85 protein-coding genes, 1 tRNA gene, 1 other RNA gene and 1 pseudogene (2 of these 88 only partly in view) are annotated in these 115343 nt (G+C 70.7%); 61 read left to right on the top strand and 27 right to left on the bottom strand.

What is annotated here, in order from left to right; translation table 11 throughout:
* The 4 genes from ACZ5WE_RS06540 to ACZ5WE_RS06525 form a co-directional block, all read left to right on the top strand.
* On the top strand, positions 1-1725 hold the 3' portion of the coding sequence (locus ACZ5WE_RS06540) for an LpqB family beta-propeller domain-containing protein (protein WP_467694847.1). It extends 129 nt beyond the left edge of the window; 1725 of the gene's 1854 nt are visible here — the last part of the coding sequence; the start codon falls outside the window, past its left edge; its stop codon occupies positions 1723-1725.
* Between the two features lie 137 nt (positions 1726-1862).
* On the top strand, positions 1863-2654 hold the full coding sequence (locus ACZ5WE_RS06535) for a ComF family protein (protein ID WP_467695043.1): 792 nt from the start codon (positions 1863-1865) through the stop codon (positions 2652-2654).
* 315 nt (positions 2655-2969) lie between these two features.
* Positions 2970-3662, top strand: a complete 693-nt coding sequence (hpf, locus tag ACZ5WE_RS06530) for a ribosome hibernation-promoting factor, HPF/YfiA family (RefSeq protein WP_467694849.1) — start codon at positions 2970-2972, stop codon at positions 3660-3662.
* A 197-nt stretch (positions 3663-3859) separates the two neighbouring features.
* Entirely contained in the window at positions 3860-4603 is a 744-nt protein-coding gene (locus tag ACZ5WE_RS06525) for a response regulator (RefSeq protein ID WP_467694851.1), read from the top strand.
* Between the two features lie 16 nt (positions 4604-4619).
* Here ACZ5WE_RS06525 and ACZ5WE_RS06520 read toward each other — a convergent pair whose 3' ends face one another.
* Together ACZ5WE_RS06520 and ACZ5WE_RS06515 are read right to left on the bottom strand one after the other, a co-directional pair.
* Complete coding sequence (locus tag ACZ5WE_RS06520) at positions 4620-5837, bottom strand: winged helix-turn-helix domain-containing protein (RefSeq protein WP_467694853.1); 1218 nt, start codon at positions 5835-5837, stop codon at positions 4620-4622.
* 79 nt (positions 5838-5916) lie between these two features.
* Positions 5917-6489 carry a GNAT family N-acetyltransferase gene (locus ACZ5WE_RS06515; RefSeq protein WP_467694855.1) on the bottom strand — a complete coding sequence of 191 codons (573 nt, stop codon included), beginning with the start codon at positions 6487-6489 and terminating at the stop codon, positions 5917-5919.
* Positions 6490-6712: 223 nt separating this feature from the next.
* Between ACZ5WE_RS06515 and secA the strand changes: the two genes are divergently transcribed.
* A complete protein-coding gene (gene secA, locus ACZ5WE_RS06510) occupies positions 6713-9556 on the top strand; it encodes a preprotein translocase subunit SecA (protein ID WP_467694857.1) in 2844 nt (947 codons plus the stop codon).
* 89 nt (positions 9557-9645) lie between these two features.
* Here secA and ACZ5WE_RS06505 read toward each other — a convergent pair whose 3' ends face one another.
* Entirely contained in the window at positions 9646-10092 is a 447-nt protein-coding gene (locus ACZ5WE_RS06505; RefSeq protein ID WP_467694859.1) for an Rv3235 family protein, read from the bottom strand.
* A 414-nt stretch (positions 10093-10506) separates the two neighbouring features.
* Here ACZ5WE_RS06505 and ACZ5WE_RS06500 point away from each other — a divergent pair, with 414 nt between their 5' ends.
* Both ACZ5WE_RS06500 and ACZ5WE_RS06495 read left to right on the top strand, forming a co-directional pair.
* Complete coding sequence (locus tag ACZ5WE_RS06500; protein ID WP_467694861.1) at positions 10507-10956, top strand: DUF6912 family protein; 450 nt, start codon at positions 10507-10509, stop codon at positions 10954-10956.
* Between the two features lie 182 nt (positions 10957-11138).
* Positions 11139-11816 (top strand): HAD family hydrolase, encoded by a 678-nt coding sequence (locus tag ACZ5WE_RS06495; RefSeq protein ID WP_467694863.1) that lies wholly within the window; start codon positions 11139-11141, stop codon positions 11814-11816.
* Positions 11817-11834: 18 nt separating this feature from the next.
* Here the strand turns inward: ACZ5WE_RS06495 and ACZ5WE_RS06490 are convergent, their stop codons facing one another.
* Positions 11835-12401, bottom strand: coding sequence for a DJ-1/PfpI family protein (locus ACZ5WE_RS06490; RefSeq protein WP_467694865.1), 567 nt, complete (start codon positions 12399-12401; stop codon positions 11835-11837).
* A gap of 533 nt (positions 12402-12934) precedes the next feature.
* On the opposite strand from ACZ5WE_RS06490, the gene ACZ5WE_RS06485 reads away from it, so the two are divergent.
* The 3 genes from ACZ5WE_RS06485 to ACZ5WE_RS06475 all read left to right on the top strand — a co-directional run bounded on the left by ACZ5WE_RS06485 (position 12935) and on the right by ACZ5WE_RS06475 (position 22094).
* Positions 12935-17881, top strand: coding sequence for an NAD-glutamate dehydrogenase (locus ACZ5WE_RS06485; protein ID WP_467694867.1), 4947 nt, complete (start codon positions 12935-12937; stop codon positions 17879-17881).
* Between the two features lie 152 nt (positions 17882-18033).
* Positions 18034-20922: a bifunctional glycosyltransferase/CDP-glycerol:glycerophosphate glycerophosphotransferase gene (locus ACZ5WE_RS06480; protein WP_467694869.1), complete on the top strand. Its 2889-nt coding sequence runs from the start codon at positions 18034-18036 to the stop codon at positions 20920-20922.
* On the top strand, positions 20919-22094 hold the full coding sequence (locus ACZ5WE_RS06475) for a glycosyltransferase (RefSeq protein ID WP_467694871.1): 1176 nt from the start codon (positions 20919-20921) through the stop codon (positions 22092-22094). Before ACZ5WE_RS06480 ends, ACZ5WE_RS06475 begins: the two co-directional genes overlap by 4 nt.
* A 25-nt stretch (positions 22095-22119) precedes the next feature.
* On the opposite strand, the gene ACZ5WE_RS06470 is transcribed toward ACZ5WE_RS06475, so the two are convergent.
* Both ACZ5WE_RS06470 and ACZ5WE_RS06465 read right to left on the bottom strand, forming a co-directional pair.
* Positions 22120-22965: an ABC transporter ATP-binding protein gene (locus ACZ5WE_RS06470; RefSeq protein WP_467694873.1), complete on the bottom strand. Its 846-nt coding sequence runs from the start codon at positions 22963-22965 to the stop codon at positions 22120-22122.
* Positions 22958-23878: an ABC transporter permease gene (locus tag ACZ5WE_RS06465; RefSeq protein WP_467694875.1), complete on the bottom strand. Its 921-nt coding sequence runs from the start codon at positions 23876-23878 to the stop codon at positions 22958-22960. The genes ACZ5WE_RS06470 and ACZ5WE_RS06465 overlap by 8 nt, the downstream gene beginning before the upstream one ends.
* Before the next feature lie 150 nt (positions 23879-24028).
* Here ACZ5WE_RS06465 and ACZ5WE_RS06460 point away from each other — a divergent pair, with 150 nt between their 5' ends.
* Positions 24029-24661 carry a TetR/AcrR family transcriptional regulator gene (locus tag ACZ5WE_RS06460; protein WP_467694877.1) on the top strand — a complete coding sequence of 211 codons (633 nt, stop codon included), beginning with the start codon at positions 24029-24031 and terminating at the stop codon, positions 24659-24661.
* A pseudogene (locus ACZ5WE_RS06455) lies at positions 24651-24931 on the top strand (response regulator transcription factor); the annotation flags it as partial. The gene ACZ5WE_RS06460 and the pseudogene ACZ5WE_RS06455, both read left to right, overlap by 11 nt.
* A 512-nt stretch (positions 24932-25443) precedes the next feature.
* On the opposite strand, the gene galE reads toward ACZ5WE_RS06455, so the two are convergent.
* The 4 genes from galE to ACZ5WE_RS06435 all read right to left on the bottom strand — a co-directional run bounded on the left by galE (position 25444) and on the right by ACZ5WE_RS06435 (position 33277).
* Positions 25444-26427, bottom strand: coding sequence for a UDP-glucose 4-epimerase GalE (gene galE / locus ACZ5WE_RS06450; RefSeq protein WP_467694879.1), 984 nt, complete (start codon positions 26425-26427; stop codon positions 25444-25446).
* 87 nt (positions 26428-26514) lie between these two features.
* Entirely contained in the window at positions 26515-28155 is a 1641-nt protein-coding gene (locus ACZ5WE_RS06445; protein ID WP_467694881.1) for a glycosyltransferase family 2 protein, read from the bottom strand.
* Positions 28156-28190: 35 nt separating this feature from the next.
* On the bottom strand, positions 28191-29780 hold the full coding sequence (locus tag ACZ5WE_RS06440; protein WP_467694883.1) for a hypothetical protein: 1590 nt from the start codon (positions 29778-29780) through the stop codon (positions 28191-28193).
* Entirely contained in the window at positions 29777-33277 is a 3501-nt protein-coding gene (locus tag ACZ5WE_RS06435) for a bifunctional glycosyltransferase/CDP-glycerol:glycerophosphate glycerophosphotransferase (RefSeq protein WP_467694885.1), read from the bottom strand. Before ACZ5WE_RS06435 ends, ACZ5WE_RS06440 begins: the two co-directional genes overlap by 4 nt.
* 151 nt (positions 33278-33428) lie before the next feature.
* Between ACZ5WE_RS06435 and ACZ5WE_RS06430 the strand changes: the two genes are divergently transcribed.
* A complete protein-coding gene (locus ACZ5WE_RS06430) occupies positions 33429-35525 on the top strand; it encodes a bifunctional glycosyltransferase/CDP-glycerol:glycerophosphate glycerophosphotransferase (RefSeq protein WP_467694886.1) in 2097 nt (698 codons plus the stop codon).
* On the opposite strand, the gene ACZ5WE_RS06425 is transcribed toward ACZ5WE_RS06430, so the two are convergent.
* Both ACZ5WE_RS06425 and ACZ5WE_RS06420 read right to left on the bottom strand, forming a co-directional pair.
* Entirely contained in the window at positions 35513-38335 is a 2823-nt protein-coding gene (locus ACZ5WE_RS06425; RefSeq protein WP_467694888.1) for a stealth conserved region 3 domain-containing protein, read from the bottom strand. The two genes, ACZ5WE_RS06430 and ACZ5WE_RS06425, sit on opposite strands and share 13 nt — an antisense overlap.
* Positions 38336-38359: 24 nt before the next feature.
* Positions 38360-39340, bottom strand: a complete 981-nt coding sequence (locus ACZ5WE_RS06420) for a hypothetical protein (RefSeq protein WP_467694890.1) — start codon at positions 39338-39340, stop codon at positions 38360-38362.
* 155 nt (positions 39341-39495) lie between these two features.
* Here ACZ5WE_RS06420 and ACZ5WE_RS06415 point away from each other — a divergent pair, with 155 nt between their 5' ends.
* The 7 genes from ACZ5WE_RS06415 to ACZ5WE_RS06385 all read left to right on the top strand — a co-directional run bounded on the left by ACZ5WE_RS06415 (position 39496) and on the right by ACZ5WE_RS06385 (position 51777).
* Positions 39496-41244, top strand: coding sequence for a hypothetical protein (locus tag ACZ5WE_RS06415; protein WP_467694892.1), 1749 nt, complete (start codon positions 39496-39498; stop codon positions 41242-41244).
* Positions 41241-42404 carry an acyltransferase family protein gene (locus ACZ5WE_RS06410; RefSeq protein WP_467694894.1) on the top strand — a complete coding sequence of 388 codons (1164 nt, stop codon included), beginning with the start codon at positions 41241-41243 and terminating at the stop codon, positions 42402-42404. The genes ACZ5WE_RS06415 and ACZ5WE_RS06410 overlap by 4 nt, the downstream gene beginning before the upstream one ends.
* A gap of 59 nt (positions 42405-42463) precedes the next feature.
* Positions 42464-43204 (top strand): class I SAM-dependent methyltransferase, encoded by a 741-nt coding sequence (locus ACZ5WE_RS06405; protein WP_467694896.1) that lies wholly within the window; start codon positions 42464-42466, stop codon positions 43202-43204.
* A 55-nt stretch (positions 43205-43259) separates the two neighbouring features.
* Positions 43260-44078 (top strand): TylF/MycF/NovP-related O-methyltransferase, encoded by an 819-nt coding sequence (locus ACZ5WE_RS06400; protein WP_467694898.1) that lies wholly within the window; start codon positions 43260-43262, stop codon positions 44076-44078.
* 186 nt (positions 44079-44264) lie between these two features.
* On the top strand, positions 44265-47759 hold the full coding sequence (locus ACZ5WE_RS06395) for a bifunctional glycosyltransferase/CDP-glycerol:glycerophosphate glycerophosphotransferase (RefSeq protein WP_467694900.1): 3495 nt from the start codon (positions 44265-44267) through the stop codon (positions 47757-47759).
* Positions 47756-50599 carry a bifunctional glycosyltransferase/CDP-glycerol:glycerophosphate glycerophosphotransferase gene (locus ACZ5WE_RS06390; protein WP_467694902.1) on the top strand — a complete coding sequence of 948 codons (2844 nt, stop codon included), beginning with the start codon at positions 47756-47758 and terminating at the stop codon, positions 50597-50599. The genes ACZ5WE_RS06395 and ACZ5WE_RS06390 overlap by 4 nt, the downstream gene beginning before the upstream one ends.
* Entirely contained in the window at positions 50596-51777 is a 1182-nt protein-coding gene (locus ACZ5WE_RS06385) for a glycosyltransferase (RefSeq protein WP_467694904.1), read from the top strand. Before ACZ5WE_RS06390 ends, ACZ5WE_RS06385 begins: the two co-directional genes overlap by 4 nt.
* Positions 51778-51789: 12 nt before the next feature.
* Here ACZ5WE_RS06385 and ACZ5WE_RS06380 read toward each other — a convergent pair whose 3' ends face one another.
* The 6 genes from ACZ5WE_RS06380 to ACZ5WE_RS06355 form a co-directional block, all read right to left on the bottom strand.
* Positions 51790-52665 carry a class I SAM-dependent methyltransferase gene (locus ACZ5WE_RS06380; protein ID WP_467694906.1) on the bottom strand — a complete coding sequence of 292 codons (876 nt, stop codon included), beginning with the start codon at positions 52663-52665 and terminating at the stop codon, positions 51790-51792.
* 42 nt (positions 52666-52707) lie between these two features.
* Positions 52708-54957, bottom strand: coding sequence for a bifunctional glycosyltransferase/CDP-glycerol:glycerophosphate glycerophosphotransferase (locus tag ACZ5WE_RS06375; protein WP_467694908.1), 2250 nt, complete (start codon positions 54955-54957; stop codon positions 52708-52710).
* Between the two features lie 160 nt (positions 54958-55117).
* Positions 55118-55999, bottom strand: coding sequence for a carbohydrate ABC transporter permease (locus ACZ5WE_RS06370; protein WP_467694910.1), 882 nt, complete (start codon positions 55997-55999; stop codon positions 55118-55120).
* 88 nt (positions 56000-56087) lie between these two features.
* Positions 56088-57368: a carbohydrate ABC transporter permease gene (locus ACZ5WE_RS06365; RefSeq protein WP_467695045.1), complete on the bottom strand. Its 1281-nt coding sequence runs from the start codon at positions 57366-57368 to the stop codon at positions 56088-56090.
* A 73-nt stretch (positions 57369-57441) separates the two neighbouring features.
* A complete protein-coding gene (locus ACZ5WE_RS06360; RefSeq protein ID WP_467694912.1) occupies positions 57442-58836 on the bottom strand; it encodes an ABC transporter substrate-binding protein in 1395 nt (464 codons plus the stop codon).
* Positions 58837-58985: 149 nt separating this feature from the next.
* The gene (locus ACZ5WE_RS06355) at positions 58986-62150 is read right to left on the bottom strand and encodes an FHA domain-containing protein (RefSeq protein ID WP_467694914.1); all 3165 of its coding nucleotides are present in this window, start codon (positions 62148-62150) and stop codon (positions 58986-58988) included.
* A 424-nt stretch (positions 62151-62574) separates the two neighbouring features.
* On the opposite strand from ACZ5WE_RS06355, the gene ACZ5WE_RS06350 reads away from it, so the two are divergent.
* The 4 genes from ACZ5WE_RS06350 to ACZ5WE_RS06335 all read left to right on the top strand — a co-directional run bounded on the left by ACZ5WE_RS06350 (position 62575) and on the right by ACZ5WE_RS06335 (position 68662).
* A complete protein-coding gene (locus ACZ5WE_RS06350; RefSeq protein WP_467694916.1) occupies positions 62575-64206 on the top strand; it encodes a serine/threonine-protein kinase in 1632 nt (543 codons plus the stop codon).
* Positions 64207-64348: 142 nt separating this feature from the next.
* Positions 64349-65584 carry a serine/threonine-protein kinase gene (locus ACZ5WE_RS06345; RefSeq protein WP_467694918.1) on the top strand — a complete coding sequence of 412 codons (1236 nt, stop codon included), beginning with the start codon at positions 64349-64351 and terminating at the stop codon, positions 65582-65584.
* A 1011-nt stretch (positions 65585-66595) separates the two neighbouring features.
* Positions 66596-67702: a peptide chain release factor 2 gene (prfB, locus tag ACZ5WE_RS06340; RefSeq protein WP_467694920.1), complete on the top strand. Its 1107-nt coding sequence runs from the start codon at positions 66596-66598 to the stop codon at positions 67700-67702.
* Positions 67703-67993: 291 nt separating this feature from the next.
* Entirely contained in the window at positions 67994-68662 is a 669-nt protein-coding gene (locus tag ACZ5WE_RS06335; RefSeq protein ID WP_467694922.1) for an LPXTG cell wall anchor domain-containing protein, read from the top strand.
* Between the two features lie 148 nt (positions 68663-68810).
* Here the strand turns inward: ACZ5WE_RS06335 and ACZ5WE_RS06330 are convergent, their stop codons facing one another.
* Positions 68811-69002, bottom strand: coding sequence for a hypothetical protein (locus tag ACZ5WE_RS06330; RefSeq protein WP_467694924.1), 192 nt, complete (start codon positions 69000-69002; stop codon positions 68811-68813).
* 240 nt (positions 69003-69242) lie between these two features.
* Here ACZ5WE_RS06330 and ftsE point away from each other — a divergent pair, with 240 nt between their 5' ends.
* From ftsE to dacB, 8 genes are all read left to right on the top strand, one after another.
* Positions 69243-69932, top strand: coding sequence for a cell division ATP-binding protein FtsE (ftsE, locus tag ACZ5WE_RS06325; RefSeq protein ID WP_030788113.1), 690 nt, complete (start codon positions 69243-69245; stop codon positions 69930-69932).
* 30 nt (positions 69933-69962) lie between these two features.
* Positions 69963-70880, top strand: coding sequence for a permease-like cell division protein FtsX (gene ftsX / locus ACZ5WE_RS06320; protein WP_467694926.1), 918 nt, complete (start codon positions 69963-69965; stop codon positions 70878-70880).
* A gap of 78 nt (positions 70881-70958) precedes the next feature.
* Positions 70959-72140 carry a S41 family peptidase gene (locus tag ACZ5WE_RS06315; protein WP_467694928.1) on the top strand — a complete coding sequence of 394 codons (1182 nt, stop codon included), beginning with the start codon at positions 70959-70961 and terminating at the stop codon, positions 72138-72140.
* An 18-nt stretch (positions 72141-72158) separates the two neighbouring features.
* Positions 72159-72680 (top strand): SsrA-binding protein SmpB, encoded by a 522-nt coding sequence (smpB, locus tag ACZ5WE_RS06310; RefSeq protein WP_467694930.1) that lies wholly within the window; start codon positions 72159-72161, stop codon positions 72678-72680.
* Positions 72681-72800: 120 nt separating this feature from the next.
* Positions 72801-73189: a transfer-messenger RNA gene (gene ssrA / locus ACZ5WE_RS06305) on the top strand.
* A 182-nt stretch (positions 73190-73371) separates the two neighbouring features.
* A complete protein-coding gene (locus tag ACZ5WE_RS06300) occupies positions 73372-73644 on the top strand; it encodes a hypothetical protein (protein WP_467694932.1) in 273 nt (90 codons plus the stop codon).
* A complete protein-coding gene (locus ACZ5WE_RS06295) occupies positions 73641-74441 on the top strand; it encodes a collagen-like domain-containing protein (protein ID WP_467694934.1) in 801 nt (266 codons plus the stop codon). The genes ACZ5WE_RS06300 and ACZ5WE_RS06295 overlap by 4 nt, the downstream gene beginning before the upstream one ends.
* Before the next feature lie 116 nt (positions 74442-74557).
* Positions 74558-76150, top strand: coding sequence for a D-alanyl-D-alanine carboxypeptidase/D-alanyl-D-alanine endopeptidase (gene dacB / locus ACZ5WE_RS06290; RefSeq protein WP_467694936.1), 1593 nt, complete (start codon positions 74558-74560; stop codon positions 76148-76150).
* Here the strand turns inward: dacB and ACZ5WE_RS06285 are convergent.
* Positions 76074-77360, bottom strand: a complete 1287-nt coding sequence (locus ACZ5WE_RS06285) for an MFS transporter (RefSeq protein WP_467694938.1) — start codon at positions 77358-77360, stop codon at positions 76074-76076. The genes dacB and ACZ5WE_RS06285 overlap by 77 nt on opposite strands.
* A gap of 113 nt (positions 77361-77473) precedes the next feature.
* On the opposite strand from ACZ5WE_RS06285, the gene ACZ5WE_RS06280 reads away from it, so the two are divergent.
* The 5 genes from ACZ5WE_RS06280 to ACZ5WE_RS06260 all read left to right on the top strand — a co-directional run bounded on the left by ACZ5WE_RS06280 (position 77474) and on the right by ACZ5WE_RS06260 (position 83293).
* Positions 77474-78466 (top strand): LysR family transcriptional regulator, encoded by a 993-nt coding sequence (locus tag ACZ5WE_RS06280; RefSeq protein ID WP_467694940.1) that lies wholly within the window; start codon positions 77474-77476, stop codon positions 78464-78466.
* 230 nt (positions 78467-78696) lie between these two features.
* Complete coding sequence (locus tag ACZ5WE_RS06275) at positions 78697-79401, top strand: hypothetical protein (protein WP_467694942.1); 705 nt, start codon at positions 78697-78699, stop codon at positions 79399-79401.
* 158 nt (positions 79402-79559) lie between these two features.
* Positions 79560-81671, top strand: coding sequence for a polysaccharide deacetylase family protein (locus ACZ5WE_RS06270; RefSeq protein WP_467695047.1), 2112 nt, complete (start codon positions 79560-79562; stop codon positions 81669-81671).
* Positions 81668-82987 carry an acyltransferase family protein gene (locus tag ACZ5WE_RS06265; RefSeq protein WP_467694944.1) on the top strand — a complete coding sequence of 440 codons (1320 nt, stop codon included), beginning with the start codon at positions 81668-81670 and terminating at the stop codon, positions 82985-82987. Before ACZ5WE_RS06270 ends, ACZ5WE_RS06265 begins: the two co-directional genes overlap by 4 nt.
* Positions 82988-82996: 9 nt before the next feature.
* On the top strand, positions 82997-83293 hold the full coding sequence (locus tag ACZ5WE_RS06260) for an RICIN domain-containing protein (protein ID WP_467694946.1): 297 nt from the start codon (positions 82997-82999) through the stop codon (positions 83291-83293).
* 26 nt (positions 83294-83319) lie between these two features.
* On the opposite strand, the gene ACZ5WE_RS06255 is transcribed toward ACZ5WE_RS06260, so the two are convergent.
* Positions 83320-83967: an NAD(P)-dependent oxidoreductase gene (locus tag ACZ5WE_RS06255; RefSeq protein ID WP_467694948.1), complete on the bottom strand. Its 648-nt coding sequence runs from the start codon at positions 83965-83967 to the stop codon at positions 83320-83322.
* A 61-nt stretch (positions 83968-84028) separates the two neighbouring features.
* A complete protein-coding gene (locus tag ACZ5WE_RS06250; RefSeq protein ID WP_467694950.1) occupies positions 84029-84979 on the bottom strand; it encodes an EamA family transporter in 951 nt (316 codons plus the stop codon).
* Between the two features lie 137 nt (positions 84980-85116).
* On the opposite strand from ACZ5WE_RS06250, the gene ACZ5WE_RS06245 reads away from it, so the two are divergent.
* The 3 genes from ACZ5WE_RS06245 to ACZ5WE_RS06235 all read left to right on the top strand — a co-directional run bounded on the left by ACZ5WE_RS06245 (position 85117) and on the right by ACZ5WE_RS06235 (position 87644).
* Entirely contained in the window at positions 85117-85650 is a 534-nt protein-coding gene (locus ACZ5WE_RS06245) for a MarR family winged helix-turn-helix transcriptional regulator (protein WP_467694952.1), read from the top strand.
* Positions 85651-85956: 306 nt separating this feature from the next.
* Positions 85957-86619: a hypothetical protein gene (locus ACZ5WE_RS06240; RefSeq protein WP_467694954.1), complete on the top strand. Its 663-nt coding sequence runs from the start codon at positions 85957-85959 to the stop codon at positions 86617-86619.
* A complete protein-coding gene (locus ACZ5WE_RS06235; RefSeq protein WP_467694955.1) occupies positions 86616-87644 on the top strand; it encodes a hypothetical protein in 1029 nt (342 codons plus the stop codon). Before ACZ5WE_RS06240 ends, ACZ5WE_RS06235 begins: the two co-directional genes overlap by 4 nt.
* Positions 87645-87769: 125 nt before the next feature.
* On the opposite strand, the gene ACZ5WE_RS06230 is transcribed toward ACZ5WE_RS06235, so the two are convergent.
* Positions 87770-88237: a cupin domain-containing protein gene (locus tag ACZ5WE_RS06230; RefSeq protein ID WP_467694957.1), complete on the bottom strand. Its 468-nt coding sequence runs from the start codon at positions 88235-88237 to the stop codon at positions 87770-87772.
* Positions 88238-88507: 270 nt separating this feature from the next.
* Here ACZ5WE_RS06230 and ACZ5WE_RS06225 point away from each other — a divergent pair, with 270 nt between their 5' ends.
* Both ACZ5WE_RS06225 and ACZ5WE_RS06220 read left to right on the top strand, forming a co-directional pair.
* Complete coding sequence (locus tag ACZ5WE_RS06225; protein WP_467694959.1) at positions 88508-89854, top strand: nitrate/nitrite transporter; 1347 nt, start codon at positions 88508-88510, stop codon at positions 89852-89854.
* A 131-nt stretch (positions 89855-89985) separates the two neighbouring features.
* Complete coding sequence (locus tag ACZ5WE_RS06220; protein WP_467694961.1) at positions 89986-91176, top strand: uroporphyrinogen-III synthase; 1191 nt, start codon at positions 89986-89988, stop codon at positions 91174-91176.
* On the opposite strand, the gene ACZ5WE_RS06215 is transcribed toward ACZ5WE_RS06220, so the two are convergent.
* Positions 91128-91715: an anthrone oxygenase family protein gene (locus ACZ5WE_RS06215; RefSeq protein WP_467694963.1), complete on the bottom strand. Its 588-nt coding sequence runs from the start codon at positions 91713-91715 to the stop codon at positions 91128-91130. The two genes, ACZ5WE_RS06220 and ACZ5WE_RS06215, sit on opposite strands and share 49 nt — an antisense overlap.
* Positions 91716-91879: 164 nt before the next feature.
* On the opposite strand from ACZ5WE_RS06215, the gene ACZ5WE_RS06210 reads away from it, so the two are divergent.
* The 6 genes from ACZ5WE_RS06210 (at position 91880) to ACZ5WE_RS06185 (ending at position 98860) form a co-directional block, all read left to right on the top strand.
* Positions 91880-92467 (top strand): CGNR zinc finger domain-containing protein, encoded by a 588-nt coding sequence (locus tag ACZ5WE_RS06210; protein WP_467694965.1) that lies wholly within the window; start codon positions 91880-91882, stop codon positions 92465-92467.
* 96 nt (positions 92468-92563) lie between these two features.
* A complete protein-coding gene (locus tag ACZ5WE_RS06205; RefSeq protein ID WP_467694967.1) occupies positions 92564-93148 on the top strand; it encodes a sigma-70 family RNA polymerase sigma factor in 585 nt (194 codons plus the stop codon).
* A complete protein-coding gene (locus tag ACZ5WE_RS06200; RefSeq protein ID WP_467694969.1) occupies positions 93145-93987 on the top strand; it encodes an anti-sigma factor family protein in 843 nt (280 codons plus the stop codon). Before ACZ5WE_RS06205 ends, ACZ5WE_RS06200 begins: the two co-directional genes overlap by 4 nt.
* Before the next feature lie 82 nt (positions 93988-94069).
* On the top strand, positions 94070-96445 hold the full coding sequence (locus tag ACZ5WE_RS06195; RefSeq protein WP_467694971.1) for a HelD family protein: 2376 nt from the start codon (positions 94070-94072) through the stop codon (positions 96443-96445).
* Between the two features lie 404 nt (positions 96446-96849).
* Positions 96850-98283, top strand: a complete 1434-nt coding sequence (locus tag ACZ5WE_RS06190) for an NAD-dependent malic enzyme (protein WP_467694973.1) — start codon at positions 96850-96852, stop codon at positions 98281-98283.
* Between the two features lie 295 nt (positions 98284-98578).
* Positions 98579-98860 carry an HU family DNA-binding protein gene (locus tag ACZ5WE_RS06185; RefSeq protein WP_016645140.1) on the top strand — a complete coding sequence of 94 codons (282 nt, stop codon included), beginning with the start codon at positions 98579-98581 and terminating at the stop codon, positions 98858-98860.
* 68 nt (positions 98861-98928) lie between these two features.
* Here the strand turns inward: ACZ5WE_RS06185 and murA are convergent, their stop codons facing one another.
* Positions 98929-100272, bottom strand: coding sequence for a UDP-N-acetylglucosamine 1-carboxyvinyltransferase (gene murA / locus ACZ5WE_RS06180; protein ID WP_367042395.1), 1344 nt, complete (start codon positions 100270-100272; stop codon positions 98929-98931).
* A gap of 244 nt (positions 100273-100516) precedes the next feature.
* Between murA and ACZ5WE_RS06175 the strand changes: the two genes are divergently transcribed.
* The 7 genes from ACZ5WE_RS06175 (at position 100517) to ACZ5WE_RS06145 (ending at position 108941) form a co-directional block, all read left to right on the top strand.
* The gene (locus tag ACZ5WE_RS06175; protein WP_467694975.1) at positions 100517-101125 is read left to right on the top strand and encodes a YqgE/AlgH family protein; all 609 of its coding nucleotides are present in this window, start codon (positions 100517-100519) and stop codon (positions 101123-101125) included.
* Between the two features lie 55 nt (positions 101126-101180).
* The gene (locus ACZ5WE_RS06170) at positions 101181-101489 is read left to right on the top strand and encodes a DUF3039 domain-containing protein (protein ID WP_160505308.1); all 309 of its coding nucleotides are present in this window, start codon (positions 101181-101183) and stop codon (positions 101487-101489) included.
* Between the two features lie 95 nt (positions 101490-101584).
* Positions 101585-103201, top strand: coding sequence for a beta-N-acetylhexosaminidase (locus tag ACZ5WE_RS06165; protein WP_467694977.1), 1617 nt, complete (start codon positions 101585-101587; stop codon positions 103199-103201).
* A 297-nt stretch (positions 103202-103498) separates the two neighbouring features.
* On the top strand, positions 103499-104401 hold the full coding sequence (locus tag ACZ5WE_RS06160) for an FAD binding domain-containing protein (protein ID WP_467694979.1): 903 nt from the start codon (positions 103499-103501) through the stop codon (positions 104399-104401).
* Entirely contained in the window at positions 104398-106041 is a 1644-nt protein-coding gene (locus tag ACZ5WE_RS06155) for a (2Fe-2S)-binding protein (RefSeq protein ID WP_467694981.1), read from the top strand. Before ACZ5WE_RS06160 ends, ACZ5WE_RS06155 begins: the two co-directional genes overlap by 4 nt.
* Positions 106038-108350, top strand: a complete 2313-nt coding sequence (locus ACZ5WE_RS06150) for a xanthine dehydrogenase family protein molybdopterin-binding subunit (RefSeq protein WP_467694983.1) — start codon at positions 106038-106040, stop codon at positions 108348-108350. Before ACZ5WE_RS06155 ends, ACZ5WE_RS06150 begins: the two co-directional genes overlap by 4 nt.
* A 42-nt stretch (positions 108351-108392) precedes the next feature.
* Positions 108393-108941, top strand: a complete 549-nt coding sequence (locus tag ACZ5WE_RS06145; RefSeq protein WP_467694985.1) for an AAA family ATPase — start codon at positions 108393-108395, stop codon at positions 108939-108941.
* Positions 108942-108979: 38 nt separating this feature from the next.
* Here ACZ5WE_RS06145 and ACZ5WE_RS06140 read toward each other — a convergent pair whose 3' ends face one another.
* On the bottom strand, positions 108980-109417 hold the full coding sequence (locus ACZ5WE_RS06140) for a hypothetical protein (RefSeq protein WP_467694987.1): 438 nt from the start codon (positions 109415-109417) through the stop codon (positions 108980-108982).
* A gap of 433 nt (positions 109418-109850) precedes the next feature.
* Positions 109851-109922: transfer RNA gene (locus tag ACZ5WE_RS06135), tRNA-Cys, on the bottom strand.
* 180 nt (positions 109923-110102) lie between these two features.
* On the opposite strand from ACZ5WE_RS06135, the gene ACZ5WE_RS06130 reads away from it, so the two are divergent.
* The 6 genes from ACZ5WE_RS06130 to ACZ5WE_RS06105 all read left to right on the top strand — a co-directional run.
* Positions 110103-111560, top strand: coding sequence for an MFS transporter (locus ACZ5WE_RS06130; RefSeq protein WP_467694989.1), 1458 nt, complete (start codon positions 110103-110105; stop codon positions 111558-111560).
* A 45-nt stretch (positions 111561-111605) separates the two neighbouring features.
* Positions 111606-111803, top strand: coding sequence for an Arc family DNA-binding protein (locus ACZ5WE_RS06125; RefSeq protein WP_365484387.1), 198 nt, complete (start codon positions 111606-111608; stop codon positions 111801-111803).
* Complete coding sequence (locus ACZ5WE_RS06120; protein WP_467694991.1) at positions 111804-112187, top strand: type II toxin-antitoxin system death-on-curing family toxin; 384 nt, start codon at positions 111804-111806, stop codon at positions 112185-112187. It begins immediately after the preceding gene.
* Positions 112188-112350: 163 nt separating this feature from the next.
* Positions 112351-114147: a DEAD/DEAH box helicase gene (locus tag ACZ5WE_RS06115; RefSeq protein WP_467694993.1), complete on the top strand. Its 1797-nt coding sequence runs from the start codon at positions 112351-112353 to the stop codon at positions 114145-114147.
* A 307-nt stretch (positions 114148-114454) separates the two neighbouring features.
* A complete protein-coding gene (locus ACZ5WE_RS06110) occupies positions 114455-115096 on the top strand; it encodes a helix-turn-helix domain-containing protein (protein WP_160505296.1) in 642 nt (213 codons plus the stop codon).
* 145 nt (positions 115097-115241) lie between these two features.
* On the top strand, positions 115242-115343 hold the start of the coding sequence (locus tag ACZ5WE_RS06105; protein ID WP_467694995.1) for a S16 family serine protease. It continues 705 nt past the right edge of the window; only the first 102 of its 807 coding nucleotides appear in the window; its start codon is at positions 115242-115244; its stop codon lies off the right edge, out of view.

Here is a 115343-nt window from a genome sequence, read left to right as displayed (position 1 = left end):
GCCTCCCAGCGGCCGGACTCGCAGTCGCAGGTGCGGGTCTACGCGATGCCGCCCGGTGAGGACGCGGCCCCCGTGGAGATCGTCCAGGGCTTCCTCGAGGCGCTGACCAGCGACGACCCCGAGTTCGCGATGGCGCGCAAGTATCTGACCAAGGAAGCCTCCAAGACCTGGAACCCCGATGTGCAGACCACGGTGCTCGAGAGCGGGCCGAGCACGGGGTCGGGCAGCGTCGGGGACGACGGTGACACCGGGCGCTCGTTCCCGCTGACCGGCCGCAAGGTCGCCACCGTGGACAAGGAGCACGCGTACCAGCTGGACAACCGCGCGTACAGCCAGTTCGTGCACCTCACCCAGCAGGAGGGGCCCAGCGGCAAGGAGTGGCGCATCGACCGGGTGCCGCCGGGTGTCGTGCTCGGGCAGTCCGACTTCCAGCGCATCTACTGGTCCGTCAACAAGTACTACTTCGCGACGCGTTCGTCCGGTACGCCCGGTGGCAGCCAGGAAGGGCTCGTCGCCGACCCCGTCTACATACGCCAGCGAATAGACCCCGTGACGGAGACCGTCAAGGCGCTGCTCGACGGACCCACCACGTGGCTCAAGCAGGTCGTGGGCACGCGCTTCCCGACGGATACGCGGCTCAAGGCGGGCACCAAGACGCTGGCACCCGACGACCAGGGCAAGCTGACGGTACCGCTGAACGCGCAGGCCGACCCCATAGGCCAGGAGCGGTGCACGGAGATGGCCGCGCAATTGCTCTTCACGCTCCAGGACCTGACGTCGTCCGGCGTCGAGGAGGTGGAGCTCCAGCGCCGCAACGGCTCGCAGCTGTGCGTCCTGAGCAAGGAGCGAGCCGAGTCCGTCGCCTCGCGCCGCACCGCGGAACACCCCGTCTACCAGTACCTCATCGACGACAAACGGCGCCTCGTGCGGATGTCGGCCGGCGCCAGGGAAAAGGACGAACCAAAGCCCGTGCGAGGGCAGTTGGGCAGTGGCGGACAGCCACTGCGTTCCGCCGCGGTGTCGCGGGACGAGGAGCGGGCGGCCGGGGTGTCGCTCGACGGGCGCTCGCTGTACATGGGGTCGCTGGTCTCCGAGAGCGCGCTCGGCAAGCCGGAGGTGCGCAGCAAGGCCAAGTCGGAGAAGGACGGTCTCTCGACGCCCAGTTGGGATGGCCGTGGCGACCTCTGGGTGGCCGACCGAGACCCGAAGCGGCCGCGCCTGCTCTGGCTGGAGCAGGGCGCGGGTGAGCCGCTGTCGGTCAAGATCCCCAACCTCGACGGGCGGATCGAGGCGGTGCGGGTGTCGGCCGACGGTGTACGGGTCGCGCTCCTGGTGAAGAAGGACGGCAAGACGTCGCTGCGGATCGGCCGCGTCGAGCGGACCGGCGCCAAGGGCGAGCAGCCGGAGATCTCCGTGGACGAACTGCGCCAGGCGGCACCGCAGATGGAGGAGGTCACCGCCATGTCGTGGGCCGGCGGCAGCCGTCTCGTGGTGGTCGGACGCGAGTTCGGCGGCGTGCAGCAGATGCGGTACGTGCAGAGCGACGGCTCGGTGCTCGCGGGTGCGACGCTGCCCGGCCTCACCGGCGTGAAGGAGATCGCCGCGTCCGAGGATGAGCGGCAGCCGCTGGTGGCGCACTCGGACGACGGGATAGTACGGCTGCCGACGGGTGCGCAGTGGCAGACGGTGGTCAAGGAGGGGACGGCGCCGGTTTATCCGGGGTGAGCCCCGAGTGCGGAGCCCCGAGTAACGCTGTTCCCGCGCCCCGGAGTTGTCCACGGTCTGTTGTCCGCAGGCTGTTTTCCACAGGCTGTTTTCCACAGGGGTGGCAGGGGCGCGTGCGTCTTGGCACAGTGGACGGCATGCCGGGGTGGTGGCAGGACCTCACCGATCTGGTGCTGCCGGCCGAGTGCGGAGGCTGTGGCAGCCCTCGTGCGGCGCTCTGCGCGGAGTGCCGCGAGGCCCTATGCGGGGCCGCGCCATGCCGGGTGAGTCCCGACCCCAGGCCGCCGGGGCTGCCGGTGGTGCATGCGGCGGCTCCGTACGCGGACTCGGTGCGGGCGATGCTGCTCGCGCACAAGGAGCGGGGCGCTCTGGGGCTCGCGGGGCCGCTGGGTGCGGGACTGGCCGGGGCGGTGCGTGCGGGGCTGTGGGAGAGCGCGGAGTCGCGGTCGCGGGAGGGTGCCGCTCGGGCCCTTGGTGACGCTCCGGTACTGCTCGTGCCCGTGCCGTCGGCTCGCGGGGCCGTGCGGGCGCGTGGGCATGATCCCGTGCGGCGGATGGCGCTGGCCGCCGCGGGTGAGCTGCGCCGGGGCGGGGCGCGGGCCCGGGTGCTCTGCGTGCTGCGCCAGCGGCGTGCCGTGGCCGACCAGGCGGGGCTCAACTCCCGTCAGCGGCAGGTGAATCTGCGGGGCGCCCTGGAGGTGACCGCGGGTGGTGGACGGCTGCTCGCCGATGGGCGGGTCGTGATCGTGGACGACCTGATGACCACGGGCGCGTCGCTGGCGGAGGCGGCGCGCGCAATACGTGACGTACACACGGAAAGTAAAGGGCCGTGCGGGGTGGTAACAGCCCGTGAAATTACCGGTGAGAACGGGATCATCGCAGCTGTTGTTGCCTCCTCGCCGGATTCTTTCGGAATAAACCGGAACTGACTGGGAACTTGCATCGTTGCAGGTAGTGAGAGGGTCAATACACCTGAATGGAGGTATGCGGCGGTAGAGGGTGACGACATCCGTCCGGGCGAGATATGTTCGGTTGTGAGGAATGGCGGACGCCGACCCTCGCATATCGGAATGCCGGTTGCCGGGTTTTTCGCAATCACCCGGGTCGGCCGGGGTGGAGATCTTGTTCGCGGGGGAGGAGGAGGTGGAAGTCACCGAGTCCGAGGCTCCGGGAGTCACCGGGGCCTGGTGCAAAAGGGAGATGCTCCGCCGCCGAAGCGGAGCGATCCGGGAACGGAGTTCTGCGTGGACATCGTCGTCAAGGGCCGCAAGACCGAGGTGCCCGAGCGGTTCCGCAAGCACGTGGCCGAGAAGCTGAACCTGGAGAAGATCCAGAAGCTCGACGGCAAGGTGATCAGCCTGGACGTCGAGGTGTCCAAGGAGGCCAACCCGCGTCAGGCCGACCGTTCCGACCGCGTGGAGATCACACTCCGCGGGCGCGGACCCGTGATCCGCGCGGAGGCCTCGGCAACCGATCCGTACGCGGCGCTCGACCTGGCCACCGCCAAGCTCGACGCACGACTGCGCAAGCAGCACGAGAAGCGCCACAACCGGCGCGGCAACGGCAGGCTCTCCGCCGCCGAGGTGGCCGAGCGGGTGCCGGACGCGGCGACTCTCAACGGAGACGGCACCATCGCACGTGAGGAAGAGCCGGACGGCATCCCCGTCAAGAGGATCGGCTCACTGGAGATCCAGGGCGAAGGCCCGCTCGTGGTCCGCGAGAAGACCCACGTGGCGGCTCCGATGACGCTCGACCAGGCGCTCTACGAAATGGAACTCGTGGGGCACGACTTCTACTTGTTCGTCGACTCGGAGTCGAAGGAGCCCAGTGTCGTCTACCGGCGGCACGCGTACGACTACGGCGTCATCCGTCTGAACACCGACCCCATGGTCGCGCGGGCCGAGTCCGCCGGCGGGGGCGGTGCGCTCGGCGGCTGATTCAGGCCGGTCGAAGGCTGAGACGGTGCCCCTGGAGCGCGTGTGCGCCCCCAGGGGCACCATCATGCGACCCCTGTGCGCACCGCGCGGCCGTCCGGGCATGAAATCATGGGCGGAGCCGGCCAACCGGTGTGCTGCTGCCTCGGGTTGGCGGCAGCTGACTGCACAACGGGCCATGGCCTTCAGGGGGAGGAACGATGGCGGACAGCTTCGGACCGATGCGGGATGCCGATGACGACGACGGCATCGGCATCGGCACCGACACGGGCGCACTCCGCAAGGAGCCCATCAGGGTCCTTGTGGTGGACGACCACGCGCTCTTCCGCCGCGGCCTGGAGATCGTCCTCGCCGCCGAGGAGGACATCCAGGTGGTCGGGGAGGCGGGCGACGGCGCCGAGGCGGTGGACAAGGCCGCGGACCTGCTGCCGGACATCGTGCTGATGGACGTGCGCATGCCCAAGCGCGGTGGCATCGAGGCGTGCACCTCCATCAAGGAGGTCGCGCCCAGCGCGAAGATCATCATGCTGACGATCAGCGACGAGGAGGCCGACCTCTACGACGCGATCAAGGCGGGTGCCACGGGCTATCTCCTCAAGGAGATCTCCACGGACGAAGTGGCCACGGCGATTCGCGCGGTGGCCGACGGGCAGTCGCAGATCAGCCCGTCCATGGCGTCGAAACTGCTCACCGAGTTCAAGTCGATGATCCAGCGCACCGACGAGCGCAGACTGGTGCCCGCGCCCCGGCTGACCGAACGCGAACTCGAAGTGCTGAAGCTCGTGGCCACGGGCATGAACAACCGCGACATCGCGAAGGAACTGTTCATCTCCGAGAACACCGTGAAGAACCACGTCCGCAACATCCTGGAGAAGCTGCAGCTGCACTCCAGGATGGAGGCGGTCGTGTACGCGATGCGGGAGAAGATCCTCGAGATCCGCTGAGGCCCGCGGGGCGGGCTCAGCCCAGGGCGCGCACGAGCTCGGCGGTCAGCTCCGGCTGGTTCATCCGCTCCACCCGTACGGAGTCGCAGTTGACCCAGGTCGCCGCTTCACGGAGCGCCTGGGCCACCGCGGGCACGGACTTGGGGCTGTCCAGCGACACCTGCCTGGCGACCAGCGTGCTGCCCTCGCGCGCGGGGTCGACCCGGCCGACCAGCCGGCCCCCGGCAAGCACCGGCATCGCGAAATAGCCGTGGACCCGCTTCGGCTTGGGGACGTACGCCTCCAGGCGGTGGGTGAAGCCGAAGATCCGCTCAGTGCGGGCCCGCTCCCAGATCAGGGAGTCGAAGGGCGAGAGGAGCGTCGTGCGGTGGCGGCCGCGCGGGGGCGTCCGCAGGGCCGCGGGATCGGCCCAGGCGGGCTTGTCCCAGCCCTCCACCGTCACCGGGACGAGGCCCGAGTCCGCGACCACCGCGTCGAACTGCTCGCCCTTGAGGCGGTGATAGTCCGCGATGTCCGCGCGCGTGCCGACGCCAAGGGCCTGCCCTGCCAGCCGCACCAGACGGCGCAGGCACTCCCTGTCGTCCAGGTCGTCATGGAGCAGGGTGTCCGGGATGGCGCGCTCCGCGAGGTCGTACACCCGCTTCCAGCTGCGGCGCTCGGTGCAGACCACCTCGCCGTACATCAGCGCCCGCTCGACGGCGACCTTCGCGTCCGACCAGTCCCACCACTCGCCCTTGTTCTTCGCGCCGCCCAATTCCGTGGCGGTGAGGGGGCCTTCGGCGGTGAGCTGCTTGATCACCGTGTCGTACGCACCGTCCGGCAGGTCGTGGTGCCAGTGCGGGCGCCGGCGGTACGCCCGGCGGCGGAAGGCGAAGTGCGGCCACTCCTCGATGGGCAGGATGCACGCGGCGTGCGACCAGTACTCGAAGGCGTGCGGCCGGGCGGGGCCGGTTCCCGATGCCCCGTCCCAGTACGCCGCCTCGATCCTGCCGCGGCCGACGGCGCCGAGACGGGCGTACGGAATCAGTTCGTGCGAGCGGGCGAGGACCGAGATCGTGTCGAGCTGGACCGCCCCGAGATGCCGCAGCACGCCCCGCACACCGGACCTGCGGTCAGGGGCGCCCAGAAACCCCTGGGCACGGAGCGCGATGCGGCGGGCCTCGTCGGCGGAGAGGTCGATGGCGGGGCGCGGCAGGCTCGTCATGCCGGAAACGATAGGGGGCGGCACTGACATTGATGCTGATACTCGGGTTGAACGCCGCCCGGCCTGCGGGAACGGGCGGCGGCGTAGGTGGCCGGGGCCGGGTCGCGCCTCAGATCCGCGCGGGCAGATACGGCTGGATCGACGACAGGCCGAGGTCGCCCGGCAGCAGGGCGCCCACCCAGCAGTCACGGAGCGTGGCCTTGTTGAGGAGGGCGCCGCGCAGGGTGCCCTCGAAGGTGAAGCCGGCCTTCTCCACCACCGCGCGCGACCCCGTGTTGCCGACCTCGGCACGCCACTCCAGGCGGTTGCAGCCCAGGTCGGTGAAGGCCCACCTGGCCAGGCCGAGGACGATCTCCGTCATATAGCCGCTGCCCCGGTGCTCCTTCGCCGTCCAGAAGCCGACCTCCCAGGCGCCCGAGCGCGGGTGGTGGAGGCTGGCGGCGGCGATCAGCGGGCCGCCGCCCCGGGGACGTACGGCGAAGGTGTACTCCGTGTCGTAGCGCCAGCCGTCCGGCACCATGCGCGTGATGAAGCCCTCCGCGTCCGCGCGCGCGTACGGCGAGGGGATCGTGGTCCAGCGCTGGATGTCGGCGTCCTGGCAGGCTTCGAACGTCTCGTCCGTGTCGGCGGGCGTGAAGGTGCGCAGGATCAGGCGTTCGGTGGTGAGTGTGACGGGCTCCATCTGGTGATTCTGCGGGGGTGAAGCCCTCTGGGCCAGTGCTTTCGGCCGACCTTTCACCCGCATTTCGCCGAGCGCTGATCGGCACAACCCGGCACCTTCCAGGCCCCCCGTCCGTTGTCGTAACGGCAGACCTCCCGGCGCGGCCCGCTCCTCGCTTACGATGGCCGTTGCCCTATGAGTAAACCGACCATGCCAGGCCCGACCGGCAAGGAGACCAACCCCCGTGTCCGTCCTCTCGAAGATCATGCGTGCAGGCGAAGGCAAGATCCTGCGCAAGCTGCACCGCATCGCGGACCAGGTCAACTCCATCGAAGAGGACTTTGTCAGCCTCTCCGACGCCGAGCTGCGCGCGCTGACCGAGGAGTACAAGGAGCGTTACGCCGACGGCGAGACCCTTGACGACCTCCTCCCCGAAGCCTTTGCCACGGTGCGTGAGGCCGCCAAGCGCGTCCTCGGCCAGCGGCACTACGACGTCCAGATGATGGGCGGCGCGGCGCTGCACCTCGGCTATGTGGCCGAGATGAAGACCGGTGAGGGCAAGACGCTCGTCGGCACCCTCCCCGCGTACCTCAACGCCCTGTCGGGCAAGGGCGTGCACCTGATCACGGTCAACGACTACCTGGCCGAGCGCGACTCCGAGATGATGGGCCGCGTCCACAAGTTCCTGGGTCTGTCCGTCGGCTGCATCATCGCCAACATGACGCCGGCCCAGCGCCGCGAGCAGTACGCGAGCGACATCACGTACGGCACGAACAACGAGTTCGGATTCGACTACCTGCGCGACAACATGGCGTGGGCGAAGGACGAACTGGTCCAGCGCGGCCACAACTTCGCGATCGTCGACGAGGTCGACTCGATCCTCGTGGACGAGGCCCGTACGCCGCTGATCATCTCCGGCCCCGCCGACCAGGCCACCAAGTGGTACGGCGACTTCGCCAAGTTGGTCACCCGTCTCACCAAGGGCGAGGCGGGCAACACCCTCAAGGGCATCGAGGAGACCGGGGACTACGAGGTCGACGAGAAGAAGCGCACCGTCGCCATCCACGAGTCCGGTGTCGCCAAGGTCGAGGACTGGCTGGGCATCGACAACCTCTACGAGTCGGTCAACACGCCGCTCGTGGGTTACCTCAACAACGCCATCAAGGCCAAGGAACTCTTCAAGAAGGACAAGGACTACGTCGTCATCGACGGCGAAGTCATGATCGTCGACGAGCACACCGGCCGTATCCTCGCCGGCCGCCGCTACAACGAGGGCATGCACCAGGCGATCGAGGCGAAGGAAGGGGTGGACATCAAGGACGAGAACCAGACGCTCGCGACGATCACCCTGCAGAACTTCTTCCGCCTCTACAAGCGTCACGACCACGACGGCAAGGAAACCCCCGGCCTCTGCGGCATGACCGGTACGGCCATGACCGAGGCCGCCGAGTTCCACCAGATCTACAAGCTGGGCGTCGTGCCGATCCCGACGAACCGGCCCATGGTCCGCGCCGACCAGTCGGACCTGATCTACCGCACCGAGGTCGCGAAGTTCGCAGCCGTCGTCGACGACATCGCCGAGAAGCACGAGCAGGGCCAGCCGATCCTGGTCGGCACGACCTCCGTGGAGAAGTCGGAGTACCTCTCCCAGCAGCTCTCCAAGCGTGGCGTCCAGCACGAGGTGCTCAACGCCAAGCAGCACGACCGTGAGGCGCCGATCATCGCCCAGGCCGGTCGCAAGGGCGCCGTCACCGTCGCCACGAACATGGCCGGACGAGGCACGGACATCAAGCTCGGCGGCAACCCCGACGACCTCGCCGAGGCGGAGCTGCGCCAGCGCGGCCTCGACCCCGTCGAGCACGTCGAGGAGTGGGCCGCGGCGCTGCCCGCCGCCCTGGAGAAGGCCGAGCGGTCCGTGAAGGCGGAGTTCGAGGAGGTCAAGAGCCTGGGTGGGCTTTACGTCCTCGGCACCGAGCGCCACGAGTCGCGCCGCATCGACAACCAGCTGCGCGGTCGTTCCGGCCGTCAGGGCGACCCCGGCGAGTCCCGCTTCTACCTCTCGCTCGGCGACGACCTGATGCGCCTGTTCAAGGCCCAGATGGTCGAGCGCGTGATGGCCATGGCGAACGTCCCGGACGACGTGCCGATCGAGAACAAGATGGTGACGCGCGCGATCGCGTCCGCCCAGTCGCAGGTCGAGCAGCAGAACTTCGAGACGCGCAAGAACGTCCTGAAGTACGACGAGGTCCTCAACCGCCAGCGCGAGGTCATCTACGGCGAGCGTCGCCGCGTCCTGGAGGGCGAGAACCTCCAGGAGCAGGTCACGCACTTCATGGACGACACGATCGACGCGTACATCGCGGCGGAGACCGCCGAGGGCTTCGCCGAGGAGTGGGACCTGGACCGGCTGTGGGGCGCCTTCAAGCAGCTCTACCCGGTGAAGGTCACCATCGAGGAGCTCGAGGAGGACGCGGGCGACCGCGCGGGTCTGACCGCCGAGTTCATCTCCGAGTCCATCAAGGACGACATCCACCAGCAGTACGAGGCGCGTGAGGAGCAGCTCGGCTCCGAGATCATGCGTGAGCTGGAGCGACGCGTCGTCCTCTCGGTGCTCGACCGCAAGTGGCGCGAGCACCTCTACGAGATGGACTACCTCCAGGAGGGCATCGGCCTCCGCGCCATGGCGCAGAAGGACCCGCTGGTCGAGTACCAGCGCGAGGGCTTCGACATGTTCAACGCCATGATGGACGGCATCAAGGAAGAGTCCGTCGGCTACCTGTTCAACCTGGAGGTCCAGGTCGAGCAGCAGGTCGAGGAGGTTCCGGTGACGGACTCGGCCGAGGCTGGGGCCTCCCTGGACAAGAAGGACGCCGTTCCCGCCGGTGGCGGCCGTCCCGAGATCCGCGCCAAGGGCCTTGAGGCTCCGCAGCGGCCCGACCGTCTCCACTTCCAGGCGCCGAACGCCGAGGGCGGGGTCGACGAGGGTGACTTCGAGACCGAGGACGCGGGTATGCGGTCCGAGTCGGACGGGATGACGCGGGCGGAGCGGCGCAAGGCTCAGAAGGGTGGGCGTCGCCGCAAGAAGTGACGCTGCGCTGAGCTTTGGCGGTGTGTCGGCGTTGCCGGCGGTTGCCGTGACGTGGGGCCGGGCACGGGTGTGTCCGGCCCTTCGCGCTGTCAGGGGGGCGGGGGGCCGACCTCCACGGCTGTGCAGCGCCACCTCTGGTCCGCGCCGAGGCTCAGGCGGAACGCCAGGGCCCTGAGGGCGGGGCCCGCGCCGATCCTCGCGAAGACCTCGTAGACGCCGGGGCGGGGCTCGTAGTGGCCGATGCGGTGGATCGTGGGGCGGCGGCCGTTCACGTTCAGGGGGGTGCGCTCGGCGAGGCGGGTCAGGTCGTCGAAGGCGGTGTGGGCGATGTGGCGTGCCGCCCAGTGGACCGGCTTCTGGCCGCTGAGGACCAGGAGCAGCCGCTCGGTGAAGAGCTCCGTGGGGTGCGGTGGGGGCTGGGGCGGGGTCCTGAGGGGGCGCGTGGGCGTCCGTGGGGTACGTGCTGCCGTGGGGCGGCGGGGGTCTGTGCGGCCCGGGGGGTGGGTGGTTGCCGGGCGGGGGCGGGGCCTGGTCATCACCTTGTGCATTCCGTGTTGCCTCCGGCGTCGTGGTTCCGGTGGGGTGGCCGTGGGGGTGGCCGTGGCCGCGGCACCGGTACCGGTGAGTAACTTCCGTCGGAGATCTTGTACGGGGGGCGGGGCGGGGGGTGCAAGGGGCCGCGGGTGCGGGGGGTGTGGGCCGGGGGAGTCACCTATCAGGGTGATCGGGGGTCACTGGATCCTTGGGGGCGTTGGGGTGTGCCGGGTGAAGGGCGGGGGTGCGGGGTGACGCGGGGGGCGGGTGTGGGGGGCAGCTCGAAGGGGGACTCCCGGACGTATTCTGGGGGCTCTGTTCTGTGCCTGGCCGGCGCCTTGGGGTGCTGTCCGGTGCCTTCAGGATCTGTGCTTCCGACTGTGAATTTGTGCTTCCGACTGTGAAAGCGGGCCGTCATGCGCGTCTACGTTCCCCTGACCCTCAGCCGCCTCGCCGAGGTGCACAAGGCGGGCGAGCTGGCGCCGGGGCCGCTGACCGCCTATGCCGTGACGCCCGCCCTGCGTGAGTGGTGCGGCTCCGAGGACACCGAGGAGCTGGAGTACGTCGCCCTGAGCCAGGCGGCGGCGGCTTCGCTGGGGCTGCTTGCCGGCGACTCGGGGGCGGCTCGTCGCCGGGTCGTGCTAGCCGCGGATGTGCCGGACGGCGCGCTTGAGCAGGGGGCGCCCGTAGGTGAGCTTGGTGAGGTACGGGTCGACGGGGTGCTGCCGTTGAAGAAGGTCGCCGCCGTGCATGTGGATGCGGAGGAGGCTGAGGCGGATGTTGCTGCGGGGCTCCTGGGGGGTGGGGTCGAGGACCACGAGCTGTTGTGGTTCGCGACGCAGGAGATTCCTGGGCTGATCGCCTGAGGGTTCCCTGCGGGGCTGGAGCCATGGAGTACCCCGCAGCTCTCCCTGGACGAACTAGCCTTCTCGCCCACCCGCCCGTTCACCCTGCATCCGATCCTGGACGAACGAGCCTTCCCGCCCGCCCGATTGCCCCGTATCCGATTCTGGGCGGGCCCCGCCCTCAGGGCGGGTACCGTTTTCTCATGGGGAAGCCGGCGCGTGGGGCGCATATCGTGTGGGACTGGAATGGGACCTTGCTGCATGACATTCATGCGGTGATCGAGTCCACCAACGCCTCGTTCGAGGAGATCGGGCTCGAGCCGATCACGCTCGAGCGGTACCGCGATCTTTACTGCGTTCCCGTACCCCTGTTCTACGAGCGGCTCATGGGGCGACTGCCCACCGACGCCGAGTGGCAGGTCATGGACGCCGTGTTCCACAAGCACTACTGGGCGCGGGCCGCAGCCTGCGGGCTTGCCGACGGTGCCGCCCAGCTGCTCGCGGACCGGCGGGCGGCCGGGCGTACGCAGTCGCTGCTCTCGCTCGCGCCGCACGAGCACCTGGTGCCGATCGTGCGGCGGCACGGGATCGAGGAGCACTTCGTGCGCATCGACGGCCGCACCGACACCTCGCACGCGGGCAAGGCCGAGCGGATGGTGCGCCACCTCGCCGCTCTCGAAGGGGTCACCGCCGCCGAGCGCATTGTCGTCATCGGGGACGCCGTCGACGATGCCGTGGCCGCCGCGCACGTGGGCGCCCAGGCCGTCCTCTACACCGGCGGCTCCCACAGCCGGGCCAGCCTGGAGGCCGTCGGGGTCGACGTTCCCGTGGTCGACAGCCTTGCCGAGGCCGTGGATGTCGCCGAGCGGCTGGCCGCCTGAGCGGTATCCGTACCCGCCCTACGTCACCGGCGCCTTCGCCCGCAGCACCGTCAGGAACTCCCGCATCCAGCCCGAGTGGTCCGGCCAGGCGCGGGCCGAGACCAGCGTGCCGTCGACCACCACCTCCGCGTCGTGGAAGGTCGCGCCCGCCGTCTGCATGTCCAGCTCCAGGGCCGGATACGCCGTGACCCTGCGGCCGCTCAGGCCGCCGATCGCCGCGGTCAGGAGCGGGCCGTGGCAGATCTGCGCGACCGGCTTGTCCGCGTCGAAGAAGGACTTGAGGATCTTGCGGAGCTCCGGGTCGTTGCGCAGATACTCAGGGGCCCGGCCGCCCGGGATCACCAGAGCCACGTACTGGCCCGGGTCGACCTCGGAGAAGGCGAGGTCAGCGGGCCAGGTGTAGCCCGGCTTCTCCGTGTATGTGTCGAAGCCCGGCTCGAAGTCGTGCACCACGAACCGCAGTGTCTTGCGGGCGGGGGCGGCGATGTGGACGTCGTACCCCTCCTCGCGCAGCCGCTGGAAGGGGTAGAGGACTTCGAGTGACTCCGCTGCGTCGCCGGTCACTATGAGGATCTTGGCTGCCATCTCGGTGCTCGCTCCCACTCGTGGGCGGACCGTCGTCCATGGACCGGGCCGCCCGTCGCGCGCTGTCCGTCCGTCCCGCTCAACGTGCATCCGCCCGTCCGGTTTGCCAAGAGGTCCACCGGTCCGGAGAGAGGGGCCATCGCCGACAAGTGGCGCGAAAGTCTCTGTGCAGAGTGTCAAAGTTCCACCCCTGCTTTTGTACACATACGGCTCATGACGACTCCCGGGTGGAGGGCGATAGCCTTGTCCCGTGATCAGCGCGATATCCCGCGGGGGCGTGTACGCCCCCGCCCTGCGCCCGGGGAACACGGAGGACATCCGTGCCCGGGGCGTCGCTGACGCTTCTTCGCGGTGCGGCCGGCCAGATCATCCCGGCCATCGGTCAGCGAAACCGCTGAAAATGGCGGATAACCGCCCGCCCATCTATCACCGCGGCATAACGTCGACTTCGACCGGAGACCCCGCGTCGTGGCGTTACGCCGGATCACTTCCTTATACGTCACGCAACGGCGCGCGACAGGAGTCAGAGGACAATGCAGACCAAGCTGGACGAAGCCAAAGCCGAGCTGCTCACACGGGCGGCCCGGGTAGCTGAGAACAGCCCGGCCGGTGGCCGCCTACCCAATGGGGCACCGACCGGGTCGAAGGGCGACGGGGCCACTCCTGACGAGGACACGGCCCTCGCGTTCCTCCAGCGCTACTACCTGCACACCGCCCCGGAGGACCTCGCCGACCGCGACCCGGTCGACGTCTTCGGAGCAGCCTTCTCCCACTACCGGCTGGCCGAGAACCGCCCGCAGGGCACGGCCAACGTCCGTGTGCACACCCCGACCGTCGAGGAGAACGGCTGGACGTGCAGCCACTCCGTCGTCGAGGTGGTCACGGACGACATGCCTTTCCTGGTCGACTCGGTCACCAACGAGCTCTCGCGGCAGGGGCGCGGAATCCATGTCGTCATCCACCCCCAGGTCGTCGTACGACGGGACCTGACCGGCAAGCTGCTCGAAGTCCTCACCGCACCCGGTACGGAGCGTCCGCACGACGCCGTCACCGAGTCCTGGATCCACGTCGAGATGGACCGCGAGACCGACCGCGCGGACCTGAAGCAGATCAGCGTCGATCTGCTCCGGATCCTGTCCGACGTACGCGAGACCGTCGAGGACTGGGAGAAGATGCGCGACGCCGCGCTGCGCATCGCCGACGAGCTCCCCACCGAGCCGACCGCGGACGACCTGCGTGACCAGGAGGTCGACGAGGCCCGCGAGCTCCTTCGCTGGCTCGCCGACAACCACTTCACCTTCCTCGGCTTCCGTGAGTACGACCTGACGGACGACGACTCTCTCGCCGCGGTGCCCGGCACCGGTCTCGGCATCCTGCGCGCCGACCCGAAGCACGAGGGGGAGGAGGACCATCCGGTCAGCCCCTCCTTCAGCCGACTGCCGGCGGACGCGCGAGCGAAGGCCCGTGAGCACAAGCTCCTGGTGCTCACCAAGGCCAACAGCCGTGCCACCGTGCACCGGCCCAGCTATCTCGACTACGTGGGCGTGAAGAAGTTCGACGGCGAGGGCAATGTCGTCGGTGAGCGCCGCTTCCTCGGTCTCTTCTCGTCCGCCGCGTACACCGAGTCCGTGCGCCGCGTGCCGGTCATCCGCCGCAAGGTCCAGGAAGTCCTCAAGGGCGCGGGCTTCTCGCCCAACAGCCACGACGGGCGTGATCTCCTCCAGATCCTGGAGACCTACCCCCGCGACGAGCTCTTCCAGACGCCGCCCGACGAGCTGCGCGCCATCGTCACGTCCGTCCTCTACCTCCAGGAGCGGCGACGGCTGCGGCTGTACCTGCGCAAGGACGAGTACGGCCGCTACTACTCCGCCCTCGTCTACCTGCCGCGTGACCGCTACACCACCGGCGTGCGCCTGCGGATCATCGACATCCTCAAGGAGGAGCTCGGCGGCACCAGCGTCGACTTCACCGCGTGGAACACGGAGTCGATCCTCTCCCGGCTGCACTTCGTGGTCCGCGTCGCGCCGGGCGGCGGGCTTCCGCAGCTCACCGACGCCGATACCGACCGCATCGAGTCCCGGCTCGTCGAGGCGGCCCGCTCCTGGGCCGACGGCTTCGGCGAGGCGCTGACCGCCGAGTGCGGCGAGGAGCGCGCCGCCGAGCTGCTCCGTCGCTACTCGGGCGCCTTCCCCGAGGGCTACAAGGCCGACCACACGCCGCGCGCGGCGGTCGCCGACCTCCAGCACCTGGAGGAGCTCAAGCACGGGCACGAGGACTTCGCGCTCAGCCTGTACGAGCCGGTGGGCGCCGCCCCCGGTGAGCGCCGCTTCAAGATCTACCGATCCGGCGCGCAGGTCTCGCTCTCCGCCGTCCTGCCGGTCCTCCAGCGCCTCGGCGTCGAGGTCACCGACGAGCGGCCCTACGAGCTGCGCTGCACGGACCGCACGAACGCCTGGATCTACGACTTCGGCCTCCGCCTGCCCAAGTCGCAGAACGGCAACGGCGACTACTTGGGCGACGACGGCCGCGAGCGCTTCCAGGAGGCCTTCTCCGCCGCCTGGACGGGCGAGGCCGAGGTCGACGGATTCAACTCGCTCGTCCTGCGCGCCGGGCTCAACTGGCGCCAGGCGATGGTCCTTCGCGCCTACGCCAAGTACCTGCGCCAGGCCGGCTCCACCTTCAGCCAGGACTACATGGAGGACACCCTCCGCAACAACGTCCACACGACCCGGCTGCTCGTCTCGCTCTTCGAGGCGCGGATGTCCCCGGACCGCCAGCGCGCCGGGACCGAGCTGACCGACGGCCTCCTGGAGGAGCTGGACGGCGCGCTCGACCAGGTCGCGTCCCTGGACGAGGACCGCATCCTGCGGTCCTTCCTCACCGTCATCAAGGCGACGCTGCGGACCAACTTCTTCCAGGAGGCGGAGGGCGGCAAGCCGCACAACTACGTCTCCATGAAGTTCGACCCGCAGGCCATCCCCGACCTCCCCGCGCCGCGCCCGGCGTACGAGATCTGGGTGTACTCGCCGCGCGTCGAGGGCGTCCACCTGCGCTTCGGCAAGGTCGCCCGCGGTGGTCTGCGCTGGTCCGACCGGCGTGAGGACTTCCGCACGGAGATCCTCGGCCTGGTCAAGGCGCAGATGGTGAAGAACACCGTCATCGTGCCCGTCGGCGCCAAGGGCGGCTTCGTCGCCAAGCAGCTGCCCGACCCGTCCGTCGACCGCGACGCGTGGCTGGCCGAGGGCGTGGCCTGCTACAAGACGTTCATCTCGGCGCTGCTCGACATCACCGACAACCTGGTCGCGGGCGAGGTCGTGCCCCCGGCGGACGTCGTCCGGCACGACGAGGACGACACGTACCTCGTCGTCGCCGCCGACAAGGGCACCGCGACGTTCTCGGACATCGCCAACCAGGTCGCCGAGTCGTACAACTTCTGGCTCGGTGACGCCTTCGCCTCCGGCGGCTCCGCCGGTTACGACCACAAGGGCATGGGCATCACCGCCCGCGGCGCCTGGGAGTCCGTGAAGCGGCACTTCCGGGAGCTGGGCACCGACACCCAGTCCGAGGACTTCACGGTCGTCGGCGTCGGCGACATGTCCGGTGACGTGTTCGGCAACGGCATGCTGCTCTCCGAGCACATCCGCCTGGTCGCCGCCTTCGACCACCGGCACATCTTCATCGACCCGCGGCCGGACGCCGAGACCTCGTACGCCGAGCGCCGTCGCCTCTTCGAGCTGCCGCGCAGCTCCTGGGCCGACTACAACAAGGAGCTGCTCTCCGCGGGCGGCGGGATCTTCCCGCGCAGCGCCAAGGCGATCCAGCTGAACGCCCACATCCGCGAGGCCCTGGGCATCGAAAAGGGCATCGGCAAGATGACCCCGGCCGACCTGATGCAGACCATCCTCCAGGCGCCCGTCGACCTGCTGTGGAACGGCGGCATCGGTACGTACGTGAAGTCGTCGGCCGAGTCGGACAGCGACGTCGGCGACAAGGCGAACGACTCGATCCGCGTGAACGGCGCGGACCTGCGCGTCAAGGTCGTCGGCGAGGGCGGCAACCTCGGTCTGACCCAGCTGGGCCGTATCGAGTTCGCGCGTGACGGCGGGCGCATCAACACCGACGCCATCGACAACAGCGCGGGCGTGGACACCTCCGACCACGAGGTGAACATCAAGATCCTGCTCAACGCGGTCGTCGGAGCCGGCGACATGACCGTCAAGCAGCGCAACAAGTTCCTCGCCGCGATGACGGACGAGGTCGGGTCCCTGGTCCTGCGCAACAACTACGCGCAGAACACCGCCCTGTCGAACGCGGTCGCCCAGTCCCCCTCCCTCCTCCACGCCCACCAGCGCTTCCTGCGCCGCCTGGGCCGCGACGGTCACCTGGACCGGGCCCTGGAGTTCCTGCCCACCGACCGGCAGATCCGTGAGCTCCTGAACTCCGGCCGCGGGCTCAGCCAGCCCGAGCTCGCCGTGCTCCTCGCGTACACGAAGATCACGGCGGCCGACGAGCTGATCCATACGACGCTGCCGGACGACGAGTACCTGCGCGGGCTGCTGCACGCCTACTTCCCGAAGGCCCTGCGGGAGAAGTTCCCCGAGCAGGTCGACGGGCACGCGCTGCGCCGTGAGATCGTCACCACGGTGCTCGTCAACGACACGGTGAACACGGGTGGTTCGACGTTCCTGCACCGTCTGCGTGAGGAGACAGGGGCCTCCCTGGAGGAGATCGTCAGGGCGCAGCTCGCGGCCCGCGAGATCTTCGGTCTGAGCAAGGTCTGGGACGCGGTCGAGGCGCTCGACAACGTGGTGGCGGCGGATGTCCAGACGCGGGTCCGGCTGCACTCGCGCCGCCTCGTCGAGCGCGGCACGCGCTGGCTGCTCAACAACCGGCCGCAGCCGCTCCAGCTCGCCGAGACCATCGACTTCTTCAGCGCGGGTGTCGCCGAGGTCTGGACCGAGCTGCCGAAGCTGCTGAGCGGCTCCGACCAGGAGTGGTACCAGAGCATCCGCGACGAGCTGGTGGGCGAGGGCGTTCCCGACGAGCTCGCCCAGCGCGTCGCCGGGTTCTCCTCGGCCTTCCCGTCGCTCGACATCGTGGCGATCGCCGACCGCACGGGCAAGGACCCGATGGCCGTCGCCGAGGTCTACTACGACCTCGCCGACCGGCTGCGGATCACCCAGCTCATGGACCGCATCATCGAGCTGCCGCGGGCCGATCGCTGGCAGTCGATGGCGCGTGCGTCGATCCGCGAGGACCTGTACGCGGCGCACGCCGCCCTGACGGCCGACGTGCTGGCCGTCGGGAACGGCGAGGACACTCCCGAGCAGCGCTTCAAGGCCTGGGAGGAGAAGAACGCGGCGATCCTGAGCCGGTCGCGGACGACGCTGGACGAGATCCAGAGCTCGGACGCCTTCGACCTGGCGAACCTGTCGGTGGCCATGCGGACGATGAGGACGCTGCTGCGGACCCACACATAGTCCGTCGTACGCCGAAAGGGGCGCCCCGAGCCGACCGGCTCGGGGCGCCCCTTTCGCGTATCGGTACTAGGCCGTTCACACCCCCCTGAAGAGCGCCAATCGGGCATTAGCGATAATTAGTAGGATGAGCTGGCATCTGACTGGAGGGACGCATGGGAGCGATAGGTGAGCGGGGGACGCCGGAGGCGCGACCCGATGTGTCCGTAGTGGTGATCGTCTACAACGACGCCGAGCGGCTGCCGACCGCCGTGCAGTCGGTGCTCGACCAGACGCTGCACGGCATCGAGGTCGTCATCGTCGACGACTGCAGCACGGACGGCTCGTACGAGACGGCGCAGGAGCTGGCCGCCGAGCACCCCGAGCGGGTGCGGGCCTACCAGCTGCCGGAGAACAGCGGCGCGGGCGGTGAGCCCCGCAACGTCGGCATCGGGCACACCGTCGGACGCCATGTGATGTTCCTCGACAGCGATGACGTCCTGGAGCGCAACGCCTGCCGCAACCTCCTCGAAGCCGCCGAGCGCGACGGCTCCGACATCGTCTCCGGGCTCTGTGTACGGCTGTCCATGGACACCCGCAACAAGAAGCGCGACCGGTGGTACCCCTGGCTCTACGCGACGACCCGCACCCTGGAGTCCGTCACCGAGCTGCCCGACCTGTTCGTCTGGGACACGCTCTCCACGAACAAGCTCTACCGCCGCGACTTCCTCGTCGAGAACAGCCTCCGCTTCCCCAAGGGCATGTTCTACGAGGACCTGATGTTCATCGCCGAGGCCTACCTCGCCGCCGAGCGCATCACCCTCATACCCAACCAGGTCTACTTCTGGCACGTCCACGAGCGGGCCGCCGCGAAGTCCGTGACCAACCGGCGTCACGAGATGACCAACTTCGAGCACCGTCTTGAGATCCACCGGCGGATCGACGCGCTGCTCGCGGAGCGCGGCCTCGACGAACTGCGACTCGCCAAGGACGTCAAGTTCCTCAAGCACGACCTGGTGCTCCACCTGCGCGACCTGCCGTTCCGCGACGCGTCCTTCCGGCAGGAGTTCGCCGGGCTCGCCCGCGGCTATCTCGCCGGGCTCGACCGCGCCGCGTACGACGAGGTACAGACGATTCAGGCCATCTGCGGCTACCTCCTGGAGCAGGGCGACTGGGAGAACCTGCTGCCCGCCGTCGACACCCTCACCAACCGCGACAAGATCTCCTCACCGCTCGCCGAGCGCGACGGGCGCGTGCACTGGTGCGCCGAACACCTCGATGACCCGTTCGGCCGCCAGGTCCTGGACGTGACCGCGCTCGGCTATCACAGCAAGCGCCTCGACCAGATGTTCCTGCGCAACGTCCTGACGCGGTACGAGGAGTCGGCGGGGACCGTCCGCATGGCGGGCCGCGTGACCAACCCGCTCGGCGTCGTCGGACCGGACGCCGTGCTCACCGCCGAGCTGGAGTTCAGCGCGCGCCGCCGCAGCCTGCAGACCTTCCGCTTCCCGGTCACCGCCGTGCGCCACGAGGGCGACGCCCTCGTCTGGGAGGCCTCCGTCGACCTCGCGCGACGCCTTCGCCCGCTCGGCGTCGTCGACGCGGTCTGGGACGTACGCCTGCATCTGACCGCCGACGGCGTGCGCACCAGGACGCGGCTCACCGCGTGCGACCCGGGGCTCGCCGAGGGGAGGCTTCCGGTGCGGCCGCGCCTTACCCGTCTCGTCGCCGACCACATGGAGCCCGAGGTCTCGCAGCGCGGGCACCTCGCCTTCCGGCTCGTCACGCGGGACACGGCGGGCGACCGGATCCAGGACCTGGTGGCCCGCGGGACGCACGGCGTGCCGGGGCGCCTCGCCAAGTCCGGCTTCCGCAAGGCCAAGAAGCTGCGCAAGGACCTCACATCCGCGCAGAGCAAACTGCGCGTGTACGACGAGGTGTTCAGCCGTCTGCCGGTGAGGAAGGGCACGGTCGTCTTCGAGAGCCACCTCGGCAAGCAGTACAGCGACAGCCCCCGGGCGATCTACGAGGAGATGCGGCGCCAGGGCCTCGACTTCGACGCCGTGTGGTCCTACACGGGGAGTCCGGAGGGCTTTCCGCGGGACGCGACACTGGTGCGGCGCTGGTCGCTGCCCTACCTGCGGGCCCTCGCGCAGGCCGAGTTCTGGGTCGACAACCAGAGCTACCCGCTCAAGCTCACCAAGCGGCCCGAGACGACGTACATCCAGACCTGGCACGGCTCCGCGCTCAAGCGCATGGGCTTCGACGAGCCCGCGTGGAAGCTGCGCAGCAAGCCGCAGCAGGACGAGCAGCAGCGCGTCCTCGACCGCTTCGACCGGTTCCTGATCCGCTCCGAGCACGATGTGCGCACCCTGGCGAAGGCGCTGCGCCTGAAGGAGAAGGTGCTGCTCAGGGTCGGCTACCCGCGCAACGACGCGCTGGTGCGGGCCAAGCGGGCCGAGGACGCGAGCGGCGTACGCGAACGCGGCCCACTGGCAACGGAGTTGGGCATACCCGAGGACAAGCGCGTGCTGCTGTACGCGCCCACCTTCCGCCGGCACGGCGGCCGGCACGGACGCTTTGAACTGCCCTTCGACGTCGAACGGTTCGCGGAGGAGTTCGGCGACCGGTATGTGCTGCTCGTGCGCTCGCACTATCTGAATCACGTGGTGCTCCCGCCGTCCGTGCGCGGACGTGTCATCGACGTATCCGCCCACCACGACGTCACACCGCTCTACGAGCTCGCCGACGCGATGATCACCGACTACTCGTCCGTGATGTTCGACTACGCACTCCTCGACCGGCCGATGCTGTTCTTCACCTACGACTACGAGGAGTACGTGCACGAAGGGCGAGGGACGTACTTCGACCTGCGGGAACGGGCTCCCGGCCCCGTGGTCGACACCGAGGACGAGCTGTTCGGGGCGCTGAAGGCGCTGGACGAGCAGGCCCTCGAACACGCGGGCGCCCGTCAGCGGTTCGTGGCCGAGTTCGCCGAGTACGACCGGGGCGATGCCGCCAAGAGCGTCGTCGATCAGTTCTTCTCGCACTGGAGCGGCAAGTGAGTCAGGCAGCAGCGATCCGGACGGCCCAGCGGACGCGGGACATCTTCTTCGTCTCCAACAGCGTCAACGAGCTGGGCGGGATCACCAGTTGGTCCCACCAGATGGCCCGCCTCTTCGTCGAGCGCGGACACCGCGTGCACGTCATCGGCATCACCGAGCCCGGCGTCCCGCAGGACGTCGGCACGGACCTGCCGTACCCCACCACGACGCTGTACGACGAGCACCCGCCGCGCGTCGGTCCCGCGCGCGGCATCAGGGGCCGGCTCAACGTGGCCGAGCACCGGCTGCGTACCCGGCGCGCGCAGGGCATGCACGAGCAGGCCGCCAAGATGACCGCGCTCTTCGCGCAGGCCGGGCCCGGAGCCGTCGTCATCGTCACGCAGGTGTGGGCGATGGAGTGGGTCGAACTCGCCGACACCACCGGCATGTTGGTCATCGGCATGAGCCATGAGTCGTTCGCCTACTCGCGGGCGTGCTCGCGCTTCGGGCGCGTGCGCAAGCACTACAAGGACATCGACCGGATGCTCGCGCTGACCCGCGAGGACGCCGACCTGTGGATCAGGCAGGGCATGGACAACGCGTCCTTCATGCCGAACCCACTGCCGTTCATGCCCGAGGTGCCCTCGCGACGCACCGAGAAGATCGTCACCAGCATCGGCCGCCTGCACGACCAGAAGGGCATCGACATGCTCCTCGACACCTGGGCGGAGGTCGCGCCGCTGCACCCGGACTGGAAGCTGCGGATCTACGGCTCCGGCGAGGACGAGGAGATACTCAAGAAGCAGTGCACGGCCCTCGGCCTCGACGGCTCGGTGGAGTGGATGGGCCGGACGAGCGACGTGCCGGGAGCGCTGCGCGGCGGATCGGTGTTCGTGCAGTCCTCACGGGGCGAGGGCTTCCCGCTCGCGCTGATGGAGGCGATGGCCACGGCGGTGCCGTGCGCGGCCTTCGACTGTGCGCCGGGCGTGCACGAGATCGTCCAGGACGGAGTGGACGGGCTGCTCGCGCGGCTCGGGAACACCGGCGAACTGGCCCGCAGGCTGGACACGTTGATGTCCGACAAGGAGCTGCGGGACCGGATGGGGGAGCTGGCCAGGGTGAACATCCAGCGCTACACGACGGGCGAAGTCGTGCGGCGCTGGGAGGAGTTGTTCCTCTTCCTGGAGCGGTGAGGAGGGAGAGCGGTGCGACGGGCGGCTACTTCTTGCCGCCCGTGAACCGCTCGTACTCCTTCAGGACGTCCTCCGTCGGGCCGTCCATGCGCAGCTCGCCGTGTTCCAGCCAGAGCACGCGCTCGCAGGTGTCGCGGATCGACTTGTTGTTGTGGCTGACCAGGAAGACCGTGCCCGCGCGCTCGCGCAGCTCGCGGATACGGGCCTCCGAGCGCTTCTGGAAGGAACGGTCGCCGGTGGCCAGGGCCTCGTCGATGAGCAGGACGTCGTGGTCCTTGGCGGAGCCGATGGAGAAGCGGAGCCGGGCCGCCATGCCGGAGGAGTACGTACGCATCGGAAGCGTGATGAAGTCGCCCTTCTCGTTGATGCCGGAGAAGTCCACGATGTCCTGGTAGCGCTCCTGGATCTGCTCGCGGCTCATGCCCATCGCCAGGCCGCCGAGGCGGACGTTGCGCTCGCCGGTGAGGTCGTTCATCAGCGCCGCGTTCACGCCGAGCAGGGAGGGCTGGCCGTCGGTGAAGATGCGGCCGTGCTCGACGGGCAGGAGCCCGGCGATCGCCTTCAGGAGGGTCGACTTGCCCGAGCCGTTCGTGCCGATCAGGCCGATGGCCTCGCCCTTGTGGGCGGTGAAGGAGACCCCCCTGACGGCGTGCACCTTGCGTACGCCGGACTCCGCGCCGTCGCCGCCGTCCGTGCCCCCCTTTCCGCGCTTGAGGATGCGGCCCAGGGCGGCGGTCGCGCTGCCGCGGCCCGCGGTGGCGCCGGCGCCGTGGACGCGGTAGACGATGTCGACCTGGTCGACGATGACGGTGGGGGCTTTGTCGTTCCGGTCATTCCTGGTGTCAGCCCGGTCATTCCTGGTGTCAGCCACGGCCGTACGTCTCCTCTGCCTTCCAGAAGTAGATGAACCCGCCGACGCCGGCGAGCAGCGCCCAACCCACCGCCCACGCCCAGACATGGTGCGGCAGCTGGTCCGCCTGGAAGCTGTCGATGAGCGCGAAGCGCATCAGGTCGATGTAGATGGCCGCCGGGTTGCACTCCAGGAGGGCCTGGAGCGCGTGCGGCAGGTGCTGGTCCTTGAGGACCGCGTCGATGCTCCACATCACGCCGGAGACGTACATCCACGTACGCAGCACGAACGGCATCAGCTGGGCGATGTCGGGCGTCTTGCTGCCCAGGCGGGCCATCACCAGGGCCAGGCCCGTGTTGAACGTGAACTGCAGTGTCAGGACCGGGACCACCAGGAGCCACGACAGGCTCGGCGGTACGCCGAAGCAGAGCAGAATCACGACCAGCGCGCCCATGGAGAACAGGAGCTGCTGGAGCTGCTGCAGGCTGAAGGAGACCGGCAGCGCGGCCCGCGGGAAGTGCAGGGCGCGCACCAGGCCGAGGTTGCCGGCGATGGCGCGGGTGCCGGCCATCACCGAGCTCTGCGTGAACGTGAAGATGAAGACGCCGGTGACCAGGAACGGGACGTAGTCCGGGACGTCGTGCTTGGTGTTCATCAGCACGCCGAAGATGAAGTAGTAGACGGCCGCGTTCAGGAGCGGCGTCATCACCTGCCAGACCTGTCCGAGCTTCGCCTGGCTGTACTGGGCGGTGAGCTTGGCGGTCGCGAAGGCGGTGATGAAGTGGCGGCGCTGCCACAGCTGCCGGACGTACGCGGGGAGCGTGGGGCGGGCGCCGCTGACGGTCAGGCCGTGCCGGGCGGCGAGCTCGGCGGGGCCGGGTGCGGGGGTCGCGGGGGCCGCGGGGCGGGGTGGAGTGTCGATGACCTGACTCACGTCCGCTGCTTTCACTCGGGAGCCATGGAGCGCGTACGGGTTGCGCACGGGCGCTTACGTCGGGACGGACCCGTATCGTCGCAACGTCGAGAGTAGGACTATGTGACGTCGGAACGCAACCGTATCGTCGTCACGTTCTATGCTGTCCGCATGACGACGAGCAGGCCAGGAGATGAACAGCCGCGTGAGCAGCCGCGCCGCAGGGCGCCCGCGGGGGCCGCGGTGCTCCGCGAGGATGTGACCGAGGCCATCAGGGCCGCCGTCTTCGAGGAGCTGGCGGCGGTCGGGTACGCGCGCATGTCCATCGAGGGCATCGCGCGCCGCGCGGGCGTCGGCAAGACCGCCGTCTACCGGCGCTGGCGCTCCAAGCTGCATCTCGTGCTCGACCTGGTGTCGGCGATAGCGGTCCAGGGCCTGCCGATGCCGGACAGCGGCTCCCTGGAGGGCGATCTGCGGCTGCTGTACGAGGTGACGTCGCGCGCCCTGCGGCACCCCGTGGCCTCGCAGGTGATCCCTGATCTGCAGGCGGAGGCGGCCCGCAACCCGGAGATCGCCGAGGCCATGCAGAAGGCGTTGCGCGAGGGGCAGCACGGGGTGGCGAACGGCATCGTGCGGGCGGCCGTGGCGCGGGGGGAGGTGCGGGACGGCGTGGACGAGGACCTTGCCCTCGACCTGGTGTCGGGGCCGCTCTACTGGCGGTCCGTGGTGGTACGGGCCGAGCTGCCCGAGGGCTATCTGAGCAGCCTCGCATCGGCTACGGCGGCGGCGCTCCGGGCGCTGTGACGGCGTCGGCTACCTCCTGAAGGACCGGGTGGGCCGGGTCGACGAGTTCCTCGACGCGCTGGAGCGGGCTCGCTGACGCCCAGGGAGCGTGAGGTGCTCCAGCTGATGGCGGAGGGGCGGGACAACGGGACGATCGCGACGGCGCTGACGGTGTCGGACCGGGCGGTGAGCAAACACGTCGGCAACGTCTTCGCGAAGCTGGGCCTGCCGCCGAACGACAGCGGGCACCGGCGGGTGCTGGCTGTGCTGGCGTATTTGAACAGGGGGTGAGGGCTGAGGGGCGAGGAGGGGAGGAGGGGAAGAGGGGAAGAGGGGAAGAGGGGAGATTCGCAGGAAAGTCCCAAGCTGCGACCGCCTGGGCAACGGTTCGGCGGGAGTTTCCTGCATCGGCTGGGTCGGCTGGGTCGGCTGGGTCGGCTGGGTCGGCTGCATCGGCTGCATCGGCTGCATCGGCTGGGTCGGCCGGGTCGGCTGGGTGGCCGGTCGGCCGGGTCGGACGCGGTTCGTCGCGGGGGCCGGCGGTCGTGCCAGGGGGCGAGGCGTGGTGGGTCGCGGTCGGTGGGCGACGTCTGGTCGGTACGTCGGCGTCGGGTGGGTCGGTCGGGGCGTCGGCCGGGCGGTCGGTCCCGGTGTCGGCCGGTCGGCCGACCCCCACGTCGTCCGGTCCGTCGGGGCGCCGTCCGGGCGGTCGGTCCCGGCGGTCTCGCCGGCGTCCGTCGCGAGGGCTGTCGGCCCCGGCGTCGTCCGTCACCAGGGCGGGCGGTCGTGCCGGTGGGCGGGCGTTACTTGCGGTCCGCCCCCGGATGCGACCGCACCCACCCCGCCCACGCCGACGTCACCATCTCGCGCACGTCCCGTTTCGCCGACCAGCCGAGCTCCGTGGCGATGCGGGTCGCCGATGCCACCACTCGGGCGGGATCGCCGGGGCGGCGGGGGGCCACGGTGGGTGGCAGGTCGTAGCCCGTGACCTCGTTGATCAGGGTGGCCATCTCCAGGACCGAGACTCCCTCGCCGCGGCCGATGTTGAGCGTCAGGTCGGTGCCGCTCGGTGCGGTGGCCAGCTTGCGGGCCGTCGCCACGTGGGCCTCCGCGAGGTCCACCACGTGGATGTAGTCGCGCACGCACGTGCCGTCCGGCGTCGCGTAGTCCGCGCCGAAGACGCGCGGGGCCTCGCCCTCCGTGAGCTTCTCGAAGACCATCGGGATCAGGTTGCAGACGCCCGTGTCGGCCAGTTCGGGGCTGGCCGCGCCCGCCACGTTGAAGTAGCGGAGAGACGCCGTCGACAGGCCGTGCGCCAGGCCCGTCGCGCGGAGCAGCCACTCGCCCGCCAGCTTCGTCTCGCCGTACGGGTTGATCGGGAGGCAGGGGGTCTCCTCCGTCACCAGGTCCACGTCCGGCATGCCGTACACGGCCGCGGAGGAGGAGAGGACGAACGACGTCACTCCGGCTTCCGTCACTGCCGACAGCAGGGTCCGCAGTCCCTCCACGTTCTCGTGGTAGTACCGCAGCGGCTGCTCCACCGACTCGCCCACCTGCTTCTTCGCCGCCAGGTGCACGACGCCGGTGATGGCGTGCGCCCTCAGCGTGCGGGACAGCAGCTCCGCGTCGAGCGTCGAGCCGGTCACCAGCGGTACGCCCTGCGGGACGCGCTCGGCGATGCCCGTGGACAGGTCGTCGTAGACCACGGCCCGCTCGCCCGCCTCCGTCATGGCGCGGACCACGTGTGCCCCGATGTAGCCGGCACCGCCGGTGATCAGCCAGGTCATCGTCAGTCAGCCTTCGTGTGTCGTGTGAGTTCGGGTGGGTGTTTCGGGTGGGTGTGCAGTGTCGCAGAGGTCTGTGTACGGGCAGCGTCAGCGGCCGGCTCCGCTCACCCATCGCGCCAGCCGCCTGCGCGCCACCCCCAGCATTCCCCGCAGCCCCGGCGCGAGCCGCACCGCCAGATTCCCCGCCTGTGTCCTGTACGGCTGGGCCAGCAGGATCCCCCGGCGCGACGGCAGCGCCGTGCGCCGCAGCAGACGCGGGCCCGCCACCGCCCGTGCCGTCGTCTCGCGCGCCGTGCCGTCGGCGAAGTGGAGGCGCAGCCGCAGGTCCCACACGCCGCCGCCGAGCGAGCCCAGGTCGAGGACCACCTCGGTCAGCCAGGTCCCCTCGGCATCCGCCGGGCCGAATGCCGCCGTGCGGCGCAGTGAGGGGCCCTCGGCGTTCCTCGGCACGAGCTCCACGTCCACCGTCGTCGGACCCGCGTCCGCCACCCGCCCGTACAGCTCGTGCAGTCGCAGCGTGAGTCGGCTGCCGCCCGCGCGTGGCCGCAGCTCCGCGTCCACCGCCAGCGGGAGGAGACGGATGGGACGTACGAGGAGGTGTTCCAGGGTCACCTGGGGGAGGTCGTCGGACCAGGTGGGCGTGGTGCCGTCGGGCGAGTGGGCGTAGGGAGGTGAAAGGCGCGCGGGGCGGGCCGACACCTCCTGGAGACGGGTCAGGTCGCGCGGCTCGGGGGAGGCGAGGAGCACGCGGGCGATGATCCGGCCCGGCGCGGGCGCCGCGTCCAGGTCGGCCGTGTCGAAGGTCGCGAGGTAGGCGCGCGTGGCCGTCCACCACTCCTTGCGGTACTCCGGGCTCCGCGTGGTGAGCTCACGCGCGTACATCCGCAGGCTGTGGTCGACGAACTTGGCGCGGGCGGCGCGAGCGAGCCGCTTGCCCGCGTCGCCCGAGGCGCTCCGTGCGTCCCGGAGGATCTCGACCGACTGGCGGTGGGCCTCCAGCCGGTCCCGCCAGTTGGCGATGGACGAGCGGTCGAGGGAGATCGACAGCTTGGCCGCCGTGCGGCGCACGTTCCACACGTAGACGGGGTCCGTGATCAGCGCGATGCGCGGTCCCGCCGCGAGGACGCGGGCCGTGAAGACGAAGTCCTCGTACGTGAAGTGGCCCTCGGGGAAGCGGAGAGTGTGCCTTCGCAGGAAGTCGGTGCGGTAGAGCTTGTTGACGCAGAGCGTGTCGTGGACCAGGCGGGTGCGCAGCTCGGGCCGTGCGATGAGCCGGGGCTTGGCGTAGAGCATGGGCTGCCAGGGGCTCTCGCGTCCGGAGGGCAGTTCGCGGCGTACGCAGAGACCGGTGACCACCTCGGCGTCGTGCCGGGCCGCGGCCTTGAGGAGGGCGTCCACCGCACCCTGCGGCAGCACGTCGTCGCTGTCGAGGAACATCACGTACGCGGACGTCGTGGCCTCGATCCCGTCGTTGCGGGGGGTGCCGCAGCCGCCGCTGTTGGCGGCGCGGCGGATGGGTTTGACGCGCGGGTCCTCCCGGGCGAGCGCGGCGAGCAGCTCGCCGCTGCCATCTGTCGAGCAGTCGTCGACGGCGATCACCTCGCGGACGGCGGGGCCCTGGGCGAGCGCCGAGCGCACCGCGTCCGTGACGTGCGCGGCGTCGTTGTAGCCGATCACGACGACGCAGACCTGGGGCGACGGGGGCGAGAGAGACAGAGAGGGATCCACGGGGGAAATTTTAGAGGTTGCTGGTAATTATCCGATTAGGGGGTCTTGGGTTGTTTCGTGTTCCTGTCGTCCGCCTCGGTTGTCCCGTGGCTCACGTTCGTGTGCCCGCTGCTCACCCGCGCAAGCACCTCGCCCGTACGCGGGCCCCACGCCACCACAACGGCCTCGTCCGGAACCTTCTGGTCGGGTGAGAGCAGCAGCCAGCGCACGTCGTAGCGGCGCACGATCCGCTTTCGTTCCGCGCGGGTCGAGTCGGCGGAGAGGTAGTCGCGCACCTTCTGGAGGCGGTGGTTGCGCGTGTCCTCGGCCAGCGAGGCGTCCGGCCAGGCCGGGGCGACGAGGTTGGCGCCGTACGCCGGGATGGAGCGGGTGGGGTAGTAGCCGTTGGTCAGGACGACGTCGCCCCGGTCGAAGTGGCGCACCGCCCAGCCGTAGCCCGGCCAGCGCGGCGGCTGGTCGAAGCCCACCGGGTCCAGGGCGCGCGGCACGACCGCGCCCGCCTGGAGAGTGAAGAAGCCGATGGCCGCTCCGGTGGCCGCCACACTCCCCAGGGCCATGCGCCACCGGCGCCAGGGGCGGGGCGCGGCCAGCTCGATCGCGAGGGCGAACTGCAGGGGGATCAGGGTCAGGCCGAGGATGCGGCCGTAGGTGTAGTGGCCGCTGAGCCAGCCGTACGCCACGACCGCGCAGTCCAGGGCGAACATCAGGACCAGTGGGTCGCGCCGGTTCTTGCTGAGGCGCAGGGCGAGTGCGGGCAGGCCGATCAGCGCGAGCCAGAAGCGCTGCGGCATCTCGGTGTACAGCTGCCGGTGGATCCAGTCGACGCTCTCGTCACCGACGAGGGAGAAGACGGAGAAGTAGGGCCAGCTCGCGGCGATCACCGCCGCCGTCACGGCGGTCGCCGCCCACTTCCACAGCGCCGCGAAGGGACGGCGGGCCGAGGCCGCGAACGCCACAACGCCGATCACCGCGGCCACGGACGAGATCGGGTGGACGAGCAGGATCACCCCGCACAGCGCGCCGAGACCCACGTACGCGAGGACGCTTCGCGGTGACTTCGCGAGCGAGCCCGCCCACCCCCACGCCCAGAACGCCAGGCCGATCGCGAACGTCGACGGGTAGGCGAGGTTCCCCGTCATCGACATCAGGCCGAGGTAGCCGCTCCACCACGCCATCCGGGTGCCCCAGAGCACCACCATCGCCAACAGGGCCAGGACGGGCGCCCATTGACGTGAAGTCAGGACCTTCACGAACCGGCCGAGACCCGTCAGCAGCACAAGGAGGTTCAGCGGCCCCGCGAGCTTCACGACCTCCCAGCCCGCGAGCCCCGTCATGCGCGCGAAGAGGCCCTGCGCCACCGCGAACGGCGAGTAGTACGGGCTGCCCGCGCCCGGCAGGTCCGCCATCGGGTGGCGCGGGTGCAGCAGGTCGGACCTGAGTCGCTCGACGACCGCCGCGTGCTGCCCGAAGTCGCAGCACATCGGCACCCGCCAGAAGGCGAGCGACATGACGATCCAGAACAGACCGCCGAACACGACGTACGGGCTGGGCCGCCACCGCTTGCGCGGGTTCAGCGCCGTCGCGCCGTGGGTCTGCCTGAGGGTCCCGAGCGTGGCCGTGGTCATCGCATGAGCCTCTCCGCGACGCGGGCCGCCGCCCGCCCGTCGTCCAGGTCGCAGTAGGCCTCGCGGAACGCCGCGTACGCCTCCGCGTGCCGGGCGGTCAGCGAGTCCAGGTCGCGCAGTGCCTCGACGACCTCGCCGGTGGAGGCGAGCAGCGGCCCCGGCGCGCTGGTCTCGAAGTCGAGGTAGAAGCCGCGGACCGTGTCGCGGTAGTGCTCCAGGTCGTAGGCGTGGAAGAGCATCGGACGGCCGGTGTGCGCGAAGTCGAACATCAGGGAGGAGTAGTCGGTCACCAACACATCCGAGATCAGCAGGAGTTCGGCCGTGCGGGGGTGCGACGACACATCGCGTACGAAGGGTGCGCGGGCGCCGGGCAGTCGGCCCGCCGCCAGCGGGTGCTTGCGCACGAGCAGGACGTGGTCGTCGCCGAGCACGTCCTGGGCCGCGGCGAAGTCGAGCGCCGGTTCGTAGCGGAAGCGGCCGGGGGAGTAGGCGAGGTGGTCCCGATAGGTCGGCGCGTACAGGACGACCCGCTTGTCCGGGGCGATGCCCAGCTCGTGGCGCACGCGTTCGGCGACCTTGTCGCGGTCCTCGGAGAAGAAGACGTCGTTGCGGGGCGAGCCCGCTTCCATCACCTCGCCCTCGTAGGCGAGCGCACGCCCCAGGTGGGGCGTCGAGAAGCGGTTGGGGGAGACGAGCACGTCCCACTGGCGCGACAGCTTGGGCAGGACGTCGAGGTGGCCGTGGTCGGCGTAGAGCGTGTCGATGAGATCGGTGCCGATGCGCTTGAGGGGCGCCCCGTTCCAGGTCTGTACGACGGTCTGCCCCTCCCGCCGCTCGAAGAAGTCCGGCAGGTGGCCGGCGGTGACGATGCGCCGGCAGCGGGCGAGCGCCTCGTACCAGGCCGTGCTGTGCTCCTCCACGCCCCGCGCCCCCGCGGGCACCCGCGTCTGCTGGTCCTGCGTCACCCACAGGTGCTCGACATCCACGCCGCGCCGCACCAGCTCCTCGTGGACCGCGCGCGGGGAGTCCCCGTCGAAGTAGAGCACCGCGTCCCGCAGTTGCTGCGTGCGCTGCCGCGGATAGTGCGCGGTGCGCAGCCGGTGTTGCCGATAGGCTCCGCGCTCGCCGCGTGCGAGCACGGAACCTGCTTCGATCAGCAGCCGGTCCCCGAACCGCCGGTCGACGGTGAACTCCCGCCCGTCCACGGTCTGGTGGAGCGGAAAGCCTGCGGAGACGGAGGCGAGCAGCCGCACGGGCATGCCGTCCTGCGAAGAGCCGTGCGCGGCGGTGTCACTCCTGGAGCCCACGGCGCCTCCCGGCTCCCGCAGGAACGCGTACCAGCGTCCCTCCCGCAACACCCCGCCGCCGGGCGTCACCACCCCCCGGAAGCGCCCGGCGGCGCGCTCCACCGGCACGGTCAGTTCCTCGTCCCTGCCGCTGTGCCGGAGCACCAGTTCGGCCGTGTCCCAGCTCGCGTCGCAGACCGTGCCCTCGATCGTGAGCGTGCCGTCCGTGCGCCATGCGACGCGGTCGGCGATCGGCTGCCGGGTCAGCTCGATGACCAGCTGGCCCTGGTCGTTCGCCGACGCGCACAGCTCGCGGTCGCCCTCGTGTGAGGCGTAGCGGCCGGGAGGCAGATCGAGCGCCGCCGCGAGGGACTTGAGCCTGCCGTCCGGCAGGACGAGGTTGGCCTGCCAGCGGTCGCCGTGCGGGGGCTCGACCTCCTTGGGGGCCAGGTGGGGGGTCGGCGCGATGTCCTCCAGGTCCGCGAGGCGCACCCGCACGTCGAAACGGTCGTCGCCCGGCAGCGCCACGGGGTAGTCGAACTCCGCCGACGAGTGCTTGTGCGTCAGGCGCAGGGCCGTCGGGCGCAGGTGGCTCGGCAGATGACCGCTGAGCACCATCTCGTCGCCGTCCCGGTGGTGGGCGTCGACCCGCGCCACGTACTCCTGGATCTTCAGCACCAGGCGGCCCTTGCTGAAGCCGAGCACCAGACGCAGCCCGTCGCCCAGTTCGCGAACGACGGACTGGGCGGCCGATCCGTCCAGGGGGCGGACCGCGGCCCGGCGCACCGAACCGTGGCCCGCGACGACCACGCCGAGCAGCCAGTTGCCCGGCCGCCACCGGCCGCCGGTCTTCAGCTGCTCGGGATCGACGGTCAGCTCGAACCCGGAGAGGTCGTAGCAGTGCAGCTGCTGCCGGGAGTTCTCGGTGGCCTGCGGGGCGGTGACCGTCCGCGTGGGCACCCTTCGCAACTGGGCCTTTCTGTGAGCCGACTTGAGGATCGCGGCCTTGATGGAGTGACCGGGGCGCGTCGCCTCCAGATTGCGCACGTACGCGTACCCGCTGATCCGCAGCAGCCCGTCCGCGCTCCAACTCGCCTCCCGCACACGGGCGATGACCGGCAGCTCACCGCGGCCGAGCCGGGCGAGCTCCTGCGGCACCCGGATGTGACCGCCCGAGCTCCGCGGGAACGCGGCGCTGCGCCGCACCACTCCGCGGACCTGGAAGGCGTTCTTGTTGTTGTGCTGCTCGAAGGTGAGCAGGTCGATCAGGTCGGCGGTGCGCCCTTCGCGTACGAGATGCCACTTCACGCGCAGGGACACCGGAAGGCCCGCGACGACCCCCGGATCCGCGCGGCGCAGGAAGGCGGCGGCACCCTTCATGAAGGCGGCGCGGTACTCGGGCCCGCCCATCGGCAGGCCCTCCAGGAAGTACACGAAGTCGTCGCGCAGACAGGAGGTGTCGTACGTCCCCCGCATCTCGGGCGCGTGCTCGGCGAGGAACGCGCTGACGTGCGCGCACGCCGCGATCCGGTCGCGCACGCCCTTGACGTCCGTGCGCCGCCGGGTGATCGAACCCTCGCGCACCCGCCAGTAGTAGACGTGGTCGCTGAGCACGTCCACGGAGCCCGCGAGGAAGTGGGCGGGGATCATGACGGGCGTGTCCTCGTACAGCTTCCCCTCGGGAAAGGTGAAGCCGTGCCGGTCCCAGAACGCTCGCCGGAAGACCTTGTTCCAGGCGACGCGGTCGGCGAGGAGATCCAGGTCGCGGGTGATGTGCGTGCGCGAGCGGGGTTCGGTGAGCCACTTGTACTGCCAGGCCTGCTGTCGGCCGCGCTCGTTGAGCCGCCAGACGTTGCCGCTGGCGAAATCGGACCCGGTCGAGTCCAGGCTCTCGGTCATCCGGGCGTACGCGTCGTGCGGCACGACGTCGTCGCTGTCGACGAAGGTCAGGTACTCGGCGGTGGGGGTCGCGTGCCGCACCCCGGTGTTACGGGCGGCGCTGAGGCCGGCGTTCGGCTGGCGCACATAGACGAACCGTGGATCCTTCGCCGCGAACTCACGCGCGATCCGCGGGCTGCCGTCCGTCGAGCCGTCGTCGACGAGCACGGCCTCCAGGTCGGCCATGGTCTGCCCGGCGATCGACTCCAGGCACTCCTCCAGAAACTCTTCGACGTTGTAGATGGGCACGACGACGCTGAGACGGGGCTGCACGGCGACCGGCCTTTCACGGGGGAGCAATCATGGGAGTACGGGCGTATTCATCCCTTTTGCCCGTTCCGGTCAATTTCTTTGCCCCCCTTCACCCCAATGAGTGAGGGAGGGTCTTCGACAGGGCGTGTCCGGATGGCTACGGTCGGTGTCCATGTCGCGCTTCTCGGTTGTCGTCCCCGCCCATCGCGTCCAGGGCTACCTGAGGGAATGCCTGGACTCCGTGCTCGACCAGAGCCTCGGCGATCTGGAGCTGATCGTCGTGGACGACGCGTCACCGGACGCGTCAGCCGCGATCGCCGCGGAGTGTGCGGAACGCGACCCGCGCGTGCAACTCGTACGCGTCCCGACGCACGCCGGCCCGGGCCCCGCCCGCAACATCGGCGCGGACCGCGCCACCGGCAGCTACCTCCTCTTCCTCGACGGCGACGACCTGCTGCAGCCGGGCGCCCTGGAGGCGATCGAGGAAGCCCTCGCCGCCGCGGAGGACCCCGACGTCCTGCTCTTCGCCCATGACCGCGTCGACTGGTGGGAGAACGTGCGCGCGGGCGGCGACGACCTGGCGGGAGACCCCCTGGCCGTCACGGTCGCCGCCTGGAACCGCGTCTTTCGGCGCGACTTCTGGCAGGAGCGCCGCCTCGCGTTCAGCGACGGGCCGTACGAGGACGTGGTGCCGGTACTGCGCGCGGCCCTGACGCCCGGCGCCCGCACCGTCGCCCTCGACAGGGCCTGCGTCCGCTGGCGCGAGCGGCGCGGCGGCAGCTTCGCCAAGACGCCGGGCCGGGCGCACTTCGCGCTGATCGGCCGGTACGAGGAGTTGCTGGCCGCGGCCGACCCCGCCGACCGCGCCCGGCTCGTCCCGCACGCGGCGGCGCATCTGCTCGCCGTCCTCGACGACGCGGGGCGTATCGCGCCGGGCGACCGCAGGGACTTCTTCCGCGGGGCGGCCCGCCTCTACCGGACGTACGGTCCCGCGGGCCCGGCGCCGACCCCGGGCGAGCGGGCCCTCGCCACCGCCTCGTACGCCGCCTACGAAGCGCACCGCAAGAGCCGGTCCCGCAGGAGCAGCGTCACCCGCAAGCTCAAGGACCGGAAGAAGAAACTGCGCGCCGGCGTCATGCGCCTCGCCTACCGCGCCGACCGGCGCCGCCCCCTGGACCCCCACCTCGCGGTCTACGGCGCGTACTGGAACCGCGGAGTCTCCTGCAACCCGGCCGCCATCCACGCCAAGGCCCGCGAACTGGCCCCGCACATCAGGGGCGTGTGGGTGGTCTCCAGCCGCAACAAGCACAAGGTGCCCGCGGGCGTCGAGTACGTCATCGAGGGTTCGCGCCGCTACTGGCAGACGATGGCGAGAGCGACGTACCTGATCAACAACTCCAGCTTCCCCGGCGGCTTCACCAAGCGCCCAGGCCAGGTCTATCTCCAGACCCACCACGGAACCCCGCTCAAGAAGATGGGCCTGGACCAGCGCCGCTACCCGGCCGGCACGCACGGCATCAGCTTCCAGAAGATCCTCGACCACACCGACCAGTGGGACTTGAGCCTCTCCGCGAACCCGCACTCCACGGAGGTCTGGGAGCGGGTCTACCCCTCGACGGCGTACCAGTCCCTGGAGGCGGGCTACCCGCGCAACGACGTCTACTTCACGGCGGTCGAGGGTGAAACCACCCGCATCCGCGAGGAGTTGGGCGTGGCGGACGGTCGGACGGTCCTCCTCTACGCACCCACGCACCGCGACTACCAGAAGGGCTTCCTGCCGGGCATCGACCTGGAGCGCTTCGTACGCACGCTGGGCGAGGAGTACGTGGTGCTGGTGCGCGCCCACTACTTCTACGGCGCCGAAGCGGGCCTGCGGGCCCACCCCCAACTCATCGACGTCACCGGCCATCCCCGCGTGGAGGACCTCTGCCTGGCGTCCGACGCCCTGGTCACGGACTACTCGTCACTGATGTTCGACTACGCCTGCCTGGACCGCCCGATCGTGACGTACGCCCCCGACTGGCAGGCCTACCGCCTGGCCCGGGGCACGTACTTCGACCTCCTGTCGGGGCGGGCGGGGGAGACGCCGGGGGCGGTCGCCACGAGCGAGGAGGAACTGGCCGAGGTGTTCCGGGGCAAGAGCTGGAACTCGGCGGAGGTGACTGAGCTGCGAACCGCCTTCCGCGAACGCTTCTGCCCGTACGACGACGGGGGCGCCGCGGAGCGGGTGGTACGACGGCTGTTCCTGACCGCGGATCACCCCTCGTAAGGCGACCGCACCGGGAAGTACGCCGTCAGGAATGAGCGGATGGCCAGGGCCATCTCCTCGTCGGTCAGGTCGCTGTCCGGGGACTCGCCGATGCAGAAGGCCGTCTTGTTCCGGCCCTGGAGCAGTTGGCCGAGCCGCGCGTGGTCGGCTCGGCTGCCGATGTCCACGAAGTCGTACGCGATGCCCGACGGTACGGCGCGGCCCGTGAGGTACGCGTAGTGGTGGTGCAGGGACGAGACGAGCGCGAGGTCGCTGTTCGAGCGGAAGCGGCTGCGCGCGGTGGCTTCCAGTTCCTCCGGGAAGCGTTCGGTGAGCTCCGCCAGGACGCTGCGGTGCAGGGCGTAGGGCGCGTGGAAGAAGCTGTGGGTGGTGGTTCTGCCGAACTCCCGCTGGAGCAGGGCCCGGTTGTTCTTGGCCGCGGCCAGGTACCCCTCGTCGCCCGGTGAGACGGGCAGCGCCGGCACGGACGCCGTCGACCAGAAGAAGCGGGCGGTGCCCGAGCTGAGGAAGAAGGTCTCCGGGGTGGTGGGGCGGCCGAGGAACATGTCGTCGTTGAGGTAGAGGAAGTGCTCCGACAGGCCCTCGATGCGGTGCAGTTGGCTCTCGATGGAGTGGGAGTTGAAGGTGGGGAGCGCGGCATCCGGGTCGGCGAAGAGATCGCGGTGGTCGATCACCGTGATGCCCGGGTGGTCCTCGTTCAGCCAGGACGGGGTCTGGCCCGCCGTGACGAGGTAGATGTGCCGGATCCAGGGGGCGTACATCGCCAGGGAGCGCAGCGAGTAGCGCAGTTCGTCGCGGTTGCGGAAGCGGACGGCGCCGTGGTCCGGCGATGAGTCGTCCTCGGGGCGGCCGAGGGCGGCTTCGCGCAGCGCGCGCCACTCGGGGTCGGAGTCGTCGACCCAGGTGTAGACCGCGTCGATGGGGAAGTCCACGTCTCCGACGAGGACTTGGGCGAAGACATCGAGGGTGGGGTATGTCCGGTGGGCGACGCGGAGGGTCGCGGTGGGGGAGAGGGAGGGGAGCTCGGATCCGGCGAGGGTGGTGCCGAAGGGAGTACGCCGGTCATCGGTGCCGTCGTCCGCGATCCGCGGCCAGAACGCCACCGTGCAGGCCTGCTGGACGCCATGCCGCAGGGAGAGAGTCGTGGTGGTCACCGGCTTGAAGAGCTTGATGCCCGCTACCTCGCCGATGCCGTCGAGGCGCTCGGCGAGCACGACTCCCGGGGCGGCGTCCCTGGGGTGGACCAGTTCGGCGTAGACGGGCTGGCCGTGCAGGGACTCGGAGAGCGCCTTGAGCGCGCCGTCGCGTTCGTCGTCGGCCACGGCCAGCGTGTGCGCGGTGCCGGACGTGCGGACGAGGATGTAGGGGATGTCCTGCGACTCCAGGGCGGTGGCCGCGAGTTCGAGGTTCCAGTCGGTCATGTCGGGTGCGAGGACGTCGTCGCGGCGCTCGGCGAGACGGCCCACCGAGCGGATGAGCAGGCCGCTGGTGTCGGCGGCGGCGATCTCGTCCTCGCGGGCGCGCTCCTCGGCGCCGGGCGCGGCGTCCAGCGTGTACGGAGTGGTCGGGCGGAACCCGCTCCCGCCGGAGGCGATGCCCAGTGCCACCCGGTCCGCGCGGTCGTCGAGCCGCTCGGGGGCGTCGCGCCGCGTCACGAGCCGGGAGTAGAGCTCCTGCCAGCGGGCCGTGACATCGGTGGAGGAGAAGCGGGCGTAGACGCCTTCGCGGGCGGCGTGGGCGTAGGAGCGCCTGGTCTCCGGGTCGCCCATCAACTCGCTCATGGCGGCGGCCAGTTCATGGACCTCCCCGGGCGGCACGAGCAGCCCGTCGACGCGGTGCCTGACGATCTCGGCGGGCCCGGTCAGGACGTCGTACGCGATGACCGGCACGCCCGCGGCGAGCGCTTCGAGCAGCACGAGCGGGAACGCCTCGTTGTGCCCGGCGGTCATCAGGGACAGCCCCGCCTTGGCCCACTCGGCGGCCATGTCCTGGCAGGGGCCGAGGAGTTCGACGCGGTCCTGGAGCCCGAAGCCGTCGACCAGGCGGCGCAGGGACTGCTCGCGGTGGCCGCCGCCGAAGACGCGCAGGGTCCAGTCCGGGTAGGCGTCGGCGACTTCGGCGAAGGCCCGCACGGCGTGGTCGACGCGCTTCTCGCCGGTGAGTCGCGCGGCCATGACGATGACCTTGCTCTCGCCGTCCGCGCGGGGCCGGAACCCGTCGGGCACGGCGTTCGGGATGACCGCGAGCTCGGGGGCGGTGGCCCCCAGGGACTCCGCGATCCAGTCGCGGGTGCGGTCGGTGAGGGTGACCAGGGCGTCGAGGCGCGGCGCGTGCAGGAGCAGGGGTTCGCCGGAGGGGCCGCGGCGCTGGGTCGGGCGGTGCTCCTGGTGCACGGTGACGACCCTGGCGGGGACGAGTCCGACGGCGGCGGCCATCAGGGCGGGCGTCGTGGTGACCAGGACGTCGGTGTCCAGGGTGGTCAGGGCGGCGGCCATCTCGATGTCGGAGAGGCGGTCGAAGGCGGACTCCCAGGAGGGCTTGATCAGTTCGCTGGGCAGCGTGGCCAGGGTGCGACAGGCGGCCTCGTCCAGGCGTGTGCCGCGTACCGGGCGTTCGGGGGACGCCGTGCGGTCGACCAGGTAGCGGACGGGGAGGCTGCGGGCCTCGGGGAAGAAGGGCTCGGGGCGGGTCCGGAAGACGGAGATGACCTCGACGTCGTGCCGGTCGGCGAGGTGCTGGGCCTGGGTGTAGGTGGCCAGCTCGGTGCCGCCCATCTCGTCGCCCCAGCCGAGGAGGTACGTGATCTTCATGAGGTCTCCTTCATGAGGTCTCGTTCATGAGGTCTGATCCGTGATGTCCCAGCACGTGACCGCGAAGGCACCGGACTTGGTGAAGTGCGCGTGAGCGCGGACGAGGGAGCCACCGGGCAGGGCGAAGACGCGGAACGGGGTGGGGAAGGCGGCCGAGGGGTCGCGTACGTCGGAGAGCCAGCGGCCGAGGGGCAGCGGAGGCGAGGCGGTGGGTTTTGCCGTGTCGCCCATGACGTGGAAGTCCCACACCCACTGGCCGGGACTCGCCCCGGCCATCTCCCGAAGGGGCAGCCGGAAGCTGAACTCGGCGCCCTCCCACACCGCCCCGACGGGCACGGTGACCCCGTCCCGCCGCCGCACGGCCTTCGCCCGCCACCGCCGCGACGCGCCCGCCATGACGAGCCGCCCGTGGACGACGATGCCGTCGCAGCCGGGCACGAACCGCACGAGTTCGGCGCGCGGGCGGGTCCGGGTGACCTGGAGTACGGCACGCCCGCCGCGGCAGCGGACGACCCGGATGAGCGTGCCGGTGCGGGGGTCGGGGGCGTGGAGGAGGGTGGGAGTGGGCGGCAGTTCGGTGTCCCCGTCCATGCCGATGCCGCGCCGCCGGACGCGTCCGCGGGCGTCGGCGGTGACGACCGTGAGCCGCCAGACGCCTTCACCGAGGCGTACGTCGTCCACGGCGAGCGCGTCGCGTACGTCCCGCAACGTGCCGGTCCCGGCCAGCAGCAGCCCACCGTGGGCGTGCTGTTCGAAGGCGAGCGGGATCCGGAACCTGCGGTGGCCGCGCGAGACGACCAGGTGGGCCCGCTCGACCTGTTCATCGGGAAGAGCGGCGAGGGCGACGTTGAGCGTACGACTGTCCCGGATCGAGAGATGCACGGGCGCCAGGAGCGCCCGAGTCCCGCCGCCCACCCGCCCCGCAGCCGCGCGTTCCGCGCGGAAGCGGGTGGTCCGTGCGGTGGCGAGAAGCCGCCGGGCTGCGGGCGGCAGGGCCGGGGTCATGACGTGAACCCAATGTGGTGCATTGGGCCACTTTGCCTGATTTTCGTTCCGCCACGGCCCGTTGCCCGTCCCGGCGTGGGGTGTGGCCGCCTGCGGCTCACCCGCCTGGCGGATGAGAGAGTGACGAGGGGTGATTTGTGTAAATTAGCCCCTTAATGACCAGTCCCCTCGCGCAGTTCCAGCGCCGCAAGGAACCAAAGGACCTCTCCGCACCACCGGCCGAAGCCCCCTCTTCGACCCGCCCACCGCCGACCGCCCTGTCCCGGTGCCGCCGCTGGGCCGACCCGGCGGCCGTGGCGCTCGCGACCCTCCTGATCGCCTGGCGCGCGAGCGCGCTCGGTCAGTGGATCGTCGACGACGCGGCCATCACCTTCGCCTACGCCCGCAGCATCGACGAGGGCCTCGGCCCGGTGCAGCAACCGGGCGCCGACCCCGTCGAGGGGTACTCCAACCCCTCCTGGCTCGCCCTGCTCATCGTCGGCCGCAGGCTCGGCCTCTTCGACCACGGCGCACTCCTCGGCGTCAGCGACCTGGTGCTCTACCCCAAGGCCCTCGCGCTGCTCTGCACGGCGGGCGCGCTCGCCTGCGTGGCCGTGGCGGCGCGCGCCGTACTGCCGGGCCGGGCCTGGGCGGTGACGCTGCTGACCGGGGCCGTCCTCGCCGCGAACCTGTCGTACGTGGCGTGGTCCTTCTCGGGCCTTGAGAACCCGCTGTACGCGCTGACCGCCGCCGCGACCGGAGCGCTGCTCGTCCAGAGCGTCGTGCACGGCACCCTGCTGCGGCCCACCGTCGCCGCGACCGCGGGGGCCATCGCCCTGCTCGCCGCGCTGACCCGGCCGGACGGCGCGGTGCTCGCCGCGGCCTACCCCGTGGCCGTGCTGCTGTTCCTGCGCCGGGACGGCATCGCGCGGGCCGTGCGGGCGGCGGCCCTGAGCTGCGGCGCCTTCGCGCTGCCGTACGCGGCGTTCCTGCTGTGGCGCCGCGCGACCTTCGGGCTCTGGGTCCCGAACACGGCGGTGGCCAAGGCCCAGAAGCCCCCGCGGCTTGATCAACTCGCCGCCACGGGTGAGCTGTTGACGTACGCCGGCTGGGCGCTCGCCCTGATCGGCGCGGCCTGCGTGGGCATCGCGCTCGCCCGCCCCGGAGCAGCGCGCAGAGCCCTGGCCGCGCTGCTCGTCCCGCTGGCCCTGACCCTCATCGCATATGGCGTCCTCGGCCGGGACTGGATGGCGCTGTACCGCTTCGCGACCCCGGTGTGGGTGCTCGCCGCGACGGCGTTCGCCCTTGCCGCGGGCACGGTGTGGCGTGCGGAAGGCCTCCGCGTGCGTACCCTCATCGGCTGCGCGCTCGCGGGCGCCCTGCTGCTCTCGGTCACCGGACAGGCCGCGCGGGACCGCAAGTTCGTCCACCGCCCGACCCTGTCGATGTGCTTCGTGGCCGAGCGCTACGGCCACACCTTCAACGCCTATGCCGGATATCTGGGCCTGCGCGATGCCACCGTCGCCCTGCCCGACCTCGGCGGCACCCTGCTGACCTCGCGGCTGCGCGTCGTGGACCTCGCGGGCCTGACCGACCGCCGGGTGGCCGACGCGTACGCGGCCCGCGACACGGCCGCCCTGCGCCACCACGTCCTGAACGAGGTGCGTCCCGAGCTGCTCCACGTCCACGCCGCCTGGACCGCCAGGACGGGCCTGACCGAGCCCCTCCTCGCGGCCGCGGGATACGTCCCGCTCCACCGCGAGGGCAACGGCGGAGACTACGTCCGAAGAGCCGCGGTGCGCGACCCCGCCCGGATCACCGCACTGCGCGAACGCGTGCGCCCGGCCCTGGACGCCATGGTCGCCGAGATGCGCCCGGCAGGCTGCGGCCCGACCCTGCGCGCGGGAGAGGGGGCCACCGCATGACGACGGCACTTCCGAGGCAGACCCGCACCCTCACCGGACCCGGCGCCTTTGCCGAGACCGCGTCCCGAGTCGACTCCCTCACCGGGATGCGCTTCCTGGCCGCCTTCGCGGTGTTCGTGCACCACTTCACCGGGCTCAGCGCGTACGGAGGCGTCGCCCACGCGCCGTTGCTCTTCCCGTACTCGAGGCTGGGCGCGACCGGCGTCGACTTCTTCTTCGTGCTCTCCGGGTTCCTGCTCACCTGGGGGCACCGCCCCGGCACCCGCGCCCGCCTCTTCTACTGGCGCCGGTTCGGCCGCATCTGGCCCGCCCACCTGGTCGCGACCGTGCCCTGCGTCTGGGTCTTCTACCTCTGGGGCGGTGTGCCGACGGACATCCTCAGCTTCGTCGCCTCGCTGTTCCTCGTGCAGACATGGCTGCCCGGCGTCACCCCGATGTTCCCTGGCAACGGCGTCGCGTGGACCCTCAGCGTCGAGGTCTTCTTCTACCTCCTCTTCCCCTTCGCGATCCGCTACGTCCTGCGCCTGCGCACCCGCACCCTGGTCCCGCTGGCCGTCGGCGGGCTCGTCGCGATGTGGGCGCTCAACTGGTGGACCGCCACCCACCTTTCCCCGTTCGCCAGCGAATGGATCATGCGGCATCCGGTGACCCGGCTTCCGGAGTTCGGCGTGGGCATGGCCTGCGCCCTGGCCCTGCGCCGCGGCCACCGGCTGCGCCTCAACCCGTCCGTGCTGTTCGCCTGCTGCGTCGCGTACGCCGTCATCCACAGCAACCGTGCGTCGCTGTTCGGCCCGTACGCGGCCGGCCAGCTCACCTGGGCCCTCAGGTCGGTCGCGGCGCTCTTCGCCGTCCTGTTCATCGCCGCCTACGTCCAGCGCGAGCTGACCGGGCGCCGCGGCTGGCTCTGCTCGCGCCCGATGGTGCTGCTCGGGCTCTGGTCGTACGCCTTCTATCTGCTGCACCAGACCCTCAACCGGCTGATCATCGACACCTGGGGCCGGCCGCAGCCGGAGAACTTCGCGGTGTTCACGCTCCTCGGCGTCGGGGTCACCGTGGTCGCGCTGTCCTGGGCGATGTTCACGTACGTCGAGGAACCGGCGAGGAAGTGGTGTGCCCGGCGCACTCCGCGCAAGTGGAGCAGTTGTGTCGATACACGTTAAGTACGGGTGATGCAGAGAAGATCCCGGTTCAGGCCCTGTGTACCTGTGTAGGAGGATACGTGCACCAGTCCGCGTACGAACAGATGGAACTCTGTGTGGAGCAGTACATGCCCACGGGGAAGCGTCACCGGGTGGTCGACCTCGGGGCCCGGGTCTCCGACGGGCAGACCCGCACCCACAAGGCCCTGCTCGAAGGGCGCGACACGGAGTACGTGGGCGTCGACGTGCTCGACGGCCGCAATGTCGACGCGGTGATGACGAAGCCGTACCGCATCCCCGTGAAGTCCCGCAGCGCCGACTTCGTCATCTCCGGGCAGGCCTTCGAGCACATCCCCTTCTTCTGGGCGACGATGCTGGAGATCGCCCGCGTCCTGAAGCCGGAGGGCATCGCCTTCATCACGGCGCCCTCGCGCGGCCACGTGCACGACGCGCAGGACTGCTGGCGCTACTACCCTGACGGGTTCCGCGCCCTGGCCGCGTACACCCGGCTCGAACTCCGCGAGGCCTACACGGACTTCCCGCCCATGAAGGGCATCCGCCACGCCTACGGAAACATCGACGCCAAGCACGCCTACTGGGGCGACTCCGTCGGCGTGTTCCAGCGGCCCAGGAACTATCCGAGCCTCACCATGGCCTTCGTGCGGGGCACGACCAACTGGTGGGCGAACAGGATCGGCGGGGTCGACGGCGTCCCGCTGCCCAAGCCCGCCGAGGGCCGCTCCGAGTGCGGAAGGCCGAAGGTGGTGGCGCCGCGCGAAGGGGACGAGGAGTCCGTTTCGGCAGCAAGTGACGCCAGATGAACACATGTTGACGAAATGTGGCATCACGGATGACTTGCGCGTACTGTCCGCTCCCATGGCATGGCGACGCGCTGTGAATGGCGCATTGAAGCAACTGACCGGATACCAGCTGACGCGCACTCCGGTGCCGGCCCAGCGTGAGTCGGCGGCCCCGGCGCCGAAGCCCGCCCCGGCGCCGAAGCCGAAGCCGAAGGGCCTGAACCTCCCCGCCGACTACGACGAAGAGGCGAAGGAGATCATCCGTGCGGTGAAGCCGTACACGATGACCTCTCCCGAACGGCTGAACGCCTTCATCCTGGCGACCCGGCACGTCGTCCGGCACAACATCCCCGGCGGCATCGTCGAGTGCGGCGTGTGGCGCGGCGGTTCGATGCAGGCCTGCGCCAAGGCGCTGCTCGCCGCCGGTGAGACCGAGCGCGACCTGTACCTCTTCGACACCTACGAGGGCATGACCCCGCCCACCGAGGAGGACCTGCGCCTGGACGGCAAGTCCGCCGAGGAGCTGCTCAAGCAGCAGGGCAAGGACCGTCCGATCTGGGCGGTCGCCTCCCTCGACGACGTCAAGGCCGGCTTCGAGCAGGTGCCCTACCCCAAGGAGCGCGTGCACTACGTCCAGGGAATGGTCGAGGAGACCGTCCCGCGTGAGGCCCCCGAGCAGATCTCCGTCCTGCGCCTCGACACGGACTGGTACGCCTCGACCAAGCACGAACTCGAGCACCTGTACGGGCGGTTGGTCAGCGGCGGCGTCCTGCTCATCGACGACTACGGCTACTGGCAGGGATCGCGTCAGGCGGTCGACGAGTTCATGGACAAGACCGGCGAACAGCTGCTGCTCCTGCGCATGGACGAGGGACGCATCGCCGTGAAGCCCTGACCCGGCGGCGGCACTTGAGAGGGCCCGGTGCCCGGTGGCCTCCGGCCGCCGGTACCGGGCCTCTCGCGCGATCACTCGAATGGCTCTGTGCGGGTGACCCGGAAGGGCGGTCGTTGTTAACGGAGTGGCCCTCAGCAGGACGCGCAGCCGTGCCCGTCAGTTCTCCGGAAGGAATGTGCGCAGCGCATGACACCCCGACTCGCCGTCGTCGTCCCCGTCTACAACGTCGAGGAGTTTCTCGCCCCTTGCCTCCGGTCACTGGCCGAGCAGACCATGCCGGACCTCGAAGTCGTCATGGTCAACGACGGATCCACCGACGGGAGCCCGGACATCGCCCGCGAGTTCGCCGCGAAGGACGCCAGATTCCGTCTGGTCGGGCAGGAGAACGCGGGGCTCGGGGCGGCCCGCAACACGGGGGTGCGCGAGGCGCGGGGCACATACCTGACGTTCGTCGACAGCGACGACGTCGTTCCGCGGGACGCGTACGAGCGGATGCTGGCCGCACTCGAGGAGTCGGGCTCCGACTTCGCCACCGGCAACGTCCACCGGCTGCGCTCCGGCGGCATGAGCGAACAGTCGCCGATGTTCCGCAAGATGATGGCGACGGACCGCAGCGGCACGCACGTCACCCGCGACTGGCAGCTGCTCGGCGACCGCATCGCCTGCAACAAGGTCTTCCGCAGGGACTTCTGGGACCGGCACGCCTTCACCTTCCCGGAGGGCGTGCTCTTCGAGGACACCCCCGTCATCATCCCCGCCCACTTCCTCGCCGAGTCCGTCGACGTACTGAAGGAGCCCGTCTACCTCTGGCGGGACCGCGAAGGCTCCATCACGAGCCGCCGCGCCAAGCCCCGCGCGGTCCGCGACCGCACCGCCGCCGTCCTCGCGGCCGGCGGCTTCCTCGCGTCGAAGGCCGCTCAGGCGGCGGGCACTTCGCGCGCGGAGGTCTTCGCGGACGCCAAGCGGCGCTACGACACGACGGTGCTCTCCGGCGATCTGTGGCTGTTCATGGAAGCCCTGCCGCACGGCGACTCCACGTACCACGACATCTTCATGGAGCAGGCCAACGCCTTCGCCGACACCGTCGACCCCGCGGTCCTCGCCGCACTGCCGCTCGCCCTGCGCGTGCGCTGGCAGCTCATCCGCCGGCGCAGGACCACCGACCTCCTGGCCTTCATGGCGTACGAGAAGTCCCACCCCGGAGCCTTCCGGGTGCGCGGTCTGCGCAGGCGCAGGGCCGAGTTCCCCGGGATCGGCGTACTGCCGCGCGAGACCGTCGCCCTGGAACGTCGTGACCTGCCGCTCAACGCCCGGCTCACGCACATCGCCTGGGACGAGCAGGGCAGGCTGCGGCTCAAGGGCTACGCCTACATCCCCAACCTGCCCGCGGGACGTGTCGGCGCGCGTGCCAGGGTCGCCTGGCTGCGGGCAGGACGGCGGCGCGTGCTGCCGCTGAAGCTGCGCACGGTGCGGGCGCGCGAGGCGACGTACCGCTCCAAGCAGGGACTGCACAGCTACGACCGGTCGGGGTTCGAGACGGTCATCGACCCCCGCAGGACCGTCACCAAGCGGCGCAGCACCACCTGGAAAGTGGAGATGGGCGTGGTCAGCGGTCTCCTGCCGCGCACCGGGCCGGTTCGGACGATCAGCCCGCCGCGGCTGCCCGTGCGGTATCTGGAGGAGTTCCTCCGCGTGGCCGTCACTCTCAGCAAGGGCAGGCTGAGGGTGCGCACGGAGCGGGTGGCGGGGCGGCTCGTCGCGCACGAGGGCTGCGGCGGCACCGTCCGGCTGCACGGGCGGCTCGCGCCGGGGGAGTCGCAGGCCGTGGACGCCCTGCGGGTGGAGAACTGGGCCACCAAGGAGGCGCACTACGTCCCCGCCCTGGTGAACGGCCGCGACTTCAGCGCCGATGTGCCGCTCGGCCTCTTCCACGCCAGCGAGGACGAACGCACCGGTGAGCCGCGCAAGGCAGACCCGTGGGGCGTCGCGCTGGTCCGCGAGGGCGGCGACCGCACACCGCTCGCCGCCTGCCCCGACGTGCCGGCGGGGCGGTACGGGCTCCTTCCGGGGCGCGAACTCCTCGTCCTCGCCAACGCGTCGGGGAACCTGGAACTGCGCGACCAGACCCTGCGGCCGCTCGCCGACACCGTGACCTGGGACGACGAGCTGGTCGTCGAGGGCAGCCACCCCGACGCGGAGGCCCGCGCCGGGGAGCTGGTCCTCGTGCACGGCGGCCACGGCGACGAGGCGGTGGTGCCGGTGCGGATCGAGGGCGGGCGGTTCGCCGCGACGCTGCGGCCCGAAGCCGTGCCGGGACCCGGCGGCACCCTGCCGCTCGCCGAAGGACGCTGGAACCTCTTCCTGCGCGAGCCGGGCGCGAGCGACCCCGAGCAGTACACGCCCGTGTGCGTGGCGCCGGGCAAGGGCCGTGAACTGCCGCTCGTACGCACCAGGTCAGGCCGTGACATCAGCCTGAAGCGCCACGCCCACGACGGCCTCCACCTGCGCTCCGGCTCCGCGCTGCCCGTGGCCGACCGGGGCGGCCCGCGCCAGCGCAGGCTGCGCGAGGAGTACGCGGCCCTGCGTGGCGCTCCGCTGCGGGACGCCGTCCTGTACTGCAGCTTCGACGGACGGCAGTACTCCGACTCGCCCCGCGCCGTACACGAGGAACTGGTCGGCAGGGGAGCCGAGTTGGAGCACCTGTGGGTCGTCCGCGACCAGCAGGTGGCGCTGCCCGAGAGCGCCACGCCCCTCGCTCTGTGGAGCGCCGAGTGGCACGAGGCCCTCGCCCGCTGCCGCTACATCGTGACCAACACCCAGCTGCCCGAATGGTTCGAGCGCGCCGATGGCCAGTACGTCGTGCAGACCTGGCACGGCACCCCGCTCAAGCGCATCGGCCGCGACCTCGCGGGCCGCGCCTCCGGAGACCGCGCCTACATGGCGACCCTGCCCGGCCGCGCCGACCAGTGGAGCGTCCTCGTCTCCCCCAACCGCTTCTCGACGCCCGTCCTGCGCGGCGCCTTCGGCTACACCGGCGAGGTCCTGGAACGCGGCTATCCGCGCAACGACCTGCTGCACGCCGCCGACCGCGCGAAGGTCGCCGCCTCCGTGCGCGAGCGGCTCGGCATCCCCGAAGGCAGACGCGTCGTCCTCTACGCCCCCACCTGGCGCGAGAACCAGCCCAAGCAGGCCGGCCGCTACGCCCTCGACCTCCAGCTGGACCTCGACGCGGCCGAGCACGCCATCGGCGACGACCAGGTGCTCCTCGTCCGCAGGCACTACCTGGTCGGCGGCACCGTCCCCGAATCGGACTTCGTACGCGACGTCACCCGCCACCCCGACGTCAGCGAACTGCTCCTGATCAGCGACGTCCTCGTGACGGACTACTCGTCCCTCATGTTCGACTTCGCGCAGACCGGCCGCCCGATGCTCTTCCACACCTACGACCTCGACCACTACCGCGACACCCTGCGCGGCTTCTACTTCGACTTCGAGGCGCAGGCGCCGGGACCGCTGCTCGCCACGAGTGACGAGGTGATCGCCGCGCTGCGCGACCCGCGGGCCGCCACCGCCCCGTACGCCGACGCCTACGACAGATTCCGCGAGGCATTCTGCGATCTGGACGAGGGGAACGCGGCCGCGGGCGTCGTGGACGCCATGCTCGAAGGAGGCCGCGCATGAGCACGCCGGAACTGCACGACGTCAGCTGTGTCGTGGTCGCGGGCACGGACGTCGACGCCCTTGAACAGTCGGTGCGGTCCGTGCTCGACCAGTCGTTGGGCAACGTCGAGGCGGTCCTCGTCGACCCCGGGACCGACGGCCCCGCCCGCGACGCGGCGCAGGCGCTCGCCGCCGACCAGCCGCACCGGGTACGCCCGGTCCGTGCCGGGAGCGTCCTGCCGGTCGCCGCCGCGCGGAACCTCGGGCTCGACGCGGCACGCGGGCGGTACGTCATCGTGCTCGGCGAGGGCGAACTCCTGGAGCGGCACGCCTGCCGGAACCTCTTCGACGCCGCGCGCTCCACCGGGGCCGATCTGGTGGCGGGGCGCTGGACGCGGCTCACCGCCGGCGGAAAGAAGGAACGCGGCCCGGCCTGGCAGGCCGAACTGCACGCGAGGACAAGGAAGGTCGAGAACCTCTCCGACGCCCCCGAACTCGTCACCAGGGACTCCCTGATCGCCGGGTTCTGCGTCCGCCGCGACGTACTCGACCGCATGCGTCTGCGGTACGCGCGGGACCTCGACCACAGCGAGGTCCTCTTCGGCGTCGAGGCCGCCCTCGGGGTGCGCGGCATCACCCTCGTGCCGAACCTGATCACCACCCACCGCGCGGCGCCCGACCCAGCCCGCGAGACCCCCGCACTCGCCGCCGCCAACGACCGTGTCGCCGGGCTCCTGGTGAGCCTGGGCCGCCTCGACCTGGGCGACCGGCGCGAGCGGGCCTTCCTCGTCGACCACGTACTGCCCTGCGCCCGTGCGTTCCCGCAGCTCACGGCGGAGGAACGGCGCCGGGCCACGGCGGGGACCGCCCCGCACCTCCGGGGCCGCGTGGACCTGCGCGCCCTGGACGCCCTCGACCCCGTGGAGCGGGTGTGCGTGCGGTTGCTCGCGGACGGCGACACGGACGGCGTCCTCGCGGCCGCGTACGCGCTCGCGCGGCCCGGCACCGTCGTCTCGGAGCTGACCGAGCGGGAGGGGAAGGTCTACTGGCGCGCGGACGGCCTCGACGACCCCCGCGTACGAGAAGTACTCGACGTCAGCGAACTCGGCTACCAGCACCGGCAGTTGGGCGATCTGCAGCTGCTGAACCGCCTCACCAGGTACGCCGTCGAAGGAGGCAGGGCCGAGGGAGGCAAGGCGGTCCTCGAAGGGCGTGTCGTGCTGCCCGGCGGTCTGGTGCCCGACCGGCCGCCGCTCACCGCCCGGCTCGACGTGCGGGCGCCCGGCGCGGGCCGGCGCGGCTACCGCGTACCCGTGGAGGAGGTGCACTACGACGGCGGCGCGGTCGTCTGGCGGGCCAGGACGGTCCTCACCGCCCGGCTGCGGGACCTCGGCATCCGGGACCGCGGCTGGGAGCCGCGGCTCCAACTCGCCGCCGGCGGCCAGGACCTGGCGACCGAACTCGTCGCCGAGCCGGAGACCGTGGGAGAGGGCGAAGGGGCCACCGTCACCGGCCGGAACAGGCTGGAGCTGCGCCTCGTACCCCGACACCGCGCCACCCGCATGCTGCGCGCGGCACTGCACTACGTCACGCACTTCCGCCCCGCGCGGGGGCTCAGGATCCGGCTGCGCGCCCTGCGCAAGAGGTGGGATGGACTCAACGGCAACGCGGTCAAGCTGCGCGTCTACCGGCGGGTGCTGCTGAGGCTGCCCGTCCGCAAGGGCTCGGTCGTCTTCGAGAGCCACATGGGCAGGCACTACGGCGACAGCCCGCGCGCCGTCCACCAGGAGATCATCGACCGAGGGCTGCGGCTGCGCTGCATCTGGTCGTACGCCGCTTCGGCCGACGGCTTCCCCGACTCCGCGCGCCTGGTGCCCCGTTGGTCCTGGCGCTATCTGTGGGCCCTTGCCCGCGCCGAGTTCTGGGTCGACAACCAGGGCTTTCCGCACTCCCTGGACAAGCCGCGCCACACCACGTATCTCCAGACCTGGCACGGCTCCGCGTACAAGCGCATGGGCTTCGACGAGGCTCGCCTGAAGACGCAGAACGCCCCGCAGCGCGAGCGCCTCAAGGAGGCCGTCGACCGCTTCGACCACTTCCTGGTGCGCTCCGAGCACGACGTGAGGACCCTGGCCCGGGCCTACGGCATCCCCGATGACCGGCTGCTGCGCTGCGGCTACCCGCGCAACGACCGCCTCATCGCCGCGCGCGCCAGGGACGAGGCAGCGGGCCGCTTCCCGCGGCCATCGGCGGCCGCCGACCTCGGCATCCCGGACCACAGGACGGTGGTCCTGTACGCGCCGACATTCCGCGGCCTTCCCTCCGGGAACAGCAAGCCGGTGCGACTGCCCCTCGACGTACGCAAGTTCGCCGACCGCTTCGGCGACACCCACGTCCTGCTGGTGCGCGCCCACTACATGGAGGCGGCCGGCCTCCCGGTCTGCCCGCCCGGCACCGTCATCGACGTATCCGCCCACCACGACGTGAGCGAGCTGCTCTGCCTCGCCGACGTTCTGGTCACCGACTACTCGTCGATCGTGTTCGACTTCGCGCTCCTGGACCGGCCGCTGGTGCACTTCGCGCCCGACCTCGACGCGTACGCGGCCGAGCGTGGCAGCTACTTCGCGCTGCGGGACGAGGCAGGCGGGCCCGTCGTCGAGACGGAGGAGGAGCTGCTGCGCGTGCTGGCCTCGCTGAAGCAGGCCGACGGCGCGTGGGCCCAGCCCCGGCGGGCCTTCGCCGCCCGGTTCGGCGCGTACGACCGGGGGCGGGCAGCGGCCCGCGTGGTGGACGCGCTCTTCGGGGAGCGCTTCGGGAACGAGGAGTGGTTCGAGAACACGGAGAAGAGGGGCGGGGCATGACCACGACGATCGCGACCACGAGGATCGCGAGCCCGAGGAAGAGCCGCGATCTCTTCCTCGTGGCGAACACCGTCGACGAACTCGGCGGTGTCACCGCCTGGGCCCACCAGATGGCCCGGCTCTTCCAGGGCAACGGCCACCGCGTGCATGTCATCGGCGTCCACGAGGCCGAGCTGAAACTGGTGCTCCCCGACGACCTCGGCTACCCCGTGACCAGCCTCTACCGCGAGCATCCGCCGACCCCGCGCCCGGTGCGCGGCCTCGGCCGCCTCAACGTGGTGGCACGCCGCCGCGAGGCGGCGCGGACCGCCGCCAAGCGCCGCACCGTCGACCGGCTCTCGCAGCTCTTCCGTGCCGCGCGCCCCGGCGCGGTCGCCATCGTCACCCAGGTCTGGCCGATGGAGTGGATCAGGGAGGCGGACACCGCGGGCCTGCGCATCATCGGCATGAGCCACGAGTCGTACGCCTACACCCGCGCCTGCCACCGCTACCGCGCGGTCAAGCGCAGCTATCCGTCCGTGGACCGCTGGCTCGCGCTCACCCAGGAGGATGCCGACGACTGGATCGCCGACGGCATGCACAACGTCGGCGCGATGCCGAACGCCCTCGCCCACCTCCCCGAAGTGCCCTCGCAGCGCAAGGGGAAGGTGGTCTGCAGCATCGGCAGGCTCGCCGACCAGAAGGGCGTCGACATGCTCGTCGACACCTGGGCGCTCGTGGCCCCGCAGCGCCCCGACTGGACGCTGCGGATCTACGGCGCGGGAACGGACGAGGACGACCTCAAGCGGCAGTGCACGCGCCTTGGCCTCGACGGTTCGGTTCAGTGGCGTGGCCGCACCAGCGATGTGCCGGGCGTGCTCGCCGAGAGCTCCCTGTTCGTGCAGTCGTCGCGCGGCGAGGGCTTCCCGCTGGCACTGATGGAGGCGATGGCCAGCGCGGTGCCGTGCGCGGCCTTCGACTGCGCGCCCGGCGTCCGCGAGATCGTGCGCCACGGCGAGGACGGCCTGCTCGCCCCCGCCGGCGACATCGACGCCCTCGCCGACCGCATCCTGCGCCTCACCGGCAACCCACGGCTGCGGGACGCGATGGGCGAGCGGGCCCGCAGGAACGTGCAGCGGTTCTCCGAGGCACGGGTCCTGGACCGCTGGGAGGAACTGTTCGACCTGCTGGAACGGTGAACTCTCCGGAGGTCAGGAACGCCCCGAACGTGCGAGCAGTGACGACAACAGGCCTTTGGCCCGGCTCCCGGTCACGGGGGGCCGGGGGGCGCTGTCCTGGAACTCCGGGACGGGCTCGTCCGCGTGCCGTGACACGGGGTGGGCCGGCTGCTTCGCCTTCTTGCCGCTGATCCGGATCATCGGGAAGCCCGCGACCTCCTCGGCGCCGTGCCACAGGTCGTCCCGCTCCTTCAGGAACGCGGCGAGATCGGCGTGGATCGCCTCGTAACTCCCCCATGTCCCATAGAACTTGGTGGCCGTGATGGTCAGGGGTTTGAGCCCTGTGCTCGCCACGGCCCCCCAGGTCGCCGCGGCCACGCCCGGACAGTGTTCGGCCCGGAAGTCGTCGAGCACGACGATCCCGTCCTGTCCCAGGACCTCCTTGGCGGCGGCGATGTCGGCGTGGACGTGCTCGTACAGATGCGAGGCGTCGATGTGCACGAAGCGGCAGCTGTCCGCCGCCACGTGCGCGGTGATCCCCGAGGACGGCTCCTGGACGATCTGCGGCAGGCCGTCGTGGAAGGAGCGGTAGTTGGCCTCGAAGGCGCGGCGCGTCAGTGTGGCGTACGAGCGGCCCATCTCGGCGGAGTTGGCCTCGTCGGGCGCGGGTGAGTCGAAGAGGTCACAGACGGTGAAGGTCTCCTCCGGGCGCAGGTACGCGCCCATGAAGATGGCGCTCTTGCCCAGGTAGGCGCCGAGCTCCAGCAGATCACCCCGCTGCTCAAGGTCGCGCTGCCGGCTCAGGATCCAGTCGAAGAGCACCTGGTCGACCGGATGGAACCACCCCTTCACATCGGAGAGTCGGCTCGGCCGCGGCAGGTGGCCGGTGGTGGCGGAAGCGTTCTGCATATCTGGTCCCGGGGAATGGGGGAAGGATGACAGCGCGGGGGGTTAGAAACGCGGAGTGGGCGGGGAGACGTCGGCCCGCGGATGCGGCTCGTCGGCCACCCCTGCGGCCGGCGCCGGGTGCCGGTCCGCCAGTGGCGCCACAGACGGTAGACCCCCTGCCTCCCCGAGCACCACATGCCTCACAACTCGTTCAGCGGCCCGTCCGTCGTCGTACACGCAGAAGCGGTCTCGGAAGGCGGCGCGCAGCTGCGCCGAGCGCGAGCCGCGCCAGTGGCCGGTGGCGAAGATGTCGGTGAGCTCGTCCTCACTGCGCGCGATCACACCCGGCGGGAACTCGCGCACGTCGAAGTAGGTGCCGCGGGCCGCCTCGTACGCCTCCCAGTCGGTGGCGTGCAGGACGACGGGGCGGTCGAGGTTGGCGTAGTCGAACATCAGCGACGAGTAGTCGGTGACCAGGGCGTCGGACGCCAGACAGAGGGACTCGACGTTCGGATGGTGCGACACGTCGATCAGGCGGTCCGACGAGGGCGCCAAGGGTGCCCCGTACGAGTGATGGGCGCGGGTCAGGACGACGAAGCGGGGGCCGAGGCTGTGCAGGATGCGCTCCAGGTCGAGGGAGCGCAGCTGCGAGTGGCGGTAGTCGCGCAGGGTGGGCGCGTAGAGGATGGCGATGGCACCCGGGGGGATACCGAGGGACTCGCGGTGGCGGGCCACGTCGGCGGAGCTCGCCCGCTGGTAGATGTCGTTGCGCGGGTAGCCGTACTCGAGCGTGGTGAACGAAGCGGGGAAGACGCGCTCCCAGACCAGCGTGGAGTGGCGGTTCGCCGACAGGACGTAGTCCCATTTGTCGGCATTGCGCAGGAGAGCGGCGAAGTCCGTGCCCCGGGCGGCGGCAGGACGGTCCTGGAGGTCGAGGCCCATCAGCTTCAGGGGCGTGCCGTGCTGGGTCTGGATCATGATCTGGCCGGGGCGTTTGACGAGCCTGTGGTCGAAGTTGACGTTGTTCACGAGGTACTTGGAGCGCGCGAGGGCGCTCCAGTACGCGGCCGTGCCGGGGCGCAGCCTGCGGGTCGCCGTCGGCAGGGTGTGGTGGTGGTCCGGGTCCGCGATCCACGCGGTGCGGATGTGCGGGGCGTGCTCGCGCAGCGCGGCCTCCAGGGCGCCGGGGTTGCAGCCGTAGCCGCGTCCCCAGTACGAGGAGAAGACCGCGCGATCGGCGCGCAGCGGCAGGCGCAGCTGGATGCGGTAGTGCAGTTGCAGCACGGCGCCCTTGGCGCGGCGGCGTGCGGTCGTGGCGTACCGCTTGGCCCGTGATCTGATCCGCAGTGCCGTCCACAGGGTCCGGTAGGTGCGGTGGGTGCCCAGGCGCACCAGGCCGTGCCGCACCCGGGCGCGGGCGCGCGGGCGGGCGCCGGGGACGCGGTAACGGCGGTAGTGGGTGCGGGCCCTGCGCAGGAACTCGGCGCGGCTGCCGCGGGGGAGGCGGTCCCGCTTGGCGAAGACCGCCGAGAGGTGGTCGACCATCTTCCTGAAGAGGAGGGGCCGCCAGGCCGCCGAGAGTTCGGGGTGCTCGTCGAGGAACGCGAAGACCCGCTCGTACTGGTCGAAGATCTCGAAGTGTCTGCGGGTCGTGGTGCGCAGGATGCTGCCGCGGCGCCGCTGGAGGTAGTGCACGCAGACCCGGTCGAGGGTGGCGATCGCGCCCGCCTTCATCAGGACCGGGGCGGTCCAGGGCGTGTCCTCGTAGAGGCCGGGCGGGAAGGCGAATCCCTCGCGCTCGATGAATTCGCGGCGGTAGGCCTTGTTCCAGGCCACCATCAGGAGGCGCAGCAGGCCGGGCCGGTCGATCAGCCGGAAGGGGGCCACGCCCTCCTCCTTCAGGAGGGCCGCGAACTGGTTGCGCACGGCCTCGCCCGACCAGAACGTGCGCGCGTAGTCGTAGATCAGGACATCCGGGTCGTCCGTCTCCTTGATGCGGTCGGAGATCGCGTGCAGGGAGCCGGGGGTGAGGGTGTCGTCACTGTCGAGGAAGATCAGGTAGTCGCCGGTGGCGTGCTTCATGCCGGCGTTGCGGGCCGGGCCCAGACCGACGTTCTCCTTGAGGTGGACGGCCTTCACGCGGGTGTCACGGGCCGCCCGTTCGTCGATGATGACGCCGCACGCGTCCGGTGAGGCATCGTCGACCGCGATCAGCTCGAGATCCGTGAACGATTGCTCGAGGACGGATTCGAGGCATGCATGCAGATACGCCTGCACCTTGTACACGGGCACGATGACACTGAACCGGGGCAAGGCACATCCATGGGTCGGCGCGGGCATACTGCCCGGAAACGTCCCGGCGGCCGGTCGAGTTACGCCGTATGTGGCATATGGGGGACGAGCACGAGTGAGGCGGCCCCGCTCGTGGGCCGCCTCACTCGTCGAACGTATGCACCCGTGCCGTGAATGTTCGTTACTTGACCGCGCCCGCCATCACGCCGGACACGAACTGCCGCTGGAACGCGAAGAACACGGCCAGCGGGATCACCATCGAGATGAACGCGCCCGGCGCCAGGATCTGCACGTTGTCACCGAAGGACCGCACCTGTTGCTGGAGCGCGACCGTGATCGGCGGGCTCTCGGAGTCGGCGAAGATCAGCGCGATCAGCATGTCGTTCCAGACCCAGAGGAACTGGAAGATGCCGAGCGAGGCGATCGCGGGTGCGCCGAGCGGCATCACGACCCGGAAGAACAGCCGCAGTTCACCGGCCCCGTCCAGGCGTGCCGCCTCCAGGAGTTCGCGGGGTATCTCCGCGAAGAAGTTCCGCAGGAGGAAGATCGCGAACGGCAGCCCGAAGGCCACGTGGAAGACGACCACGCCGATCGTCGTCTCGAAGATGCCGATCGCGCCGAAGATCTTCGACACCGGTAGCAGCGCCACCTGCACGGGCACCACGAGCAGCCCGACGACGCCGATGAACCACCAGTCGCGGCCCGGGAACTCCATCCACGCGAAGGCGTATCCGGCGAGGGACCCGATGATCACGACGAGCAGTGTCGCCGGGACGGTGATCATGATGCTGGACAGGATCGAGTCGGTGATCGTCTCGTCCTTGAGGAGGTTCGTGTAGTTGTCCAGCGTCATCTGCGACGGCGTGGAGAAGACCTTCCACCAGCCGCTCTCCGCCATGTCGGCCGAGCTGCGCAGCGAGCCGAGCAGTAGACCGATCGTCGGCACCAGCCAGAAGAGCGCGACGACGGTGAGGAAGACGCGCACGGCGGTGCCGCTCAGGACGGAGGCCACCCGCCCGCCGAGCGACTGCTTCGCCTTCACCACTTCGACTTGGGTGGTCATCGCCGAGCCTCCCGTCGAAGTCGCCGCACGTTGCTGTGCTTTCCCGGGGGACAACCCCCGGACCTCCAGCCGGTGTGCGGGTGGCGCATCATCGTCGTCCCTCCCGTCGCAGTCGCCGCACGTTGAAGAGCATCACCGGGATCACGAGGAGGAAGAGCAGTACGGCGATCGCGCTCGCCACGCCCGAATCCTTGTCGAGGAACGCGGAGTTGTAGAGCTGGAGCGCCAGGACGTTCGCGTCGTCCTTCGAGGAGTTCGGCGCGATGATGAAGATCAGGTCGAAGATCTTCAGTACGTTGATCATGAGCGTGACCGTCACCACCGCGAGCACCGGCGCGAGGATCGGCACCGTGATCCTGCGGAACACCTGCCACTCGTTGGCGCCGTCCACGCGGGCGGCCTCCAGGAGTTCACGCGGCACGCTGGCGAGTCCTGCCGCGATCAGGACCATCGCGAAACCCACCCAGATCCACAGGTACGAGCCGATGACCGCAGGCGTGATGAGGGAGGGGCCCAGCCAGTCCACGCCGTTGTACGGCTCGCGGAAGTTGCTTGCGGGGAAGCGTAGTTGGGCCCCGTCCGCCTCCTTGGGGAGCGCGAACGTGCCATCCGCCGCGGCCTCGGCCGATGCCACCACCTTGCCGTCCCTGACGGCCTCGACCTTGATCCCGGGATAGCCGAACTCGGCCTTGTCCGGGGCGTTCATCTCGCCCCGGCCCTTGCCGCGCGTGAAGTCCTGCCAGGCCGTGCCGGTGACCTTGTCGGGGTCCGGCTTCGCGGCCGCGGCGGACTTGGCGTCGTCCGGCATGCTGTCCGGAGCGACACCGGTCAGCGGGAGCATCACCGCAGTGCCCGCGCTGACCGGCTTGCGCGTGATGAAGGCGCCGCCGCTCGCCGACTTCAGCGGTGACTCCGTACTGGGATGCGCCTGCGGGAAGGCGGACGACTCGGCGAAGGTGTCGTGCGCGGTCACGAAGACGGCGTTGGCGACGCCCCGGTCGGGATCCGACTCGTAGACGAGCCGGAAGATGATCCCCGCCGCGAGCATCGAGATCGCCATCGGCATGAAGATGACCAGCTTGAACGCCGTGCCCCAGCGGATCCGTTCGGTGAGCACGGCGAATATCAGGCCGAGGCCGGTCGCCACCGTCGGCGCGACGACCACCCAGACCGCGTTGTTCTTGATCGCGGTGAGGATGGTGTTGTCCGTGAACAGGGTCGTGTAGTTGTCGAACGCCGTGAAGTCGCCCGACTTGTCGAAGAAACTGCGGAAGAGCGAGTACCCGATGGGGTAGAGGACGAGCGCGCCGAGCAGCACCAGAGCGGGTGCCAGGAACAGCACCGCCACGCTCTTGCGGGTGCCGGTCACGCTCTTGCGCGGTGTGGGAGCCGGGGGCAGCGCCGCACTCGGCGTGCCCCCGGCGTTCGCGGACGCCACCGGGTCAGTCCTTGTAGGCCGCGGCGGCGGCCGTCTCCAGCGCCTTCTGCGTGCCCGCCACGTCCTTCGGGTTCTTCAGGAAGTCCTGCAGCGCCTTCCACTCGCCCTTGCCCGGCGTGCCGCCGAAGGCCTGCGGGGCCTGGTCGGACATGTCGAAGCGGATGTCGTCGCCCGCCGCGATCAGCGCCTTGGCGATGTCCCGCTGCACGTCGTTCGGGTACGCCGCCAGATCGAGGTTCTTGTTCGGCGAGACGAAACCGCCCGCCTCCGCCCAGATCTTGGCCGAGTCCGGCGAGGCGAGGAAGGTCAGCAGCGCCTGAGCGCCCTTGCTGTCCTTCAGCGCCACGGCGGCGTCACCGCCGACGACCGCCGGAGACTCGTCCCCGACCGCCGGGAAGGGGAACACCTTGGCGTCCGTGCCGACTTCGGCCTTCGTCTCCGAGATCGGCAACGAGACCATGTCGCCCTCGAAGACCATGCCCGCCTTCGGCTGGTCGCCGCCGGTGAACGTCTGCTTCACGGATGCGGGGAACTCGGTCTGCAGCGCGCCGTCCGCGCCGCCCGCGACGAAGCCCTTCTTGCCGAAGAGCTCGCCGAGCGTGGTCAGCGCCTCCTTCACGGAGGGGTCCGTCCACTTGATCTCGTGCTCGGCGAGGTCGTCGTACTTCTCCGGGCCGGCCTGCGAGAGGTAGATGTTCTCGAACCAGTCGGTGAGGGTCCAGCCGTCGGCGCCCGCGACCGAGATCGGCGGTACGCCGGAGTCGTACACGGTCTGGGACGTCTTCAGGAAGTCGTCCCACGTCTTGGGCGCCTTGGCGCCCGCGTTGTCGAAGACCTCGGTGTTGTACCAGACCAGGGACTTGTTGGCGGCCTTGAAGTACACGCCGTACTGCTTGTCGTCGACGGCACCGAGGTCCTGCCAGCCCTGTCCGTAGTTCTTGTCGAGCTGCTTCTGCGCCTCGGGCCCGACCGGCTTGGCCCACTTGTTCTCCACGGCCTGCTCGATCGCGCCGACCTGCGGCAGCATCGCGACGTCCGGCGGCTGGCCGCCCGCGACCTTCGACTCCAGGAAGCTGATGATGGGGTCCTGGGCCGGTACGAAGGTGACCTTGGCGCCGGTCCGCTTCTCGAACTCGTCGAGGACCTTGAGGAATACCTTCCGCTCCGAGCCGCCCCAGACGGCGGCGACGGAGACGGTCTGCCCGTCCAACTTGGGTAGTTGGACCGCGGAGCCACTCTCCTTGCCGCCGCCCTTGTCCCCGCTGTCCTTGTCGTCGCCGTCGTCCCCGCCGCAGGCGGTGACGGTGAGCGCGAGCGCGCCCGCGACGAAGGCCGCGGCGAATTTGGCTGTGGTACGCCGGTGTTGCGGTGCCCTGCGTGATCGAAGACTGCTGCGCATCACTGCCCCGTTTCTCTGCCACGGCGAGTCCCGTGCGGTCTGTCTACGCCCGGGCGGGGAGGGGCGGCAAGAGCGCAAACAGTGTCAACCTGGTGATCGTGATGGCGTTGTGACGTGCCGTCACTGAGCTGGGGGGCTCTGCCGCGGAGCTACAGCAGCGACGGAACCTGATCCGCGGCGACAGAGCGGGCAGCCCGCTCCAACGCGCTGGCGAGAAGAGCCAAGTCCGTTGGTCCGTTTCCCAGTTCGCGAACGGGCCGGCGGGCCGGCGGGTCTCCCATCCGCTCCCACTCCAGCGGGACGACGGTGGGGCGCACCGTGGACGTACGGGGAATCCGTCCCGTGACCCGCCCCGCCTGGAAGGGGCTCACCCGCCCATCGGCCGTACGGAGCTCTCCCCGCCCCGGGGCAGGCTCCTCCGGGCCCGGGGTGACGGCGTCCAGCACGATCCGCAGAGCAGCCCGCCGCCCCAGCTCCGTCTCCGAAGTCCGTTCGCTGCGCGCGGTGGTGGCGACCAGATGCACCCCGAGCCGCTCCCCGTCCCGGGCCACCGCTTCGAGTGCCCGCACGACGGACCCCGCGGCAGGCCGCCCCGGTGAGCCGAGCGCGGGTGAGAGCAGCGCGTCGAAGTCGTCGACGAGCACGACGAGGCGAGGCAGCGGAGGTCCCGGTTCTGCCCCCTTGCGGGCGGTGGCGGGCCGCAGCCGCATCGTGGAACTCGGCGGCGGGTCGAGATCGCCCCCGGGGCTCATGGCGACCACGGCGCTTCCGCCGCCCATGCCACCCAGGCCGGCCGGAGACGACTGCGTGTGCCACTCGGTGAATCCGAGGCGTCCCAGCAGCTCGGCCCGCCGCTTCAGCTCGGCGGTCAGGGACTGGGCGAACTCCCGCATGCGGACGGGGTCGTTGGCGGCGAGATGCGTCGTGACATGCGGCAGGTCCATACAGACCGCGAGGCCCTCGACCAGCCGTACGTTCCCCCCGTTCGTCCCGCTGCCTCCGCTCCCTGTGCTGTCCCGCCCGTCGATCAGGACCATGCCGAGGCGGTCGGGGCGCTCAGCCGCGGCCAGCGAGGCGGCGATGGAGCGCAGCAGCTCCGTACGACCGCTGCCCGAAGGGCCCTCGGCCAGGACATGCGGGCCCTCGGCTGCGAGGTCCACGACCACGGGCCCGCGCGGGCCCGCCCCGAGCACCGTCCAGGCCCGCCCGCCCAGCGCGTCGGAATCATCGGCGGCCGCTGCCCACCGCGCCATCAGGGACGCGGGGGTGGCCCGAGCGAGCCCCAACTCGTCCAGGAGCCGTGCCATTTGGGGCAGAGGAGCGGACACGCGCGCGTGCCCGTCGCCGGGCGCCCCGTCCGTGCGGAAGGGCGCAAGGGCGCGGGCGAACCGCTCGGCCCAGGCCTGCGACACCGCGTCCACCGCGGCGACCGTGCCGTGTCCCGCGGGCTGCCCGTCCACGGTCCGCAGCAGCCGCAGGGCGGTGGCCACGTCGCCGCTGAGCAGCGCGACGGCACCGCAGGCACGGAAGGCGGGCGACACGGAACAAGCTGCCTCGTACGTGGCCGACACCGGGGAGGCGGGCGACGCGGCGGGGGTCTCCGCCAGGCAGACGACATGGACCCCGGCGGTGTCCCCTTCCCGCGCCAGGCGCACCACGGCTTCGCGCAGCCCGGCGGACCCGGGGTCGCCGTCCACCACGACGACGGTGCGGGGCCCGGTGCCCGGGGAAGCTTCGGTGGAGGTGTCGGCCACGGACGCCCTGTCCGCCACGTGGTCATCGATGCGCCGCAGCAGCTCGCCCGTGCGCGCTGCCGCCTGCTCACGGTCGTAGGCGAGGAGGAGGCGGCAGTCCTGGCCGTGCGTGGGCCGCAGATGCGGGAGCCAGCCGAGCCAGGACCACTCGGCGGCGCGCTCCGGTGCGGGCCGTGCGCGGTCCGTGCTGAGCAGCACGATCTCCAGGGCGTCGGGGGAGTGCAGTGCGGCGAGCTGGGCGACGACGGCACGGGCGAGCCCCGTCAGGCGCTCGCGCGGTCCCGCGAGTCCGAGCGCGCCCGCCTCCCGCAGGCTGACCGTCACGGGGACTGCGGGCAGCAGGCCCCGCTCGTCCGGGGTCGCGCGGTCCACCGTGCCGAGCCGGACCGCGAGCGCCTCGGGGTGGCCGGGGCCGCGCTCCCAGAGCCGGGGGCCGGGGCCGAGCGCCGTGAGCAGCAGGGCCGCGGGGTCGGGCCAGGACTCCGGGGTCCGCGAGGCGGCGGCCACCGCGAGGTCCTCCGGGGTGGGAACCGCCGGCACCGGGGACGCGGCGTCGCCGGCTGTCCCGTACCCCTCGTCGTGGTCCGCCGGTCCGTGCTCGTCTTCACGGGCGCCTGTCAGCCGCCGGGCCCAGGCCGAGATGCCGCCCCGCCTGCGGAGCGTGCGCGGCACGGTCGTCCCGCGCGCGGGGGTGCCGACGCGGGCACTCTCGGCGTCCGGTGCACTGCCCTGCTGGGGCACGAGCGGTACATCGGTGAGCGACGTCTGCCCGAACGCCGCGCCCTGGCCTTCCTCGCCCGAGGCGCCCCAGCCCGCGGAGCCGTACGCATGATGGGTGCCGTCGAAAGGAGTGTGGCCCGCTTCCGGGGGCGCGCTTTGGGGTGCGTCGGCGCTCGCGGCGACCCGTACGCGGACATGCCCCTCGCCGTCCGGGGCCGTCGGCAGGGCGCCGCCCGTCCCGTCCCCGGCGGTGAACCGCAGCGCGGACTCGCCGAGCCGCAGCAGGGAGCCCGGGGTGAGGCGCACCGGGTGGTCGGTGATCTCGTGGCCGTCCACCGTCGTGCCGTTCGTGGAGCCCAGGTCCGTGACGGTGACCTGGCCGTCCGGGGTGAGCGTCACCGCGCAGTGCAGTCGCGAGACGTCCGGGTCGTCCAGCGGGACGTCCGCGTCCGCCGAGCGGCCGACACGGATCTGGCCGCCGTGCAGGAGGTGCACACCGCCCGCGTCGGGCCCCGCGACCACGTGCAACTGCGCTGCGGCTCCCGCCAGTTCGGGACCGGGCTCGGCGGGGGAGCCGAGTGAGAGCACCGCTCCGTCTATCAGCGGGGGCTCTCCGAGGGTGCAGCGCTGGGCGTCGAGGCGCTCCGACTCCGCGTACAGGACGACGGGGCCTTCGCCGCCCGCCACGGCGGCGGCGAGGCCGGAGGCGACGGTGGCCAGAGCTGTGCCCGCGGGGGCGGTGACCAGCACGTCACTGGCGCCGCGCGGCACGACGGGGCGGCCATGGGGCTCGGCGGTCTGGCCGCTGCGCGGCCCGAGGACGGTCAGCCGGATCTGCATCGCCGTCAGCGGTCCCTTCTGCCCTTGCCGCAGGGCACGGGGACTCGCGCTGTGATTCCCCCCACCGCACACGGCCACGTCGGCCAGTAACAGATAAGCATCCTCGCACCTGCCACTGACAACACGCCCGGCGGCCACCCGTAAGTGATCTTGATTGGTCGGCTCTGCTCGGAAAAGTGCCTGCTTGGACGGTTGCGATCGCCGGTCATCACATCGTGACGAAGGTCAATTCGACGCCATTCGGCAACCAACGGCTTCCATGGGGCGTCTTCCCACCGAACAGCTATCCGGTCAGCCGGCGACCGGGTCGGAATGTGACCGGCCGGTGCCCCGTTCGGCGGCACTAGAGTGGGTCGGAACATCTTCCGGCGGGTAGCCGGGTCCGAAGACACCAGCCAGATCAGCAATCAGCAGGGAGCATGACGTGCGGCCGGTAGGCAGCAAGTACCTGCTCGAGGAGCCGCTCGGGCGCGGCGCCACGGGCACCGTCTGGCGAGCCCGCCAGCGCGAGACCGCGGGTGCCGAGGCGGCCGTTCCCGGCCAGCCCGGCGAGACCGTCGCGATCAAGGTCCTCAAGGAAGAGCTCGCCAACGACGCGGACATCGTGATGCGATTCCTCCGCGAGCGATCCGTGCTGCTCAGGCTCACGCACCCGAACATCGTGCGGACCCGCGACCTGGTCGTCGAGGGCGAGCTCCTGGCCCTCGTCATGGACCTGGTGGAGGGCCCGGACCTGCACCGCTACCTCCGCGAGAACGGCCCGTTCACGCCGGTCGCGGCGGCCCTCCTGACCGCCCAGATCGCCGACGCCCTCGCCGCGAGCCACGCGGACGGAGTCGTGCACCGGGACCTGAAGCCCGCGAACGTCCTGCTCAAGCAGGATGCCGATGGCTCGATGCACCCGATGCTCACCGACTTCGGCATCGCGCGCCTCGCCGACTCCCCGGGTCTGACCCGCACCCACGAATTCGTCGGTACGCCCGCGTACGTGGCGCCCGAGTCCGCCGAGGGCCGCCCGCAGACCAGCGCGGTCGACATCTACGGCGCGGGCATCCTTCTGTACGAGCTCGTCACCGGAAGTCCGCCCTTCGGCGGCGGCTCGGCCCTCGAGGTCCTGCACCAGCACCTGAGCGCCGAACCGCGCCGCCCCTCGACGGTCCCGGACCCGCTGTGGACGGTCATAGAGCGCTGCCTCAGCAAGAACCCCGACCACCGCCCCAGTGCCGAGAACCTCGCGCGCGGCCTGCGGGCCGTCGCGGACGGCGTGGGCGTGCACGCGTCCAGCGCGCAGATCGCCGCGGCGGAGGGCGTGGGCGCCCTCCTGATGCCCGACCCGGACCCCGCCATGGTGCCGGGGACGGCCGGAGCCGCCGATCCCACCCAGGTGCTTCCGAACAACGCGGGCTCGTACGACCCGAACGCGGCGACGAGCCTCATGCAGAACACCGGCTCCGGCCCCGGCGCGGGCAACCACGGCGCGGCCGACCCGACGGCCGTCATGCCGCCGGTGCCGCCGAACCAGCCCGGGGCCGACCCGAACGACCCGCACCCCTGGCAGAACCAGATGCGGGCGGCCCGCGACCGCAACGAACAGACGCAGGTCCAGTCGTACCTGGACCCCAACGAGGACCCGCTGCGCCGCCGCCGTCCCCAGCGCCAGGTGCAGCAGCCGCAGCCGCAGCAGCGCCCCCAGCAGTACGCGCCGCAGCAGCAGCGTCAGCAGTACGCACCCCAGCCGCAGCCCCAGCAGCCCCAGCAGCCGCAGCGTCAGCAGTACGCGCCGCCGCAGCAGACGCCGCCCCAGCAGCCGCCCGCGGGACGGCCGCCGCGTGAGCCCAGGCAGCGCGGCTCGAACCCGAACCGGATGAAGATCCCGGGCCTCGGCTGCCTCAAGGGGTGCCTCTTCACGCTGATCATCCTCTTCGTGGCGAGCTGGCTCGTCTGGGAGCTGAGCCCGCTCCAGGAGTGGATCGGCACGACGAAGGGCTACTGGGAACAGCTGACGGACTGGTACGACACGGTTTCCGGCTGGATGGGGAAACTGGGCGGTAAGTAGCAGCTCACCGGTCAGTGATGGACGAATCCCCTGCCGACTCTGGGGATTTGTCGACACCTGCGGGGTGATTTCTGCTCCTGGAGTGAAGGTTGGCGTCGGGGCCGCGTAGTTTTGTCGCCAACACGCATCCGTAGGAGCAGTCTTGGCACGCAAGATCGGCAGCCGGTACACCGCCCACCAGATCCTTGGTCGGGGCAGCGCCGGCACGGTGTGGCTCGGCGAGGGGCCCGAGGGTCCCGTCGCCATCAAGCTGCTGCGCGAGGACCTGGCGGCCGACCAGGAGCTGGTCGGCCGCTTCGTCCAGGAACGCACGGCTCTGCTCAGCCTCGACCACGTGCGCGTGGTGGGCGTCCACGACCTGGTGGTCGACGGGAACGACCTCGCCCTGGTCATGGACCTCGTCCGCGGTACGGACCTGCGCACCCGCCTCGACCGTGAGCGCCGCCTCGCCCCGGAGGCGGCGGTGGCGATCGTGGCGGACGTGGCGGACGGCCTCGCGGCGGCGCACGCGGCCGGGATCGTGCACCGTGACGTCAAGCCGGAGAACGTCCTGCTCGACATGCAGGGCCCGCTGGGCCCCGGCGGCTCGCACCCCGCCCTGCTCACGGACTTCGGCGTCGCCAAACTGATCGACTCCCCGCGCAGGACCCGCGCGACGAAGATCATCGGTACGCCGGACTACCTCGCCCCCGAGATCATCGAGGGCCTGCCCCCGCGTGCGGCGGTCGACATCTACGCCCTGGCCACGGTCCTGTACGAGCTGCTCGCGGGCTTCACCCCCTTCGGGGGCGGCCACCCCGGAGCGGTCCTGCGCCGCCACGTCACGGAGACCGTGGTTCCCCTCCCCGGCATCCCGGACGAGCTCTGGCAGCTGATGGTCCAGTGCCTTGCGAAGGCGCCGGCGTCCCGCCTGCGTGCCTCGGAGCTCGCGGCGCGGCTGCGGGAGCTGCAGTCCCTTGTGACGGGGATGCCGCCGCTGGACGTGGACGAGCCGGAGACGGAGCCGCTGCCGGAAGAGGCGGAGGAGGAGCCGGTGCCGGAGCCCACCCCGGGCGCCCCGCGCCGCGGGGCGGTCCCCCTCGTCCCCGGTTCGTCGCCCGACTCGAACCGCGACACCCACACCTCCATGCGCGTCCCCGGCCCTGACGAGCTCGCCGGGGGCGCCCGAGGCACGGCCCGCGCCCCCCGCGCCGCCGGGGCGGCCCGCCCCGGCTCGGCCCGCCACCGCGCGTCGGCCCGCCGTCGCAGGATCACGCTCGGCGTGGCGGGAGCGGTGCTTGTGGCTGCCGCCGGGATCGGTACCTGGGCGGCCACGAGTGGCGACGACGCCGACGCGAAGCCCCAGGACACGGAGAACTCGGCCCCTTCTACGCCATAACTGGCACCCCCCGGCCCCCGGACGCCTCCGGCCTCGCGGCCCCGCCGGACGCCTCCGGCCTCGCGGCCCCGCCGGACGCCTGCGGCCTCGCGGCCCCGCCGGACGCCTGCGGCCTCGCGGCCCCGCCGGACGCCTGCGGCCTCGCGGCCCCGCCGGACGCCTCCGGCCCCCCCGAACCCCGTGGGGCGGCGCCCTGCGGTTCGGTCATCCCTACCCCGCCGCTTCGCGCCGGATCTTCCCCACCCACCCACCCGTTCACCCCGCATCGGTCCGGACCCCGTGGGGTGGCGCCTTGTCGTGCGGCTGCCCTGTCCCGCCGCTTCGCGCCGGATCTCTCCCGCCCACCCACCCGTTGACCCCGCATCGGTCCGGACCCTGTGGGGTGGCACCTTGTCGTTTGGTTGTGCCTGTCCCGCCGCTTCGCGCCGGATCTTTCCCGCCCACCCACCCGTTGACCCGGGGTAATCGGGTGGGTGGGCAGCATCCGCCGCGAAGCGGCGGGACAGGACAGCCCGAACGCCGCGGGCGCGGCGCATGGCCCTCGGCCGTGTCGTCAGGCGCGCGACTGCGGCGCATCGTCCTCGGCCACGTCGTCAGGCGTGTGGCAGCGGCGCACGGCCCTCGGTCGTGTCGGCAGGCGGGCCGCGGGTGGTCTGCGGCCCTCGGACGCGTAGGCAGGGGGCGGGGCCGGTGCGTGCGGTTTGTCTTCGCGTGCAGGGGTGGTGCCGGGCGATCGGGTGGGTGGGTGGGAGACCCGCCGCGGAGCGGCGGAGGAGAGCCCCGACCCGCAGGCCAGGCCTTGGCGGAGCTCAGCCTCGGCCCGCAGGGCAGGTCTTCGTGGAGCTCAGCCTCGGCCCGCAGGGCAGGGCTTGGCGGAGCTCGGCCCGGCCCGCAGGGCAGGGCTTGGCGGAGCTCGGCCCGGCCCGCAGGGCGAAGGCTCCGGGGCCCGGGGACATCCGCTCCCCAGGCCGGGAGGCCGGACCGCTTGCGCCCAGCCGTTAGGCTGGACCCGTGGCAGTCGTCGATGTATCCGAAGAGCTCAAGTCCCTCTCCTCGACCATGGAGTCGATCGAGGCCGTCCTGGACCTCGACAAGCTGAGGGCAGACATCGCCGTGCTCGAGGAGCAGGCGGCCGCGCCGTCCCTGTGGGACGACCCGGAAGCGGCACAGAAGATCACCAGCAAGCTGAGTCACCTCCAGGCGGAGGTGCGGAAGGCCGAGGCCCTGCGCGGGCGTATCGACGACCTCAGCGTGCTCTTCGAGATGGCCGAGGAGGAGGACGACTCGGACACCCGCGCCGAGGCCGAGACCGAGCTCACGGCCGTCAAGAAGGCGCTGGACGAGATGGAGGTCCGCACCCTCCTCTCCGGTGAGTACGACGCCCGTGAGGCGCTCGTCACCATCCGCGCGGAGGCCGGCGGCGTGGACGCCTCGGACTTCGCCGAGAAGCTGCAGCGCATGTACCTGCGGTGGGCCGAGCGCCATGGCTACAAGACGGAGCTCTACGAAACCTCGTACGCGGAAGAGGCCGGCATCAAGTCGACCACCTTCGCCGTCCAGGTCCCGTACGCCTACGGCACGCTCTCGGTCGAGCAGGGCACGCACCGTCTCGTCCGCATCTCGCCCTTCGACAACCAGGGGCGCCGCCAGACCTCCTTCGCCGGAGTCGAGATCCTCCCGGTCGTCGAGCAGACCGACCACATCGAGATCGACGAGTCCGAGCTGCGTATCGACGTCTACCGCTCGTCCGGTCCCGGCGGCCAGGGCGTCAACACGACCGACTCCGCGGTCCGCCTGACGCACATCCCCACCGGCATCGTCGTCTCCTGTCAGAACGAGCGCTCGCAGATCCAGAACAAGGCCAGCGCGATGAACGTCCTCCAGGCCAAGCTCCTCGAGCGCCGCCGCCAGGAGGAGCAGGCGAAGATGAACGCCCTCAAGGGAGACGGCGGCAACTCCTGGGGCAACCAGATGCGTTCGTACGTCCTGCACCCGTACCAAATGGTCAAGGACCTGCGCACGGAGTGCGAAGTGGGCAACCCCGAGTCCGTGTTCAACGGCGAGATCGACGGTTTCCTCGAAGCCGGAATTCGCTGGCGCAAGCAGCAGGAGAAGTAAGCGCCGCTTTATCGACAAGGCAACGTAGAACAACGCAAGGCAACTGCCGCCCATGAGGCGGCAGTTGCCTTTTACGTCACAGTCACATCTCCGTAGGCCGGTCAACTGCTGCTATTTCAGACATCGCGCACGCAACGACCTTGACGTGTCTGGGGAAACTGGAAAGGCTAGCGAGCGGCATGCGTATCTCTGGGGCGCGTGTGATCTGTGGGGGCGGATTGAGCGCTCCTGACGAAACGCAGTCCCGGACGCTGCCTCACTGACGATTCAGCTACTGGGGGTAGCAGCCAGATGACCAAGAAGACGCGGATCCGCGTAGCGCGAATAGCGGCTGGTGCGGTGATCGCCGCCGGCGCTTCGCTGACCGCCGCCGGTGCCGCCTCGGCCCTCGACGTGGGTGTCGACCTCGGCGGTGCCAGCGCCAGCGCCAGCGCCGACGAGAACGGCATCGGTGTCGACGTCGGTCTGGGTGAGGACGACGACGAGCCCACCGACGGGCCCACCGAGCCCACGGCGATCCCGACGGAGCCCACCGAGGAGCCGACGGAGCCGACCGAGGAGCCCACCGAGCCCACGGAGGAGCCGACCGAGCCCACCGAGGAGCCCACGGAGCCGACCGAGGACCCGACGGAGCCCACCGAGGACCCGACGGACCCCTCGGACCCGGGTACGCCCACCGAGGACCCGAGCGACCCCGGTAACGGCAGCGGCACCGGTGGCAACGACAACGACCCCGACGGCGGCTCCAACCCCGTCGAGCAGGGCAAGGGCAAGGACAGCCTGACCGACACGGGGTCCACCCCGGTCGAGCAGGGTGACAAGGCCGACAAGGGCGAGCTCGCCGAGACGGGCGCCGCCGAGACCACGTTCCTGCTGATCGGCGCCGCGACGATGATCGCCGGCGGCATCGGCTTCCGCATCCTGCCGCGCTTCGTCGGTAACCGCGGCGCCACCGCCTGATAAAGGGCAACCGCCTGATAAAGGGCAACCGCCTGATAAAGGGCAAGGGCATCGCGTACGAGAGCGTATGCGGCGCATGACATGACAGAAGGGCCCGGAGCAGCCAGCTCCGGGCCCTTCTGGTGTCCTGGCTCGCGCCCGGGGCGCGCTAGGCGGTCTGCTGCGCCAGCAGGGCCACCGCCGCGATCAGCACCACAAGCACCCCTATCAGGGCCGCAGGGCTGAGACCGCCTAGCGGTCCCTCCTGCTGCAGGCGCTCGCGGCTGGCCCGGCAGACGGGGCATCGGCCTTCACTCACGGGCCCCGCGCAGTTCGCGCACACCAACCTGTCATGGGTCATGCGCTCCTCCTCCCGCACAGTTACAGCCTGCCCAACGCTGGAGGGAACCCAACCGTTCCCCCTACCACTGTGCCAGCTTCCACGAATTTCGGCGCGGCCCGCCCGCCCTCGTCGGTTTCAGACTGTTACGTTCCGTGGTATATCCGCGACAATCCGCGCAACTCAGGACGCTGACTGCGCTCGCGTACCGGCTTCGCGTATGGTCACGCTCACCTACCCCCGGCGACCCGTGGTGCATCCGTGATCCGATTCGACAACGTCTCCAAGGCCTACCCCAAGCAGACCCGGCCCGCCCTCCGGGATGTCTCTCTGGAGATCGAGAAGGGCGAGTTCGTCTTCCTGGTGGGCTCATCCGGCTCCGGAAAGTCCACCTTCCTGCGGCTGGTCCTGCGCGAGGAGCGCACCAGCCACGGCCAGGTGCACGTCCTCGGCAAGGACCTCGCGCGCCTCTCCAACTTCAAGGTGCCGCACATGCGGCGCCAGTTGGGCACCGTCTTCCAGGACTTCCGCCTCCTTCCGAACAAGACCGTGGGCGAGAACGTCGCCTTCGCGCAGGAAGTCATCGGCAAGTCCCGCGGCGAGATCCGCAAGTCCGTACCCCAGGTCCTCGACCTCGTCGGTCTCGGCGGCAAGGAGGACCGGATGCCCGGCGAGCTCTCCGGTGGTGAGCAGCAGCGGGTGGCGATCGCGCGAGCCTTCGTCAACCGCCCGAAGCTCCTCATCGCCGACGAGCCGACCGGCAACCTCGACCCGCAGACGTCGGTCGGCATCATGAAGCTGCTCGACCGGATCAACCGGACCGGCACGACGGTCGTCATGGCGACCCACGACCAGCAGATCGTGGACCAGATGCGCAAGCGGGTCATCGAGCTGGAGAAGGGCCGTCTCGTCCGCGACCAGTCGCGCGGCGTTTACGGCTACCAGCACTGACGCCCCGTACTGATCCACTGAAAGGACGCCATGCGCGCCCAGTTCGTCCTGTCGGAGATCGGCGTCGGTCTCCGCCGGAATCTCACGATGACCTTCGCGGTCATCGTCTCCGTGGCCCTCTCGCTCGCCCTGTTCGGCGGCTCGCTGCTCATGCGCGACCAGGTGAGCACGATGAAGGGCTACTGGTACGACAAGGTCAACGTCTCGATCTTCCTCTGCAACAAGGCCGACGCGGAGCAGGACCCGAAGTGCGCCAAGGGCGCGGTCACGAACGAGCAGAAGGAACAGGTCAAGACGGACCTGGAGAAGATGCCCGTCGTCGACAAGGTCGAGTACGAATCGGCCGACGAGGCGTACAAGCACTACAAGGAGCAGTTCGGCGACTCCCCGCTGTCCAGCTCCCTCACGCCGGACCAGATGCAGGAGTCGTACCGCATCAAGCTGAAGGACCCGGAGAAGTACCAGGTGGTCGCGACCGCCTTCTCCGGGCGTGACGGCGTGCAGTCCGTGCAGGATCAGAAGGGCATCCTGGAGAACCTCTTCGGGCTGCTCAACGGCATGAACTGGGCGGCGCTCGCGGTGATGGCGCTGATGCTCGTCGTCGCGCTGATGCTGATCGTCAACACGGTGCGTGTTTCGGCGTTCAGCCGGAGACGTGAAACCGGCATCATGCGGCTCGTCGGCGCGTCCAGCTTCTACATCCAGATGCCGTTCATCATGGAGGCCGCCGTCGCCGGGCTCATCGGTGGCGGTTTCGCCTGCGGAATGCTCCTCGTGGGGCGGTACTTCATCATCGACCACGGCCTCGCGCTCTCCGAGAAGCTGAATCTGATCAACTTCATCGGGTGGGACGCGGTCCTCGCCAAGCTGCCCCTGGTGCTCGCCATCAGCCTGCTGATGCCCGCGCTGGCCGCGTTCTTCGCGTTGCGCAAGTACCTCAAGGTGTGACAAGCCCCGCCTGTTCTGAAGGGCGCCGTACGGTTCAACCGACCGTACGGCGCCCTTCGTTGTCCTAGACTCACCGGCATGTCAGGCCCCGACCGGTTCTGCGACCGGCTCTCCCGGCCCCGCCGTATCCGCCGCGGGGCGGCCCTGACGTTGGTGTTCGCGAGTGTGCTCGCCACCGGTGCGGCCACCGGATCCTGGAGCGAGGCGTCCGGCGAAGGCCGGAAGTCACCTGCGCCGCCCATCCGTTCCGTCGCCTCGTCCGGTGACGCCGCCGACGAGGCGGCCGACGCCGCGGCCGAGGCGATGGCCGACGGCAAGTCCGGCAAGAAGGCCGCGGAGGACGTCGTCAGCCGCAGCGGCGACCGCTGGGGTTCGGTGTACTCCCCTGGGGAGTACCAGGAGTTCGAGCAGGCCCTCGACGGCGCGTACACCGGTGTCGGTCTCTGGGCCAGGCGCGGGGACGACGGACGCATCGAGGTCTCGCGGGTCCAGCGCGGCGGCCCCGCCGAACAGGCCGGCATCCGCGAGGGCGATCAGCTCAGGAGCGTCGACGGCAAGCGCGTTGCGGGACGTCCCGTCACCGATGTCGTGTCCCTGTTGCGCGGCGCCCGCGCCGGCACCCCGGTCGAGCTCGGCCTGGAGCGGGGCACGCGCGCGTGGACCGAGACACTGCACCGGGCCCGCCTCTCCACGGACTCCGTCACGGTCACGCAGCTCGCGGGCGGCGCCGTCATGATCAAGGTCGAGGCCTTCACCAAGGGGGCGGGCGAGCGTGTGCGGTCCGCGGTACGTCACGCCCCCGAGGGCGCCGGGATCCTGCTGGACCTGCGCGGCAACTCCGGGGGCCTGGTGTCGGAGGCGGTCACCGCGGCTTCGGGCCTCGTCGACGGCGGCCTGGTGGCCACGTATGACGTACGCGGCCGGCAGAAGGCCCTGCACGCCGAGCGGGGCGGTGACACCACCAGACCGGTGGTCGCGCTGGTCGACGGCGGCACGATGAGCGCGGCCGAGCTGCTCACGGGCGCCCTGCAGGACCGTGGCCGCGCGGTCGTGGTGGGCTCGAAGACCTTCGGCAAGGGCTCGGTCCAGATGCCGAGCCGGTTGCCCGACGGCTCGGTCGCCGAGCTGACGGTCGGGCACTACCGCACGCCTTCGGGGCAGGCGGTCGACGGCCGGGGTATCACCCCGGACCTGGAGGTCGAGGACGGGGCCGAGATGCGGGCCGAGACAGTATTGACTGGCCTCGGACCCCCCTCGTAGTGCGAAAATGGCCGCACTATGGCGAAAGAAAAGGTAAAGCGGAAGGCCGCGAAGGCCGCCGAGAAGGCCCCCACCCGGAAGATGATCGCGCAGAACAAGAAGGCGCGGCACGACTACCACATCATCGACACGTACGAGTGCGGCCTCGTCCTGATGGGCACCGAGGTCAAGTCGCTGCGGATGGGCAGGGCCTCCCTGGTGGACGGCTTCGTGCACATCGACGGCGGCGAGGCGTGGCTGCACAACATCCACGTCCCTGAGTACGTACAGGGCACCTGGACCAACCACTCCGCCACGCGGAAGCGCAAGCTCCTGCTGCACCGGGCGGAGATCGACAAGCTGGAGTCGAAGTCGCAGGAGACGGGTCACACGATCGTGCCGCTGGCCCTGTACTTCCAGGACAGCCGGGTCAAGGTCGAGATCGCGCTGGCCAAGGGCAAGAAGGAGTACGACAAGCGCCAGACGCTCAAGGAGAAGCAGGACCTGCGCGAGACGAACCGCGCGGTCGCGGAGGTCAAGAAGCGCCAGCGCAGCGCCTAACCGGGCGGGTCCCCGTGGGTCCTGGCGGGCCGCGCGGGAATTGGCTGGCCCCGTCGGGCGTTGGTCACGTACGATGGGCACTGCCCCGCACAGCCGGGGCGGCTATTGAAAAAACAACATGGGGATGATCGGTTTCGACAGCGGATGTCGAAGCAGGGGAAGCGAGCCGAGGAAGCGGCAATGATCTCGTAAACCATATGTCGCAACCAATAATCGCCAATTCCAAGAGCGATTCCCAGTCCTTCGCCCTCGCTGCCTAATAAGCAGTGAGTGAAGGACCCTTAATGGGTGTCAGCCCGGGGGTGTTCCCGACCCGGACCCTGGCATAATCTAGGGAACTAAACCATCGAGCCCGGTCACGGGGTTCGATGGGAAATCAAACAGTGACTGGGCCCGTCGGAGACTTGTTCGCGAGATCACCGGGGCCGAGAAAATCGAAGCGAACTGCGCTCGGAGAAGCCCTCCTTTTGCACCGTTGGACGCGGGTTCGATTCCCGCCATCTCCACAGTTCCCATGTGAGGTTGAAGCCTCCCGGCCACCGGCCGGGGGGCTTTTTCCGTGTGCGGGGCACGGAACCGTCGGGGCACATCCTCTGGGCATGTGACTCGTTACTGCATCCGAGTGCAGGTTCCCGAACGGCCGGGCGGCACGGAAGTCCGGCCGAGTACGCAAGGTGCAGGAGGCAGTCGCTTGGATGCCACCATCACTCTCTTAGGTTCCCTTCTCGCCAGCCTCGGTGTTCTGGGCGCGGCAGTGGTGGCCTATCTCGGCAAGCGCGGTGAGAACGCGCTCATGGGCTACTCAAGCCTCACGGAAAAGCTACAGACCGAGCGAGACCGGCTGGAGCGCCAGGTCGCCGAACGCGACACGAAACTCGCCGAGTTGAACGCTCTGCACGCTCACGACCAGAGCGAGATCGCCCGGCTGCTCATCGACAACCACCGGCTCGGAGGCACTCCGTGATCCAGCTCGAGCGACTCCTGGCCCGCCGTTGGCGCACTGTGTTCCTCGTCTGTGTGCTGGTCGCGCTCTGCGGTGTCGCGGCGCTGCTCTGGGCCCGCATCGACGCCGGTGACCGCCGAGCCGACCGGCTCTCCACCGAGGCGGACCGGCGCGGCGAGGCCGTGTCCACCCTGGCCCGTGACGTACGGACCCTGCGCGCGCAGGTCCGCTCCCACGGCGACACCCCGGCCGCGCCGGACCCCTCGGACGCCGTCGAGGATCTCCTGTCCCGGGTGCGGGTGCCCGGTTCGCCCGGCGCCACCGGATCACCGGGCGAGGACGGGAAAGCGGGCGAGAAGGGGACGCCGGGGGACGGCGGCAGGAAGGGGGAGCGAGGCGATTCGGGAGAGGCCGGTGAACCGGGAGCGTCCGGTGAGCCCGGCCCGGCCGGGGCCGACGGCGCCGACGGCGCGAACGGCGATCGGGGCCCGGAAGGACCGGCGGGGGCTGCGGGCCCCCCGGGCTCCAACGGTGCCGATGGCGCTGACGGCTCCCGTGGCTCCGACGGCGCGGGCGGCGCCGCGGGTCCCGAAGGCCCAGCGGGCCCCGCGGGCCCGCGCGGCGAGCGCGGACCCAAGGGCGAGGCGGGCGACGCGGGCCCCACCTGCCCCGACGGCTACAGCCTCCAGCAGTCACCGGGCGACCCCGACGCCCTGGTCTGCCGCCGAAACGGCGTGACCCCGGCAGACCCGGCCCCCGCGATCCTGCTCCTGGCCACGCTGCTACCCCGTCGCCGCACGCCGGAGGGGCCGGGCTGAGGTGGGGCTGGGGTAGGACTGAGGTTGGGCCCCCGACGGGAGTGATCCGCGAGAGCGCCCACCTGGCCGGAGTGGGGACTGTCGCGGGGCGGCGGAGTCGGGGATGCTGCTGGGTCATGAGTAGACCCGTGAGACGCGTCAACGCCCGTATGCGCCACTGGATCTGGCCCGCCGTGCTCGGCGTCGCGGCGGCCACCCTCTCCGTCAGCTCGCCGGCCGGGGCGGACTCCGACCGCAGCGGCCTGCCCGAAGCCATCGACACCATCCTCGGCGACCCCCGGATGGAGGGTGGGGCGGCGAGCGTCGTCGTCGCTGATGCCGCGTCAGGTGACGTGCTCTACCAACACCTGCCCAGCGGGCGCCTGATGCCCGCGTCCAACACCAAGCTCCTCACGTCGACGGCCGCCATGGAGCGGCTCGGACCCGACCACCGCTTCACCACCGATGTGCTCACCGACGGCAAGCGGCGCGGCCCCACCCTCTCCGGAAACCTGTATCTGCGCGGCACCGGCGATCCGACGACCCTCGTCGAGGACTACGAACGACTCGCCGCGAAGATCGCCGACTCGGGCGTCCGCAAGGTCTCGGGGCGCCTCGTCGCGGACGACACCCGGTTCGACGACAGGCGCATCGGCGACACCTGGGCCGGCGACGACGAATTCGCGTACTACGCCGCTCAGATCTCCGCCCTGAGCGTCGCCCCGGACATCGACTACGACACCGGCACGGTCATCGTCGAGGCCGCACCCGGCGCGAAGGCCGGGGAGAAGCCGCGGGTGGCCCTGACGCCCAAGACGGACTACGTGGACGTCGAGATCGCCGCCAAGACCGTCCCCGCGGGCGGCGAGGACACGCTCACCATCGAGCGTGAGCACGGAACGAACACCATCACGGTCACCGGAACCGTTCCCGTGGGAGGAGATGCCACCAAGGAGTGGATCACTGTCTGGGAGCCGACCGGATACGCGGCGGCGATCTTCCGGGACGCGCTGAAGGCGCACGGCGTGCGGGTGAGCGGGCCGACAAAGGCCGGGCTCCCCACCCCCAAGGGCGCGCGGCAGCTCGCGTCGCACGACTCGATGCCGCTGAAGGAGCTGATGATCCCCTTCATGAAGCTCTCCAACAACATGCACGCGGAGAACCTCACGAAGACGATGGGGTACGAGGCGACGGGGCGGGCCGGCAGCTGGCCGGACGGTCTCGCCGCCATCAGCGGCTACTTGAAGACGGCGGGTGTCGATCCCGGCAAGCTGCGCCACGTCGACGGCTCCGGCCTCTCGCGCAAGAACAACGCTCCCGCCGACCAGCTGATCAAGCTGCTGCTCTCGGCGAAGGGCGAGCCCTGGTACACCGACTGGTACAAGTCGCTTCCGGTGGCCTGCGACCCGGACAAGTTCGTCGGCGGCACCCTGCGTACACGCATGTGCGGGACCCCGGCGGCCCTCAACGTACGGGCGAAGACGGGGTCGTTGACCGGGGCGTCCGCTCTTTCGGGGTACGTGAAGGATGCCGGCGGGCGTGAGCTGGTGTTCAGCATCATCCTGAACAACTACATGCCTGCGTCGGTGAAGGCCCTGGAGGACGCGATCGTCGTGACGCTCGCCAAGTCGACGGAGGACAGGGCCGTGTTGGTCAGGCCGCGCTCGGAGCGTGTGGCCGAGCCGAGCGGGGACCTGGAGTGCTCGTGGCGCAAGCCTGCGCGATGCTGAGCAGCAGCGCGCAGCACGCGGCGGCGACCGGAACGGCGTAACCCCTGGCGGGACTCAGGTGCTCGACCACCCAGCCGCCGCCCGCGGCGCCGCAGGCGATGCCCCCGAGGAGACCGGTGACGGCGAGGGTCATGCCCTCGTTCAACCGGCCCTCGGGGGTGCGCTGTTGGATCAGGGTCATGCCGGTGACCATCGTCGGGGCCGTCGCCATTCCGGCGGCAAGGAGAGCCCCGGCGAGCAGGAGGAGCGAGCCGGTGAGCAGGGCGGCCAGGAGCGGCAGCGTCATCAGGGCCGCCATCGCCACGGCGCGCAGGATGTGGCGGCGATGCGCGGGCCCGCCCGGCTTGAGCGTTCCGTAGAGGAGGCCCGCCGCGCAGGAGCCCGCGGCCTGGGGTGCGAGGATCGCGCCTGCGGCTGCCTTGTGGCCCTGGGCGTCGGCGTAGGCGATCGTCACGACCTCCATCGAGCCGAAGACGGCGCCGGTGGCGAGGAAGGCGGCGAGCAACGTGGGCATCCCGCGCGCGTGGAGGGGCGACTTCTCCTTGACCGTCGTACGTCCCCGGGCCGGCGGTTCCGTCCCGCGCTGGGCGGCGAAGAGCAGGACGCCGGTCAGGAGCAGTACGACTCCGATGAGGGTGCCCGCCTCGGGGAAGAGCGCCCCGCACAGGAAGGCCGCGAGGACGGGGCCGAGCATGAAGCACAGCTCGTCCGCGGCCTGTTCGAAGGAGTTGGCGGTGTGCACGGCCCGCTCGTCGCCCTTCAGGAGGTGGGCCCAGCGGGCCCGGGACATGCCGCCGGTGTTGGGGGTGGTGGCCGTCGCGGCGTACGCGGCGAACAGGGTCCAGTCGGGCGCTCCGTAGCGCACGCAGAGCAGTAGCGCGAGCGAACCGAGCGCGGCGATCGCGGTGGCGGGGACGGCGATCCGCGCCTGGCCGTGCCGGTCGACGAGCCGTGCGGTCCAGGGTGCCACGACGGCGGTCGCGGCGAGGCCCGTGGCGGTGACGGCGCCGGCGAGCGCGTACGAACCGCGTGCTCCGGCGATCATGATGACGGCGCTCACGCTGAACATGCCCATGGGGAGGCGGGCGATGAGGTTGCCGGTGGTGAAGGCGGTGGCTCCGGGTATCCGGAAGAGGCGGGCGTACGGGTTGCGACGGGGTGCGTGGGGTGGGTGGGGTGTGCGGGGCGCGTGGGGTTCGGCGGGCGGCATGCGATCACCCTCACCGGGGCGGTGGTGCGGGGTCCAACACCTTCTGGGGCCCAACTCACGCACTTCCGTTGTAAGTTCCCGGGGTGACAGGAGAGCCGACAGCGCAACCCCGCATGCCCCGCGCACCCCGCGACCTGGACCCCCGCCTCCTGCGCGCCTTCCTGGCCGTCTCCGAAGAGCTGCACTTCACGCGGGCCGCCGCCAGGCTCTACGTCGCCCAGCAGGCGCTCAGCCGTGATGTGCGCCGCCTGGAGCGGGAGTTGGGGGCAGAGCTGTTCGTGCGGACGACACGGCAGGTCACGCTGACCGCCGATGGCGAGCGGCTGCTGCCGTACGCGCGGCGGGTCCTGGAGGCACAGGACGACCTGGCGGCTGCCTTCGCGCGGGGCGCAGGGACCGGCGGCGCGGCCCGGCCGCTGCTCGTGGACCTGAACAGCCCGGGGCTCACCTGCGGGCGTGTGCTGGAGCGGGCCCGCGAACTCGCCCCGGACTGCGAGCTGATGGCCCGCTTCGAGAGCGGGCTCACGAGGGCCGCCGCCGAGATCCTCGCCGGACGGCTCGATGTCTCCTTCGGGCGGTACGCCGGGCTCGAACCCGCGGTGCGGGCGCGGCTCGCCCAGCAGCCCGTGCGGTACGAACCCATGGCGGTGCTGCTGCCGCTCGGTCACCCCCTGGCCGGGCTCGACGCGGTGCCGCTCGGTGCGCTCGCGGGGGAGAGCGTGTACGCGGGGGCGGGAAACCCCCGGACGCTGGAGTGGACCGACCTGGCGCATCGCCTTTTCGAGGGACGCGGGATCGAGGTGGCGGCGCCCGCACCCCTCGCGGTGGGCCCCGAGGAGTTCGGGCGGATCATGGCCAAGAACCGGACCCCCGTCCTCACCGCGGTGGACTTTCCGGCCATGCCCGAATCGGTCCTGCGGCCCCTGATCGACCCCGTACCACTGTCACCTGTGTCCCTGGTGTGGAGAAAGGGGCTCGTTCACCCGGGGGTCGACGCTCTGCGCGCGGCGGCGGCCGAGCTGTCCGCCGCCGAAGGGTGGTTGCGCAGGCCCGAGAACGGGTGGGTTCCGGCCACGGATGCACTCATCATGATGAGCCTGGATTGAAGGATTAGTACGACTGTCACCGCCGTGCGCTACATTCATGGTCCGGGCGCGGTGTGATAGGGGGGCGCTCGGACCGGGTGGGGGCCCGGTCCGACGGCAAGTTGCCCGGAGTCGTGCGCGCCCGAGTCAGGTTATGTGGGGGGTTGTGCGTACGCATGGAGAATTGGCGAGAAGATGCCCTACCAGAACACACCCATGATCCGAACGAGGTCACCGTTCAGATCGACGGGGTGGGGCGACAGCTGGCGGATCTTGCCGCCGAGAGTGACCAGGATGCGCCTGACGGGCCGGTTTTCGTCGACGAGACGGGCCGCCGCAGCCGGAGGTACCGCCGGATAGGCGTGATCATCGGCCTGGCCTGCGCCGTCTACGCGGTGATCATCGTGAGCACCCTGCTCTCGGGCAACTCCAGCGCGCCCTGGCTGCCGATCGACCCCAAGGACGAGAAGCCGGCGAGCAAGGTGGACACACCGGACCGCCCGGCCGACTCCCTCGACCCCTCTGCCTCTCCCGGCGCGACCCCGTCACCCGGGGCGTCGGAGAGCGGCACCACCGCTCCCGCGACCGGTGACGACGGCAAGCCCGACCCGTCGAAGACGAAGGACGGCAAGGTCGAGCCGGGCGACTCGCCCGACCCCGACTCCTCGGACGGCGGCGGCAAGCCCGACCCCGACCCCACGGACGACGGCGGGAACCCCGACCCGACCGACGACCCCACGAAGCCGGACCCGGACCCGGACCCGACCGACGACCCCACCACGCCGGACCCGGACCCGTCGACCGAGACCCCCGGCGCGGGCGGCGCGGGCGGAGGCGGCGAAGTCCCCGCCGTGCAGCCCGCCGCCGACCATCAGTCCCCGCAGAGCGCCCGGGCGGTCGGTCATCTGTCCCCGCGAGGCGCAGGCCAGCAGCCCTCGGAGGGCGCACAGCTATGAACACCCGCACCAACAGGGGCCGGTCCGCCGGTTCCCGGCACAGTCACGCCCAGCCCCGGAACGCTCGCGCCCAGACCCGGGGCGGCGGTGGCGGCGGCCGCCGCCGCGCACAGCCCGCCCGCAGTACCAAGCGACGCAGGGTGCCCCTGCGCTATCTCATGCCCCTGCTGCTCCTGGTCGCCCTGATGGCGATGCTCATGCTGCGGGGCTACACACACAGCGAGATCCTCGCCGACCACCGCGTACGCCCGCCCGCCGCCACCGACCAGGTCCCGAAGAAGATCCTCGAAGACGGCGGCCCGGTCATCGACACCCGCGGCGGCCACGAGGGGACGCTGAGCGTCCCGCGCCAACGCCTCGTGCTGACCTTCGACGACGGCCCGGACCCGGAGTGGACGCCCAAGGTCCTCGACGTACTGAAGAAGCACCACGCGCACGGCGTCTTCTTCGTCACGGGCACGATGGCGTCCCGCCACCCCGACCTGGTCGAGCGCATGGTGGACGAGGGCCACGAGGTCGGCCTGCACACGTTCAACCACCCCGACCTGTCGTACCAGTCCAAGAGCCGCATCGACTGGGAGCTCTCGCAGAACCAGCTCGCCCTCGCGGGCGCCGCGGGCATCCGCACCTCCCTCTTCCGCCCGCCGTACTCCTCGTTCTCCGACGCCATGGACAACAAGTCCTGGCCGGTGACGAAGTACATAGGCAGCCGCGGCTACCTCACCGTCGTCAACAACACCGACAGCGAGGACTGGAAGCGCCCCGGCGTCGACGAGATCATCCGCCGCGCCACCCCCAAGGACGGCAAGGGCGCCATCGTCCTGATGCACGACTCCGGAGGCGACCGCTCGCAGACGGTGGCCGCGCTCGACACGTTCCTGCCCGATCTGCAGGACAGGGGCTATCAGTTCACCAACCTCACCGAGGCCCTGGACGCACCCAGCGCGCACGCGCCGGTCAGCGGCCTCGACCTGTGGAAGGGCAAGGCCTGGGTCTTCCTGGTCGGCGCGTCGGAGAAGATCACCGGCGTACTCGTCGTCGCCCTCGCCGTGATCGGGTCGCTGGTCATGCTCCGCTTCGGCATGATGCTGCTGCTCTCCGCGGTGCACGCGCGCAAGGTGCGCAAGCGTGGCTTCCGCTGGGGCGCCGACATCACCGAACCGGTGTCGGTCCTCGTGCCCGCCTACAACGAGGCCAAGTGCATCGAGGCCACGGTCCGTTCGCTCATGACGAGCGACCACCCCATCGAGATCATCGTCATCGACGACGGCTCGTCCGACGGCACCGCGTTGATCGTCGAGGGGCTCCGCCTGCCGAACGTACGCGTCGTGCGCCAGCAGAACGCGGGCAAACCGGCCGCCCTCAACCGAGGCATAGCCAACGCCCGTTTCGACCTCATCGTCATGATGGACGGCGACACGGTCTTCGAGCAGTCCACCGTGCGCGAGCTGGTGCAGCCGTTCGGCGACCCGCGCGTGGGCGCCGTCGCGGGCAACGCGAAGGTCGGCAACAGGGACTCGCTGATCGGCGCCTGGCAGCACATCGAGTACGTGATGGGCTTCAACCTCGACCGCCGTATGTACGACATGCTCGGCTGCATGCCGACCATCCCCGGCGCCGTGGGAGCCTTCCGGCGTTCGGCCCTGGAGCGGGTCGGCGGCATGAGCGACGACACGCTCGCCGAGGACACCGACATCACGATGGCGATGCACCGGGACGGCTGGCGGGTCGTGTACGCGGAGAAGGCGCGGGCGTGGACCGAGGCGCCGGAGACGGTGCAGCAGCTGTGGTCGCAGCGCTACCGCTGGTCGTACGGCACCATGCAGGCGATCTGGAAGCACCGTCGCTCGGTGATCGAGTCGGGCCCCTCGGGCCGCTTCGGCCGGGTCGGCATGCCCCTCGTGTCCCTCTTCATGGTCCTGGCACCGCTCCTGGCCCCGCTGATCGACGTGTTCCTCCTCTACGGCCTCGTCTTCGGCCCCACCCAGAAGACGATCATCGCGTGGCTCGGCGTGCTCGCCGTCCAGGCGGTGTGCGCGGCGTACGCCTTCCGGCTCGACCGCGAGCGCATGACCCATCTGATCTCGCTGCCCCTGCAGCAGATCCTCTACCGGCAGCTGATGTACGTCGTGCTGCTGCAGTCCTGGATCACCGCCCTGACCGGAGGCCGCCTGCGCTGGCAGAAGCTCCGGCGCACGGGCGTCCTTGGAACTCCGCCCTCGATTCCGCAGCAGCGGACGGGCAGCCCTGACCGGAGGCCCGTCGCATGACCTACCCCACGCAGCCGATGCCCCAGGTGCCGGCGCACTCAGCCGACCCCTGGGCTTCAGCGGCCCCGCCGCCTCCGACAGCCCCGACAGCCCCGGCAGCCCCGGCCGCCCCGTCGGCACCCGCCGCACCCGCAGCGCCCAAGAAGCCGGGCCGCGACCGCTACTTCGACGTACTGCGGTCGCTGGCCCTGGTCCGCGTCGTCGTCTACCACCTGTTCGGCTGGGCCTGGCTGACGATCCTGTTCCCCTCCATGGGCGTGATGTTCGCCCTGGCGGGCGCGCTGATGGCGCGCTCCCTGAAGCGCCCGGCATGGGGCGTGATCAGAGGCCGAATACGCCGACTGCTCCCGCCCATGTGGGCATTCAGCGCGGTCGCGCTTTTCCTGCTGTTCTACGGCGGCTGGAACGTGACCGAGGACCCGGACCACGGGGACACGTGGGGCCTGGTCAGCATGGTCAACTACGTGTTCCCGGTCGGCGCCCCGCCCTTCCCCTGGCACATCGGGGACAAGGCGGGCCTCCTGGAGGACACATGGCCGGCCCAGGCGGCGGGCCCCCTCTGGTACCTCCGCGCGTACCTGTGGTTCGTGATCGCCTCGCCGCTCCTCCTGTGGGCGTTCCGCAGGGTGCCGTGGGCGACGCTCTTCGCGCCCCTCGCCCTGACGGCGGTGCTCGCCACGGAGGTCATCAAGATCCCCGGCGAGACGGGCAACGCGGTCTCGGACTTCGCGGTGTACGGCAGTTGCTGGGTGCTCGGCATGGCCCACCAGGAGGGCGTCCTCGCCCGCGTCCCGCGCTACGTGGCGGTGTCGGTCTCGGCCCTGATCATGGCCTTCGGCCTGTGGTGGGCTTCGGGGCACCTGGGCCCGGACGGCTGGGACCTGAACGACATCCCGCTGGCCCAGGCGGCGTGGTCCTTCGGTTTCGTCGTCATCCTCTTCCAGTACTCCCCGTCGTGGCAGGAGCTGCCGGGCCGTCTGAAGCGCTGGGACAAGCTCATCACCCTCTCCAACAACCGAGCGGTGACGATCTACCTCTGGCACAACCTGCTGATCATGGCCACGGTGCCGCTCATCGACATGGCGTACGACCTGCCGTTCATGCAGGACGAGCGCTGGAGCTCGGCGCTCGACTCGACGTACATGCTGTGGATGACCGTCCTGGTCTGGCCGTTGATCGGCCTGATGGTGATGGCCGTGGGCTGGATCGAGGACTTCGCGGCGAAGCGGAGTCCGAGGCTGTGGCCGAACGGGGCGAAGCCTTCCAAGGCCAGGCGGGCACGGGCCGCGACGAGGGGCGGCGCCCACCGGGGCTGAGAATGGCGCTTGGCGGACGCGGGTGAGGGACACGTACGCGTCCTGGCGCAGCACAGCGGCAAGTGCCTGGACGTGGCGGACGAGTCCACCGGGGACGGTGCCTTCGTGAACCAGTACCGATGCGGTTCTGGCGCGCACCAGCAGTGGCGCTTCGAGGACCGGGGGAACGACACCTACCGGCTCGTCTCCCGGCACAGCGGCAAGTGTCTCGACGTCGCGGACGACGCCACCGGCGACGGCGCCCGCCTCGTCCAGTGGACGTGCGGCGCGGACGCCAACCAGCAGTTCCAGCGGGCTGCGGCGTAAGGCCCCGGCCCGCGGGGGCCGGGCGGTCAGTACCCGGCCGTGAAGCGGGTGCGGTGGTGCTTGGGGCGTTCGGCCTCGTCCAGAAGCGCCACCGCGAGGTCCTCCATGGAGATGGCCGAGTTGCCCTCGGCGTCGACGATCAGCTCGTCGGCGCCGAGCCGGTAGGTGCCGGTGCGGACGCCGGGCTCGAGCAGGGCCGACGGGCTCAGATACGTCCAGTCGACCTCGGTGTCCGCCGTGCGGACGGCGTCGAACTGTGCGTTGGACGCCTCGGCTACGTGCCGCCAGGCGGTGGGGACGTAAGCGGGGTCGTCGATGGCGAGGACACCGCCGCTGCCGGGCACGGTCAGGCTTCCCGCCCCGCCGACGATCAACAGGCGTACGCCGTCGACGCGGGCGAGGCCGGCGAGCAGCGCCCGGCTGATGGCGGCGTGTTCGGGTTCGCGGCCGGGGGCGGGTCTGGTGGCGTTCACCACGAGATCCTGTCCGGCGCTCAACTCGGCGACGTGCTCCGGGATTCCGGCGTCACCGGCGCGGTGCGTGGCGCCCGGGTGGAGCTCGCCGAAGCGGGCGGGGTCGCGGACGACGGCGGTGACGTCGTGGCCGCGGGTGAGGGCTTCGGTGACGACGCGGCTGCCTACGTTTCCGGCTGCTCCGAAGACGGTGATGCGCATGGGGACTGCTCCTTGAAGTGCGTGTGTCGGGTCGGCGGGGGTTGCTGAGGGGGGGGCTGACCTAAGAGCGCTTGCGGGCGGTGCGGCGGCCTTGCCCGACGAAGACGCTCGCCAGGACGAGCACGAGCCCGCCCACCTGCCAGAGGGTGAGGGTCTGCCCGAGCAGGAGCAGCCCGGCGAGGGTGGCGACGACAGGGTTGGTCAGGCCCAGGAACGAAACGGACGACGCGGGGAGCCGCTCGATGCCGCGGAACCAGAGGGCGTACGCGACGGCGGTGCCGATGATGCCGAGGTAGGCGTATCCGGCGATGTTGGCCCCGGTGAAGTGGTCAGGAAGTCCCTCGAAGGAGAGGGCGATGGGCGCCAACACCAGCCCACCGGCGGTGAGTTGCCATCCGGTGAGGGCCAGCAGCGAGACGCCTTCGGGCCGTCCCCAGCGCTTGCTGAGTACGACGGCAAGTGCCATCAGCGTGGTCGCGACCAGCATGGCCGCGATTCCCGCGAGGTCGACGGAGGCGCTGCCCCGCAGGACGAGCAGCCCGACGCCGCCGACCCCCACGAGCCCGGCGATCAGCGTGCGCCGTGTGGGCCGCACCTTCAGGACACCGATCCCGAAGCCCGCGACAAGCAGCGGCATGACGGCACCGACCGTCGAGGCGACGCCGCCGGGAAGGTGGTAGGCGCCGAAGAACAGCAGTGGGAAGAAGGCCCCGAAGTTGAGCAGCCCGAGAACCCCCGCCTTCCACCACCAGTCACCGCTGGGCAGCCGCCGGGTCAGGGCGAGCAGGATGAGCCCGGCGGGCAGCGCGCGCAGGGCCGCGGCGAGCAAGGGGCGGTCCGGGGGCAGGAGTTCGGTGGTGGTGACGTAGGTGGTGCCCCAGGTGGCGGGGCCGATGGCGGCGAGGCCCGCGGCGGCGAGGGCGTAGGTGCGGGGTGCGGGGGCGGGTTGACCTTCCCCGTGCGGACGGTTGCTGGTGCGTGCGGCGTCGGCTCGCGGGTTGCTGATGGACATGATGGCTCCCCCTAGGTTTCCCCTGAACGCTGTTATTCTCAACGTTGAGATAATCATGACCCCCTGGGTCTGCGAACGTCAAGTATCTGAACATTGAGATACATGGACCGGTGGGCCCCCCCAGAGAGGACGCGGGAATGCCTGACCCGGAGGCCGACGCCACCGCCGACGCCATCGACGAGCTGCGCGCCCAGTGGCACCGCGAGCGCCCGGACATGGACGCGGCGGGCCTGGACGCGATGGCTCTGGTGGGCCGCATCAAACGGGCGGATCACCTGCTGAGCAAGGGAATGAAGCCGATCTTCGCCGAATACGGCCTGGAGTTCGCGGAGTTCGACGTGCTGGCCACGCTGCGCCGGGTGGGCGCCCCGCACGAACTGACGGCGGGCGGCCTCCTCAAGACGGCCATGGTGACATCGGGCGCGATCACCAACCGCCTCGACAAACTGGAACGCAAGGGCCTGATCGAACGCCATCCCGACCCGTCCGACCGCCGCGCGATCCGAGTCCGCCTGACGGAGGCGGGACGCGAGCTGGTGGACCGGGCGGTAGTGGACCACGTGGCGAACGAGGAACGCATGCTGGCGCCCCTGTCGGCGGCTGACCGCCGGGCGCTGGATGGAGCGTTGCGGAGGCTGTTGGTTTCGTTGGGGGATACGCACTTGGGGTGAGCGGGGGTTACCTCGGAGCTGCCGACACTCCAGGGTGGCTGATCGCCCGCTGTGTTGGCGGCGCCGCCGTCCCGTCGCCAAGAGTCCAGGTGGCTTCGCTGAGACAAAGGGTGGAGGGGCGCCGAAGGCCGTGCCTGGTGGTGATCATCAAGCTGCGCTGAGCGATCGATATCGGTCAACGGCGGTGCCGTGCGGCTGCTATGCCCAGCTATGTCCCGCTGGACGCGGAACCTCGACGTGACGTCGCCCTTCCCTCGTGGATAGCTTGTTCACTCCAGAGAACCCTCGTCTCATCAGGAGCTGACCGTGAATCGCCGACCCACCCTGCTCGCAGCGGCCACCCTCACTGCTGCCGCAGTCCTCTCGCTTGCTGCTTGCGGAGGGGGCGATGGCGACTCCAAGGAGAACGACAAGATCGCGGGTGCGGAGTCCGGCGGCGAGAAGAGGGAGTCGCCGTCGCCGACAGCATCCGACGACGGGATCGATCGGCCGGAGATCAGGCTGCCGAAGGATGTGAAGAACGTCTTCGAGGGCGGCGAGACGGGCGATCCGAAGAAGGACGCGGTGCTGGCGGACAACGCGCGGCGGATCACTTCGCTGACAGAGGCTGCCACCGTCGACGCGGAGAAGCATCCGGCGCTGAAGTTCTATTCGTCCGGCGATGCACTGCTTTCGGCGGCGAACTACGCTCAGGGATTCGACAAGAAGGGCAAGACCTTCGTCGGGACCACCCGGTATTACGACCGCGAGGTCACCTTCCTCAAGGATGGTGCTGCCGCGGTGACGTACTGCAAGGACACCAGCAAGACGTACCCAAAGGATCGCAAGACCGGCAAAGTCGACAGGTCGATCCCGGAGTCCGAGCAGGACTACTCCTTCTACAACACCCGACTGGAGAAGAACGAGGACGGCGTCTGGCAGACGGCAACCGTGTTGACCACGACGGCGGCGAAGCGGTGCATGCCGTGAACCAGCGGAGGCTGATTCGTCCGTACGTCCCTCTTCTCGCGGTGGCAGTCGCGATGGGGCCGACCACCGCTTATGCCGCCGGTGGTGACGGAGTGGAATCAGGTGCCCCACAGGCCAAGGCAGGACGTCAGGACCAGAACCTCACTGTCGAGACGAAGATCCAGACGACTGTCAACGGCGCTCAGGAAACCGCGAAGACCGGATCCCTCACCCCCGCCAACAGCAACTGGGACCCACCAGCCTGCTGGTACGAGCCCGCATACTCCCCGAAGCAGATCCAGGCCACCGTCAAGGCGATCCGGCAGATGAAGGTATTCGGGGTCGGTGACTTCGTGGGCGGGGTGTTCGACTCGTACTTCAAGGAAGGCCGCCCCTACAAGGACTACAACCTCGACAAGCAGGGTGAGGGGCAGTTCTGGGCGGCGGCCATCAACGAGAAGCGCAAGGACGACCCCGAGGCCAATTCCTGCAACAAGCTCCCCTTCTGGGTGCCCACGGGCGACACTCCCAAAGAACCTCTCGCAGTCTCACCGAAGATCCTCGCCGAGTACGCCTACGACGAACTGCCCGTACCCAGCACCGAGATCAAGATGGCACCCGAGGGTACGACGAAGGTCAACCTCCCGACCTGGGCCTGGTTGGACAAGGCGAAGTTCAAGAAGGTCTCCGTCACCGCGAGCATCCCAGGCTCGGGGCTTTCCGCGACCACGACCGCTGAACCCATGTCCCTCTCGATCGATCCAGGGACGAAGGACGCCGAGACCTACCCCGCCTCCGGGGCATGCCCCATCGAGGACGGCAAGATCGGCGTGCCCCGCGCCAAAGGCACGCCCGGAGACACACTGCCCCCATGCGGCGTGAAGTACCTGCGGTCCTCCGGCGACGGGTCGTACAACCTCCAGGCGACCCTCACCTGGAAGATCAGCTGGACCAGCACCACCGGCGAGGGCGGGAACCTCCCCGCCGGCGAGTTCGGCGCGGATCAGCAAGTCGCGGTGGAGGAGATCCAGTCCGTCAACCGGTGAGTTCCCTCCGACGGGTTGGCACAGGGCAGTTCCGGTTGCAGAGAAGTCCCGGTGACGGGCGGTAGCTAATGGGATGTACCGGGATTTCTCTGAGGGCGCGGGTCAGAAGATCTGAGGGCGCGGGTTCAGAAGATGAGACCGTGCTTCGTGATGAGCTCCATGGTCGCTTCCAGGTCCGTCGAGCAGCCGTAGCGTCCCGCCTCCCGCTGCATGGTCTCCGGGCTCAACTCCTCGCTCTGTCGGTCGAGCCACCGGAACAGTTCCTCCAGGCCTCCCGGAGAGATGATCTCCAGCAACCGAGCCGGGGCGTCCCCCGCGTTCCAGAACGTGTGCCACTCGTCGCGCGGCTTGAACACGAGATCACCGGGTCCGGCCACGACTTCCTCGTCACCGAACCTCGCACCGACCGATCCTTCGAGGACGAAGCTGAACTCGTCCTCGCGGGAGTGCTTGTGCACGGGAGCGGCCAGGACCTTCGGCGGCAGCCGATGCTCCACCAGCGCGAAGCGGCCACCCTGCGCACGGCTGTCGATCAGGAACCGGTCCCCGCACGCCTGCTCCGGCTGATGAAGTTCGCCGTCTTCCGGCCCCAATATCCGATGCTCGACCACTGGGCGCACCGCCCTTCGCGAGGACTCGACAGACGACCTGGAGACGGTCCAATTCGACGATACGCCTGCCGGCGCCGCGTCGCCGGTGGGGTTTGTGGGCCTGATGCGGACGCTTCCCCCAACCCCCCTCACCGCCCACCCCACCCCCACGTGAGAGCAAAGTTCCCCGCCGGTCACCGCGGGCCACAGGGTTGAAACCCGGCCTCCCTACGTTCGGGTCATCAGCCGCCAGCCGTGGAGATGAGGCCTGTCATGTGGATCCAGCGGTGGGAACCGGAAGACGAGAGGTTCTGGAAAGAAGAGGGGGGCGAGCGCGTCGCCCGGCGGAATCTGGGGTTCTCGATCCTTTCGGAACACATCGGGTTCTCCATCTGGACCCTCTGGTCCGTGATGGTCCTGTTCATGGGGCCCGAGTACGGGATCGACCCCGCCGGGAAGTTCTTCCTGGTGTCCATGGCGACCCTGGTGGGGGCCGTTGCCCGCGTGCCGTACACCTTCGCCGTCGCCCGCTTCGGTGGGCGCAACTGGACGATCATCGCGGCCGGCATGCTGCTCCTGCCCACCACCGCGGCCTTCGTCGTCATGGAGCCGGGGACCTCCTACACCACCTTCATGGTGTGCGCCCTGCTCACCGGCGTCGGCGGGGGCAACTTCGCGTCCAGCATGACCAATATCAACTCCTTCTTCCCGCTGCGGAAGAAGGGGTGGGCGCTCGGGCTCAATGCGGGGGGCGGCAACATCGGCGTGCCCGTCGTGCAGCTCGCCGGGCTCGCGGTCATCGGGGCCGGGGGCGGGCCCCGCGTGCTGCTCGGGATCTACATCCCGCTCATCCTCGTCTCCGCCGTCTGCGCCGCCCTCTTCATGGACAACCTCGCCACGGTGAAGAACGACACCGGTGCGGCGAAGGAGTCCGTCCGCGACGCCCATACGTGGATCATGGCGTTCCTGTACGTGGGGACCTTCGGGTCCTTCATCGGTTACAGCTTCGCGTTCGGGCTCGTGCTGCAGACCCAGTTCGGGCGTACGCCGTTGCAGGCCGCCGCTGTCACCTTCATCGGGCCGCTCCTCGGCTCGCTGATCCGGCCCGTGGGCGGGCGGCTGGCCGACCGGTTCGGCGGGGCCCGCATCACCCTGTGGAACTTCGTCGGGATGGGCGCGGCCACCGCTGTCGTCGTCATCGCCTCCATGCGGGAGTCGCTCGCCCTCTTCGTCGCCGCCTTTGTTGTTCTTTTCGTGCTGAGCGGGCTCGGGAACGGGTCGACCTACAAGATGATCCCGGGGATCTTCCAGGCCAAGGCCCTCCAGAAGGGGCTCCACGGGGAGGCCGCCGCGGCCTATGGGCGGCGGCTCTCCGGGGCTTCCATGGGGCTCATCGGCGCCGTCGGTGCGCTCGGCGGGCTCGGGATCAATCTCGCTTTCCGGCAGTCCTTCCAGACCGTGGGATCGGGCACCGGCGCCTTTGTCGCATTCCTCGTCTTCTACGCGGCGTGCTTCTGCGTCACGTGGGCCGTATACCTCCGCCGTCCGGCGCCCGCCCCGGACGCCGGGCAGACCCCGGACGCGGAGACGAAGCCCCAGCTCACGTACGCGGAAGTCTGACCGGGGGGTGGTCGTACGCTGGTGTAACACGTACGACATCGTGATGATCCCGGGTTGTCACGGGCCGTTGGCAGGCTCGTTCAACCCCGGACCACCCATCGCGCAGTACTAGCGGGACGAGAGCAGCTGCCATGCACGCGACCCCTCAGAACGGCCAGCAGGACGTTCACCACCAGGACGGCCCTCGGACCGGTCAGCGGAACGCACCCCTCGCCGGCTTCACCGTCGGCGTCACCGCCGCCCGGCGTGCCGACGAGCTCGGTGCGCTGCTCCAGCGGCGTGGCGCCACCGTCCTGCACGCTCCCGCACTGCGCATCGTTCCGCTCGCCGACGACAGCGAACTTCTCTCCGCCACCAAGGAGTTGATCGACCACGCGCCCGACGTGGTGATCGCCACCACCGCGATCGGGTTCCGCGGGTGGGTCGAGGCCGCCGACGGATGGGGATTCGGCGAGGCGCTTGTGCGGTGCCTCGGGGGCGTGGAGTTGCTCGCGCGCGGGCCCAAGGTCAAAGGCGCCATACGTGCCGCCGGGCTCACCGAGAAGTGGTCGCCCTCCTCCGAGTCCATGGCGGAGGTGCTGGAGAAGCTGCTCGACGACGGCGTCGACGGCAAGCGCATCGCGCTCCAGCTGCACGGCGAACCGCTGCCCGGCTTCATCGAGTCGCTGCGTGCCGGGGGAGCGGAGGTCGTCGGCGTGCCCGTCTACCGGTGGATGCCGCCCGAGGACCTCGCGCCCGTCGACCGGCTCCTCGACGCCACCGTCGCCCGCGCCGTCGACGCGCTGACCTTCACCAGCGCGCCGGCCGCCGCGTCCTTCCTGGCCCGCGCGGAGGACCGCGGCATGACCAGTGAGCTCTTCGCCGCACTCCAGCACGACGTCGTGTCCGCCTGCGTGGGCCCGGTCACCGCGCTGCCGCTGCAGGCCCGCGGTGTCGACACGGTGCAGCCCGAACGCTTCCGGCTCGGTCCCCTCGTGCAGGTCCTGTGCCAGGAACTGCCCTCCCGCGCCCGTACGTTGCCCATCGCCGGGCGCCGCGTCGAGATCCGCGGTCACGCTGTCCTGGTCGACGACGAGCTGCGGCCCGTGCCGCCCGCCGGCATGTCGCTGCTGCGGGCCCTCGCGCGGCGCCCGGGATGGGTGGTGCCCCGCGCCGAGCTCCTGCGCGCGCTGCCGGGCACCGGGCGCGACGAGCACGCCGTGGAGACCGCGATGGCCAGGCTGCGTACGGCACTTGGGACTCCGAAGCTCGTCCAGACGGTGGTCAAGCGGGGCTATCGGCTCGCGCTCGATCCGGCCGCCGGGTCCAAGTACGCGGACTGACCTGTCGTGTCGCGCCGCCTGGTGTCCCGGCCCCGCAGCACGAGCGCCCGCGCGAGCAGGCCGATCGCGACGGTGGAGAGCAGGGTCCGCACGGCGTTCCAGGCCAGCCACGGGTCCTCGAACTTCTCGCGCACGGCGGCCGGGTCGGTGATCTTCGACGGGTCGCCCGCGTCCGCGAGCTCGTCGTTCAGCGGCACGTTCACGACCGACGTGATCGCGAAGGCCACGAGATAGACGACGAGCGCCGCGAGGACCCACCGGTACGAGCTCGTCCCGCGCAGCTGCCACGCGGAGACCGCCGTGAAGAGCAGCGCACCGAGGAAGCTCGCGAAGAAGACCGGGTTGTTGAACGCGTCGTTCATGTTCTGCATGACCTCGATGAAGACGCGGTCGTCGCTGCGTCCGAGCCCGGGCATGACACCGCAGGAGAAGATGTAGAAGGTTCCGGAGATCAGGCCCATCGTGACGATGGCGGCCCCGAGCACGGCCCCGGCGGTGCCCTGTCCCCGATGGTTCGTCTCACGCCTCTTGTCTTTCATGGGACCAAGTCAACCGGGTGGGCGGACGCCCGGCCATCGCTACGAAGCGCACCCCCATAAGCGGGCGTCTCATCCGCGCCGGTGGCAGGGGTTCCGCACCCGCCCGAGGCGAGGCACTGTAGGGGGAGCACTCACCGGTAACCCCACAAGGCGGTGACAGGCGCATGGCACTGGGCATGGACCCGGCCACGTACGAGCTGCGATTCGATTCCGGGCGGAGCTGTCTGGACCTCGTGGCGACGAACCATCCCGTGGAACGGCTCGACTCCGTGGACCGGCTGCGCGCCTGGCTCGCGGGCGCCGGGCTCATCCCGGATCGCACGGCCCTGCGGGGGGCGAGCGCCGTCTGGCTCGTCGCCTTCCGCGAACTGCGCGCTCACGTTGGGCAGTTGGTGCTCGCAGAACTCGAAGGGAGAGCCGCCGACACCGAGTTGGCCAGAATCAACGGCCTCGCCGCGACGCCGCCGCCGGCCCCGCGCGCCGTTCGGCGACCCGACGGCAGCCTCGTCCGGGCCCTGGACGGCGACCCCGGCTGCGCGGCCCTGCTCGCCGCCGTCGCCCGTGACGCCGTCGAGCTGCTCACCGACCCCGCGGCGCGCGCCCTGCTGCGCCAGTGCGAGGGCGACAACTGCCCCCTCCTGTACCTCGACACGTCACGCGGGCGCCGCCGCCGCTGGTGCTCCAGCGAGGTGTGCGGCAACCGTGAGCGGGTGGCCAGACACCGGCGGCGGGCGGCGCTCGCGCGGGCCTGATCACATTTCTTCGGCGAGCGGTTGAACGCAACCGCTCCCGCCCACGTACATCCCCGGTGAGCCAGCCCATGCGAAGAGCGGACACCGGAGGCAGACGTGCGCAAGGATTCCGCCGTGGCCGATGAGCGCCCGCAGGAACGCCCGCACCGACATCGTCTGGTCCCGCAACGGGGCGGACCCGACGAGGAGTTGATGCGCGCCCTCTACCGCGAGCACGCGGGGCCGCTTCTGGCCTACGTGCTCCGTCTGGTGGCGGGCGACCGGCAGCGCGCCGAAGATGTCGTACAGGAGACGCTCATCCGTGCCTGGAAGAACGCCGGTCAGCTCAATCGTGCGACCGGTTCGGTACGCCCCTGGCTGGTGACGGTCGCCCGGCGCATCGTCATCGACGGCCACCGCAGCCGGCAGGCCCGGCCGCAGGAGGTCGATCCGTCGCCGCTGGAGGTCATCCCCGCGGAGGACGAGATCGATAAGGCGCTGTGGCTGATGACTCTCTCGGACGCGCTCGACGACCTGACTCCCGCGCACCGGGAGGTACTTGTCGAGACCTATTTCAAGGGGCGTACGGTCAATGAGGCGGCCGAGACACTGGGTATACCGAGTGGGACGGTGCGCTCGCGGGTCTTCTACGCGCTGCGCTCGATGAAGCTGGCGCTCGAGGAGCGGGGGGTGACGGCATGAACGAGTCCGACTACACCAGTCATGGCGCGTGGGAAGAAGAAGGGCGCGGAGCGCTTCCGCAGCAGGGTGGTGGCGGGCGACGGGCGGACGTGCACGAGACCGTCGGTGCCTATGCCCTCGGCATCCTGGACGACGCCGAGGCGACGGCGTTCGAAGCGCATCTGGCGGTCTGCGAGTTCTGCGCGCACCGGCTGGAGGAGTTCTCCGGCATGGAGCCGATGCTGGCCGCGCTCGCGGACTTCCCGGGGGCGCGCGGCGTACCGGCGATCGGCGAACAGCTCGCCGCACGGCCGAGCCCGCGTCTGGCGGACCGGCTCGTGGACGAGGTCTCCGTGAAGCGTGCGCGAAAGCGCAGGCGCGGCATGTATCTGGTGGCCGCGGCGGCGGCTCTGATCGTGGGCGGGCCGCTCACGGTCCTCGCGGTGAACGACGACGGCGGTTCCAAGGACGTGGCGGGCGAACCGCACCCCACGAGCCCCGCCGAGGACGCCTTCTTCAACCACATGGACGACAAGATCAAGGCCACGGACCCCAAGACCAAGGTCAGCGCCACGGTCGGCACGGAGAAGAAGGCCTGGGGCACGCACACGGTCCTCGAGCTGAAGAACGTGAAGGGCCCGCTCAAGTGCTCCCTGGTCGCGGTCGGCAAGGACGGCGCGAAGGAGACGGTGACCACCTGGTCCGTCCCGAAGTGGGGTTACGGCATCGAGGACAGCCCGGACAAGTGGGCGCGCAGCCCCCTGTACGTCCACGGGGGCGCCGCGATGGACCGCAACGACATCGACCACTTCGAGGTGACCACCTTCGACGGCGACCGCCTGGTGGAGGTGGACGCCTAGCGGAGGTGCACACAGGGGCCCCCTTTCGCGTACGGTAGACGGCTGCTCGATTGGGCAGCTGCACGTCCGGAAAGGGGCCTCGGTGGCCGACGTACGCGACCGCGAGATCAGCGTCGAACAAGAACATCTCGACCAGGTCTACCGGCGTCTCGAGGAGAAGATCCACGAGGCCGAGTTCCTCATGACCGACGCGGCCAAGCGCTCCCAGGTCGGCACGCCCGGCGCGCTCGCCGAGCGGGACGCCCAGGTGTTTCGCGCGGGAGTGCATCTCAACCGCCTCAACAACGAGTTCGAGGACTTCCTCTTCGGACGGATCGACCTGCTGCTCGGCAAGGACGGCAAGAAGGGCCCGGACGGTGCCTACACGTCGGTCGAGCCCGCCGAGGAGGCCGTCAGCGAGAAGAACACCGCCGAGATCGCCGAGACCCTGCACATCGGCCGCATCGGCGTCCTGGACGCGGACTACTCCCCGCTGGTGATCGACTGGCGTGCCCCGGCCGCCGCGCCGTTCTACCGCTCGACGCCGGTCGACCCGGGCCGTGTCGTGCGCCGCCGGGTCATCCGCTCCAAGGGCCGCCGGGTCCTCGGCGTCGAGGACGACCTGATGCGTCCGGAGCTCAAGGCGACGCTGGACGGCGAATCGCTGCCGGTCATCGGCGACGGCGCCCTCATGGCGGCGCTCGGCCAGGCCCGCAGCCACACGATGCGGGACATCGTGGCGTCGATCCAGGCCGAGCAGGACATGGTGATCCGCGCCCCCGCCGCCTCGGTGACGTACGTCGAGGGCGGCCCCGGCACCGGCAAGACCGCCGTGGCCCTGCACCGCGCGGCGTACCTCCTCTACCAGGACCGCCGCCGGTACGCGGGCGGCATCCTCATCGTCTCCCCGACCCCGTTGCTCGTGGCCTACACGGAGGGCGTGCTGCCCTCGCTGGGCGAGGAGGGGCAGGTCGCCATCCGCGCGGTGGGCGCGCTGGCCGACGAAGCCGCACCGGAGGGGGCGACCGTCTACGACTCTCCCGCGGTGGCCCGGGTCAAGGGCTCGTCGCGGATGCTGAACGTCCTGCGGAAGGCCGCTCGGGGGGCGCTGGAGGGCGGCACGGCCACCACGAAGGCCGCCTCGCAGGAGGGCCAGCTCTCGTTCGGCGATGACGAGGACGAGGACGTGCCCCAGGCCCCCGTGGAAACCCCCACCCGGCTGCGTGTGGTCGCCTTCGGCCGCCGCCTGGAGCTGGAGGCCGACGCCCTCGGCCGCATCCGGCGCAACGCGCTCAGCGGCACGGCTCCCGTCAACCTGCTGCGCCCGCGCGCCCGCAAGCTCCTCCTGGACGCCCTGTGGTCGCAGTCCGGCTCCGCGGGCCGGCACAGCGACCCGGAGCTGGCCGCCGAGCTGCGCTCGTCCTTCGACGAGGACATCACTTCCGAGGACGACTTCATCCGCTTCCTCGACGCCTGGTGGCCCGAACTCACCCCGCGCGCGGTGCTCTCCGCGATGGGCGACGAGCGGCGCCTTGGCCGCTGGGCACGCCGTGTCCTGAACCCGGGCGAGGTCCGCAAGGTCGCCCGCTCCCTCAAGCGCGAGGCCCTCTCCGTGCACGACGTGGCGCTCCTCGACGAGCTCCAGTCGATTCTCGGTACGCCGCCGAGACCCCGTAAGAAGAAGGATCTCGACCCCCTCGACCTGCTCACGGGCCTCGACGAACTGATGCCGCAGCGCGAGGAGTCCCAGCGCGAGCGCGCCGAGCGGCTCGCCGCGGAGCGCACCGAGTACGCGCACGTCATCGTCGACGAGGCCCAGGACCTGACCCCCATGCAGTGGCGCATGGTCGGCCGCAGGGGCCGGCACGCCACGTGGACGATCGTCGGCGACCCCGCCCAGTCCTCCTGGTCCGACCCGGACGAGGCCGCGGCGGCCCGTGACGAGGCCCTGGGCAGCCGTCCGCGGCGCCGCTTCACCCTGACCGTCAACTACCGCAACCCCGCCGAGATCGCCGATCTCGCCGCCAAGGTGCTCGCGCTCGCGATGCCGGGCTCCGAGTCGCCGTCAGCCGTTCGGTCCACCGGTGTGAAGCCCCGTTTCGCGACAGCGAACAATGGACACAGTGCCGTCGTACGCGACAAGGACATCGGCGCGTCGGTGCGCGAGGAGGCGGCCCGGCTGCTCGACCAGGTGGACGGCACCGTCGGCGTCGTGGTGGCGATGAACCGCCGCGAGCAGGCGGCCCGCTGGCTCGCCGGGCTCGGCGACCGCGTGGTGGCGCTCGGCAGCCTGGAGGCCAAGGGCCTGGAGTACGACGCGACGGTGGTCGTCTCGCCCGCGGAGATCGCGGACGAGTCCCCCGCGGGCCTGCGTGTCCTGTACGTGGCGCTGACCCGGGCCACGCAGCAGCTGACGGTCCTGTCCGGGGAGCGCGACGACCCCGACGGCGAAGGAGTCCCTGACCTGCTCCGCGAATGAGGCACGGGGCCTGCTCCGGGAATGACTTCAGAGACTTGTCGGGACGGGAATTGCCTTACGGGGATCGTTTGTTACCGTTGATGTGGCACCGGCCCGATCCAAGCCCCCGGGCCCAACCATCGTCGCTACGAGCGACCACTTGCCGCGAGGCGAGCATGGCGGGTCGGTGTCACAAGCGTTCGGAAGAGGCCCCCGTCACCACGTGACGGGGGCCTCTTCCGGGTTTCAACCACCGGTTTCCGTTTCCCCCTACCGACCGCCTCCAACTTCTCGTATGGTGGAAACTAGTTTCCGAAAAGCCAGTGAACGAAAAGTTCGCAATCCGAGGCGGCTACCACGTACTCAGTGGTAGGTGCGACCATCGGACGGCAAGAGCAACACGGTGAAAGCAGAGGAAGTCGGCCATGGCAACGGCGCCCAGCGTCTCCTACTCGAACACGGTCCGGTTGGAGGTGCCGGCGAGCGGCACCGCGGTCTCCCAGATCACCACGGCCGTCGAGTCCCACGGAGGCTCGGTGACCGGCCTCGACGTCACGGCGTCCGGCCACGAGGCGCTCCGGATCGACGTCACGATCGCGGCGACCTCCACGACGCACGGCGACGAGATCGTCGCGCAGCTGCGCACCATCGAGGGCGTCACCGTCGGCAAGGTCTCCGACCGTACGTTCCTGATGCACCTCGGCGGCAAGATCGAGATGCAGTCGAAGCACCCCATCCGGAACCGCGACGACCTCTCCATGATCTACACCCCGGGCGTGGCCCGCGTGTGCATGGCGATCGCCGAGAACCCCGAGGACGCGCGCCGCCTCACCATCAAGCGCAACTCCGTTGCGGTCGTAACGGACGGTTCGGCCGTCCTCGGGCTCGGCAACATCGGTCCGAAGGCCGCGCTGCCCGTCATGGAGGGCAAGGCGGCCCTCTTCAAGCGCTTCGCCGGCATCGACGCCTGGCCGCTCTGCCTGGACACCCAGGACACGGACGCGATCGTCGAGATCGTGAAGGCGATCGCCCCCGGCTTCGCGGGCATCAACCTCGAGGACATCTCGGCGCCGCGCTGCTTCGAGATCGAGGCCCGGCTTCGTGAGGCCCTGGACATCCCCGTCTTCCACGACGACCAGCACGGCACCGCGATCGTCGTACTGGCCGCGCTGACCAACGCACTTCGCGTGGTGGGCAAGGGAGTCGGCGACGTACGCGTCGTCATGTCCGGTGCGGGCGCGGCCGGTACGGCCATCCTCAAGCTGCTCATCGCGGCGGGCGTCAAGCACGCCGTCGTGGCCGACATCCACGGCGTCGTGCACGCGGACCGCGAGGACCTCGTGGACGCCGCGCCGGACTCGCCGCTGCGCTGGATCGCCGACAACACCAACCCCGAGGGCGCCCGCGGCACCCTCAAGGAAGCGGTCGTCGGCGCCGACGTCTTCATCGGCGTCTCGGCCCCGAACGTCCTGAACGGCGACGACGTCGCGGCCATGGCCGACGGCGCCATCGTGTTCGCGCTCGCGAACCCCGACCCCGAGGTCGAGCCCACGGTCGCCCGCCAGACGGCGGCAGTCGTGGCCACGGGACGCTCGGACTTCCCGAACCAGATCAACAACGTCCTGGTCTTCCCCGGCGTCTTCCGCGGCCTGCTCGACGCCCAGTCGCGCACCGTCAACACGGAGATGATGCTGGCGGCGGCGGGCGCCCTCGCGGACGTCGTCGCCGAGGACGAGCTCAACCCGAACTACATCATCCCCAGCGTCTTCAACGACAAGGTCGCGGGCGCGGTCGCCGATGCGGTGCGCAGCGCGGCGAAGGCCGCCGGGGTGGCTGTGACAGGCGCCACGGCCCAGTAGTACGGCGCGTCGCGGAACGCAGGGCCCGTAAAGGCCCTCTAGGGTGGCGTGGAAGCGCGCCCCCGGCTGCCACCTTCCAGGGGCGGTGAAGCTTTTCGTGTGACCCCCAAGGGGCCCGGATTGGCTTTCCCGCCGCAGGTGGGGGCAGGATGCCTTTCTGGGCGCGAGGGTCCGGATGACGGACCCGGGTCCGGGGCCTGACCGAGGACCCTGGCAGCATCGGCTTCGCTGTGCCCATCATGCGGCTCCGCCGCGTGGCACGCCTCAACGGCAAGAAGAACACGGGAGTACAAACATGAACCGCAGTGAGCTGGTGGCCGCGCTGGCCGACCGCGCCGAGGTGACCCGCAAGGACGCCGACGCCGTGCTGGCCGCGTTCGCCGAGACCGTCGGCGAGATCGTTGCCAAGGGCGACGAGAAGGTCACCATCCCCGGCTTCCTGACCTTCGAGCGCACCCACCGTGCCGCTCGCACCGCCCGGAACCCGCAGACCGGCGAGCCGATCAACATCCCGGCCGGCTACAGCGTCAAGGTTTCGGCGGGCTCCAAGCTCAAGGAAGCGGCCAAGGGCAAGTAGCCTGAAGCAGCAATAGAAGGGGCGGTCACCCACTGGGTGACCGCCCCTTCTGCATGCCTGGTGAGGCGTCAGCCGAGCGTGGCCCGCCCCGGCAGCTCCACCTTCGCGCCGAGCTCCACGAGCTTGTCCATGAAGTTCTCGTAGCCGCGGTTGATCAGGTCGATGCCGTGGACACGGGACGTCCCCTGGGCCGCCAGAGCGGCGATCAGGTACGAGAAGCCGCCGCGCAGGTCAGGAATGACCAGATCGGCGCCCTGGAGCTTCGTGGGGCCGCTCACGACCGCCGAGTGGAGGAAGTTGCGCTGCCCGAAGCGGCAGTCGGAGCCGCCGAGGCACTCGCGGTAGAGCTGGATGTGTGCGCCCATCTGGTTGAGCGCGGAGGTGAATCCGAGCCGCGACTCGTACACCGTCTCGTGCACGATCGACAGACCGGCGGCCTGCGTCAGGGCGACGACCAGGGGCTGCTGCCAGTCCGTCTGGAAGCCGGGGTGCACGTCCGTCTCCAGGGCGATCGCGTTGAGCGAGCCGCCCGGGTGCCAGAAGCGGATGCCCTCGTCGTCGATCTCGAAGGCACCGCCCACCTTCCGGTAGGTGTTCAAAAACGTCATCATCGAGCGCTGCTGGGCGCCGCGGACGTAGATGTTGCCTTCGGTCGCCAGGGCCGCGGAAGCCCAGGAGGCGGCTTCCAGGCGGTCCGAGAGGGCGTGGTGGTTGTAGCCGCCCAGGCTGTCGACGCCGGTGACCCTTATGGTCCGGTCGGTGTCCATCGCGATGATCGCGCCCATCTTCTGCAGGACGCAGATGAGGTCTTCGATCTCGGGTTCGACGGCGGCGTTCGAGAGCTCCGTGACACCTTCCGCGAGGACGGCGGTCAGCAGGACCTGCTCGGTGGCGCCCACGGACGGGTACGGCAGCTGGATCTTCGTGCCGCGCAGCCGCTGCGGGGCCTCCAGGTACTGGCCGCCCTCGCGCTTCTCGATGGTCGCGCCGAACTGGCGGAGCACCTCGAAGTGGAAGTCGATCGGCCGGCCGCCGATGTCGCAGCCGCCGAGGCCGGGGATGAAGGCGTGACCCAGGCGGTGCAGGAGCGGCCCGCAGAACAGGATCGGGATCCGCGAGGAGCCCGCGTGCGCGTCGATGTCCGCGACGTTGGCGCTCTCCACGTGCGAGGGGTCCATGACCAGCTCGCCCGGCTCCTCACCGGGGCGGACCGTGACGCCATGCAGCTGCAGGAGCCCGCGTACGACGCGGACGTCGCGGATGTCGGGGACATTGCGCAGCCGGCTCGGAGCGCTGCCGAGCAGCGCGGCGACCATGGCCTTGGGCACGAGGTTCTTCGCGCCGCGGACACGGATCTCGCCCTCCAGCGGGGTTCCGCCGTGGACAAGCAGTACATCGTCGGTGACGGTCATGAATCTCGCGTTCCGATTGGATGGACGGGGGGACCAAAGGGCAAGCGTAATGGGCGCGTACCCCCCTTCCGTAAGGCTGAGGACGCGTAAACGGCGTCAGGAGTCCGTGACAACACGAACCGTTCGGAACCGGACACTCCGGGTCACCACCGAAAGTGTGCGCTCCAGCCGCCCCAGTGCGCCCTGAGCTGCGTTCACTCCGGTACGACCATTGCCTCCCCCCGCGGGGCAAAGATGCGGGATCATGTCGTTCATGACCGAGGTGTCCTCGCTCACAGGGCGGCTGCTCGTGGCCACGCCTGCCCTGGCGGACCCGAACTTCGACCGCGCGGTGGTGCTGCTCCTCGACCACGACGAGGAGGGCTCGCTCGGCGTGGTCCTCAACCGGCCCACGCCGGTGGACGTCGCGGACATCCTGGAGGGCTGGGGCGATCTGGCCGGTGCGCCGGGAGTCGTCTTCCAGGGCGGCCCCGTCTCGCTCGACTCCGCGCTCGGCGTGGCGGTGATCCCCGGGGAGGAGGGCCAGGCCCCCGGGTCCCGGCCGCGGCCGGGCAGAGGGGAGCCGATCGGCTGGCGCCGCGTGCACGGCGCGATCGGCCTGGTCGACCTGGACACACCTCCCGAACTCCTGGCTCCCGCCCTCGGCTCGCTGCGGATCTTCGCCGGTTACGCGGGATGGGGCCCGGGCCAGCTGGAGGACGAGCTCGTCGAGGGCGCCTGGTACGTGGTCGAGTCCGAACCCGGCGACGTCTCGTCGCCGGACCCCGAGCGGCTGTGGCGCGCGGTGCTTCGCCGGCAGCGCAGCGAACTGGCGATGGTGGCGACGTATCCGGATGACGCGTCCCTCAACTGACCGGCCCGGAATGGGCGCTGCCCGGACGCGGCGAGCGTAGGTACCCTTGGATGCCATGAGCACTCTTGAGCCCGAGCCCGAGCGCGGGGCAGGTACGGGGACCCTCGTTGAGCCGACGCCGCAGGTGTCGAGCGGTGACGGTGACCACGAGCGCTTCGCGCACTATGTCCAGAAGGACAAGATCATGGCGAGCGCGCTCGACGGTACGCCCGTCGTCGCGCTCTGCGGCAAGGTGTGGGTGCCGGGTCGTGACCCGAAGAAGTACCCCGTCTGCCCCATGTGCAAGGAGATCTACGAGTCCATGAGCGCCGGTGGCGACAAGGACAAGGGCGGCAAGGACGGCAAGGGCGGCGGCAAGAAGTAGCCCCCGGGCACGGTCCATGACCCTCCCCGCGACGGGGCGTTGCGTGTACCGCAACGCCCCTTTTGCGTTGTGCAATCGCGTGGCAGATTCGCCGCATGACCTTTGAGCAACTCATCCCGGCGCCCGCCCGCGCCGAGGGACCGCATTCCGAAGGCTTCATCCTCGACTCGTCGACCGCGCTGCGTGCCGGGCCCGGCACCGAGTCCACCGAGCGCTGGCTGCGTGCCGCGCTCGGCGGCGCGTTGGGGCTGCCCCTGGCACCCGGTGACGGCGGCGGCATTTCGCTGGGCATCGACGACTCCCTCGCCCCCGAGGCGTACCGGCTCACAGTGGGGGAGAGCGGCGTCGAGATCCTCGGTGGCGCCGCTCCCGGTGTCTTCTGGGGCGCCCAGAGCCTGCGTCAGCTCATCGGGCCGGAGGCGTTCCGGCGTGCACCGCTGCGGGCCGCGGGGCGTCACGCCGTGCCGGGGTGTCTGATCGAGGACAGCCCCCGCTTCGGCTGGCGCGGCATGATGCTCGACGTGGCCCGGCACTTCATGCCCAAGGACGGCGTCCTGCGCTACCTGGACCTCCTCGCCGCCCACAAGCTGAACGTCTTCCACTTCCACCTCACCGACGACCAGGGCTGGCGCATCGAGATCAAGCGCTACCCGAAGCTGACGGAGGCCGCATCGTGGCGGCCGCGTTCGAAGTGGGGGCATCGCGCGTCCGAGCTGTGGAACGACACCCCGCACGGCGGCTTCTACACGCAGGACGACATCCGCGAGATCGTCGCGTACGCCCATGAGCGGCACATCGCCGTCGTACCGGAGATCGACATCCCCGGACACTCGCAGGCCGCCATCCACGCCTATCCGGAGCTCGGCAACACCGACGTCGTGGACACCTCCTCGCTCGGTGTCTGGGACACCTGGGGCGTCAACCCGAACGTCCTCGCCCCTACCGAGAACACCCTTCGCTTCTACGAAGGGGTGTTTGAAGAAGTGCTCGAGCTCTTCCCCTCCACCTTCATCCATGTCGGTGGCGACGAGTGCCCCAAGGACCAGTGGAGGGCGTCGCCCGCCGCGCAGGCCCGCATCAAGGAGCTGGGCGTCGGCGACGAGAACGGGCTGCAGAGCTGGTTCATCCGGCACTTCGACTCCTGGCTGACCGAGCGGGGGCGCCGGCTCATCGGCTGGGACGAGATCCTGGAAGGCGGCCTCGCCGAGGGCGCCACCGTGTCGTCCTGGCGCGGATACGGGGGTGGTATCGCGGCGGCCAAGGCCGGTCACGACGTCGTCATGTGCCCCGAGCAGCAGGTGTACTTGGACCACCGGCAGGACGGCGGCCCCGACGAGCCCGCGCCCATCGGCTTCGTCCGCACTCTGGAGGACGTCTACCGCTTCGAGCCGCTGCCCCCGCAGCTCACCGCCGACGAGGCCCGGCACGTGCTCGGCACCCAGGCCAACGTCTGGACCGAGGTGATGGAGTACCACGCACGCGTGGACTACCAGGTGTTCCCGCGGCTCGCCGCCTTCGCCGAGGTCGCCTGGAGCACGCTCCCGCCGTCCGCCGAGCGCGACTTCGCCGACTTCGAGCGGCGAATGACACCGCACTACGCGCGACTTGACGCACTCGGTGTCGACTACCGCCCGCCGGGCGGCCCGTTGCCGTGGCAGAAGCGCCCAGGGGTGCTCGGACGCCCGATCGACGGGGCGCCCCCGAACGTGTGAGGCACCGCCCATAGTCCGTGTGTCGGGCCGCCCGCGCTGAGAGCGTGGGCAGCCTGACCAAAGCCGTACAAGGGTCACCGAAGAGTGGCAATTCCCGCTGACCGGTGAGGGCGTGTGAAAACGGCACATCCCCCAGGTCTGCGGACGAATGGCTCCTAGCGGACCCCCGCGCCGGGGGCCGGGGAAGATGTGCCAGAGTTGCCACGTCCGGGCTGTGAGCACGTACCGTACGGCGGAACAGGCGTAACGGTGAGAACGGCGAGAAAGCCGCCGGGCATCGGGAAGGGGCAGCCGGTTTTGAGCACGCACGCACCGCAGGCGGCGCAACACGCGCAGACGGCGAAGCTGCCTGGGACGTTGGACGAGGCCGTGGAGGCACTCGCCGCGATGCCCGCCGCCGTGCCCGTGGCCGGCGGCACCGACCTCATGGCCTCCGTCAACGCGGGCCTCCTGCGCCCCGCCGCGCTCGTCGGCCTCGGCCGCATCAGCGAGATCCGCGGCTGGCAGTACCAGGACGGTCACGCCCTGCTCGGCGCCGGCCTCACCCACGCACGCGTCGGGCGGCCCGACTTCGCCGCCCTGATCCCCGCGCTCGCCGCGGCCGCGCGCGCCGCTGGACCCCCGCAGATCCGCAACGCCGGCACTCTCGGCGGCAACATCGCCACGGCCGGACCGGCCGGCGACACCCTGCCCGTCCTGGCCGCCCTGGAAGCCGTCCTCATCATCGCGGGACCCGGCGGCGCACGCCGCGAGGTCCCCGTGTCGCATCTGCTCGCGGGGATGGACATGCTCCGCCCCGGCGAACTCATCGGCTTCGTACGGCTGCCGCTCCTGCACGCCCCGCAGGTTTTCCTGAAGGCGACAGGACGCACGGGCCCCGGCCGCGCCACCGCGTCCGTCGCGCTCGTCCTGGACCCCGCGCGGCGCGGCGTGCGCTGCGCGGTCGGCGCCGTCGCGCCGATGCCGCTGCGGCCGCTCGAGGCCGAGCAGTGGGTCGCCTCGCTGATCGACTGGGACGGCGAGCGCACGATCGTGCCGGAGGCGCTCACCGCCTTCGGTGAGTACGTCGCCGCCGCGTGCATCCCCGACCAGCCGCCGGCCGAGGACGGCTCACCGCAGCCACTGCCGCCCGCCGTACTGCACCTGCGGCGCACCGTCGCCGCGCTGGCCCGACGAGCACTGGGGAGGGCGCTGTCGTGACTGACGAACGGCACGATGGGCACGCCGGGAACGCCGCCAACGGTGGCTGGCAGCCGCATCCGCAGGGCGAGTACGACTCGGACGCCACGGCTTTCGTGCAGCTGCCGGAAGGCGCCCTGGACTTCGACCACTCTCCGCTCGCCGCGCCCGGCCACGGCTACGTGCCGCCGCAGATAACGGTCACCCCCACGACGTCCGACGCGACGGACCCGGCCGCCACGGGTGTCTGGGTCATGCCGCCCGAGGTGACCGGCGCGGGCACCGGTGTCGCGGGCGCCGGCGTCCAGAACGTGCAGTGGCCCGACGCGGGGGGTGCGCCCGAGCCCGAGCCGCCGGTCCACGAGCAGGAGCACGCGTACGACCCACGGGCCACCGGGCAGTGGAGCTTCCACGAGGCGGAGGGGCACGCGCCCGCCGCCCCTGCCCCGGCGGACGTCACGGGGCAGTGGTCGATCCCCGTGGCCAATGGTGATCTTCCGGATGAATCGGGCGAGTTCACCACGTCTTCGCTCGCGGCACAGTGGGGCGGTACGCCGCCCGCGACGCTGCCGGGCGGCGCGGCGGCTCCGTGGGCCACCGGTGGCGCGGGCGCGGGTGCGCCGTGGTCGGAGCAGCCGGCGCAGCAGCCGCACGTCGAGCCGTATCCCCATGTCGGGCACGCCGAGCACGCCGAGCGTGCCGGATACGCCGAGCCGCACCCGCAGCAGCACGTCGGGCCGCAGCCCCAGGAGCCCGTCGTGCCCCCGGAGGCGTTCGTCCCCGAGCCGCCGGTCGCTCCTGAGATGCATGTGGTGCCCGAGGTGCCTGTGACGCCCGAGGTGCCCGACGTCCCCGCGGAGCCCGACCCGGAGCCGGCCCCAGAGCTGGAGGCCGACGCGGATGCCGAGCCCGAAGCGGGTGCCGAAGCCGAGGTTGAGGTCGAAGCCGACTCCGAGGCCGTAGCCGACTCCGAGGCCGACTCCGAAGCCGAAGACCCCGAAGAGGCCGTCACCGCCGCCGCCCTCGCCGACGAACACCCCCTCTGCTCCTACGTCCTGCGCGTCAACGGCGCCGACCGCCCCGTCACCGACGCCTGGATCGGCGAGTCCCTCCTCTACGTCCTGCGCGAGCGCCTCGGCCTCGCGGGCGCCAAGGACGGCTGCTCGCAGGGCGAGTGCGGCGCCTGCAACGTCCAGGTGGACGGCCGTCTGGTCGCCTCCTGCCTGGTGCCCGCCGCCACCGCCGCCGGGAGCGAGGTGCGCACCGTCGAGGGACTCGCCGTCGACGGCAGGCCCTCCGACGTGCAGCGGGCGCTCGCGGTCTGCGGCGCCGTCCAGTGCGGCTTCTGCGTACCGGGCATGGCGATGACCCTGCACGACCTCCTGGAGGGCAACCCCGCCCCGTCCGACCTGGAGACCCGCCGCGCCCTGTGCGGCAACCTGTGCCGCTGCTCCGGCTACCGGGGTGTGCTCGACGCCGTGCAGGAGGTCGTCGCCGAACGCGAGGCGTCCGCCGCCGCCGCGGAGCCGTCGGCGCACGACGACCACGCCGGCGAGGCACGCATTCCGCACCAGGCGGGACCGGGCGCCGGAGGGGTCAACCCGACGGCGCACGGCGGATCGTACGAAGGACCTTACGGACAGGACGGAGGCCAGGCGTGAGCAACGAAGCCGCGGGCACGGCGAACACCGCGACCGCAGTGGAGACGCAGCCCGGCCCCGAGCCGCTGCCGCACGGCATCGGCGCGTCGCTGCCGTCCGCGGAGTCCCGCGCCAAGACCGAGGGCACCTTCCCCTACGCGTCCGACCTCTGGGCGGAAGGGCTGCTGTGGGCGGCCGTCCTGCGCTCGCCGCACGCGCACGCGCGCATCGTCTCGATCGACACGTCCCAGGCGCGCGAGATGCCGGGCGTGCGCTCCGTCGTCACGCACGAGGACGTGCCCGGCGACGCGCTGCACGGCCGCAAGACCGCGGACCGCCCGGTCTTCGCCTCCGATGTCGTACGCCACCACGGCGAGCCCATCGCCGCCGTGGCCGCCGACCACCCCGACACCGCGCGGATGGCCGCCGCCGCCATCTTCGTCGAGTACGAGGTGATGGAGCCGGTCACGGACCCGGAGAAGGCCTTCGCGGCCGAACCCCTGCACCCCGACGGCAACTTGATCCGGCACATCCCGCTGCGGCACGGCGACCCGGAGGCGGCGGGCGAGCTCGTCGTCGAGGGCCTGTACCGCATCGGCCGACAGGACCCGGCGCCGATCGGCGCGGAGGCGGGGCTCGCGGTGCCGCGTCCCGACGGGGGTGTGGAGCTGTACATCGCCTCCACCGACCCGCACACCGACCGCGACATGGCCGCGTCCTGCTACGGCATCGACCCGGACATCGTGAAGGTCGTCGTGACCGGCGTCCCCGGCGCGACCGCCGACCGCGAGGACGCCAGCTTCCATCTGCCGCTCGGGCTGCTGGCGCTGACCACCGGCTGCCCGGTGAAGCTCACCGCGACCCGCGAGGAGTCCTTCCTGGGCCACGCCCACCGCCACCCGACGCTGCTCCGCTACCGCCATCACGCGGACGCCGAGGGCAAGTTGGTGAAGGTGGAGGCGCAGGTCCTGCTCGACGCGGGCGCGTACGCGGACACGTCGTCGGACGCGCTCGCCGCGGCCGTCTCCTTCGCCTGCGGTCCGTACGTCGTCCCGAACGCCTTCATCGAGGGCTGGGCTGTCCGCACGAACAACCCGCCGTCCGGGCATGTCCGGGGCGAGGGCGCCATGCAGGTGTGCGCGGCGTACGAAGCCCAAATGGACAAGATCGCCAAGAAGTTGGGCATCGACCCGGCCGAGGTGCGGCTGCGCAACGCGATGGCCACGGGAGACATCCTGCCCACCGGCCAGACGGTCACCTGCCCCGCGCCGGTCGCCGAACTCCTCGGCGCCGTAAGGGACTTCCCCCTGCCCGAGCTGCCCAAGGACACCCCGGAGGACGAGTGGCTGCTGCCCGGCGGCCCCGAGGGTGCGGGCGAGCCCGCGGCGGTGCGCCGGGGCGTCGGCTACGGCCTCGGCATGGTCCAACTCCTGGGCGCGGAGGGCACGGACGAGGTCTCCACGGCCACCGTGAAGGTCCACGACGGCATCGCTACGGTGATCTGCGCGGCGGTCGAGACGGGCCAGGGCTTCACCACACTCGCCCGCCAGATCGTCCAGGAGACCCTCGGCATCGACGACGTCCGGGTGGCCCCGGTCGACACGGACCAGCCCCCGGCGGGCCCGAGCTGCCACGGCCGCCACACGTGGGTGTCCGGCGGTGCGGTGGAGCGCGCGGCGAAGATGGTCCGCACGCAGCTCCTGCAGCCCCTGGCCCACAAGTTCGGGATGTCCACGGAGCTGCTCCAGATCACCGACGGCAAGATCACCTCGTACGACGGGGTGCTGAGCACGACGGTGACGGAGGCGATGGACGGCAAGGAGCTCTGGGCCACGGCCCAGTGCCGCCCGCATCCCACCGAGCCCCTCGACGAGGCGGGCCAGGGCGACGCCTTCGTGGGCATGGCGTTCTGCGCGATCCGCGCGGTGGTGGACGTGGACATCGAGATCGGCTCGGTACGGGTCGTTGAGCTGGCGGTGGCCCAGGACGTGGGCCGCATCCTGAACCCGTCCCAGCTGAAGGTGCGTATCGAGGCGGGCGTCACGCAGGGAGTCGGCGCCGCCCTGACGGAGAACCTCCGTACGCCGCGCGGCCTGGTCCGCCACCCGGACCTGACGGGCTACGCGCTCCCCACCGCCCTGGACACCCCGGACATCCGCATCGTGAAGCTGGTCGAGGAGCGCGACGTGGTCGCCCCCTTCGGCGCGAAGGCGGCGAGCGCGGTGCCGGTGGTGACGACTCCGGCGGCGGTGGCTTCGGCGGTGAGGGCGGCGACAGGCCGCCCGGTGAACCGCCTCCCGATCCGTCCGCAGGCGGCGGTGGCGCAGTAATCCGGGGGCGGAAGAGCCGGCTCCCTTGGCACGATGGGCGCCATGACCACATCTGATCCCGAAGGCGTCATCGTCATCACCGGCATCATGGCGTCGGGCAAGTCCACGGTGGCGCAGGCCCTGGCCGAGCGGCTGCCCCGCGCGGCGCACGTCCGGGGTGATGTCTTCCGCCGGATGATCGTGTCGGGCGGCCAGGAGTACGAACCCGGTGCCTCGGACGAGGCGCAGGCCCAACTCCGCCTGCGGTACGGCCTGTCGGCGGCGACGGCCGACGCGTACGCGGCCGCGGGCTTCGTCGCGGTGGTCCAGGACGTCATCCTGGGCGAGGAGTTGAAGTCGTACGTGGATCTGCTGCGTACCCGCCCGCTGCACGTGGTCGTGCTCGCCCCGAAGCCGGACGCGGTCGCCGCGCGGGAGGCCGGGCGCGGGAAGACCGGGTACGGGGCGTGGACGGTGGAGGACCTGGATGCGGGACTGCGGTCCACGACCCCGAGGATCGGTCTCTGGCTGGACAGTTCCGACCTGACCGTCGAGGAGACGGTGGACGCGATTCTCGCGGGGCTCGAAGAGGCGCGGGTCCGGGGCCGGTAGGTTGCCCGGCCCCGGACCGCGTCCCCCGATGGTGCGGCTCAGCCTCGGTACTGCAGGCGGGTCAAGTAGATGAACTTGCCGCCGGCGCCCGCGTTGAGGTCCGTGTCGTAGCGCTCCCACGGCTTGTCGGGCGTGGGGTCAGGGGTGAGCGAGATGATGACGTTGAGCCCTTCGAGCGGCTCGCCCTCATCGGGGTCCGTGGTGAAGGCGGCGTGGATGGACTTGCCCTTGATCCGGGTGCCTTCGTTGAGGTCGACCGGGATCACGCGGTAGCTGGGCGGAAAGCCGCCGCCCGAGCCCTCGACGAGGAACTTGATGTTCGTGATCGGCGCGTAGAGGCCATCCATCTCGTACGCGAAGTACAGGTACTCGCCGCCGGCGCCGGCGTTCAGGTCCTTGGCTATTTTGATCCAGCCCTCGGGGGTGCGCTCGTTCCCCCGCAGGACGGTCAGTCCGGTGATCGCCACTGTGGTCACAGCCTTCCGGGTGGTGAGGTGGGAATGCGTGCTGTGACGTTAGGCGCGGGGCTCATGACACACAGCGCCCGGAACCGGCCGCCCGGAAGCAACACGCCAAGTTTCCGGCGGAGTTGTCGACCTGGGGATTCGTGCGGTGGGGGGCGGGATGCGGCCGAGCGTGGGTGCGTGGGGACACGCCGGGCCTGTACGGCCTTCGGCCGGATGGCCGTGGGGGGAGATGGGTGGGGCGGAAGGGGTCCAGGGATGGCGCGAAGGCCGTGCGTCGGGGTGGGGGCGGGGGATTGGCGGGAATCGGGGATGCGTCCGGCGTCCGGCGTCCGGCCCATCGCGGGGTGGCTGCCACGGTCGGGGTGCGCGGGCTGGGGACGTGCGCGGAACGAAAGAAAGGTGGCCCCCGGAAGGGTCACCTTCTTGCGTGCCAGTACTTCAGAGGCCGTGGCGGGAATCGAACCCGCGTTACTGGATTTGCAGTCCAGCCCCTGAACCACTCGGGCACACGGCCGAGGTTGAACTCGACTCCTCGAACCTAAGCGGACGCGACCGGCGCCTCAAGGGAATCGGCGGCCCCGCAACGGGACTGCCACACCGCGTTCACGAACGGGCGGTCGTACGACCAAGGGACCAGGATCCTCCCCTCTCTGGACAGGGGTCATCACCTGCCACGCCCCTTACGCTGGCCGACATGAGCGCTCTGGAACCACGCGACGCCGAAGTCGCCGCCGCCCCGATAGTCCCGCCGTCCGAGCTCAAGGGCGGAGTGCTCCGCGCGCCCTATCGCGCCCTCAGCCTCGGCATCGTCTCCGTGGTGTTGCTCATCGCCTTCGAGGCGACCGCCGTCGGGACCGCGATGCCGGTGGCCGCTCGTGAGCTGAACGGCGTCTCCCTCTACGCCTTCGGCTTCTCCGCGTACTTCACCACCAGCCTCTTCGGCATGGTGCTCTCCGGGCAGTGGGCCGACCGGCGGGGGCCGCTGGGTGCGCTCGCCTCCGGGATCGGGGGCTTCGCGGCGGGGCTCGTGCTGTCCGGGACCGCCCAGGCCATGTGGATGTTCATCCTCGGCCGTGCCGTGCAGGGGCTCGGCGGCGGACTTGTCATCGTCGCGCTGTACGTCGTCGTCAGCCGCGCCTACCCGGAGCGGCTGCGTCCGTCCATCCTGGCCGCGTTCGCGGCGAGCTGGGTGGTGCCGTCCGTGGTCGGGCCCCTGGTGTCCGGCACGGTCACCGAACACCTGGGCTGGCGCTGGGTCTTCCTCGGGATTCCGGTGCTCGTCGTGGCTCCGCTGGTCCTCGCGCTGCCGCAGATACGGCAACGCGCCGCCGGGCCCGTCGACTCCGACGCTCCCGCCGGGCCCTTCGACCGGCGCCGGATCCGGCTCGCGCTCGGTATCTCGCTGGGGGCGGGGCTCCTGCAGTACGCGGGGCAGGACCTGCGGTGGCTCTCGCTGCTGCCCGCGGCGGTCGGGGCGGTGGTGCTCCTGCCCGCCGTCCTCGGGCTGCTTCCGCACGGCACGTACCGGGCGGCCCACGGCCTGCCGTCCGTGGTGCTCCTTCGCGGCATAGCCGCCGGATCCTTCATCGCCGCCGAGTCCTTCGTGCCGCTGATGCTCGTCACCCAGCGCGGGCTCTCGCCGACCATGGCGGGACTCTCGCTGGCCCTCGGGGGCGCGACCTGGGCACTCGGCTCGTTCGTACAGTCGCGGCCGGGTATGGAGCCGCACCGGACGCGGCTCATGGTCGCCGGGATGCTCCTGGTCGCCGCCGCCATCGCCACCGCGCCCACGGTCCTGATCTCCGCCGTGCCGGTGTGGATCGTGGCAGTGGCCTGGGCCTTCGGCTGCCTTGGCATGGGCACCGTCATCGGCTCCACCAGCGTCCTGCTGCTTCGCCTCTCACCGCCCGAGGACGCGGGCGCCAACTCCGCCGCCCTCCAGATCTCGGATGGCCTCTCCAACGCCCTGCTCCTGGCCGCCGGAGGCGCCGCCTTCGCCGCACTGGGCGGCGGAATGGTGGACGCACACGGCGGCTCCACCGGGGCGGGCGCCTCGCACCCGGGGGCCTTCGTCGCGGTGTTCCTGCCGATGGCGGCGGTGGCGCTGGTGGGGGCGTGGGTGGGGACGCGGTTGCGGCAGCGGGCCGCCTAAGTGGTACCACGATGACCCCATCAGCGGTACCATCGCGGTATGGCTATGAATCTTCGTATGCGCGATGACCAGCAGGAGGCGCTCAAGCTGCGTGCCGAGGAAGAGGGGCGCAGCATGCACGCCATAGTGCTCCAGGCGATCGACCGGTATCTGGAGCAGGAGGCGGACCGTGCGACCGTCCGCCGTCTGGGGGCCAAGTATGCGGCGGGCCACGCCGACCTGCTGCGGAGGCTGGGGGAGTAGATGAAGTACCTCACGGTTCAGGAAGTCCTGGACCTGACGGAGATCGCCTGCGGGGAGCAGGAGATCGCCGTACGTGATCTGGGACTGCTCAGCTCGGCCGTCCACCGTCCCCAGTCCCAGATGTACGGCATCGAGGCGTACACGGACCTCTTCGAGAAGGCCGCCGCGCTGCTCCAGTCCCTTGCCGTGAACCACCCCTTGGTGGATGGCAACAAGCCCATGGCGTGGATGAGCACCGTCGTGTTCCTGGACTTCAACGGCGCTGACATGGTCGACGTGGACCAGGACGAGGCTTACAAGCTGGTCATCGAGGTGGCCAGTGTTGGTATGGACGACGTGGGGCTGATCTCCCGGCGGCTACGAGGGCTGCACGAAGCCGTGTGAGCCCTGTCGCACCCGGGGCTGACGCCATGCCGTCAACCCCGGGCAGCGGCAGGGTCACCGGTAGGGTGGCCCGGTTGTCGTACGTACCCGAGCTGCCCGCCCGTCACCCGCCGCCACCCTGCCCGACGCGCTGCGCGCGGCCCCGACTCTTCAAACGGAGACCGTGACTACCACCGCCGCCAACTCCGCATCCCACCACCTCTCCCCCGCCTTCCCCGGCCGCGCCCCCTGGGGCACCGCCAACAAGCTGCGTGCCTGGCAGCAGGGGGCGATGGAGCGGTATCTCCAGGAGCAGCCGCGTGACTTCCTCGCCGTCGCGACACCCGGCGCCGGCAAGACGACCTTCGCCCTGACGCTCGCCTCCTGGCTGCTGCACCACCATGTCGTGCAGCAGGTGACGGTGGTCGCGCCGACCGAGCACCTGAAGAAGCAGTGGGCGGAGGCCGCGGCCAAGATAGGGATCAAGCTGGACCCGGAGTACAGCGCGGGGCCGCTCAGCAAGGAGTACCAGGGCGTCGCCATCACGTACGCGGGTGTCGGCGTGCGGCCCATGCTGCACCGCAACCGCGTGGAGCAGCGCAAGACCCTCGTGATCCTCGACGAGATCCACCACGCCGGTGACTCGAAGTCGTGGGGCGAAGCCTGCCTCGAAGCCTTCGAGCCCGCGACCCGCCGCCTCGCGCTCACCGGTACGCCCTTCCGGTCCGACACCAACCCGATCCCCTTCGTCGCGTACGAGGAGGGGAACGACGGCATCCGGCGGTCCGCCGCCGACTACACGTACGGATACGGCAGCGCGCTCGGGGACGGCGTCGTCCGGCCCGTTATCTTTCTTTCCTACTCCGGCAATATGCGGTGGCGTACCAAGGCCGGTGACGAGATCGCCGCGCGGCTCGGGGAGCCGATGACCAAGGACGCGATCTCGCAGGCCTGGCGCACGGCCCTGGACGCGCGCGGCGAGTGGATGCCGAATGTGCTGAAAGCCGCTGACCAGCGGCTTACCGAGGTGCGCAAGGCCATCCCGGACGCCGGTGGTCTCGTCATCGCGTCCGACCAGGACTCCGCCCGCTCGTACGCCAAGCTGATCCGCGAGCTCACGGGGGAGAAGGCCACCGTTGTCCTCTCCGACGACGTGGGCGCCTCCCAGCGGATCGACGACTTCACCTCGAGCAACGACCGGTGGATGGTCGCGGTCCGCATGGTGTCCGAGGGCGTCGACGTGCCGCGCCTCGCAGTGGGGGTCTACGCCACGACCATCTCGACGCCGCTCTTCTTCGCCCAGGCCGTCGGACGTTTCGTGCGTTCCCGGCGGCGCGGCGAGACCGCGTCGGTCTTCCTGCCCACCGTCCCCGACCTCCTCGGCCACGCCAACGAGATGGAGGTCGAGCGCGACCACGTACTCGACAAGCCGAAGAAGGAGGGAGAAGAGGACCCCTACGCCGAGTCCGAGCAGGAGATGGACGAGGCGAACAAGGAGCAGGACGAGGACACCGGCGAGCAGGAGCAGTTCTCCTTCGAGGCGCTCGAATCCGACGCCGTCTTCGACCGCGTCCTCTTCGACGGCGCCGAGTTCGGCATGCAGGCCCACCCGGGGAGCGAGGAGGAGCAGGACTATCTGGGCATCCCCGGCCTCCTCGAACCCGACCAGGTGCAGATGCTGCTCCAGAAGCGGCAGGCCCGGCAGATCGCGCACAGCAGGAAGCGGCCCGACGACCAGGCGGACCTCCTCGAGATCCCCGCCGAACGGCGGCCCGTCGTCTCCCACAAGGAGATGCTCGAACTGCGCAAGCAGCTCAACACGATGGTCGGCGCGTACTCCCACCAGAGCGGGAAGCCGCACGGCGTGATCCACACCGAGCTGCGCCGCACCTGCGGCGGGCCGCCGAGCGCGGAGGCCACCGCCGGTCAGCTGCGGCAGCGGATCGCGAAGGTCGGGGAGTGGGCCACCCGCATGAAGTAAGGCGGGCTCCCGCAGGGGGAGGCGTGTGTTCCGCGTGTGCGGGAGTCGTGTACACCCCGCTCGCCGTGCCCCGCGTATGGGGCATTGCGCCCCTAACAACCGGTCTCGTGCCCGGATTCTGGACGGAGTCTTCCGCTGAGCGGGACGGCCTCGCTAATGTCCCCGCAACGTACACGCCCCGTGGCAGCGCCGCCGCGGAGCGCAGCCGGAGTTCCGACCGGCGGCCTCTGACGCGCGTCGCCCACGGGACCGGCGACGCAACCGCCGCGTAAAGGGGCCGTCGACCCTCACCTAAGGAGTGGGCGTCGTGACCGCGGAGACTTCCCAGACGCTCGACCGAGGACTGCGTGTCCTCAAGCTGTTGGCCGACACCGATCACGGGCTCACCGTCACCGAGCTGTCGAACAAGCTCGGTGTGAACCGCACCGTGGTGTACCGCCTGCTTGCCACCCTTGAGCAGCATGCCCTGGTCCGTCGTGACCTGGGCGGCCGGGCCAGGGTCGGCCTCGGGGTGCTCCGCCTCGGCCGCCAGGTGCATCCGCTGGTGCGGGAGGCCGCGCTGCCCGCTCTGCGCTCCCTCGCCGAGGACATAGGCGCGACGGCGCACCTGACGCTGGTGGACGGCACCGAAGCCCTGGCCGTCGCCGTCGTCGAGCCGACCTGGACGGATTACCACGTGGCGTACCGGACCGGCTTCCGCCACCCCCTGGACCGGGGCGCCGCGGGCCGCGCGATCCTCGCCGCCCGGCAGGGGCTCGCCACCGACCCCGGCTACGCGCTGACGCACGGCGAGCTGGAGGCCGGCGCGAGCGGGGCCGCGGCGCCGCTGGTGGGGGTCACCGGGATAGAGGGCAGCGTGGGCGTGGTCATGCTGGCGGACTCCGTACCGGAGCGGGTGGGGCCACGGGTGGTGGACGCGGCCCGTGAGGTCGCCGACGCCCTGCGCTGAGGCCGCGCGGGCGAGCGGTCTCTCTTGGGCGCCGTTGATCACCGGCTCCGCCGAGTTCGTCCTCAAGCGCCGGACGGGCTGAATGCTGCTCGTCCGTCGCCGCCTGACAGGCAGGCTGAAAATCCTCGTCCGTTAGATTGATCCCGTGTTCTCCCTCTCCAGTCTCACGCGCCCCAAGGCCCTCGCCGTCTGTGCCGCCCCCGTGGTCGCCCTGCTCGCCGTCGCGGTCCTCGTGCCGTTGCCGTTC

Source organism: Streptomyces sp. NPDC033180 (assembly GCF_055577645.1).
The sequence above is the reverse complement of the archived record's forward strand: the minus strand, read 5'-3'. Positions and strand labels throughout refer to the sequence as shown.

Coding starts and splice junctions, on each gene's coding strand:
- ACZ5WE_RS06535 (WP_467695043.1), top strand. CDS start 1,863: ATGCCGGGGTGGTGGCAGGACCTCACCGATCTGGTGCTGCCGGCCGAG.
- ACZ5WE_RS06525 (WP_467694851.1), top strand. CDS start 3,860: ATGGCGGACAGCTTCGGACCGATGCGGGATGCCGATGACGACGACGGC.
- ACZ5WE_RS06520 (WP_467694853.1), bottom strand. CDS start 5,837: ATGTCAGTGCCGCCCCCTATCGTTTCCGGCATGACGAGCCTGCCGCGC.
- ACZ5WE_RS06515 (WP_467694855.1), bottom strand. CDS start 6,489: ATGGAGCCCGTCACACTCACCACCGAACGCCTGATCCTGCGCACCTTC.
- ACZ5WE_RS06505 (WP_467694859.1), bottom strand. CDS start 10,092: ATGACCAGGCCCCGCCCCCGCCCGGCAACCACCCACCCCCCGGGCCGC.
- ACZ5WE_RS06500 (WP_467694861.1), top strand. CDS start 10,507: ATGCGCGTCTACGTTCCCCTGACCCTCAGCCGCCTCGCCGAGGTGCAC.
- ACZ5WE_RS06495 (WP_467694863.1), top strand. CDS start 11,139: ATGGGGAAGCCGGCGCGTGGGGCGCATATCGTGTGGGACTGGAATGGG.
- ACZ5WE_RS06490 (WP_467694865.1), bottom strand. CDS start 12,401: ATGGCAGCCAAGATCCTCATAGTGACCGGCGACGCAGCGGAGTCACTC.
- ACZ5WE_RS06485 (WP_467694867.1), top strand. CDS start 12,935: ATGCAGACCAAGCTGGACGAAGCCAAAGCCGAGCTGCTCACACGGGCG.
- ACZ5WE_RS06480 (WP_467694869.1), top strand. CDS start 18,034: ATGGGAGCGATAGGTGAGCGGGGGACGCCGGAGGCGCGACCCGATGTG.
- ACZ5WE_RS06460 (WP_467694877.1), top strand. CDS start 24,029: ATGACGACGAGCAGGCCAGGAGATGAACAGCCGCGTGAGCAGCCGCGC.
- galE (WP_467694879.1), bottom strand. CDS start 26,427: ATGACCTGGCTGATCACCGGCGGTGCCGGCTACATCGGGGCACACGTG.
- ACZ5WE_RS06440 (WP_467694883.1), bottom strand. CDS start 29,780: ATGACCACGGCCACGCTCGGGACCCTCAGGCAGACCCACGGCGCGACG.
- ACZ5WE_RS06430 (WP_467694886.1), top strand. CDS start 33,429: ATGTCGCGCTTCTCGGTTGTCGTCCCCGCCCATCGCGTCCAGGGCTAC.
- ACZ5WE_RS06425 (WP_467694888.1), bottom strand. CDS start 38,335: ATGAAGATCACGTACCTCCTCGGCTGGGGCGACGAGATGGGCGGCACC.
- ACZ5WE_RS06420 (WP_467694890.1), bottom strand. CDS start 39,340: ATGACCCCGGCCCTGCCGCCCGCAGCCCGGCGGCTTCTCGCCACCGCA.
- ACZ5WE_RS06415 (WP_467694892.1), top strand. CDS start 39,496: ATGACCAGTCCCCTCGCGCAGTTCCAGCGCCGCAAGGAACCAAAGGAC.
- ACZ5WE_RS06410 (WP_467694894.1), top strand. CDS start 41,241: ATGACGACGGCACTTCCGAGGCAGACCCGCACCCTCACCGGACCCGGC.
- ACZ5WE_RS06400 (WP_467694898.1), top strand. CDS start 43,260: ATGGCATGGCGACGCGCTGTGAATGGCGCATTGAAGCAACTGACCGGA.
- ACZ5WE_RS06395 (WP_467694900.1), top strand. CDS start 44,265: ATGACACCCCGACTCGCCGTCGTCGTCCCCGTCTACAACGTCGAGGAG.
- ACZ5WE_RS06390 (WP_467694902.1), top strand. CDS start 47,756: ATGAGCACGCCGGAACTGCACGACGTCAGCTGTGTCGTGGTCGCGGGC.
- ACZ5WE_RS06385 (WP_467694904.1), top strand. CDS start 50,596: ATGACCACGACGATCGCGACCACGAGGATCGCGAGCCCGAGGAAGAGC.
- ACZ5WE_RS06380 (WP_467694906.1), bottom strand. CDS start 52,665: ATGCAGAACGCTTCCGCCACCACCGGCCACCTGCCGCGGCCGAGCCGA.
- ACZ5WE_RS06370 (WP_467694910.1), bottom strand. CDS start 55,999: ATGACCACCCAAGTCGAAGTGGTGAAGGCGAAGCAGTCGCTCGGCGGG.
- ACZ5WE_RS06360 (WP_467694912.1), bottom strand. CDS start 58,836: ATGCGCAGCAGTCTTCGATCACGCAGGGCACCGCAACACCGGCGTACC.
- ACZ5WE_RS06355 (WP_467694914.1), bottom strand. CDS start 62,150: ATGCAGATCCGGCTGACCGTCCTCGGGCCGCGCAGCGGCCAGACCGCC.
- ACZ5WE_RS06335 (WP_467694922.1), top strand. CDS start 67,994: ATGACCAAGAAGACGCGGATCCGCGTAGCGCGAATAGCGGCTGGTGCG.
- ACZ5WE_RS06330 (WP_467694924.1), bottom strand. CDS start 69,002: ATGACCCATGACAGGTTGGTGTGCGCGAACTGCGCGGGGCCCGTGAGT.
- ftsX (WP_467694926.1), top strand. CDS start 69,963: ATGCGCGCCCAGTTCGTCCTGTCGGAGATCGGCGTCGGTCTCCGCCGG.
- ACZ5WE_RS06315 (WP_467694928.1), top strand. CDS start 70,959: ATGTCAGGCCCCGACCGGTTCTGCGACCGGCTCTCCCGGCCCCGCCGT.
- smpB (WP_467694930.1), top strand. CDS start 72,159: ATGGCGAAAGAAAAGGTAAAGCGGAAGGCCGCGAAGGCCGCCGAGAAG.
- dacB (WP_467694936.1), top strand. CDS start 74,558: ATGAGTAGACCCGTGAGACGCGTCAACGCCCGTATGCGCCACTGGATC.
- ACZ5WE_RS06285 (WP_467694938.1), bottom strand. CDS start 77,360: ATGCCGCCCGCCGAACCCCACGCGCCCCGCACACCCCACCCACCCCAC.
- ACZ5WE_RS06280 (WP_467694940.1), top strand. CDS start 77,474: ATGCCCCGCGCACCCCGCGACCTGGACCCCCGCCTCCTGCGCGCCTTC.
- ACZ5WE_RS06270 (WP_467695047.1), top strand. CDS start 79,560: ATGCCCCTGCTGCTCCTGGTCGCCCTGATGGCGATGCTCATGCTGCGG.
- ACZ5WE_RS06265 (WP_467694944.1), top strand. CDS start 81,668: ATGACCTACCCCACGCAGCCGATGCCCCAGGTGCCGGCGCACTCAGCC.
- ACZ5WE_RS06255 (WP_467694948.1), bottom strand. CDS start 83,967: ATGCGCATCACCGTCTTCGGAGCAGCCGGAAACGTAGGCAGCCGCGTC.
- ACZ5WE_RS06250 (WP_467694950.1), bottom strand. CDS start 84,979: ATGTCCATCAGCAACCCGCGAGCCGACGCCGCACGCACCAGCAACCGT.
- ACZ5WE_RS06245 (WP_467694952.1), top strand. CDS start 85,117: ATGCCTGACCCGGAGGCCGACGCCACCGCCGACGCCATCGACGAGCTG.
- ACZ5WE_RS06225 (WP_467694959.1), top strand. CDS start 88,508: ATGTGGATCCAGCGGTGGGAACCGGAAGACGAGAGGTTCTGGAAAGAA.
- ACZ5WE_RS06220 (WP_467694961.1), top strand. CDS start 89,986: ATGCACGCGACCCCTCAGAACGGCCAGCAGGACGTTCACCACCAGGAC.
- ACZ5WE_RS06215 (WP_467694963.1), bottom strand. CDS start 91,715: ATGAAAGACAAGAGGCGTGAGACGAACCATCGGGGACAGGGCACCGCC.
- ACZ5WE_RS06210 (WP_467694965.1), top strand. CDS start 91,880: ATGGCACTGGGCATGGACCCGGCCACGTACGAGCTGCGATTCGATTCC.
- ACZ5WE_RS06200 (WP_467694969.1), top strand. CDS start 93,145: ATGAACGAGTCCGACTACACCAGTCATGGCGCGTGGGAAGAAGAAGGG.
- ACZ5WE_RS06190 (WP_467694973.1), top strand. CDS start 96,850: ATGGCAACGGCGCCCAGCGTCTCCTACTCGAACACGGTCCGGTTGGAG.
- ACZ5WE_RS06185 (WP_016645140.1), top strand. CDS start 98,579: ATGAACCGCAGTGAGCTGGTGGCCGCGCTGGCCGACCGCGCCGAGGTG.
- murA (WP_367042395.1), bottom strand. CDS start 100,272: ATGACCGTCACCGACGATGTACTGCTTGTCCACGGCGGAACCCCGCTG.
- ACZ5WE_RS06175 (WP_467694975.1), top strand. CDS start 100,517: ATGTCGTTCATGACCGAGGTGTCCTCGCTCACAGGGCGGCTGCTCGTG.
- ACZ5WE_RS06170 (WP_160505308.1), top strand. CDS start 101,181: ATGAGCACTCTTGAGCCCGAGCCCGAGCGCGGGGCAGGTACGGGGACC.
- ACZ5WE_RS06165 (WP_467694977.1), top strand. CDS start 101,585: ATGACCTTTGAGCAACTCATCCCGGCGCCCGCCCGCGCCGAGGGACCG.
- ACZ5WE_RS06145 (WP_467694985.1), top strand. CDS start 108,393: ATGACCACATCTGATCCCGAAGGCGTCATCGTCATCACCGGCATCATG.
- ACZ5WE_RS06130 (WP_467694989.1), top strand. CDS start 110,103: ATGAGCGCTCTGGAACCACGCGACGCCGAAGTCGCCGCCGCCCCGATA.
- ACZ5WE_RS06125 (WP_365484387.1), top strand. CDS start 111,606: ATGAATCTTCGTATGCGCGATGACCAGCAGGAGGCGCTCAAGCTGCGT.
- ACZ5WE_RS06120 (WP_467694991.1), top strand. CDS start 111,804: ATGAAGTACCTCACGGTTCAGGAAGTCCTGGACCTGACGGAGATCGCC.